General features: G+C 72.3%; 104 protein-coding genes, 3 tRNA genes and 1 pseudogene (2 of these 108 only partly in view). 56 read left to right on the top strand and 52 right to left on the bottom strand.

All coding sequences use genetic code 11. The features are described from left to right. A protein-coding gene (locus LO763_RS00810; protein ID WP_230599939.1) for a helix-turn-helix transcriptional regulator crosses the window boundary here: on the bottom strand, nt 1-435 show its start. The gene continues 2,364 nt to the left of window position 1, outside the view; only the first 435 of its 2,799 coding nucleotides appear in the window; the start codon lies at nt 433-435; its stop codon lies off the left edge, out of view. 201 nt (nt 436-636) lie between these two features. On the opposite strand from LO763_RS00810, the gene LO763_RS00805 reads away from it, so the two are divergent. Then, nucleotides 637-1,248 carry a hypothetical protein gene (locus tag LO763_RS00805; RefSeq protein WP_230599938.1) on the top strand — a complete coding sequence of 204 codons (612 nt, stop codon included), beginning with the start codon at nt 637-639 and terminating at the stop codon, nt 1,246-1,248. Nucleotides 1,249-1,592: 344 nt separating this feature from the next. On the opposite strand, the gene LO763_RS00800 is transcribed toward LO763_RS00805, so the two are convergent. From LO763_RS00800 to LO763_RS00780, 5 genes are all read right to left on the bottom strand, one after another. Then, a complete protein-coding gene (locus LO763_RS00800) occupies nt 1,593-2,498 on the bottom strand; it encodes a hydroxymethylglutaryl-CoA lyase (RefSeq protein ID WP_230599937.1) in 906 nt (301 codons plus the stop codon). Nucleotides 2,499-2,848: 350 nt separating this feature from the next. Then, nucleotides 2,849-3,439 (bottom strand): TetR/AcrR family transcriptional regulator, encoded by a 591-nt coding sequence (locus LO763_RS00795; RefSeq protein WP_230600436.1) that lies wholly within the window; start codon nt 3,437-3,439, stop codon nt 2,849-2,851. A 214-nt stretch (nt 3,440-3,653) separates the two neighbouring features. Beyond that, on the bottom strand, nt 3,654-4,502 hold the full coding sequence (locus LO763_RS00790; protein ID WP_230599936.1) for a mechanosensitive ion channel family protein: 849 nt from the start codon (nt 4,500-4,502) through the stop codon (nt 3,654-3,656). A gap of 133 nt (nt 4,503-4,635) precedes the next feature. Then, nucleotides 4,636-5,211, bottom strand: a complete 576-nt coding sequence (gene dcd, locus LO763_RS00785; RefSeq protein ID WP_230599935.1) for a dCTP deaminase — start codon at nt 5,209-5,211, stop codon at nt 4,636-4,638. 63 nt (nt 5,212-5,274) lie between these two features. Then, nucleotides 5,275-7,416 (bottom strand): hypothetical protein, encoded by a 2,142-nt coding sequence (locus tag LO763_RS00780; protein WP_230599934.1) that lies wholly within the window; start codon nt 7,414-7,416, stop codon nt 5,275-5,277. Nucleotides 7,417-7,513: 97 nt separating this feature from the next. Here LO763_RS00780 and LO763_RS00775 point away from each other — a divergent pair, with 97 nt between their 5' ends. Continuing rightward, complete coding sequence (locus tag LO763_RS00775) at nt 7,514-8,224, top strand: glycosyltransferase family 2 protein (protein ID WP_230599933.1); 711 nt, start codon at nt 7,514-7,516, stop codon at nt 8,222-8,224. Nucleotides 8,225-8,567: 343 nt separating this feature from the next. On the opposite strand, the gene LO763_RS29510 is transcribed toward LO763_RS00775, so the two are convergent. From LO763_RS29510 to LO763_RS00755, 4 genes are all read right to left on the bottom strand, one after another. Further along, a complete protein-coding gene (locus LO763_RS29510; RefSeq protein WP_230599932.1) occupies nt 8,568-9,200 on the bottom strand; it encodes a LutC/YkgG family protein in 633 nt (210 codons plus the stop codon). Beyond that, nucleotides 9,197-10,675: a lactate utilization protein B gene (locus LO763_RS00765; protein WP_230599931.1), complete on the bottom strand. Its 1,479-nt coding sequence runs from the start codon at nt 10,673-10,675 to the stop codon at nt 9,197-9,199. Before LO763_RS00765 ends, LO763_RS29510 begins: the two co-directional genes overlap by 4 nt. A 126-nt stretch (nt 10,676-10,801) precedes the next feature. Next, the gene (locus tag LO763_RS00760) at nt 10,802-11,515 is read right to left on the bottom strand and encodes a (Fe-S)-binding protein (RefSeq protein ID WP_230599930.1); all 714 of its coding nucleotides are present in this window, start codon (nt 11,513-11,515) and stop codon (nt 10,802-10,804) included. Nucleotides 11,516-11,650: 135 nt separating this feature from the next. Continuing rightward, nucleotides 11,651-12,367 (bottom strand): GntR family transcriptional regulator, encoded by a 717-nt coding sequence (locus tag LO763_RS00755; RefSeq protein ID WP_230599929.1) that lies wholly within the window; start codon nt 12,365-12,367, stop codon nt 11,651-11,653. Between the two features lie 92 nt (nt 12,368-12,459). Between LO763_RS00755 and LO763_RS00750 the strand changes: the two genes are divergently transcribed. The 5 genes from LO763_RS00750 to LO763_RS00730 are packed head-to-tail and all read left to right on the top strand — an operon-like array spanning nt 12,460 to nt 17,290. Beyond that, entirely contained in the window at nt 12,460-13,554 is a 1,095-nt protein-coding gene (locus LO763_RS00750; RefSeq protein WP_230599928.1) for an aldo/keto reductase, read from the top strand. After that, nucleotides 13,551-14,402, top strand: a complete 852-nt coding sequence (locus tag LO763_RS00745) for an amidohydrolase family protein (RefSeq protein ID WP_230599927.1) — start codon at nt 13,551-13,553, stop codon at nt 14,400-14,402. Before LO763_RS00750 ends, LO763_RS00745 begins: the two co-directional genes overlap by 4 nt. Beyond that, nucleotides 14,399-15,226 carry a fumarylacetoacetate hydrolase family protein gene (locus tag LO763_RS00740; RefSeq protein ID WP_230599926.1) on the top strand — a complete coding sequence of 276 codons (828 nt, stop codon included), beginning with the start codon at nt 14,399-14,401 and terminating at the stop codon, nt 15,224-15,226. The genes LO763_RS00745 and LO763_RS00740 overlap by 4 nt, the downstream gene beginning before the upstream one ends. Before the next feature lie 34 nt (nt 15,227-15,260). Then, on the top strand, nt 15,261-16,553 hold the full coding sequence (locus LO763_RS00735; protein ID WP_230599925.1) for an enolase C-terminal domain-like protein: 1,293 nt from the start codon (nt 15,261-15,263) through the stop codon (nt 16,551-16,553). After that, nucleotides 16,550-17,290 carry an SDR family NAD(P)-dependent oxidoreductase gene (locus LO763_RS00730; protein ID WP_230599924.1) on the top strand — a complete coding sequence of 247 codons (741 nt, stop codon included), beginning with the start codon at nt 16,550-16,552 and terminating at the stop codon, nt 17,288-17,290. Before LO763_RS00735 ends, LO763_RS00730 begins: the two co-directional genes overlap by 4 nt. Nucleotides 17,291-17,407: 117 nt before the next feature. On the opposite strand, the gene LO763_RS00725 is transcribed toward LO763_RS00730, so the two are convergent. Then, nucleotides 17,408-17,668, bottom strand: coding sequence for a hypothetical protein (locus LO763_RS00725; RefSeq protein ID WP_230599923.1), 261 nt, complete (start codon nt 17,666-17,668; stop codon nt 17,408-17,410). Between the two features lie 931 nt (nt 17,669-18,599). On the opposite strand from LO763_RS00725, the gene LO763_RS00720 reads away from it, so the two are divergent. After that, nucleotides 18,600-19,319, top strand: a complete 720-nt coding sequence (locus LO763_RS00720) for a maleylpyruvate isomerase family mycothiol-dependent enzyme (RefSeq protein ID WP_230599922.1) — start codon at nt 18,600-18,602, stop codon at nt 19,317-19,319. Here LO763_RS00720 and LO763_RS00715 read toward each other — a convergent pair. After that, nucleotides 19,300-19,902: a TetR/AcrR family transcriptional regulator gene (locus LO763_RS00715; protein WP_230599921.1), complete on the bottom strand. Its 603-nt coding sequence runs from the start codon at nt 19,900-19,902 to the stop codon at nt 19,300-19,302. The genes LO763_RS00720 and LO763_RS00715 overlap by 20 nt on opposite strands. A 114-nt stretch (nt 19,903-20,016) precedes the next feature. Between LO763_RS00715 and LO763_RS00710 the strand changes: the two genes are divergently transcribed. Beyond that, a complete protein-coding gene (locus tag LO763_RS00710; RefSeq protein ID WP_230599920.1) occupies nt 20,017-20,934 on the top strand; it encodes an oxidoreductase in 918 nt (305 codons plus the stop codon). A gap of 74 nt (nt 20,935-21,008) precedes the next feature. Here the strand turns inward: LO763_RS00710 and LO763_RS00705 are convergent, their stop codons facing one another. Then, nucleotides 21,009-22,190 (bottom strand): serine hydrolase domain-containing protein, encoded by a 1,182-nt coding sequence (locus LO763_RS00705; RefSeq protein ID WP_230599919.1) that lies wholly within the window; start codon nt 22,188-22,190, stop codon nt 21,009-21,011. Between the two features lie 165 nt (nt 22,191-22,355). Between LO763_RS00705 and LO763_RS00700 the strand changes: the two genes are divergently transcribed. From LO763_RS00700 to LO763_RS00690, 3 genes are all read left to right on the top strand, one after another. Then, nucleotides 22,356-23,684: an amidase gene (locus tag LO763_RS00700; RefSeq protein ID WP_230599918.1), complete on the top strand. Its 1,329-nt coding sequence runs from the start codon at nt 22,356-22,358 to the stop codon at nt 23,682-23,684. A gap of 66 nt (nt 23,685-23,750) precedes the next feature. Beyond that, on the top strand, nt 23,751-24,269 hold the full coding sequence (locus LO763_RS00695) for a MarR family winged helix-turn-helix transcriptional regulator (protein WP_230599917.1): 519 nt from the start codon (nt 23,751-23,753) through the stop codon (nt 24,267-24,269). Continuing rightward, a complete protein-coding gene (locus tag LO763_RS00690; protein ID WP_230599916.1) occupies nt 24,266-25,516 on the top strand; it encodes an MFS transporter in 1,251 nt (416 codons plus the stop codon). Before LO763_RS00695 ends, LO763_RS00690 begins: the two co-directional genes overlap by 4 nt. 42 nt (nt 25,517-25,558) lie before the next feature. Here the strand turns inward: LO763_RS00690 and LO763_RS00685 are convergent, their stop codons facing one another. The 4 genes from LO763_RS00685 to LO763_RS00670 form a co-directional block, all read right to left on the bottom strand. Then, on the bottom strand, nt 25,559-25,924 hold the full coding sequence (locus tag LO763_RS00685) for a hypothetical protein (protein ID WP_230599915.1): 366 nt from the start codon (nt 25,922-25,924) through the stop codon (nt 25,559-25,561). Next, complete coding sequence (locus LO763_RS00680) at nt 25,917-26,705, bottom strand: DddA-like double-stranded DNA deaminase toxin (RefSeq protein ID WP_230599914.1); 789 nt, start codon at nt 26,703-26,705, stop codon at nt 25,917-25,919. The genes LO763_RS00685 and LO763_RS00680 overlap by 8 nt, the downstream gene beginning before the upstream one ends. Nucleotides 26,706-26,958: 253 nt before the next feature. After that, nucleotides 26,959-27,285: a hypothetical protein gene (locus LO763_RS00675; protein ID WP_230599913.1), complete on the bottom strand. Its 327-nt coding sequence runs from the start codon at nt 27,283-27,285 to the stop codon at nt 26,959-26,961. Further along, nucleotides 27,275-27,601: a hypothetical protein gene (locus LO763_RS00670; protein ID WP_230599912.1), complete on the bottom strand. Its 327-nt coding sequence runs from the start codon at nt 27,599-27,601 to the stop codon at nt 27,275-27,277. The genes LO763_RS00675 and LO763_RS00670 overlap by 11 nt, the downstream gene beginning before the upstream one ends. Before the next feature lie 354 nt (nt 27,602-27,955). Between LO763_RS00670 and LO763_RS00665 the strand changes: the two genes are divergently transcribed. Both LO763_RS00665 and LO763_RS00660 read left to right on the top strand, forming a co-directional pair. After that, nucleotides 27,956-28,801, top strand: a complete 846-nt coding sequence (locus tag LO763_RS00665; protein WP_230599911.1) for a Scr1 family TA system antitoxin-like transcriptional regulator — start codon at nt 27,956-27,958, stop codon at nt 28,799-28,801. Continuing rightward, complete coding sequence (locus LO763_RS00660; protein ID WP_230599910.1) at nt 28,776-29,027, top strand: DUF397 domain-containing protein; 252 nt, start codon at nt 28,776-28,778, stop codon at nt 29,025-29,027. The genes LO763_RS00665 and LO763_RS00660 overlap by 26 nt, the downstream gene beginning before the upstream one ends. A 79-nt stretch (nt 29,028-29,106) precedes the next feature. Here the strand turns inward: LO763_RS00660 and LO763_RS00655 are convergent, their stop codons facing one another. The 3 genes from LO763_RS00655 to LO763_RS00645 all read right to left on the bottom strand — a co-directional run bounded on the left by LO763_RS00655 (nt 29,107) and on the right by LO763_RS00645 (nt 32,851). Further along, nucleotides 29,107-29,631, bottom strand: coding sequence for a VOC family protein (locus LO763_RS00655; RefSeq protein ID WP_230599909.1), 525 nt, complete (start codon nt 29,629-29,631; stop codon nt 29,107-29,109). A 106-nt stretch (nt 29,632-29,737) separates the two neighbouring features. Next, nucleotides 29,738-32,221, bottom strand: coding sequence for a protein kinase domain-containing protein (locus tag LO763_RS00650; protein WP_230599908.1), 2,484 nt, complete (start codon nt 32,219-32,221; stop codon nt 29,738-29,740). Between the two features lie 126 nt (nt 32,222-32,347). Continuing rightward, nucleotides 32,348-32,851, bottom strand: coding sequence for a hypothetical protein (locus tag LO763_RS00645; RefSeq protein ID WP_230599907.1), 504 nt, complete (start codon nt 32,849-32,851; stop codon nt 32,348-32,350). 236 nt (nt 32,852-33,087) lie between these two features. Between LO763_RS00645 and LO763_RS00640 the strand changes: the two genes are divergently transcribed. After that, nucleotides 33,088-33,546: a hypothetical protein gene (locus LO763_RS00640; protein WP_230599906.1), complete on the top strand. Its 459-nt coding sequence runs from the start codon at nt 33,088-33,090 to the stop codon at nt 33,544-33,546. A 149-nt stretch (nt 33,547-33,695) separates the two neighbouring features. Beyond that, nucleotides 33,696-34,319, top strand: coding sequence for a hypothetical protein (locus LO763_RS00635; RefSeq protein ID WP_230599905.1), 624 nt, complete (start codon nt 33,696-33,698; stop codon nt 34,317-34,319). 107 nt (nt 34,320-34,426) lie between these two features. Here LO763_RS00635 and LO763_RS00630 read toward each other — a convergent pair whose 3' ends face one another. Further along, the gene (locus LO763_RS00630; protein ID WP_230599904.1) at nt 34,427-34,807 is read right to left on the bottom strand and encodes a hypothetical protein; all 381 of its coding nucleotides are present in this window, start codon (nt 34,805-34,807) and stop codon (nt 34,427-34,429) included. A gap of 417 nt (nt 34,808-35,224) precedes the next feature. Between LO763_RS00630 and LO763_RS00625 the strand changes: the two genes are divergently transcribed. After that, a complete protein-coding gene (locus LO763_RS00625) occupies nt 35,225-35,587 on the top strand; it encodes a hypothetical protein (protein WP_230599903.1) in 363 nt (120 codons plus the stop codon). Between the two features lie 149 nt (nt 35,588-35,736). Here LO763_RS00625 and LO763_RS00620 read toward each other — a convergent pair whose 3' ends face one another. After that, complete coding sequence (locus LO763_RS00620) at nt 35,737-36,189, bottom strand: nuclear transport factor 2 family protein (RefSeq protein ID WP_230599902.1); 453 nt, start codon at nt 36,187-36,189, stop codon at nt 35,737-35,739. A 277-nt stretch (nt 36,190-36,466) separates the two neighbouring features. Here LO763_RS00620 and LO763_RS00615 point away from each other — a divergent pair, with 277 nt between their 5' ends. Beyond that, nucleotides 36,467-37,930, top strand: coding sequence for a serine/threonine-protein kinase (locus LO763_RS00615; RefSeq protein ID WP_230599901.1), 1,464 nt, complete (start codon nt 36,467-36,469; stop codon nt 37,928-37,930). A 42-nt stretch (nt 37,931-37,972) separates the two neighbouring features. Here LO763_RS00615 and LO763_RS00610 read toward each other — a convergent pair whose 3' ends face one another. Beyond that, nucleotides 37,973-38,341, bottom strand: coding sequence for a MerR family transcriptional regulator (locus LO763_RS00610; RefSeq protein ID WP_255671561.1), 369 nt, complete (start codon nt 38,339-38,341; stop codon nt 37,973-37,975). Nucleotides 38,342-38,397: 56 nt separating this feature from the next. Here LO763_RS00610 and LO763_RS00605 point away from each other — a divergent pair, with 56 nt between their 5' ends. Then, a complete protein-coding gene (locus LO763_RS00605) occupies nt 38,398-39,522 on the top strand; it encodes an alkene reductase (protein WP_230599899.1) in 1,125 nt (374 codons plus the stop codon). 26 nt (nt 39,523-39,548) lie between these two features. On the opposite strand, the gene LO763_RS00600 is transcribed toward LO763_RS00605, so the two are convergent. After that, nucleotides 39,549-40,301 carry a phosphotransferase gene (locus LO763_RS00600; protein WP_230599898.1) on the bottom strand — a complete coding sequence of 251 codons (753 nt, stop codon included), beginning with the start codon at nt 40,299-40,301 and terminating at the stop codon, nt 39,549-39,551. Between the two features lie 408 nt (nt 40,302-40,709). Here LO763_RS00600 and LO763_RS00595 point away from each other — a divergent pair, with 408 nt between their 5' ends. Next, nucleotides 40,710-41,798 carry a phosphatase PAP2 family protein gene (locus tag LO763_RS00595; protein ID WP_230599897.1) on the top strand — a complete coding sequence of 363 codons (1,089 nt, stop codon included), beginning with the start codon at nt 40,710-40,712 and terminating at the stop codon, nt 41,796-41,798. Here LO763_RS00595 and purM read toward each other — a convergent pair. From purM to LO763_RS00580, 3 genes are all read right to left on the bottom strand, one after another. Further along, entirely contained in the window at nt 41,764-42,843 is a 1,080-nt protein-coding gene (gene purM / locus LO763_RS00590) for a phosphoribosylformylglycinamidine cyclo-ligase (protein WP_230599896.1), read from the bottom strand. The two genes, LO763_RS00595 and purM, sit on opposite strands and share 35 nt — an antisense overlap. Further along, nucleotides 42,840-44,360 carry an amidophosphoribosyltransferase gene (gene purF / locus LO763_RS00585; RefSeq protein ID WP_230599895.1) on the bottom strand — a complete coding sequence of 507 codons (1,521 nt, stop codon included), beginning with the start codon at nt 44,358-44,360 and terminating at the stop codon, nt 42,840-42,842. Before purF ends, purM begins: the two co-directional genes overlap by 4 nt. A 620-nt stretch (nt 44,361-44,980) precedes the next feature. Next, entirely contained in the window at nt 44,981-47,119 is a 2,139-nt protein-coding gene (locus tag LO763_RS00580) for a carboxypeptidase regulatory-like domain-containing protein (protein WP_230599894.1), read from the bottom strand. Nucleotides 47,120-47,375: 256 nt separating this feature from the next. Between LO763_RS00580 and LO763_RS00575 the strand changes: the two genes are divergently transcribed. After that, entirely contained in the window at nt 47,376-47,747 is a 372-nt protein-coding gene (locus LO763_RS00575; protein WP_369431893.1) for a sterol carrier family protein, read from the top strand. A gap of 185 nt (nt 47,748-47,932) precedes the next feature. On the opposite strand, the gene purL is transcribed toward LO763_RS00575, so the two are convergent. The 4 genes from purL to purB all read right to left on the bottom strand — a co-directional run bounded on the left by purL (nt 47,933) and on the right by purB (nt 52,699). Beyond that, a complete protein-coding gene (gene purL, locus LO763_RS00570; RefSeq protein WP_230599892.1) occupies nt 47,933-50,212 on the bottom strand; it encodes a phosphoribosylformylglycinamidine synthase subunit PurL in 2,280 nt (759 codons plus the stop codon). Beyond that, nucleotides 50,209-50,892 (bottom strand): phosphoribosylformylglycinamidine synthase subunit PurQ, encoded by a 684-nt coding sequence (gene purQ, locus LO763_RS00565; RefSeq protein WP_230599891.1) that lies wholly within the window; start codon nt 50,890-50,892, stop codon nt 50,209-50,211. The genes purL and purQ overlap by 4 nt, the downstream gene beginning before the upstream one ends. Further along, nucleotides 50,889-51,149 (bottom strand): phosphoribosylformylglycinamidine synthase subunit PurS, encoded by a 261-nt coding sequence (gene purS, locus LO763_RS00560; RefSeq protein WP_230599890.1) that lies wholly within the window; start codon nt 51,147-51,149, stop codon nt 50,889-50,891. The genes purQ and purS overlap by 4 nt, the downstream gene beginning before the upstream one ends. A 104-nt stretch (nt 51,150-51,253) precedes the next feature. Continuing rightward, nucleotides 51,254-52,699, bottom strand: a complete 1,446-nt coding sequence (gene purB, locus LO763_RS00555; protein ID WP_439650248.1) for an adenylosuccinate lyase — start codon at nt 52,697-52,699, stop codon at nt 51,254-51,256. A 312-nt stretch (nt 52,700-53,011) separates the two neighbouring features. Here purB and purD point away from each other — a divergent pair, with 312 nt between their 5' ends. Beyond that, a complete protein-coding gene (gene purD / locus LO763_RS00550; RefSeq protein WP_230599888.1) occupies nt 53,012-54,232 on the top strand; it encodes a phosphoribosylamine--glycine ligase in 1,221 nt (406 codons plus the stop codon). Nucleotides 54,233-54,291: 59 nt separating this feature from the next. Here purD and LO763_RS00545 read toward each other — a convergent pair whose 3' ends face one another. After that, complete coding sequence (locus LO763_RS00545; protein ID WP_230599887.1) at nt 54,292-55,503, bottom strand: arginine deiminase; 1,212 nt, start codon at nt 55,501-55,503, stop codon at nt 54,292-54,294. 92 nt (nt 55,504-55,595) lie between these two features. On the opposite strand from LO763_RS00545, the gene LO763_RS00540 reads away from it, so the two are divergent. Then, nucleotides 55,596-56,057, top strand: coding sequence for a hypothetical protein (locus LO763_RS00540; RefSeq protein ID WP_230599886.1), 462 nt, complete (start codon nt 55,596-55,598; stop codon nt 56,055-56,057). A 128-nt stretch (nt 56,058-56,185) separates the two neighbouring features. Here the strand turns inward: LO763_RS00540 and LO763_RS00535 are convergent, their stop codons facing one another. Continuing rightward, a complete protein-coding gene (locus tag LO763_RS00535; RefSeq protein WP_230599885.1) occupies nt 56,186-58,123 on the bottom strand; it encodes a hypothetical protein in 1,938 nt (645 codons plus the stop codon). A 187-nt stretch (nt 58,124-58,310) separates the two neighbouring features. On the opposite strand from LO763_RS00535, the gene LO763_RS00530 reads away from it, so the two are divergent. The 3 genes from LO763_RS00530 to LO763_RS00520 all read left to right on the top strand — a co-directional run bounded on the left by LO763_RS00530 (nt 58,311) and on the right by LO763_RS00520 (nt 62,444). Further along, nucleotides 58,311-59,261, top strand: a complete 951-nt coding sequence (locus tag LO763_RS00530) for a hypothetical protein (RefSeq protein WP_230599884.1) — start codon at nt 58,311-58,313, stop codon at nt 59,259-59,261. 584 nt (nt 59,262-59,845) lie between these two features. Then, nucleotides 59,846-60,823, top strand: coding sequence for a serine hydrolase (locus tag LO763_RS00525; RefSeq protein ID WP_230599883.1), 978 nt, complete (start codon nt 59,846-59,848; stop codon nt 60,821-60,823). A 259-nt stretch (nt 60,824-61,082) separates the two neighbouring features. Further along, nucleotides 61,083-62,444 (top strand): FAD-binding oxidoreductase, encoded by a 1,362-nt coding sequence (locus LO763_RS00520; RefSeq protein WP_230599882.1) that lies wholly within the window; start codon nt 61,083-61,085, stop codon nt 62,442-62,444. 326 nt (nt 62,445-62,770) lie between these two features. On the opposite strand, the gene LO763_RS00515 is transcribed toward LO763_RS00520, so the two are convergent. Further along, nucleotides 62,771-63,625 (bottom strand): aminotransferase class IV, encoded by an 855-nt coding sequence (locus tag LO763_RS00515; RefSeq protein WP_230599881.1) that lies wholly within the window; start codon nt 63,623-63,625, stop codon nt 62,771-62,773. A 78-nt stretch (nt 63,626-63,703) separates the two neighbouring features. Between LO763_RS00515 and LO763_RS00510 the strand changes: the two genes are divergently transcribed. The 6 genes from LO763_RS00510 to LO763_RS00485 all read left to right on the top strand — a co-directional run bounded on the left by LO763_RS00510 (nt 63,704) and on the right by LO763_RS00485 (nt 68,100). Beyond that, entirely contained in the window at nt 63,704-64,144 is a 441-nt protein-coding gene (locus tag LO763_RS00510) for a Fur family transcriptional regulator (protein WP_230599880.1), read from the top strand. After that, nucleotides 64,141-65,226, top strand: coding sequence for a CAF17-like 4Fe-4S cluster assembly/insertion protein YgfZ (ygfZ, locus tag LO763_RS00505; RefSeq protein WP_230599879.1), 1,086 nt, complete (start codon nt 64,141-64,143; stop codon nt 65,224-65,226). Before LO763_RS00510 ends, ygfZ begins: the two co-directional genes overlap by 4 nt. A gap of 21 nt (nt 65,227-65,247) precedes the next feature. Next, nucleotides 65,248-66,225, top strand: a complete 978-nt coding sequence (locus LO763_RS00500; RefSeq protein ID WP_230599878.1) for an asparaginase — start codon at nt 65,248-65,250, stop codon at nt 66,223-66,225. 86 nt (nt 66,226-66,311) lie between these two features. Next, a tRNA-Leu gene (locus tag LO763_RS00495) sits at nt 66,312-66,394 on the top strand. A gap of 195 nt (nt 66,395-66,589) precedes the next feature. Further along, the gene (locus LO763_RS00490) at nt 66,590-67,222 is read left to right on the top strand and encodes a bacterial proteasome activator family protein (RefSeq protein WP_230599877.1); all 633 of its coding nucleotides are present in this window, start codon (nt 66,590-66,592) and stop codon (nt 67,220-67,222) included. A 194-nt stretch (nt 67,223-67,416) separates the two neighbouring features. Beyond that, nucleotides 67,417-68,100 (top strand): lysophospholipid acyltransferase family protein, encoded by a 684-nt coding sequence (locus tag LO763_RS00485; protein ID WP_230599876.1) that lies wholly within the window; start codon nt 67,417-67,419, stop codon nt 68,098-68,100. 81 nt (nt 68,101-68,181) lie between these two features. Here LO763_RS00485 and LO763_RS00480 read toward each other — a convergent pair whose 3' ends face one another. The 4 genes and pseudogenes from LO763_RS00480 to LO763_RS00465 form a co-directional block, all read right to left on the bottom strand. Then, complete coding sequence (locus LO763_RS00480) at nt 68,182-69,255, bottom strand: peptidylprolyl isomerase (RefSeq protein ID WP_230599875.1); 1,074 nt, start codon at nt 69,253-69,255, stop codon at nt 68,182-68,184. Continuing rightward, a complete protein-coding gene (locus tag LO763_RS00475; protein ID WP_230599874.1) occupies nt 69,210-70,556 on the bottom strand; it encodes an MFS transporter in 1,347 nt (448 codons plus the stop codon). The genes LO763_RS00480 and LO763_RS00475 overlap by 46 nt, the downstream gene beginning before the upstream one ends. 107 nt (nt 70,557-70,663) lie before the next feature. Then, complete coding sequence (locus tag LO763_RS00470) at nt 70,664-71,734, bottom strand: inositol-3-phosphate synthase (protein WP_230599873.1); 1,071 nt, start codon at nt 71,732-71,734, stop codon at nt 70,664-70,666. Between the two features lie 54 nt (nt 71,735-71,788). After that, nucleotides 71,789-72,410 (bottom strand): annotated as a pseudogene (locus LO763_RS00465) (PadR family transcriptional regulator); the annotation flags it as partial. 346 nt (nt 72,411-72,756) lie between these two features. Here LO763_RS00465 and LO763_RS00460 point away from each other — a divergent pair. Together LO763_RS00460 and LO763_RS00455 are read left to right on the top strand one after the other, a co-directional pair. Further along, nucleotides 72,757-76,017, top strand: coding sequence for a transglycosylase domain-containing protein (locus LO763_RS00460; protein ID WP_230599871.1), 3,261 nt, complete (start codon nt 72,757-72,759; stop codon nt 76,015-76,017). Between the two features lie 71 nt (nt 76,018-76,088). After that, nucleotides 76,089-77,606 carry a glycosyltransferase family 87 protein gene (locus LO763_RS00455; RefSeq protein ID WP_230599870.1) on the top strand — a complete coding sequence of 506 codons (1,518 nt, stop codon included), beginning with the start codon at nt 76,089-76,091 and terminating at the stop codon, nt 77,604-77,606. Here LO763_RS00455 and LO763_RS00450 read toward each other — a convergent pair. Further along, the gene (locus LO763_RS00450) at nt 77,497-78,930 is read right to left on the bottom strand and encodes a CCA tRNA nucleotidyltransferase (protein WP_230599869.1); all 1,434 of its coding nucleotides are present in this window, start codon (nt 78,928-78,930) and stop codon (nt 77,497-77,499) included. The genes LO763_RS00455 and LO763_RS00450 overlap by 110 nt on opposite strands. Nucleotides 78,931-78,960: 30 nt before the next feature. Between LO763_RS00450 and murJ the strand changes: the two genes are divergently transcribed. From murJ to trxA, 6 genes are all read left to right on the top strand, one after another. Then, the gene (murJ, locus tag LO763_RS00445) at nt 78,961-80,787 is read left to right on the top strand and encodes a murein biosynthesis integral membrane protein MurJ (RefSeq protein ID WP_230599868.1); all 1,827 of its coding nucleotides are present in this window, start codon (nt 78,961-78,963) and stop codon (nt 80,785-80,787) included. 145 nt (nt 80,788-80,932) lie between these two features. Beyond that, entirely contained in the window at nt 80,933-82,423 is a 1,491-nt protein-coding gene (locus LO763_RS00440) for a protein kinase family protein (protein WP_230599867.1), read from the top strand. A 123-nt stretch (nt 82,424-82,546) separates the two neighbouring features. After that, on the top strand, nt 82,547-83,170 hold the full coding sequence (gene sigM / locus LO763_RS00435; protein WP_304608763.1) for an RNA polymerase sigma factor SigM: 624 nt from the start codon (nt 82,547-82,549) through the stop codon (nt 83,168-83,170). Next, on the top strand, nt 83,167-83,955 hold the full coding sequence (locus tag LO763_RS00430) for a hypothetical protein (protein WP_230599865.1): 789 nt from the start codon (nt 83,167-83,169) through the stop codon (nt 83,953-83,955). Before sigM ends, LO763_RS00430 begins: the two co-directional genes overlap by 4 nt. A gap of 338 nt (nt 83,956-84,293) precedes the next feature. Continuing rightward, nucleotides 84,294-85,226 carry a thioredoxin-disulfide reductase gene (gene trxB / locus LO763_RS00425; RefSeq protein ID WP_230599864.1) on the top strand — a complete coding sequence of 311 codons (933 nt, stop codon included), beginning with the start codon at nt 84,294-84,296 and terminating at the stop codon, nt 85,224-85,226. Between the two features lie 33 nt (nt 85,227-85,259). Beyond that, nucleotides 85,260-85,574 carry a thioredoxin gene (gene trxA / locus LO763_RS00420; RefSeq protein WP_230599863.1) on the top strand — a complete coding sequence of 105 codons (315 nt, stop codon included), beginning with the start codon at nt 85,260-85,262 and terminating at the stop codon, nt 85,572-85,574. Between the two features lie 206 nt (nt 85,575-85,780). On the opposite strand, the gene LO763_RS00415 is transcribed toward trxA, so the two are convergent. Continuing rightward, complete coding sequence (locus LO763_RS00415) at nt 85,781-86,482, bottom strand: GNAT family N-acetyltransferase (protein WP_369431886.1); 702 nt, start codon at nt 86,480-86,482, stop codon at nt 85,781-85,783. A gap of 252 nt (nt 86,483-86,734) precedes the next feature. Here LO763_RS00415 and LO763_RS00410 point away from each other — a divergent pair, with 252 nt between their 5' ends. Continuing rightward, nucleotides 86,735-87,982: an aminotransferase-like domain-containing protein gene (locus LO763_RS00410; protein WP_230599861.1), complete on the top strand. Its 1,248-nt coding sequence runs from the start codon at nt 86,735-86,737 to the stop codon at nt 87,980-87,982. After that, nucleotides 87,979-88,944 carry a D-alanine--D-alanine ligase family protein gene (locus tag LO763_RS00405; protein WP_230599860.1) on the top strand — a complete coding sequence of 322 codons (966 nt, stop codon included), beginning with the start codon at nt 87,979-87,981 and terminating at the stop codon, nt 88,942-88,944. Before LO763_RS00410 ends, LO763_RS00405 begins: the two co-directional genes overlap by 4 nt. Nucleotides 88,945-89,208: 264 nt before the next feature. Here the strand turns inward: LO763_RS00405 and LO763_RS00400 are convergent, their stop codons facing one another. Beyond that, nucleotides 89,209-89,826, bottom strand: coding sequence for a hypothetical protein (locus tag LO763_RS00400; protein ID WP_230599859.1), 618 nt, complete (start codon nt 89,824-89,826; stop codon nt 89,209-89,211). Between the two features lie 235 nt (nt 89,827-90,061). Between LO763_RS00400 and LO763_RS00395 the strand changes: the two genes are divergently transcribed. Then, the gene (locus LO763_RS00395) at nt 90,062-90,637 is read left to right on the top strand and encodes a GNAT family N-acetyltransferase (protein WP_230599858.1); all 576 of its coding nucleotides are present in this window, start codon (nt 90,062-90,064) and stop codon (nt 90,635-90,637) included. Nucleotides 90,638-90,742: 105 nt separating this feature from the next. Here LO763_RS00395 and LO763_RS00390 read toward each other — a convergent pair whose 3' ends face one another. The 8 genes from LO763_RS00390 to rpmH all read right to left on the bottom strand — a co-directional run bounded on the left by LO763_RS00390 (nt 90,743) and on the right by rpmH (nt 96,730). Continuing rightward, nucleotides 90,743-91,807 (bottom strand): ParB/RepB/Spo0J family partition protein, encoded by a 1,065-nt coding sequence (locus LO763_RS00390; protein WP_230599857.1) that lies wholly within the window; start codon nt 91,805-91,807, stop codon nt 90,743-90,745. Nucleotides 91,808-91,810: 3 nt separating this feature from the next. Continuing rightward, entirely contained in the window at nt 91,811-92,824 is a 1,014-nt protein-coding gene (locus tag LO763_RS00385) for a ParA family protein (protein ID WP_369431885.1), read from the bottom strand. A gap of 476 nt (nt 92,825-93,300) precedes the next feature. Continuing rightward, a complete protein-coding gene (gene rsmG, locus LO763_RS00380; RefSeq protein WP_230599856.1) occupies nt 93,301-93,981 on the bottom strand; it encodes a 16S rRNA (guanine(527)-N(7))-methyltransferase RsmG in 681 nt (226 codons plus the stop codon). 20 nt (nt 93,982-94,001) lie between these two features. Next, nucleotides 94,002-94,496 (bottom strand): Jag family protein, encoded by a 495-nt coding sequence (locus LO763_RS29505; protein ID WP_369431884.1) that lies wholly within the window; start codon nt 94,494-94,496, stop codon nt 94,002-94,004. Nucleotides 94,497-94,587: 91 nt separating this feature from the next. Next, entirely contained in the window at nt 94,588-95,727 is a 1,140-nt protein-coding gene (gene yidC, locus LO763_RS00370) for a membrane protein insertase YidC (protein ID WP_439650247.1), read from the bottom strand. Beyond that, nucleotides 95,724-95,981, bottom strand: a complete 258-nt coding sequence (gene yidD / locus LO763_RS00365) for a membrane protein insertion efficiency factor YidD (protein ID WP_230600427.1) — start codon at nt 95,979-95,981, stop codon at nt 95,724-95,726. The genes yidC and yidD overlap by 4 nt, the downstream gene beginning before the upstream one ends. An 86-nt stretch (nt 95,982-96,067) precedes the next feature. After that, entirely contained in the window at nt 96,068-96,499 is a 432-nt protein-coding gene (gene rnpA / locus LO763_RS00360) for a ribonuclease P protein component (RefSeq protein ID WP_230599854.1), read from the bottom strand. A gap of 93 nt (nt 96,500-96,592) precedes the next feature. Next, nucleotides 96,593-96,730, bottom strand: coding sequence for a 50S ribosomal protein L34 (rpmH, locus tag LO763_RS00355; protein ID WP_091053947.1), 138 nt, complete (start codon nt 96,728-96,730; stop codon nt 96,593-96,595). Between the two features lie 588 nt (nt 96,731-97,318). On the opposite strand from rpmH, the gene dnaA reads away from it, so the two are divergent. From dnaA to LO763_RS00290, 13 genes are all read left to right on the top strand, one after another. Further along, nucleotides 97,319-99,130: a chromosomal replication initiator protein DnaA gene (gene dnaA / locus LO763_RS00350; RefSeq protein WP_369431883.1), complete on the top strand. Its 1,812-nt coding sequence runs from the start codon at nt 97,319-97,321 to the stop codon at nt 99,128-99,130. Between the two features lie 392 nt (nt 99,131-99,522). Next, nucleotides 99,523-100,671 carry a DNA polymerase III subunit beta gene (gene dnaN / locus LO763_RS00345; RefSeq protein ID WP_230599853.1) on the top strand — a complete coding sequence of 383 codons (1,149 nt, stop codon included), beginning with the start codon at nt 99,523-99,525 and terminating at the stop codon, nt 100,669-100,671. Nucleotides 100,672-100,727: 56 nt separating this feature from the next. Next, complete coding sequence (gene gnd, locus LO763_RS00340; RefSeq protein ID WP_230599852.1) at nt 100,728-101,606, top strand: phosphogluconate dehydrogenase (NAD(+)-dependent, decarboxylating); 879 nt, start codon at nt 100,728-100,730, stop codon at nt 101,604-101,606. Between the two features lie 177 nt (nt 101,607-101,783). After that, on the top strand, nt 101,784-102,863 hold the full coding sequence (recF, locus tag LO763_RS00335; RefSeq protein WP_439650255.1) for a DNA replication/repair protein RecF: 1,080 nt from the start codon (nt 101,784-101,786) through the stop codon (nt 102,861-102,863). Continuing rightward, nucleotides 102,853-103,308 (top strand): DciA family protein, encoded by a 456-nt coding sequence (locus LO763_RS00330; protein ID WP_230599850.1) that lies wholly within the window; start codon nt 102,853-102,855, stop codon nt 103,306-103,308. Before recF ends, LO763_RS00330 begins: the two co-directional genes overlap by 11 nt. A gap of 310 nt (nt 103,309-103,618) precedes the next feature. Next, nucleotides 103,619-105,583 (top strand): DNA topoisomerase (ATP-hydrolyzing) subunit B, encoded by a 1,965-nt coding sequence (gyrB, locus tag LO763_RS00325; protein ID WP_369431882.1) that lies wholly within the window; start codon nt 103,619-103,621, stop codon nt 105,581-105,583. A gap of 122 nt (nt 105,584-105,705) precedes the next feature. Next, nucleotides 105,706-108,126, top strand: coding sequence for a DNA gyrase subunit A (gene gyrA, locus LO763_RS00320; protein WP_439650254.1), 2,421 nt, complete (start codon nt 105,706-105,708; stop codon nt 108,124-108,126). Then, on the top strand, nt 108,127-108,825 hold the full coding sequence (locus tag LO763_RS30235; RefSeq protein ID WP_230599847.1) for a DUF3566 domain-containing protein: 699 nt from the start codon (nt 108,127-108,129) through the stop codon (nt 108,823-108,825). A gap of 160 nt (nt 108,826-108,985) precedes the next feature. Then, a tRNA-Ile gene (locus tag LO763_RS00310) sits at nt 108,986-109,059 on the top strand. 153 nt (nt 109,060-109,212) lie between these two features. After that, nucleotides 109,213-109,344 (top strand): DLW-39 family protein, encoded by a 132-nt coding sequence (locus LO763_RS00305; RefSeq protein ID WP_218125197.1) that lies wholly within the window; start codon nt 109,213-109,215, stop codon nt 109,342-109,344. 118 nt (nt 109,345-109,462) lie between these two features. After that, nucleotides 109,463-109,535 (top strand) — tRNA-Ala (locus tag LO763_RS00300). 169 nt (nt 109,536-109,704) lie between these two features. Beyond that, a complete protein-coding gene (locus LO763_RS00295) occupies nt 109,705-112,209 on the top strand; it encodes an MFS transporter (RefSeq protein ID WP_230599846.1) in 2,505 nt (834 codons plus the stop codon). A 160-nt stretch (nt 112,210-112,369) separates the two neighbouring features. Then, entirely contained in the window at nt 112,370-112,723 is a 354-nt protein-coding gene (locus tag LO763_RS00290; RefSeq protein ID WP_230599845.1) for a helix-turn-helix domain-containing protein, read from the top strand. Between the two features lie 4 nt (nt 112,724-112,727). On the opposite strand, the gene LO763_RS00285 is transcribed toward LO763_RS00290, so the two are convergent. From LO763_RS00285 to LO763_RS00275, 3 genes are all read right to left on the bottom strand, one after another. Continuing rightward, nucleotides 112,728-113,315, bottom strand: coding sequence for a ClpP family protease (locus LO763_RS00285; RefSeq protein WP_230599844.1), 588 nt, complete (start codon nt 113,313-113,315; stop codon nt 112,728-112,730). Beyond that, on the bottom strand, nt 113,312-113,932 hold the full coding sequence (locus LO763_RS00280; RefSeq protein ID WP_230599843.1) for a ClpP family protease: 621 nt from the start codon (nt 113,930-113,932) through the stop codon (nt 113,312-113,314). Before LO763_RS00280 ends, LO763_RS00285 begins: the two co-directional genes overlap by 4 nt. A gap of 76 nt (nt 113,933-114,008) precedes the next feature. After that, a protein-coding gene (locus LO763_RS00275) for a hypothetical protein (RefSeq protein ID WP_230599842.1) crosses the window boundary here: on the bottom strand, nt 114,009-114,142 show its 3' portion. Its footprint extends 157 nt past the window's final position; the window shows 134 of its 291 coding nt (coding positions 158-291); its start codon lies beyond the right edge, outside the window; the stop codon is at nt 114,009-114,011.

The raw sequence follows: 114,142 nt of genomic DNA, 5'->3' as shown, positions 1-114,142 counted from the left end.
GAGGTTCAGCAGGGCCAGGCCCACCTGGAGCGAGTGGGCGCCGCCGGTGCCGTCGCCCATGCCCAGGGCGGTGCGCAGGGCGTCGGCCTGGGCGGCGGGGAGGCGGTCGATGCGGTGCAGCAGCGGGTGGAGCAGCATCTGGAGCCCGGCGTAGGACCAGGTGTGCTCGGCCTCGACGCCGAGGGTGCGCAGCACGGTGAAGCCCTCGGCGCGGGGGATGGCGGCGTCGACGATCGCGGTCTTGCCGATGCCCGGTTCGCCGCGGACGACGAGCGCGCCGCCGTGGCCGAGGCGGGCGCCGTCCATGAGCGCCTGGATCGAGTCGAGTTCGGCGTCGCGCCCGACGAGGTCGGTGCGCGGGACGGCGGGGTCGGGCGGGGCGTCCCGGGTCTGGTGCGCGACGGGCTGGGGGGCGGGGCCGGATCGGAACTGCACGGCGTCTCCATCCTCAGGGCGACCGGGGACGCCGCAAGCGTATCCGCGGCGCCGCCCCGGTCGCATCTGTCATTCGACTGGGGTCGACCGGGACGCCCGCCACCTGGTCGAATACCTGGCGCTACCGGGTTCCGCGGCCAGTCGCCGGGACCGGTCGTTCGACCGGGGCGGGCGGGCGCCGGCGCCTCTAGCGTCGGGGCCATGACCACTGCGCAGACGATCCACACGACCCGCCGCACGGGGGCACGGCGCTGGGCGCCGGCCCTGTGGGCGGCGTACGCCCAGGCCGTGGCGTTCGCGGCCGCCGCGGTGACCGCGTTCCTGGCCGCCGACGTGGCCGCCGGCTTCACCGCCGAGGCGGCGGTGCGCTGGTGGCCGCTGGCGGCGTTCGCGGTCGGCTTCACCGTGGCCTCGAACGCGGCGCGCCGCGCCGGCCCGCTCGGCCCGGCCCGGTGGACGGGGTCGGTCGCGTTGGCGGGCCTGGTGTCCGCCGCGCTGGCGTTGGCGCTCGCGCCGTCCTTCGCGTTCGCGGTGGCGGCGGCCGGGGCGCTGGGGGTCGCGGCGGGGCTGACCGTGGCGATCGCGGGGCGGGTCGTGGCGGCGGCCGAGGTCGGGGACGGGTCCGGTTCGGTGGCGTTGTCGGCGGCGGCGCTGCTGGCCGGGATCGGCGCGGGCACGGGTGCGCTGTTCGCGCTGCCGCTGTACGGGTGGCGCGGCGTGTTCGGGCTCGTGGTCGTCTTCGCGACGCTGGCGGCCTGGCAGTTCGCCGCGTATGTGCCTTCGGAGGCGGAGCGTTGGCGAACCATGACGTGAGCTTCGACTGATATCCGTGTGGTCGCTGAGGTTCGGATGTCACCATGAGTCGTCCGGGTATTCGGAGGTTTTACCCGGCACGCGGGCACCGGCCGTCCTGCGGCGGTGTCCGGCAGAGGGCCCCGGGGAGGTTCGAGACCCCGGGGCCCTCGCTCGCGCTCTCACGATGCCCGGCCGGGCCCTTCCTGTCGCTCATGCCGACGCCCTGTCGATGCCGCTGCCGCGCACCGGGTCGGCGCGTCCTCCCGAAGGATGCGGGCGCCGGGGCGGGCACTGCGTCGCGGGCGCGCCCCGAACCCTGCGGGGCCGTTCCTGAAGGCGGCTTCAGGCCGCTTCAGGTCCGCTTAAGGTCTCGGTGCCAGACTGGTCCTGGGTCCGGCGCGCAGGACCCCCGATTCGAGGGGGCGGCCCACGATCTCCTGGGCGAGTGCGGCGGTGCGCAGGAGCGCGTCGAGGTCGACGCCGGTGGCGACGCCCATGTCGTGGAGCATGTGCACCACCTCCTCGGTGGCGACGTTCCCGGAGGCGCCGGGGGCGAAGGGGCACCCGCCGAGGCCGCCGACGCTCGCGTCGAACTCGGTGACGCCCCGGTCGAGCGCGGTGAGGAGGTTCGCCAGCGCGGTGCCGCGGGTGTCGTGGAAGTGCATGAGCGTCGGCAGGCCGGTGTCGACCGCGTCGAGCAGGTCGGTCACGCGCCGGGGCGTGCCCATGCCGGTGGTGTCGCCGAAGGCGACCCGTCCGGCCCCGGCGCCTTCGGCGGCCTCGACGATGCGCGCGACCCGGCCGGGGTCGATGTCGCCTTCGAAGGGGCAGCCGAAGCTGGTGGCGATGATGACCTCGACGGCGGCCAGGCGCTCGCGGGCCATGGCGCAGATGTCGGGGAGTTCGGCGAGGGAGTCGGCGACGGTGCGGCCGACGTTGGCGCGGTTGTGGGTCTCGGAGGCGGAGACGACCACTTCGACGGCGGTGAAGCCGGCGTCGAGGGCGCGCTCGACGCCTCTGCGGTTGGGCGCCAGGGCGGAGTAGCGGATGCCGGTGTGCTTCTCGACGGCCGCCCAGACCTCGGCCGCGTCGGCCATCTGCGGGACGGCCTTGGGGCTGACGAAGCTGACGGCCTCGATGCGGGAGAGGCCGGTGCGGGCGAGGGCGTCAATGAGCCGGATCTTGTCGGCGGTGGGGACGGGCGGCTCGTTCTGGAGTCCGTCGCGGGGGGCCACCTCGCGCAGTGAGACCCGGTCGGGCTGGTGCATGTCCGCCTCCTCCGGCCGCCGTCGGCCGTCGCCTACGAGCCCATGCTAACCCGAAGTCCCGCGATGCGGGACGGGCGAGTCGCGGAGCGCCTCCGCGGAACGGACACGCGAAGCGCCCCCTGGCAACGATCTCCGGGGTTCCGATGCTCGGTGCGGGAATCGGGAGCGTCACGGAGGGTCTTCGCGAAACGGACATGCCGAGCGTCCGCCGGTTCAACCGTGGCACGGGGGTCCGACACCGGCGGCGGGAGTCGGGAGCGTCGCGGAGTGTCTGTACGAATCGGACATCGCGAGCGCCCCCGGTTCCAGGGTGGCACGGGGGGCCGACATTCCGGGCGGGCCGGGACGGCTCAGCCGGGGTCGAGGGCCCGCAGCGCCGCCGCCCGCAGGAGCGCGGCGGTCTCGTCGGCACTGACCTCCTCGCCCAGCGAGAGGTACGGCGTCGAGTTCATCAGGCCGAACGCGCCGTGCGCGAGCACCCTCGCCTGCTCCGGCTTCAGCCCCGGCCGCAGCCGGCACAGCACCCCCACCCACTCCTCGACGTAGACGCGCTGGAGCTTGCGCACCTCCCGGCGCGGCTCCTCCGGCAGCCGGTCGAGCTCGTGCAGGTGGAGGATGACGATCTCGGGCGAGTCGATGACGACCTCGAGGTGGAAGTCGACGAGGGCCTCCAGGGCCGCCTGCGGGTCGTCCGAGTGCAGCGACGCCCAGTGCCGCCCGCCCGCGAGCAGCCGCTCCGAGACGGGGATGAGCGCGTCGGCGAGCATCTGCTCCTTGCCGCCCTTGAAGTGGTGGTACAGCGCCGGCCCGGTGATGGAGGCGGCCGCGCCGATGTCGTCCATCGACACCCCGTGGTAGCCGTGCTTGGCGAGCAGTCTCACGGCGACGTCGAGGATCTCGCGGCGGCGTTTGGAGCCGCCCCTGGTGTCGGCTGCATGCATCTCCACCTCGATGAGGTTACTCGGACGTACTCATCGAAGCAGGGAGCAAAAGCCCACTTTCCCGGGCGCACGGCCCCCCGCCCGGCACGCGCCCCCGGACGCGCGGCGGCCGCACCCCGGTCCGGGATGCGGCCGACTGTCGAGCAGCGCTCGGATGCGAGCGGTGCGGCATACCGCCGCGGGAGGCCGGACACATCGCCTCCCGAAGCGTTCGCTACTGGTCGGAGCCTCGCATGCGGCGCTCGGCCTCGCCCACCGCCCCGGTCGCCGGAGCGGCCGGAGGCGCCGGGGCCTCCCCCATGGTGCCCGGTGCGGGAGTCTGCGTGTCGGCGGCCGTCCCGTACCGCTGCGAGCTGTAGGTCTGCGACATGGACTCGGCGGTCGGGTCCGCCGACGCCCGGGAGTCCTTCATCTTCGACGTCTCGTTCTCGGCGGTGGAGAGCATCCGCTCCCAGCGCTCGCGCATCGGACCGACGAGGCCGCCGCCGGCGCCGACGATGGTCACGCCCGCGATGATCGCCAGGACCGTCCACATGATCGGCGTGGTCACGGTGGTGGCGATGCCGACCTGCCCGAACGCGGCGACCGCGCCGAAGAAGATGATCGCGACCTGCGCGATGCGGGCGACGGTCTTGCCGTAGCTGGTGTCGGAGAGCAGGTTGCTGACCAGGCCGTACACGGCGTTGGCGATCGCGAAGGCGACCACGACGATCACGAGCGCGACGAACAGCAGCGGCAGCCAGGCCACGAGCTGGTTGAGCAGGGCCGACACGGGGTTGTTCCCGAACGCGCCGAACGCGAGCTGGAGCGTGAACAGCAGCAGCGCGTAGTACACGAGTTTGCCGAGCACGCCGCTCAGTTCGTATTTGCCGGTGAAGCGGCGAAGGCCCGACCGTTCGCCGACCTTGTCGAGGCCGACCTTGTGGAGCAGCTTGCCGACCATCCTGCCGATCCACTTGCTGACGATCCAGCCGATGACGAGGATCGCCAGGAACGCCAGTGCACGCGGCAGGAACGTGACGACGTCGTCCACCATGTTCTGGAAGCTCTGCGTGATGTTCATTCCCGCAGAGTAGGCCTGATAACACCGCTGTTCAGGCGTTTCAGGCGTTTCAGAGGAGAAACGAGTGACACCGGTGTGAGCAGAAGCGGACGTTCGGGACGGGCGGGCCCAGGCGGCCCGGGGGCCGGACGGCCTAGGTGGGCCAGGTGCGCCAGTGCATCCAGGACTTGGAGGGCGTGGGGCCGCGCTGGTCCTGGTAGCGGGAGAAGTTGGCGCCGGCGCCGTAGGGCCGCTCGGCGGGGCTGGTGAGCCTGAACAGGCACAGCTGGCCGATCTTCATGCCCGGCCACAGCGTGATGGGCAGGTTCGCGACGTTGGACAGCTCGAGGGTGACGTGCCCGGAGAAGCCGGGGTCGATGAACCCGGCGGTGGAGTGGGTGAGCAGGCCGAGGCGCCCCAGGCTGGACTTGCCCTCGAGGCGGGCGGCGAGGTCGGCCGGGAGGGTGATGACCTCGAGGGTGGAGGCGAGGACGAACTCGCCGGGGTGGAGCACGAACGACTCGTCGCCCGAGACCTCGACGGCGGAGGTGAGGTCGTCCTGCTGCTCGGACGGGTCGATGTGGGTGTACTTCTGGTTGTTGAAGACCCGGAAGCGTCGGTCGAGGCGCACGTCGATGCTGGAGGGCTGCACGAGTTCGTCGTCGAACGGCCGTATGCCGAGGCGGTCGTTCTTGACGGCATCGAGGATGTCGCGATCGCTAAGCAGCATGCGCCCAGGCTAATCGAGGGCCCGTCCGCGCAGCTCAAGGGGTGCCGGAGGGGACCGCGCGGCTCACGCGGCCCCGGGAGGGAGCGCGTAGGCCACCGTGCCGAGGTCGTGGAAGTCCCAGTCCGCGGGGGCGAGCTCCCGGCACTGGTCGATGTCCTCGGCGCAGACGATCGCGTCGACGCTCGCGGGGTCGGGCGCGTCGCGGCCGGGCACGACGGAGTGGAGGGCCACGAGGCGGGTGCCGTCGGGCAGGAGGACCCACCACGGGTACTCCCAGGAGTCGTTGCCCTGGACGATGCCGACGGTGCCGGGGTCGGTGGCGGCGACCGCGGCGGCGGCCTGCTCGTACTGGGGCAGCCATTTCTGGCGGCGCACGAACCGCTCTTCGAGGTCGGTGAGGCTGAAGACGGACCAGGCGCCGGCGAGGCGCCGCGGGTAGCCGTAGGCCACCGTGAGCAGGCCCGCGAGGGAGGCGAGGACGGCGAACGAGGCGATGAGGGCGCAGGCGGCGCGGCGGCGGCGCCGGTCGGCGACGCTGCTGGCGATGCCCTTGACCAGGCCCGCGGCGAGGAGCCCGGCGGCGGGGGCGCCGAGGACGATGAGGAAGACGACGAGCCGGTTCACCCACGGCTGCCAGGAGACGGTGCAGACGAACCCGACGAACGCGACCGCCAGCGCGGCGGCGTACCAGCGGCGCAGGGGCGGGCCCTTGACGGCGAACCAGGCGAGCCCTGCGAGGACGGCGAGGCCGGTGAGCGGGTAGGCGGCGCGGTCCTCGTCGGGGTACCACGCGGCGACAGGGAACGCGCTGGTGCCGAAGGTGACGCGGGGGTCGTTGACGTCGACGCCCAGGAGCGCCGCGAGGCCGCCGATGGCGGCGGCGGCGCCCTCGGACAGGAAGGGGAGGGGCACGTCGAGGCCGGTGTGGGCGATGCGCAGGGCGTTGACGAGCAGCAGGCGCGGGTCGGCGGTGTGGACGCCGATGGACTCGCGCAGGACGGGCGGGCCGAGGGGGTGCCCGAAGGCCTCGTGCATGCGCAGCAGGAAGGGCCCCACGATGAGCAGGCCGAGGGCGACGACGGCGAGGGAGGCGGCCACGGTGGCGAGGCGGGCGGTGGCGACGCGGGAGGCGTCGGGGCGGGAGCAGCGGCCGGGTCTGCGCCCGCACAGGCAGGGGCGGCGGCGCCGGCCATCGCGGACGAGGCGTCCGACGCCCCAGATGAGGAGGAGGGGCGCGGCGGCGAGCAGGCCGGTGGTCTTGGTGACGGCGATGAGGCCGAGGGCGAGGCCCAGGTAGAGCGCGTCGGTGTGCGGGGCGGGGGTGCACAGGAGCGGGCGGGCGCCGCCGGCGGCCTCGCCCGGTCGGGTGAACTCGTCGAGGACGACCGTGGCGAGGCAGGCGACCCAGGCGGCGGCGACGAGGTCGACCTGGGTGCTGGAGGCCTGGAGGAGGATCTCGGGGGTGGTGGCGATGACGAAGACGGTGGCGAGCTGGGCGACCGGGCCGCCGCCGAGCTGGGCGGCGATGCGGGAGGCGGCCAGGATCGCGCCGGCGCCCGCGAAGTACTGGAGGAGGTTGTAGGCGCTGTCGTAGGGGGCGCCGCCGCCGGCGGAGAGGAGGCGCAGGTGGGTGAGGAGGTACTCGGAGCCGGGGCCGAGGTCGACCTGGCGGTGGATCTCGGTGGGGTAGACGGCGACGGTGGCGTTCTGGACCCAGTGCTCGATGCGCGGGAGGTGGTAGGTCTGGGAGTCGAAGTTGTTGGGGGAGGAGCCGATGGCGAGCACGGCGACGGCGACGGCGAGGATCGCGACGACGCAGCCGAGGCCCCACTGCCAGGCGGGGGCCGCCGCGGCGGCGGACCTGGTGCGCCGCCAGGTGCGGCGGGTGGCGCCGCGGCGGGAGCGCAGCTCCTCGCGGAGGGCGTCGAGCGGCTGGCCCGCGGCGGGGGCGACGTCCCGGACGGCGCGGACGAGGACCGCTGCGACAATGGCGGCAGAAGCCGCAATCCAGGCAATGAGGACAGTCGTGGCAGTGAGGGCGGTGAACGCCGAGGCGGCCTCGACGACGGCGACGGCGAAGGCCCCCAGGATCAGCGCCGCGCGCAGCACGGCCAGGCGGGCGGGCGCGAGGACCGCGCCGTCGCGGGGGCGGACGGCGTAGGCCAGGGCCGGGAGCAGCGCGAGGAGCCACAGGACGAGCAGCACCGCTCCATTCAACACGACCGTCCCGGCCGGTGCCGCTCTGGCGGTATCGCGTTATGGTTGTGCAATCGTGTTCGGACGCGCGGGGATGGAGCAGCAGATGCTGTTGTCGATACTCGTTCCGGTATTCAATGAGGAACGCCTCGCCGCCGGAACCCTCAAGGAGCTGCTCGCGGTGGAGTTCCCCTGCGAGACGGAGATCGTCGCGGTCGACGACGGCTCCCGCGACCGGTCCTGGGAAGTCCTCCAGTCCTTTGAGGACAACGAGAGGGTGCGGCTGATCCGCCACGACCGCAACCGGGGCAAGGGCGCCGCCATCCGCACCGCCGCCAAGGCCGCGCACGGCGACCACGTGGTGGTCTTCGACGCGGACGGCGAGTACGACGCCGCCGACCTGCCCCGGCTGCTCACCCCGGTCCTGGAGGGCAAGGCCGAGGTGGTCTACGGGTCGCGCTCGTTCGGCTCCCACTCGGCCTACTCGTTCTGGTACGTCATGGGCAACAAGGGCATCACCCTCGCCGCGAACATCCTGTTCAACTCGTACATCTCCGACCTGGAGACCTGCTACAAGCTGCTGCCGCGGCAGATGTACCTCGACATGAACATCCGCTCGGGCGGCTTCGGCATGGAGGCCGAGCTGACGGCGAAACTGCTCAAGAAGGGCATCCGGCCCTACGAGGTCCCGATCTCCTACACCGCCCGCAGCCGCGAGGAGGGCAAGAAGATCACCTGGACGGACGGCGTCCAGGCCCTGTGGCTCCTCGGCCGCGAACGCGTCCGCCGCCCCCGGCGCGGCGCGATCGGCCGCTAGGCCGCGAAGCCGCTCCGCCTCGCAGACCCGGCACTCGAGGCGAACGGCCCCCGCCCCACCGCACCAATCCGCCCCACCGGTTATCAACACGCCGCCCACCAGGCAACGTAAGCCCTGCTCACCGAGTTATCCACAGGCAAAAAGAATTCCTTGAGCCCATTGACTTTCTGTGTAAAGCTTGCCCCAGTTTTGGTGTAGGTAGGCGGTTAGTAGGGGAACCGCGCGGACCGCCGCAAGACCACGGGCGCGGGTTGGCTCCCGCGCCCGGGCACCTCCACCAGGACCACCGCGGTAGCGGTGGCGGCCGGCTCGCCAAAGCCGGCCGCCGCCGCCACAACACCGGTCAGTCGAGGATCACCACGTCGAGCCGGCGGGGGCCGTGGACGCCCTCGACCCGCTGGAGCTCGATGTCGCTGGTCGCCGACGGGCCCGAGATCCACGTCTGCGGGCGCACCGGGTCCAGCATCGGCAGCGCCTCCGCGAGGTGCCCCACGATCCGGTCGCGCCGCAGCGCCACCACATGGTGGTCCGGCACCAGCGTGATCGCCCGGCGCCCCTGGCCCGCACCGGCGTCGAGCATGATGGTGCCCGAGACCGCCACGGCCGCGGCGCAGCCGGTCAGCACCGCGTCCATGCCGTCCAAGTCCTCCGTGGACAGTCCGTCGTCGGGGATGAACTCGGCGGCGCCGAGGCGCCACTCCCCGGGCAGGTCGGCCGGGACCACCACGCGGGCGGCCTCCCCGAGCGCCCCGGGGATGGACTCGATCCCGAAGTGCACGTTGGCCTTGTAGTCCTCGAGGCGGTCGACGAGCAGCGCCACCGCGTCGGTGCCGGGGTCGAGCGCGCGGCGGTACTCCCGCGGGGCCGCGGGCGCCTCGCCCGCGCCCTCCAGGGCCCGGCGCATCCGGGCCAGGATCGCCTCCCGCGCACTGGTTCCGGCCGTGCCCTCATCGCCGCGCCCTCGCCCGGTGCTCACCGCTCCCGCTCCTTCCACCAGTCCCGGAAGTGCTCCTGCGGCGGCACCGGCAGGTCCCGGCTCGCCGTCCACTTCGACAGCGCCGTCTTCGAGACCGGCCACGGCAGGCGGCGCATGAAGCCCTTGCGGCGCCACGGCGCCGACCCGAACCGGGCGGCCCGCAGCGCGGTCCGCCACAGGCGCGGTCGCGCCATCACCGCCCGGGCCGCGCCCATCGCGGCCCGCTCCCCGGCCGGGTGCGGCCCCTGCTGGCGCAGGTGCACCAGCACCTCGGGGATGTCGATCTTCACCGGGCACACCTCGTAGCAGGCCCCGCAGAGGCTCGAGGCGTACGGCAGGTCGTCGTGGCGGCCCGGCTCGAGCTGCGGGGCGAGGATCGCGCCGATCGGCCCGGGGTAGACGTGCCCGTAGGCGTGCCCGCCGGTGCGCTCGTACACCGGGCACACGTTCAGGCAGGCCGAGCAGCGGATGCACGAGAGGGCCTGGCGGCCGACCTCGTCGGCGAGGACGTCGGTGCGGCCGTTGTCGAGGAGGACGATGTGGACGTTCCGGGGGCCGTCGCCCTCGCGCGCGCCGGTCCACACCGACGTGTAGGGGTTCATCCGCTCGCCGGTCGAGGACCGCGGCAGCAGCTGCATGAACACCTCCAGGTCGCCGAAGCTCGGCAGGAGCTTCTCGATCCCGACGATGCTGACGAGCGTCTCGGGCATGGTCAGGCACATGCGGCCGTTGCCCTCGGACTCGACCACGACCAGCGAGCCGGTCTCGGCGACCGCGAAGTTCGCGCCCGAGACCGCGGCGGTCGCCGAGAGGAAGCGCCGCCGCAGGTGCAGGCGGGCCGCCTCGGCCAGCGCCGCCGGGTCGTTCGTCAGGCCCGTGGCGACTCCGTCGCCACCCATCTTCTGCCTACTGAGTTTTTGAACGAAAATGTCGCGGATCTCGTCGCGGTTGTAGTGGATGGCGGGGACGAGGATGTGGCTGGGCTTGTCCTCGGCGAGCTGCACGATGAGTTCGGCGAGGTCGGTCTCGAAGGCCTTGAGGCCTTCGGCCTCGAAGTGCTCGTTGAGTTCGATCTCCTGCGTCGCCATGGACTTGACCTTGACGACCTCCTCGGCTCCGGCCTCGCGGACGATGCGGGCGGCGATCTCGTTGGCCTCGCGGGCGTCGCGGGCCCAGTGGACGCGGGCGCCGGCGGCGGTGGCGTTGCGCTCGAACTCGACCGCGAGTTCGGGGAGGCGGCGCTGGACGTCGGCCTTGATCGCGGCGGCGGCGTCGCGCAGGCGCTCCCAGTCGTCGAGTTCGCCGACGACGTTCGCGCGTTTGGCGCGGATGGTGCCGGTGGCGTGGGCGAGGTTCGACCGCAGCTGCGGCATGCCGAGGGCGACCTTGGCGGCCTTGGGGAACGGCGCGTCGGCGGGGATGAGCGAGGCGGCGGGGACGACGGCGGGCCCGTTCGCGGCGGCGTCGGTGCTCATGCGCCGCTCGCAAGCTTCTCGGCGGTGCTCATACGCCGCTCGCAAGGATCTCGGCGGTACTCATGCGCCCGCCTGCAAGGGTCTCGGCGGTGCCCATGCGCCCGATCGCGGACTTCTCGGTGGTGCTCATGCGCGGCTCGCGAGGATCTCGGCGTAGTGGATGGGCCGCGGGCCGCGCGGCCCGGGCTGGTGGTCGAGCCGGGCGATGCCGCCGCCGATGTGGGTGAGGCAGGAGTTGTCGGCCGCGGCGAGGTATTCGGCGCCGGTGCCGGCGGCGTGGCGGCATTTGTCGGCGAGCATCGCCGAGGAGACCTCCGTGTTCTTGAGGGCGAAGGTGCCGCCGAAGCCGCAGCACTGGTCGGCGGCGGGGAGGTCGACCAGGGTGATGCCCTCGACGGCGCGCAGGAGCCGGAGCGGCTTGTCCCCCAGGCCGAGCGCGCGGGTGCCGTGGCAGGTGGGGTGGTAGGTGACGGTGTGGGGGAAGCGGGCTCCGACGTCCTCGGTGCCGGCGACGTCGAGGAGGAACTCGGAGAGCTCGTACACGCGCCGTCCGATGTCCGTGCCGGTCAGGTGCGGGTACTGGTCGCGGGTCATGGCGGCGCAGGAGCCGGAGGGGGTGACGATCGCGTCGTAGTCGGCGAAGACCTGTTCGAAGGAGCGGGCGAGGGCCGCGGCGTCCTCGCGGTAGCCGGAGTTGGCGTGCATCTGGCCGCAGCAGGTCTGGGCGGCGGGGAAGTCGACGTCGTAGCCGAGGCGTTCGAGGATGCGGACGACCGCTTTGGGCGTCTCGGGGTAGAGGGCGTCGTTGACGCAGGTGATGAACAGGCCTACGCGGGGCATGTGGTCACCTCTTCTCCTGGGGCCGTTCGGGCCCGGGCGGTCCGGGCGGTGCTGCCGGCCCCGGGGTTCCGGGGCCGGTGCGCGGTGCGGGTGGCATCGCGTCGGCGGTGGCGGCCGTGCCGGGGCCGCGGGGGGTCAGCGGTCGGTTTTGGCGCGCTTGGGCGGCGGTGCGGTCTCGGCGGCCGCCGCGGTGAACGCGGCGGCGTGCCGTGTCCGGGAGCGTTCGAGGTGGCGGCGCATCGCCTCCTCGGCGGCAAGCGGTTTCTTGGCAATGATAGCCTCCGCGACCGCCAGGTGCTCGGCCTCGGTCTCCTCGATCGACTCGGGTTCGATGTAGGCGCGGTGGAGGTGCAGGTGGGCGTCGAGGCGGCGGATGGCCTTCGCCAGCTGGGCGCTGCCGCTCGCGACGGCGACCTCGTCGTGGAAGCACCGGTCGGCCTCGGTGAAGAGGAGCTTGTCGGCGTTCGGCGGGGGCGTGCGGGCCGCGATGCGCAGCGCGGCGGGGTCCAGGTCGGCGCCGCCGGGCGGTCGGGCCGCGCGCTCGGCGGCGCGGCGGGCCGCGAGCGGCTCGAGCATCATGCGGAGGTCGAAGAGGTCCGCGAACTCGGCGGCGGACAGCAGCGGCTCGACGGTGTAGCCGCTCAGCGGGCGGCGGGCGAGCAGGCCCTCGGACTCCAGGCGCGCCAGGGCCTCCCGGATCGGGGTCTGGGAGAAGGCGAGCTGCTTGGCGAGGCCGTCGATGCTCAGCTTCGCGCCGGGAGCGAGTTCGGAGCGCATGATGCGCGACTTCAGCTCGGTGTAGGCGTCGTCGGCGAGCGTGCGCTTCTCGGGGCCGGTCGAAGTCGCTGTCATGCGAAATATCCTATAGGATAGTGTCGCGGCAGGCCGGCAGCGCGCCGAGCAGGCCCTCGAACAGCCCCCGTATGGCCGCATTGGAGACCGCCGTGGACGCACAGCGACCGGGCAAGGACGGGCGACCGCGCCGGTCGCCCTCGGACGGCACGGTCACGCCCGCGCCGATGCGGAGCGCCGGGGACGCCGGTGAGCGCCGTGCCGGTCCCGCCGCCCCGCTCCCCGCCCGCCGCCTCGGCGACACCGGCGTCGCGGTGACCGCCGTCGGGCTCGGGTGCGCGCCGCTGGGCGGGCTCTTCACCCCCGTCGACCCCGCCACCGCGACCGCCACGGTCGACGCCGCCTGGGACGGGGGCGTCCGCCACTTCGACACCGCCCCCCACTACGGCGCGGGCCTCTCCGAAGCGCGGCTCGGGAGCGCCCTCGCCGGCCGCGACCGCGCCGCGTTCGCCCTGTCCACCAAGATGGGCCGCGTCCTGGTCGACCACGAGGGCCCCTGGGACCTGTGGGCCGAGCCGAACGGCAAGGCCGCCGCCTTCGACTTCTCCTACCGGGCCGCCATCGGCTCCCACCTCGAGAGCCTGGAGCGCCTGGGCGTCGACCGGGTCGACATCGGCCTCATCCACGACGCCGACGACCACGGGGACGAGGCCCTCGCCGGGACCTACCGGGCCCTCGCCGAGCTCAAGGCCGCCGGGAGCCTCGGCGCCATCGGCATCGGCATGAACTCGACCGGGGCCGCGGCCGACCTCATCGCCCGCGCCGAGGTCGACGCCGCCCTCATCGCCGGGCGCTACACCCTCCTGGACCAGTCGGCCCTCGACCGGCTCTACCCCCTCTGCCTCGAACGCGGCGTCTCGGTGATCGCCGCGGGCGTCTTCAACTCCGGCGTCCTCGCCGACCCCCGGCCGGGGGCCACGTTCAACTACGCCGCGGCCGACCGGGGACTGCTGGAGCGCGCGCGGGCGGTCGACGCCGTCTGCGGCCGCCACGGCGTGCCGCTGCGCGCCGCCGCGCTCCAGTTCCCCGCCGCCCACCCCGCCGTCGCGTCGATCCTCGTCGGCGCGCGCACCCCAGCAGAGGTCGACGACGCCCTCGCGATGTACGCCCACCCGATCCCCGGCGCGCTGTGGCACGACCTCAAGCGGGCCGGGCTCCTGGCCGAGGAGGCACCCGTACCCGCATGAGCACCGCCCCCGTCATCGATGCGCACCACCACGTGTGGACCGCCGACTACCCGTGGCTCGCCGGCAGGCCGGAGTTCGCGCCGATCCGCCGCGACTACGGCCCGGTCGAACTGCGCGCCAACCTGAAGGCCGCCGGGGTCGACCGCACGGTCCTGGTCGAGGCCGCCTGGGGCCACCCCTCCGAGACCGTCGAGTTCCTGCACCTGGCCGGGGCCGTCGACGAGATCGCCGGGGTCGTCGGCCACGTCGACCTCTTGGACCCGGGTCTGGCGAACACCCTGGCCCGCTACACGAACCACCCCCGCGCCCGCTACCTGGTGGGCGTGCGGGACCAGGTCCAGGGCCGCCCCGACCCCGACTTCCTCGCGCGCCCCGAGGTCATCGCCGCGCTGACCACGGTCGCCGCCGCGGTGCCGACCTTCGACCTCGTGGTGCGCCCCGACCAGCTCCCCGCCGCCGCCACGGCGGCCGCCGCGGTCCCCGGGCTCACCTTCGTGCTCGACCACCTCGGCAAGCCGCGGGTGCGCGACGGCGCCGAGGGCCTGCGCCGCTGGTGGGAGGCCGTGGCGCCGCTCGCCAAGCAGCCCAACGCGGTCGCGAAGCTCTCGGGGCTGGTCACCGAGGCCGACTGGGAGCGGTGGACGCCGAACGACCTGCGCCCGTTCGTGCAGGCCGCCCTCGAGCTGTTCGGGCCCGACCGCCTCATGTTCGGCTCCGACTGGCCCGTCTGCGAGCTGGCCGCCACGTACACGCGCGTCAAGGACGCCGTCGCCGAGGTCCTCGGCGGCGTCGACCCCGACGTCTTCGGCGGCACCGCCGCCCGGACCTACCAGCTAGGAGAGCAATGAAGTACCTGCGCATCGGACAGCCCGGCTACGAGACCCCCGTGGCGCTCCACGAGGGGAAGTACTACGACCTCTCCGGGCCGGTCGGCGACATCGATGGAGAGTTCCTCGAGCGCGGCATCGCCACGGTGGCCGGGTTCCCGGAGATCGACATCGCCGGGCAGCGCGTCGCGCCGCCGATCGCGCGCCCGAACGCGATCGTGTGCATCGGCATGAACTACGCCGCGCACTGCGCCGAGTCGGGGGCCGAGCCGCCCGCCGAGCCCGTCGTGTTCTACAAGCACCCCAACACGATCGTCGGCCCCGAGGACGACGTCCAGATCCCCCGCGGATCGACCCGGACCGACTGGGAGGTCGAGCTCGGGGTCGTGTTCAAGCGGCGCGCGTCCTATCTGGAGTCCGAGGAGGAGGCGCTGGACTGCGTCGCCGGGTTCGTGGTCGCCAACGACCTGTCCGAGCGCGAGTTCCAGATCGAGCGCTCGGGCGGCCAGTTCTCGAAGGGCAAGGCGTGCCCGACGTTCACGCCGCTGGGGCCCTGGCTGGTCACGCCCGACGAGATCGAGGACGTGCAGGGCCTGCGCATGTGGTCCAAGGTGAACGGGGAGGCCCGGCAGGACTCGAGCTCGAAGGACATGATCTTCTCGGTCGCGCAGATCATCCTGCACATGTCGCAGTTCATGGCCTTCGACGCGGGCGACCTGCTGCTCACCGGCACCCCCGAGGGCGTCGCACTCTCGGGCCGCTTCCCGTACCTCAAGGCCGGAGACGTCGTCGAGGTCGGCATCGAGGGCCTGGGCGGCACCGCGAACCCGGCGGTGCAGGCGTGACCCGCGCGCCCCGCTCCCGCGACGGGGGCCCGCGTTGAACGCGATCACCGCGGTCGACGTGTTCGACGTCCGCTTCCCGACCTCGCGGAGCCTCGACGGCTCGGACGCGATGAACCCCGACCCCGACTACTCCGCCGCCTACGTGGTGCTCCGCACCGGCAGCGGGCACGAGGGCCACGGGTTCACCTTCACGATCGGGCGCGGCAACGACCTGTGCTGCGCCGCGATCGAGACGCTCGGCGCCTTCCTGATCGGCCGCGAGGTGAACGGCCCGGAGGACCTCGGCGAGATCTCACGGCTCTTGACCCACGACTCGCAGATCCGGTGGCTCGGCCCCGAGAAGGGGGTCATGCACCTGGCCGCCGCCGCGCTCGTGAACGCCGCCTGGGACCTCGCCGCGCGCCGCGCCGGTCTTCCACTGTGGAAGTACCTCACCGGTTTGAGCCCCGAGGAGGTCGTGGGCTGCGTCGACTGGCGCTACCTCTCCGACGCCCTCACTCCCGAAGAGGCCCTGGAGATCCTGCGGGCCGCCGAGGACGGCAAGGCGGAGCGGACCGCCGAGGTCGAACGGGACGGCTACCCGGCCTACACGACCTCGCCCGGCTGGCTCGGCTACGACGACGCGAAGGTCGTGCGCCTCGCCCGCGAGGCGGTGGCCGAGGGCTACACCCAGATCAAGCTCAAGGTGGGCGCCGACCTGGAGGACGACCGGCGCCGCTTCGCCGCGGCCCGCGCCGCCGTCGGGCCCGGCGTCCGCATCGCCGTGGACGCCAACCAGCGCTGGGACGTCGACCAGGCCGTCGAGTGGATGGGGGCGCTCGCCGAGTTCGACCCGTGGTGGATCGAGGAGCCGACCAGCCCCGACGACGTGCTCGGCCACGCGGCGATCCGCGAGCGCCTGGCGCCCGTCAAGGTCGCCACCGGCGAGCACGTGCACAACCGGGTGATGTTCAAGCAGCTCTTGCAGGCCGGGGCGATCGACTTCCTCCAGCTGGACGCCGCGCGCGTCGCGGGCGTCAACGAGAACCTCGCGATCCTCTTGCTGGCGGCCAAGTTCGGTGTCCCGGTGTGCCCGCACGCGGGCGGCGTGGGGCTGTGCGAACTGGTCTGCCATCTGTCCATGTTCGACTACACTTCGGTGAGCGCCTCCATGGAGGACAGGGTGATCGAGTACGTCGACCACCTGCACGAGCACTTCACGGCTCCCGCGGTGGTCAAGGGCGGGCGCTATGCCGCGCCCGTCGAACCGGGTTTCTCGGCCGAGATGCGGCGCGAGAGCCTGGACCGCTTCGCCTACCCTGATGGTCCTGAATGGAGTATCCAATGAGCAGTGTCTTCGAAGGACTCACGGTCGCGGTCTCCGGCGGGGCCTCCGGCATCGGCGCGGCCGCCGCCGACGCCTTCGCCGAGCGCGGCGCGAGCGTCGCCGTGCTCGACCTCAACCCGAGCGGGGCGCACTGGTCGCACGTGTGCGACGTGGCCGACGACCACCAGGTGCGCCAGGCGGTGGCCGCGACGGTCGCGCGCTTCGGCGGCGTCGACGTCCTCGTGAACAACGCCGGGATCGGCGCGGTCGGCACCGTGGAGGAGAACTCCGACAAGCAGTGGTTCCGGGTGCTGGACGTGAACGTCCTCGGCATGGTGCGCCTGGCCCGCGCCTGCCTGCCGTACCTGCGCGAGTCCCCGGCCCCGGCGATCGTGAACACCTCCTCGATCGCGGCGACCGCCGGGCTCGTCAAGCGCGCCCTCTACTCGGCGTCCAAGGGCGCGGTCCACTCGCTGACCATGGCGATGGCCGCCGACCACGTGTCCGAGGGCATCCGCGTCAACTGCGTGGAGCCGGGCACCGCCGACACCCCGTGGGTGCAGCGCCTGCTCGACCAGGCCGAGGACCCGGTGGCCGAGCGCGCCCGCCTGGAGGCCCGCCAGCCGACCGGCCGCCTGGTGAGCGCCGAGGAGGTCGCCGCCGCGATCGTCTACCTCGCCGACCCGGCCAACAAGGCCCTCACGGGGACCGCGCTCGCCGTCGACGGCGGCATGTCGGGGCTGCGGCTGGTCCGGTAGCGACCGGGCGCCGGTCCGCCGCGAGGCGGGCCCGGTGGCGGCCGCACGGCCTCGGCGGGCCGGGCCGGGCCGGTCCGGATGCGATGCGGGGCGCAGCCGTGCCGGACGCGGCGCCGTTCACCGGCCGTGCGGCCGTTCGATGACGGCCCGGTCGGGGAGGTGGTGCCGCGGCCAGACCGCCTTCGTCCACGCGCGCAGGCGGCCCCAGTCGTCGCGGCGCGCGCCCCAGGCATTGGCGTCCAGCGCCTGCCACCTCCCGTGGTGACCCCACCAGATGAACAGCTGCTTCTCGGTCGCCACCAGCGCGTCCCCCGGCCCCAGTGCCAGCACGCGATCCCCGCCGATTCGCCTGACCGTGGACAGCGGCTGATAGCGCACGCCGCCGATGTTGGCCGCGAGGTATATGAACCCTGCGGACCGGTGCAGGGCGGCGAGTGCCGCGGTGCCGAGCAGCGGAGGGCGAGGGCCGCGAGCGCCCACCCCAGGCCGTGGAGGCTCCCGACCAGTGTGAAGAGCCCCATCATGGCGGGCAACAGGAAGAAGGCGCCGACGGTGTGGACCAGCGCGGGCTTGACCCGCACCACGATGGTCTCGTGACGAGGTTCCACGGGGCGCTCTTCTCCACATTCGAGACGGGAACGACTCCTCGCATCGTAATCGGCAAGTGCGACCGCCGCGGGCCCCGATTCCCAGGGCCTCCACCGGTCGCGGCGGTGACCACGATGGTGTCGTACCGCATGGTGAGCGAACCGCCGAAGGCGGCGACGCCGGTGCCCACGCCGATATCGAGGATCGCAGATCGGGCCTCGAGACCAGGGTCGGCATCGAGAGCAGGGTCGGCATCGAGAGCAGGACCGGACCCGTGATCGGGACCGGACTCGAGACCGGGGCCGGACCCGCGCTGCCGGCCCCGTGCCCGTCGGCACCGCGCACCTGCGCTTCGGCGACCGCACCGGCGATCCGCCGACCGGGGCGGCCGTGCGGCGGGCGGTCGACTCGGTGGCCGGCGGCGTCCCCGCCTGCGGCGAATGCGCCGGCGGACAGCGCTGGTCCCCGTCCGCCGGCGCGGCGCCCGGTGCTGGTTCAGGCCTGCCGCGGGAGGACGGCACCATACGGCCCCGCACCGGGAGTGCGTGTCGATCACTAAGCGCTACAACGCTTTTCGCGATCAAAAGGTTCCCGTTCAAAGACACCTTAACCCTTGCACGCGGTTGCCCGGCCGAGGGGATTTTCCTTCGCCGCCCCCGGCGGCCCCGCCGGGAGGCCCTGGGGCGCGCCGCCGGGGCGGGGCGCGGATAGGCTGGGGTCTATGGACACTGCCTCGTATTTGCGATGCTTCCTGCGCGAACTCGATGCATTCCGCGCATGCCTGGCGAAAGGCGACCTCTCCGTGCCGATCGCCTACCGCGAGGATCCGGACTACCCCCTGGACCTCGCCGGGCTGGCCGCGCGCGTCGGCGCCGCGAACCTGTTCGTCGCCGCCACGGTCACCGACTTCAACGGCGCGGACTCGCCCCCCGACGGCGCGCCGCCGAAGACCCCCGAGGACCGCGACGAGCTGGTCCGCTGGGTCGAAGGCACCGGCGAAGTGCTGGTCATGGCCCTGGACACCGAGCCGGGCACGCCCGCGTGGGGCTTCTACACGCCCCCGAACGCGGGCTACTGGCAGCGGTCGATCGCCGTCGAGACGATGCTGCACCGCTGGGACGCCGAGCAGGCGCTCGGCGAGCCCGGCGCGCTCGACCCCGAGCTGGCCGGCGAGGGCGTCACCGAGGTCTTCGACGTGCTGGCGCCCCGGCAGATCGGGCGCGGCAAGGCGTGGCCGCCGGACGCCTGCATCCGGCTCGACGCCACCGACACCGACGCCTGGTGGACCTTCGGCCCCGGCGACCCGGTCGCCGAGGTGCGCGGCACCGCCGCCGACCTGCTGCTCCTGCTGCGCGGGCGCCGGACCGCCTACGACGCGGCGTTCGCCTGGAGCGGCGAGCGCAACACGGCCATGTCGGTGCTCAAAGGGCCTCTGACGTGAGGCTCGGCAGCGGCGGCGCCGCGGCCGCGCCCCAGCGGAACCCGTCGATCATGAGGGTGAGCCAGCGATCGCGGACGGCGGGCGGCTGGTCGGTCGGGGCCGTCGCGAAGAACAGGTAGCCGTCCTCGACCGTGAGGTCGGGCCGCAGGTCGCCCTGGGCCTTCCCGGCGTCGATGAGGCGCTGGAGCGCCTCCTCGCCCCGGCGCAGGTGGCCCTCGGCGTCGTAGACGGCGCCCAGTTCGCGGGCCGCCGCCTTGACCGCCTTGTTGTCGGCGGCCTTCTCCATGATCAGGCGCCCGAAGGCGGTGAACTCCTCGATCGCGCGCGCGCCGGCCGCGATGCGGTCGGCCGCGGCCTCGGCCTCGCGCCGCATGTCCTCCAGGGACGCGTCGACCACGGCCTTGACCAGGTCCTTCTTGGTCGGGAAGTGCCGGTAGAGGGTGCCGACGGCCACGCCCGCGTCGGCGGCGATGGCCTCCATGGGGACCTCGGGCCCGCGGGCGGTGATCTGCCGGGTCGCGGCCTCGGTGATCTTGGCGCGGTTGCGGGCGGCGTCGGCCCGCAGCGGCCGCTCCTGTGGCATCCGGTCTCCTCTCCCCCCCACGCAGCATCATAGGCGCCGACCACGACTTGCAATAAGGTGAATTATGGTTCATGATTAATGTGAAACCAGATTCATCTTACTTGAGGGAGCGCCGTGAACGCCGCATGGACCACCGCCGACATCCCCGACCAGTCCGGCCGCACCTTCCTGGTCACCGGCGCCAACTCGGGGCTCGGCCTGGAGACGGCGCGGGCGCTCGCCCGCCGCGGCGCCCGGGTCGTCATGGCCGTCCGCACCGAGTCCAAGGGCCGCGCCGCCGCGGCCGACATCGCCGGGACCGCGCCGGGCGCGGACCTGGAGGTCCGCCGCCTCGACCTCGCCGACCTCGACTCGGTCAAGGCCTTCGCGGACGCGCTCGACGCGCCCGTGGACGTCCTGGTCAACAACGCCGGGATCATGATCCCCCCGCGCCGCCTGACCCCGCAGGGCCACGAGTCCCAGTTCGGCACCAACCACCTCGGCCACTTCGCCCTCACGGGCCTGCTCCTCGACCGCCTCGGGCGGGGCCGCGACCCGCGCGTGGTCACCGTCTCCTCGCTCGCGCACCGCAGCGGCCGCATCCACTTCGACGACCTCACCGGCGAGTACCGCTACGGGCCGGTGCGGTACTACGAGCAGTCCAAGTTCGCGAACATGCTCTTCGCCCTCGAACTCGACCGGCGCCTGCGCGCCGCGGGCAGCCCCGTGCGCAGCCTCGTGGCCCACCCCGGCTTCTCCGACACCGAGCTGATGCAGAGCTCGAACGCGCTGACCCGGGGCATCGGCAAACTGGTGATGCCGTTCGTCACCCAGTCGGCCGCCGAGGGCGCGCTGCCGCAGCTGCGCGCCGCGACCGACCCGGACGCCGAGGGCGGCCAGTACTTCGGCCCGGCCGGCAGGCGCGAGCGCAAGGGCCCGCCCGTGGTGGTGCAGCCCGTGCGCTCGGCGCAGGACCCCGAGACGGCGCAGCGGCTGTGGGAGGTCTCCGAGACGCTCACCGGCGTCCGGTTCCCGCTCCCCGCGACGGCGTAGCGAACCGCGGGCCCGGCCGCGCCGTGCGGCCGGGCCCGCGGTTCCACTCCTCGGGACCTGCGGAGCCGCGAGGCTCAGCCCTCCGTTCCGGCCCCGCCCGCCGACTCGGCCTCCTCGCCGCCGAACACCGCCGCCACGAGCCGCTGCGTCGCCTGCTGGAACGCCGCCGCCATCGACAGTCCGGCGTCGTCCACGTAGTTGAGCGAGGCGGTGAGGGTCGTGCCGCCGCCGGGAGTGCCGTACATCAGGCCCGCGTGGCCCGAGATGCCCCCGTTGTGGGTGATGACCGTGCCGCCGCCGTTCGGGGCCTCCTGCACGAACACGCCCAGGCCGTACCCGGCCTTGGACTCCGGCGCGCACATCTCGGCCAGCAGCGCCTCGGGCAGGAGCCTGCCGCCCAGCAGCCCGGCGATGAACGCCTGGAGGTCCTCGGTGGTCGAGACCATGTCGCCGCCGGTGGCGATCCAGGAGGGGTTCTGGCGGGTGACGTCGACCGTGCGCTCCTCGCCGTCCTCCTCGTACCGGTAGTAGGCGTGCGCGTGCGGCTCGGGGAGCTCCGGCGAGGTCCCCGGCACCAGGGTGTGCGACAGGCCGAGCGGGTCGAGGACCAGCCGCCGCATCTCATCGGCGAACGGGCGCCCGGTGACCTGCTCGACCACGAGCCGGGCCAGGACGTAGTTGGTGTTGGAGTAGCTCCAGTCCGTCCCCGGCTCGAACCGCGCGGGCTTGGACAGCGCCAGCTCCACGAGCTCCTCGGGCCGGTAGGTCCGGAACCGGTCCTCGACCCACTCCCGGCCCGACCAGACGATCCCGGGCGCGAACGTCCCGTCCTCGTAGTACTCGCCGGTGAAGTTGAAGACGCCGCTGGTGTGCTGGAGCAGCATGCGCACCGTGATGCGCGGGTCCAGGTCGAACCGGGGCAGGTAGCCGGAGGCGGGGGCGTCCAGGTCGATCGCGCCCTCCTCCACGAGGCGCAGCACGAGGGCCGCGGTGAAGGTCTTGGTGTTGCTGCCGATGCGGAAGTACCCGTCCACCGGCGGCGCGGCGTCCTCGCCGATCCGGCTCGCGCCGGCCGCGGCGGTCCACTCGCCGTCCTGGTCGCGGACGCGCAGCGTGACGCCGACGAAGGCGGCCTCGGCGGCGACCATCTCCTCGATGATCCGCCGCAGTTCGGGGCGGTCCGGCCCGGTCTGCGAGCCGGACGCGTCCTGGTCGGTGGCGGCGTGCTGCTTGGAGGAAGTGCTGTGCTGTGTCATGCGGCAACTGTCGCGGCCCGGCCTGTCACCGCCCTGACATCGCGCTGACACGGCCGCTGACACGTGATTCCGTTTATTCGGTCGGTCGACGCGCCCGTTCCCGGTACGCTGCGGCGTACCGTCGGGACCCCGCCCGGCCGCTCTCCAGGAAGTGCAGGACACGCCATGTCGCAGTCGACCTATCGATCGGCGCGCGAGCTCGCCGACCTGATCCGGCGCCGCGAGGCGACCGCCGCCGAGGTGCTGGACGCGCACCTCGACCAGGTCGCGAAGCGCAATCCGGAGCTGAACGCCGTGGTCTCGCTGGACGCCGACCGGGCCCGCGAGGCGGCGCGGGCCGCCGACCTCGCCGTCGAGCGCGGCGAACCCCTGGGCCCGCTGCACGGGGTGCCGCTCACCTTGAAGGACTGCCACGACGCGGCGGGGCTGCGCACCACCGTGGGCACCCCCGTGCTCGACCGCACGCCCGCCGAGGACGGCACCGTCGCCGCGCGGCTGCGCGAGGCCGGGGCCGTCGTCATCGGGCACACCAACGTGCCGCCCTTCCTGAGCGCGTACACCAGCGAGAACGAGATCTTCGGCCTCACCTCCAACCCCTGGGACACCGCCCGCACCCCCGGCGGCTCCAGCGGGGGCGCGGCGGCGGCCCTGGCCGCCGGGATGACGCCGGTCGAGGTCGGCTCCGACCTCGCCGGGTCGATACGCCTGCCGTCGCACTACTGCGGCGTCTACGGGCTCAAGACCACCGAGCACCGGGTGGCGATGACCGGCTACTTCGGACCGCGCGGAGAGCCGAACCCCGTGCGCGTCCTGTCCGCGATCGGCCCGATGGCCCGCGACCTGGACGACCTGGAACTGGTGCTGCGCCTGATCTCCGGACCGGACGGGGCCGACTTCGACGTCCCGCCGGTGCCCCTGCCCGAGCGCCGCCCCCTGCGGCTCGACGGGCTGCGGCTCGCGACCGCCCTGGAACTGCCCGGGGCCGAGGTGGAGGAGAGCCTGCGAGCGCAGGTCTCCCGCGTCGCCGCGGCCTGCGCCGACGCGGGAGCGGCGGTCGAATCGCGGCTCCCCGGCCTCGACTGGGACGAGCAGAGCGCGCTCCTGGAGCTGATGACCGCCGTGACCAGTGCCTTCGTGCCCGGCATGGAGCAGCGGACCCTCGCCTGGTACCTCGAGAGGCTGCACCGGAGGGACGCGTTGGCCGCCGACTGGGACCGGTTCTTCACGGACTGGGACGCCCTCCTGCTGCCGCCCGCGACGACGACCGCCTTCGCGCACGGCGCCGACGCGGGCACGGCGGGCGCCGTGATGCTCTTCGCGAACTTCGCCGGGCTGCCCGCGCTGACGGTCCCGGCCGGATTCGACGCGGACGGCCTGCCGATCGGCCTCCAGATCGTGGGGCCGCGCTGGTCGGAGATCCGCCTGATCGCGATCGCCGCCGCACTGGAGGAGGCCGGGATCCTGCCCGGCTTCACCCGCCCGCCGGGCTTCTGACCGCACCCGGTGCCGGGGCGCCGGCGTGCCTCGCCATAATTATCACCGCGCTGTTATATTAGCGCGGTGATAAATGACGACCCCACCGAGCGGGACTACTGGCGCGGGCTGCGGGCGCTCCAGGAGCACCTGGACGCCGAGATCGCCGCCCTGTACGCCGAGCGGGGCGTGGACGGCGTGCGCCCCCGCTTCGCCTACCCGCTGATCAGGCTGGCCCACCGCGGCCCGATGACGCTCCGCGAACTCGCCGCGAGCCTCGGCCGGTCCCACTCGGCACTGAGCCAGACCGTCACCGCGATGCGGGCGGAAGACCTGGTCGAGACCGCGCCCGGGGCCGACGCGCGCACCCGCGTGGTCCGCCTGACCGAGCGCGGCCGCTCGCTGGTGCCCTTCCTGGAGGCCGAGTGGCGCGCCACCGAGGACGCGATCGAGGCGCTCGACGCCGAACTGCCGGTCCGCCTCGCCGACTACGTCGCGGCGATGAGGGCCCGGCTGGAGCAGCGCGGCTTCCGCGACCGGATCGCCGAGCGCCTCGACCACCCCCCGGCGGGCGACGCCGATGAGGCCGGGGACCCGGGGCGATGAGGCCGCCGACCGGCCTGATCGACCTGCGGCCCCTCGCCGCCAGCGCCCCCTACCGGCGCGTGTGGGTGGGCTCGGCCCTGTCGGGCCTGGGCCACCAGATGACCGTGGTCGCCGTCCTCTTCCAGGTCTGGGAGCTGACCGGGAGTCCGGTGTGGACCGGAATGATCGGGCTCGCCTCGGCCGTCCCCATGATCGTCTTCGGCACCGTCGGCGGGTCCCTGGCCGACGCGGTCGACCGCCGCGTCCTGGTCCGGTGGACCACGCTCGGCTCGATGCTCGCCGCCGCCGCGCTGGCCGCGCAGTCCGCGGCCGAAGCGCACCACCTGGCGCTCGTCCTCGCGCTCGTGGCCGCCCAGTCGACGTGCGTGGCGCTCGGCTCCCCGGCCCGCCGCACCCTCCCGGCCCGGCTGCTGCCGCGCGACCTCGTGCCCGCCGGACTGGCCTTGCAGCACCTGTCCTTCCAGGCCGCCATGCTCGCGGGGCCGGCGCTGGCCGGACTCATCATCGGCCGATGGGGGCTGACGGCCTGCTACACGGTCGAAGCGGTCGCCCTCGCCGCCTCCCTGTACGCGGTCGTCAGGCTGCCGTCCCTGCCGCCCTCGGGAACCGAGACGCACCGCCCGGGCCTGCGCTCCATCGCGGACGGGCTGCGGCACATCGCCCGCGCCCCGGCCGTGCGCGGCTCGTTCGCCACCGACCTGTTCGCGACCCTGCTGGCCATGCCGGTCTCGCTCTTCCCGCTGGTCAACGAGCTCCGCTTCGGCGGCTCCCCCGAGACCCTGGGCCTGTTCCCGGCCGCGATCGCCGTCGGCGGCATCCTCGCGGGCCTCGCGTCGGGCCTGGTCTCCCGCGCCGACCGCATCGGCCTGGTCCAGCTGGGGGCGGCGGGCGCCTGGGGCGCGGCCCTGGCCGGGTTCGGGCTGGCCGAACCGCTGTGGGCCGTGCTCGGCGCGCTCGCGGTCGCCGGAGCCGCCGACACGATCGCCGTGATCTCCCGCGGCACCCTGGTGCAGCTGGCCACCCCCGACAGCCATAGGGGACGGGTCTCCTCGGCCGAGCTGGTCATCGGGATCGCCGGGCCCGACCTCGGCAACGCCCGCGCCGGGGCGGTCGCCGCGCTGACATCGGGGCCCTTCGCCCTGGCCTCGGGCGGGCTGCTGTGCGTCGCGGGCGTGCTGTGGGTGGGCCTGCGCAACCGCCCGCTGCGCGAGTTCCGCGTCAGCGACCCGGTTGAGACGGCTGCGTGAAACGGCCCGGGCGGTGCCGGCGGACACCGGTCGGCATGTCGTCTACGGCGAACCCGAACCGGCCGCGGTCGGGGATTCGCCGTCGCCGGGGGGACCGGTCTCGACGCCGAGTGCGGCCCAGGGGTCGGCTTCGTCGTCTTCTTCGCCGGTGTCATCCTCGTAGAGGTCTTCGGGCGGGATCGAAGGGAAGTAACCCGACCACATGAGAAGCGGGGGCCCCTCGTGTCCTGGAGGCGTGGCGAATTCGATGCTCGGCCGCTGGCCCTCTGTATGGCCGGGCGGTCGCAGACCCAGGCTCACGGCGTATTCGGCGAGCCCGAAGGTGTCGAGCTCATTCGCCTTCGCCGCAAGGTCGGCAAGCTGTTCGGGATCGGTGGTCACGACCCATCGCATATAGCCTTCAGCCATCCTTCAGCGCCTCCCCTGTGCCCCGGTAAGTCCATTGGCGGGACCATCCGTTTTCCAGTTCCGCATGGACATGCAGCGTATAGCCCTCGGGCAAAATCTTCGGCAGGTTCACATGGCACCCGTTGGGGTCGTCATCACCGAATCCGCCCGAGTTCCCGCACGCTGACAGGTTGATCCAGAGGGCCATCTCCTTAGTCTGGGTGTTGCGCATGTACGCCGCCGCACCGCCCTCGATATGCCATGAGGTCGCCATGCCGCGCGTTCGCCACTCATCCTTGAGATCCGGCGTCGTATACACCCGGTCGCCCTTGAGCGCCTTGAGCGGCTGCCCGAGCACAGGCTTTCCACTGCTGTCGTAGAGCATTCCTCGAGCCGAGGTCTTACCATCGACGCGCTTGGGCCATCCGAATCGCCGTATCGCCGCCGAACGCTCCGGGCTGCGTGCCCTCGGGTTGAACGCGGTCGCAGCCCGATCTCCCGTGGTCTGCGTCTCTGAAGGCGGTGTGAACCTGCTACCGCCTGCGATCGATGCGACGTACGAGCCCATGCGCTCGGTGCCGTTGAGGATGAGCGCGAGTACTTCGGCGAGACGCTCGCGCGCCGCACTCCACTGCGCGAGTGCCTCACGCGGCAAGGGATTCGATGACGCTTCGAGGTCCGCTTGCAGCGGTGCCAGCGCATCGCCGATCCGCTCGTCGGCCGCTTTCACCGTCCGGGCGGCCTCCTCGGTCATCGCGATGGCCGCGCGCAATGCCGCGGCCACATCGCCGATCGACACCATCGCAGGTCCTCACGTAGGGGAATGCCCAGCTTACGAAATCCGCCCGCACAGGATCGGCCAGAACAGCGGGAGCGGCGGCAGCCTGTGACAGGCGCCGCGGGTGAGTCCGCTCGGATTCGGCAAGGGGCGGGCCGACCGGTCCCCACCTGGACCGGTCGGCCCGCGGCTCCGCGGCCCGCCCGAGGTTCAGTCGCCGGGCCGCGGAGCGGTTCGAGAAGACTTGCGGTTCAGGGCGACAGGTGTCGCGTCGCGGTCACGAGTCCTCGGGGTCGGCGACCCGCGCCCGGGCCTGCTCCAGAATCCAAGGGCCCCACTCGTCCCCGTCCCACCGGCCGTTCCACTCCGGCACGTCCTCGCGGTCCTCGGTGAAGCGGCAGCACTCGCGCGGGCCCGCGCCGTCGTCCACGTCGACCAGGTACTCGGCCGGGCCGGGCGTGTACCGGTGCGGGACGGGGCTGACCTGGTAGACGCTGAACACCGCAGGGGCCCTGCGGAAGCAGCCCAGGTAGCCGTCGACGCCGGGTTCACCGTCCGACCGGAGGTTGTAGGGCCCTTCCGAGGTCGCGGACTCATCCTTCACAGAAACGCTCCCGGTCCCGGGCCGTGGGCCGGGGGCGGTTGCGGCTGTAGAAGACCCGGAACGCCGAGTCCTCGAGCCAGGCGCGCCACTGCGGTTTGAAGCCCCGCCAGAACGGGCCCCAGGTCGCCTTCAGATCACCGGAGTTGATCCCCGAGATGATCAGGACGATGTCCTCGCGATCTCCGGTGTACACCTGGAACGAGTCGGGCGCGTCGGCGCTCGACGCGCGGACCTTGTAGGTCCGGACCTCGTCGTGGAACGTCCCCCGCTCCAACGAATCGGCCGCGGATCGCCCCGCTCGGGCAGCATCGGCCATGCTCATCCTCCTATCGGGAGTGTCGGATATCCGATCGAGCAATGCCGGGAAGTCGCCTTGCCTTTCGAGCTCGGGCGACCTCCCGGCCTTCCCCACCTACCGGAAGCCGTATGGCTCGACTCCCGACGCCTCCACGCTATGGGGTGTTTCCGCAGGTGGCAAGCCGACACGGGGTGTCAGTTCCTTGCCAGGGAGGGGGTACCAAATCCTCAGGCCAAATTTTTTGGGTAAATTCTTGAGTCGAATCCTTTGGGGGCCTGGGTTTATAAGGAGAGCGTCGGTTTCGCAATTGGACCTCATATGCCATCATGGCTTGCCACCAGCGGCTTTCCCACCGAATGCGGGGTACATCTCATGGCGCGACTGACGCTCTCCAATTGGTACGGCATCGCGGCACTCAACGACTGCATCGATTCGAGCGGCGCTTCCGATGTCAAGGTGGCTGCGGCCCTTGACTACTCACCGCAGACCATCGCCAACTGGAAGAAGGGCACCGGGCAGCCCTCGGTCGGCGACATCCGGGAGCTCTTCACCAGGTTCGGCAAGGGGAGCAGGGAGGAGCGGGAGGAGCAGATCCTCTACGTCCAGGAGGTCATCCGCACCAAGAAGGCCGACCGGAAGGGCCTGGAGTTCGATCCGAGGTTCAACGCGATCCTGCTGGAGATGGGCGAGCGGCACTACAACTACAGCTTCACCTGGGAACCCGACAGGGTTCCAGGTCCGCTCCAAAACGATGCCTTCCACTTCAAGATCCTTCAAGCTCTCGAAGGAACCACCGATGAGGTCTCGCAGTTCGGCCGGAACTTCAAGGTTCGCCGCGCCAAGGGACTCCGAAGCCGCTGCGAACCGTTCAAGCTCTACTTCGCGATTGGTGAAGCTGCCCTCCTATGGCTTCGCCACCTGGAAGCCGGTGACCGCCGAGAGCAGTTGGACCTGCTCCGCGAGTGGAATTCTCTGCTCAGCTGCGAGATCCGTATCATGGCTCACCCGCATACCTTCCACAGCAACTTCCAGCTGTTTTTGCCCGCGAAGAGCCCCGCCGCTGGACCCGCCTTCGTGTTCACAGAGATCCGCGATCGCACCTGGTGCATCGAGGAGCCGGAGCGGGTGAAGTTGTACCATGATCCGATCGAGCCGAATTGGCATCGTGCCACACCACTTGAGGAGTACCTCGATGCAGAGCGCGACCGCTTGGCGTAAGAGCACCCGCAGCAGCGGTACTAACAACACCAATTGCGTCGAGTGCCGACAGACCTGGCGCAAGAGCACCCGCAGCAGCGGCACCGACTCGAACAACTGCGTCGAGGCCCGCTCCGCAGCCGGCGCTTTCCAGGTCCGCGACTCGAAGCTCGGCCACGACTCCCCGGTCTTCGAGCTGGCCGCCGCCGACTTCTCCGGACTCCTTCACGCCACCCGCTCAGCCTGATCCTCCACTGCGCCCGCGGTGACGACCAGCGCCGCCCCCTGCCTTCCGCAGGGGGCGGTTCTCGTTCCCCCGTTGAGCGCTAGGAGTTCTTGACGGGTCGGCTGGACCGTCCCTTTCGGCCCGTCAGTTCGGCATCGAAGGTCTGCTGGGCGTCCGCCATGGCCTCGGCGTAGCCGGGGGCGTTCATGCGCTTCCAGACCTCCTCCTCGGCGACGTCCTCGACGTGCGACATGATCCACCAGATGTTCCCGAAGGGGTCGCGGATCCGGGCGCCGCGGTCGCCCCAGGCGGCGTTCGACAGCTCGGTGACGACGCGGGCGCCGGCCCCCACCGCCTTCGCCACCGTCGCGTCGGGGTCGGCTACCCAGACCCGGAGCAGCGACGGCAGTTCAGGCCAGTCCTCGCGGCGGTCGAACGCCAGGAGGACCGTGTCGCCGACCCGGATCTCGGCGTGGCCGATGCCGCCGTCCTCCGTCGCGACGCGGCCCAACTCAGTGCCCTCGAAGACCTCGGTGACGAAGTCCAGCAGCTTCGCGGTGTCGTCGGTGACGATCCAGGCGGTGGCGGTGGTGTAGCCCTCGGGCTGGAAGTGCACACCGGTCATTTCGGCTCCCTCGGAAGGTCGGAGACTGATGACCGCCAGTTTATCAGAACGGAATTGTTTGTTCCAATAATGGGAACCTACCTCGGCACTCGCGGAGTCCGGGCCCTCAGGACCGGGACCAGACGGACACGTCGAAGTGGACCGACATCCAGAACGGCCCCTCGGGGTTGACCTCGGTGACCTCCACGAGCGCGAGCCGCCCCTCACTGGTGCGCACGCACAGCGCCATCCCGACCGTGAGGGGCGCGTCCTGCGGCGACTTGGTGTCGATCGCCAGGTCCACTCCGGGGTCCCCGGACTCGACGGCAGCCCAGCACTCCTCGACGGTGGGCACGGCGTCGAAGAGGACGCCCGACGCGTTCCAGGCCGTCGAGAGGTGGTTGGTGGAATCCTCCGGTTCGCAGGGGTCCCAGACGAGGTCGGTCTCGTCGTCGATCGCGTCGGCGCCGCGGTCGATCTCCTCGATGTGGTTGTCGTACCCGCGGTAGTCGCCGTCGAGGTCCACGTGCCCCTGGCACCTGCTCGCGTCGTTCTCCTTGGCGCCTTCCGTGGCGGCCAGCAGCATGGAAAGCCCCGTCTGCGCTCGGCGCCATGCCCCGCCGCCGTCGCCTTCGGCGGCGGCCGACTCGCCTTCCAGGCCGTACGGAATGCCGAGCCACTGCTCGTAGCGATCGGCGAACGCGCCTCCGGTCGCCGCCTCGCCCAGTACCCCTTCGATCGCGTCGAGCAGTTCGCCGTAGCCTTCGGCCACACCGAAGCCGTACAGGTCCTCGCGGTAGTGGACGTCCACCACCTCCAGCTCCGCACCGGCCTTCGCGACCTCCTCCCACTCGAACCTGTCGATGATCGCGGCCTGGTCCTTCCGGTCGGTGACCGCGGCGGCGAGCTCGGCGTACTCCCCGTAGTCCCGGACCGTGAACCCGTACTCCTCGGCGGTCGGCTCCATCCAGTCGCGCAGGCCGCCCGAGACGATCGCGACGCTCGCGCCGTGGAGGTCCTCGAAGCTGCCGATGCCCTGGTCGTCGAGGGCGACCAGCAGTTTCTCGGGGCGGGGGTAGCCGTCGCCCGTCTCGAGGTCCGCCGCGTGCTCGCCTTCCATGTCGAGGCTCGGAACGACGTCGCAGGCCCCGGCCTCGAACGCCTCGCCCGGCTCCGCCGCCCAATCGATGTCGACGACCTCCATGTCCTGGTCGAGCCGGTGCGCGACCAACTCCATCAGGTCGATGTCCAGACCGGCGTACTCCCCGGTCTCGGAGGAGAGGTAGGGGGACCATTCGCCTTGAGGGCACACGGTCAGGACGCCGTCGTCGGCCGCGGACTCCGGCTCGTCGCCGGAGCCGCCCTCAGCGCCGTCGTCGATGACGAACCAGGTCACCCCCGCTGCGAGGACCAGGACGGCGGCGAGGGCGACGGCGATCGCCGCGCGGGGCCGGCGCCGCAGCCGCGCGAGCACGCCGGCCGGCGGCGGCGAGTCGGTCGGTCCGGCCGCGGAGTGCGGCGGGAGGCCCGATCCGGTCGGGGAAAACGGCGGGACGACCGACCCGGCGGGAGGCCGCGGGGAGAGGGCCGGCCCGGTCGGGGAGTGCGGCGCGGCGGCCGGCCCGGCCGGCGGCATCGGCGTCGCGGGCGGTCCGGCGTTCCAGGTGGGGCGGTTCGGGTCGGCGACCATGGTGGGGCCGTCGTCGACGAGGGTGGGGTGCTCCCCCGCGCCGTCGAGGAGGCGCGCGAGTTCGCGGTCCTGCTCCGCGGCCAAGGCCGACACCGCGGTGGGCCACGGGTCGGCGCTCGGCGGGACCGGGCCGACGAGGTCCAGCACCTCGGCCGGATCGGGGCGGTCGGCGGGATCGGGGGCCAGGCACCGTGCGGCGATCGCGCGGACCCGCTCGGGCAGGCCGTCCAGGTCGGGCTCGGCGCGGGCCACGCGGTCCCGGGTCGCCTCGGCGGACTCGGCGGCGAACGGGCTGGTCCCGGTGCAGGCCATGGCGAGCACGGACCCGAGCGAGAACACGTCCGACGCGGGGGTGAGCGGCTGCGAGCGGGCCTGCTCGGGCGACATGAACGCCGGGGTGCCGATGATCGCGCCGGTGCGCGTGTACTGCGGGCCGTCGGCGGCGCGGGCGATGCCGAAGTCGATGAGCCGCGGGCCGTCGGCCGTCAGGATCACGTTGCCCGGCTTGAGGTCGCGGTGGACGAGGCCGGCCTCGTGCACGGACTCCAAGGCGGAGGCGAGCCCGGCCGCCAGGCGGAGCGCCGCCGTCTCGGGGAAGGGTCCGGCGGCCGCCACCGCCGCGTCCAGGGTCGGGCCGCGGAGGAACTCGGAGGCGAGCCACGGGACCGGGTCGTCGGGCCCCGCCTTGACCACGGCGGCGGTGCAGTGCCCGGAGACCTGGCGCGACCGGCGCACCTCCTCGCGGAACCGGGCGCGGAACTCCTCGTCCTGGACCAGCCACTCCCGGATCACCTTGACGGCGACCGGGCGCCCGTCCCTGCCGACGCCCAGCAGCACCCGCCCCATCGCGCCGCCTCCGAGCTCGGCGATGACGCGGTAGGGCCCGACCTGGGCGGGGCCGTCGTGGGGCAGGGGACGCATGGGGCCTCCGAGTGCAAGCGCTCCGGTTCCGAGCGGCCCGCTTCCGCGGCGGGCCGCCGTGTACGGCCCCACTGCACCACGGCCGGTCATGAAAACGTCCCGACGCGGGAGCGGCCTCCCCGGGGTCTACCGGCCACGCGCGGCGCGGTGGCGTTCGAGGTCGGCGGCCAGGTGGGAGCGGCGGAGCCCGCCGGCGAACAGGCGGCGCAGATCCGCGCCGTTGTCGTACGACAGCTGGGTGCGGAAGTAGTTGACGTGCTCCAGCACCGCGAAGAGGGCGAAGCCGAGGCCGGGGAAGGCGGCGGCGCCGGGCGCGTCGAACGCGGACCAGCCGGTGAAGAGCACGGCCGCGAGCAGCACCGGCGGGTTGGCCCGGGAGCAGAGGGCGAAGGCTCCGGCGCCGGGCAGGGCCGCCCGCCCGGATTCCAGCTGCCGCAGCTTGGCCGTCCAGTACGCCGCGCCCTGGACGAGCAGCAGCGCAAAGGCGCCGAACCCGGTGAGGTTCGCCGGGCTCGGCGGCAGTCCGAGCAGCCCGAACCAGACGAACGCCTGGAGCGGGATGTTGAGCAGTTCGAGTGCGGCCAGGGATCGCAGCCGCCGGCGGACCCGCTCGGGGAGGTGGTGGTGCACCTTGCCACTATGCCCGACCGCGTCCGGTCCGGGCGGTCCGCAAGATTCCACTTGAGACTCGGCGACACACCGCGTTTGAGGGTTGACAACGCGACCGGCGCTGTTCATCCTGATTCCGACACGTTCCGTGATCGTGTCCACCAACCGCATACGGCGTTCATCGATAACGCCGCCCAGTGGCGCACAGCTACCAACTTTGTCCACCGGGCGGCTCGACAAGAAAGAAGTTGCCTTCAATGTCGTTCACGACGATACCGCAGCTGACGCTGCCTGAAAACCGCCCGACACCCTCCCAGGGGAGTCTTTCCCGGTACTCATTCCGCACCGCCCCCTACGACGCCTTCGACCCCGGCCCCTGGCCCTGGCGGCCCACCGCCGAGTACCGCCGCGACATCCGCACCGGCCGCCACCGCCGCGACGAAGCCCCCGACCCGCTCCCCACCACCGGCGTCAAGCCCGGCGCGGCGCCCACCCGGCGCCCCAGCCCCCGCCCGGCGCCGCCCGCGGACCCGTTCGTCCGCCTCCGCGAACAGGCCTGGGCCCGCTTCCTCGAAGGCTCCGCCCCGCTCGCCCGCGCGCACACCGCCGCCCGGGAACCGGAACGTCGCAGCGGCCTCCGGTCCGCACTGGTCCGCTGGGCCCGCCGGTTCAAGGCGCGAATCCACCGCCTGGCACCCCGTCCCTCGCCGTCGTGAGCGCCCCCTCGGCAGCACCGCCCGGCCCGCCGCCGACCGGCCTCTACTGTGGCGTTTGCGCAACCCAGCCCGTGCGGACGCCCTCCCGGCCTATGTTGAAACCGCTTCGCGCCACCGCGTGAACGGAACGACGAAGGAAGGGAACGTCCGTGGCCATTCGCCAACGCGCACTCACCGCCCTCATGGCGGGCGTCATCGCCGTCCTGGCACTCCCGGCGGTGTCGGCCGCCGCGGAGCCTCCAGCCGAGCCGGGCGGAGAGGCCCCCGGCGACCAGGTCGCCTCGGCGCTCCCCGGCGACTCGGGGTTCCCGGACGCGCCGGGGCAGGTCGCCGGCCCGCCGGCCGATCCGCGGTACCCGCAGTGGCAGGAGTACTCGGTGATGATCACCCAGAGCTCCGCGAACGAGGGGACCAGCCGGGACATGGGCTTCGAAGGCCACGTGCTCTGGAACCACCAGGGGGGCTACCGGATCGTGGGCGACCTCGCCGCCGACTGCCGCCCCGGTCGCGGCGGCCCCTTCGCCGCCGACTGCGGCCAGGTCGAGCGCACCGTCGGGTGGATCGAGTACCGCACGGAAGGGGGCGGCGGCTGGCAGCGGTCCCCCTGGACCGAATGCCGGGACGGCCGGTGCGATTCGATCCGGATCGACGTGACGGGCACCGACCCGGCCCGCGAATCGCTCAGCCTCAGGCTCGTGACCTGGACGGAGGGCACGTGGGACTGGAGCGGGACCTACGAGCGCAGCCTGGCCACGACGATCCGCTTCTCCTGAAGGACCGGACGCGGCGGAAGCGATGCGGAGCGGCCACCGGCAGGTGGCCGCTCGCGGTCGCACCCGGTCGGGCGCGCGTCGCGCCGCCTCGGCGGTCCGGACCGGCCTCAGCCCTCGTTGGGCGTCGTCCCGGGGGTGCTGTCGGCGGTGACCTCGGTGAACGTGACGCCGTGGGGGCCGACGGCGGCCAGGTAGCGGTGGTAGACGGCGTTGCCGTCCATGTCGACGCCCGAGAAGACGTGGTCCATCGCGGCGCCCTGCGCGGTGGCGCCGCTGGTGCGCTGCTCGAAGCCGGCGAGGCCGCGGCCGTCCTCGAAACCGGGGGCGTGGCTCCCCGTGCCGCTCTGGACGGTGTGGACGAAGGCGCCGTGCGGCCCGACGTCGGTGACGGTCTCGCTGTAGCCGCTGTCCGCCGAGGCGACGCCGGCGAAACCGAGCACCAGCGGTACCGCTGCCGCGGCGACGGCAAGGCTCCGAGTGATCCGCATGAGATGAACCTTTCTGTCCGGGCTCGCAAGGCAGGAGCCGGTTCCCTCGTCCGCACGACCGCTGAAGGCGGATCGGCGCCGACCGGCTCCAGTGCCGAACATACCGGCGGGCCGGCGCACGACCCCCGCTTTCGCCCTGCGCCACGCCGCGCCGTCGCGATCGGCGGGACCCGGGGCCGCGGCAGCGGCGGTGCTCCCGGGCGGGGAGGCCGCCACGGATCGCCGAATCGCTCGTCTGTCGGATTTCCGAATAGAGGGAATCTCAAGAAAAGGGAGTGCGCCGCCGTCCGTTGTGTATGTTTGGTCGCGGGGTCAACCGGCCCTGGCGGGGAAATTGACAGGCCTGATCTTCGACAGCCATCCAAGCGAGAAGACCAGGCCCTTTCTCGGCAAGCACACACGAAGAAAGGCATTTTCATGCGCAACGTCAAACGTGTCATCGTCGCCACCGCCCTGGCGGCGCCGCTGACGCTCGGCTTCGCCGGCACCGCTTTCGCGGGTACCAGCTACGACCAGCACGGCAGCTACGCCGGCCCGGACGGAGCCGACTCTTACCACGTCCACAGTAGCACGGGACACCACCACGGGGACGACCACGACGGCGGCTCGCACAGCCACTACTCGCAGTCCAACAGCGGCGCGGACGCCGACGGCGCCTGGCAGGACCACATCCGCTCGGGCGCGCACTCGGACGGCGACGCCTACTACCTGGAGTCCTCGAACATGTCCGGAGTGGACGGCGCATGGAACTCCGAGACCATTTCCGTGGCGGGCGACTAATCGACGCTCCGCGACGATTACGGCAATGGCGGTGCCTCGTCTCCACATCGAGGCACCGCCATATGTCCGTCGCCTTTCCCATGCGCTGCGGCGCCCGTGCGACAGCACCGGGGCGCCGCCGCATGCGCGCCCCGCGCCGCTTCCGGCGCTCAGTCCTCGATGGGCGCGGCGGTCGCCTCCGCGTGCCCCAGTTCGGCGAGCCGCTCGAGCGCCCGCTCCAGTGCGGCGGTGTCCTCCAGCGTGCGCACCTCGACCAGCCTCCCCCACTTCAAGGTCATGAACTGGTGGATCACGTTGCGGTACGCCGTGCCGTCGGGGAGCCTCGCCTCGACCCGCACCGCCGCGGCCACCCGAGTGTTCCACGGCGGCCCCTGCGAGACCACCTGGTCCACCGTGAACCGCGGCTCGCTCAGCATCGAGAAGACCCGCCTCCACCAGCGCCGCAGGGCGTCCCGGGTCCGGCGCTCCCCGCCGAGCGCGTGGTCGCCGTAGAAGCGGTACGTGAACTCCGGCGCCGTCGAGGAGACCATCGCCTCCCAGTCGCCCTCGCTGATCTTCGCAAAGGTCTCCCTGACCTTGGACGCCACGATTCGCTGGTACACAGTAGTTCTCCAAAGGAGGTCGGTGAAGCCTCAGTGGCGGCCGGGGCCCTCCAGGCCGGTCGCTCCGTGCCTCAGAATTCCAGCTTCGGCCATGCGGTGCAAGCAGGTACCGCTGAGCGCGCCGCATCGGGCAGCGGCTCCACGAGTCGGCTCTCTCCCCCCCGTGATGGCGAAACGCGCAGGTCGGCGCGGTCTGGAAGCGGAACCGTACAGTGGACCGGATCGCCGTGCCCGAACCCGTAGGCGCTGCATCGAAACCCAGGTTCGGAGGCCCTCCATGCAGCCCCTGTCCCCCCGTGACCCCGACCGGATCGGCCCCTACCGGCTCATCGCGGAGCTGGGGCGCGGCGCGATGGGACGGGTCCTGCTCGGCCACGGACCCGACGGGCGGACCGTGGCCGTCAAATTCGTCCGCGAGCAGCTCGCCGAGGACGAGGAGTTCCGAGCCCGATTCCGCCGCGAAATGGCCGCCTCGCAGCAGGTCGCAGGCGCCTACACCGCCGCCGTGCTCGACGCCGGGCCCGACGACCCCGCCCCCTGGCTCGCCTCCGAGTTCCTCCTCGGCCCGACACTGCGCACCGCGATCGACACCACCGGCCCCCTCCCCGAGGCGACCGTGCTCCGCTTGGCGGCCGGCCTCGCATCGGCGCTGGGGTCGATCCACCGCGCCGGAATCATCCACCGCGACCTCAAACCCGGCAACGTCATCCTCGCCGCCGACGCCCCCAGGGTCATCGACTTCGGCATCGCCCACGCCGTCGACCGCACCCGCTCCGACCTCACCCGCACCGGCGGCGTCATCGGCACCCCCGAGTTCATGTCACCCGAACAGGCCGAGTCGAAGCCGCTCACGCCCGCCTCCGACGTCTTCGCGCTCGGCTCGGTCCTGGTCGCGGCGGCCACCGGGGCGAGCCCGTTCACGGGACCGTCCACGTTCCTCACCCTGAGCAGCGTGGTCCGCGCCGAGCCCGACCTGGACGGCCTGCCTCCTCGACTCCGCGCTGTCGCGGCCCCGTGCCTCGCCCGCAGGCCCGAGGACCGGCCGGCACCGGCCGAGGTGCTGGCGCTCATCGGACCCGTCGCCCCCACCTCACGACCATGGCCCGACGCGGTGGCGGCCCTGGCCGACGCGCAGCGCCGCGACCTCTCGCGGCTCCTCGACGGGTCCGGTCACGACACCACGCTGATCGACAGCGGACCGACCATGGTGAGCGATCCGAACCGGCCGACCCGGGTCGCGGAACCGCATCGGCCGGGCGCCCCCACCGGAACGGCGCCCGAAGGCCGCGAGCACCTCGCAGACCGGCAGGCCGACCGCGACCGCAGCGCCGAGCGGCCAGGTTCCGGACGCGCACGAGCGGCCCCGGCCAAGTCGTGGCTCGGCCCCGCCGTGCTCATCGCACTGGTCGTCGGCGCGGTGGCACTCATTCCGCTGCTGGGGCCGAAGCTCGAACCGGGCGGTTGCGTGCGGCTGGAGGAGGGGGACGCCTACACTGCCGCGTCCCTCACCGAGGACGAGGTTGACCCCATCGACTGCGACGACGCAGTGGACTACGAAGACATGCGGATCGCGTTCCAGGGAAGTGCTCCCGACGACTGCGGTGAACTCGCGTCTCTGGCGTTCGACGACGACGGCGACGGCTCCCACACGTACTACTGCCTGGGGATCGTCGGGACGAACGGGGCCTATTGGACCGAAAGCGACGCCGAGGAGTACGCCTCTGCGTCGGAGGGGACCTGACCGGGCGCCGCCCGGCGGTCGCAGACGGGCCCGCGACCGGCGTCAGGCGGGCTCGCGGACCTCGGCGGTGTCGATGACCTCGTCGAGGATGCCCCTGGTGCGCACCAGGTCCTGGATCTGGCGGTCGATGCGGTCGCGTTCGACGCGGAGCTCCCGGGCGAGGGACTCGGTGGTGCGCTCGTTCGGGCCGCCGTCGGCGTCGCTCATGCACGGGAGCACGTCGTGGATCGTGGCCGAGTTGAGCCCGGCCGCGAAGAGGATCTGGATGCGCACCACCCGGTCCACCGCCGCCTCGGCGTACTCGCGGTGCCCGCCGGGGGTGCGCTCGGACTCCAGGAGGTCCTGCTGCTCGTAGTAGCGCAGGGACCGCACGCTCACGCCCGTGCGCCGGGACAGCTCGCCGATACGCATGGTCTGCCTCACATTCCCTTGAACCTGACATCGGTGTCAGGTTCTACGGTACGCCCATGACGCACTCCGCCGAGGCCGACAGCCTCTTCGCACCCGCCCGGCTCGGGTCGCTCGAGCTTCCGAACCGACTGGTCATGGCGCCCATGACCCGCAACCGCGCCGAGGACGACGGCACCCCGCCGCCGCTCATGGCCGAGTACTACGCGCAGCGCGCGGGCGCGGGCCTCATCGTCACCGAGGCCGCCATCCCCGCCCAGGTCGGCATCACGACGCCGAACGTCACCGGGATCTACACCGAGCGGCAGGTCGAGGGCTGGCGCGGGATCGCCGAGGCCGTGCACGCGGCCGGGGGCCGGATCGTGATGCAGATCGAGCACGGCGGGCGCGTGGGCCACCGCGACAACAGCGGCCTGGACCCGGTCGCGCCCTCTCCGATCGCCCTGCCCGGCGGCATCCACACCCCGAGCGGGCGCCGGGAGGCGCCGGTGCCGCGCGAGATGACCACCGCCGAGATCCGCGCCACCGCGGCGGCGTTCGCGGCCGCGGCCCGCAGCGGGGTGCGCGCGGGCTTCGACGGTGTCGAGGTCCACGCCGCCAACGGCTACCTGCTGCACCAGTTCCTCGCGGATGGGACCAACCGCCGCACCGACGAGTACGGCGGGAGCGTCGCGAACCGGATCAGGTTCGTGCTCGAGGTCGTGCGGGCGGTGGCCGCGGAGATCGGCGCCGAGCGCACCGGCATCCGGCTCTCGCCCGGCAACACCGTCAACGGCATCACCGAGTCCGACGCCGAGGCGCTGTACCCGGCGCTGCTGGAGGCGCTCGCGCCGCTCGGGCTCGCGTACGTGCACCTCGCGTACGCCGACCCCGGGCTGGCGATGTTCGCCGCGATCCGGCGCCGGTGGACAGGGACGCTCATCGCGAACCCGGTCCTGGGCCCGGCCCTGCCGATCCCCGAGGACGGCGGGCTCGCCAAGGCGCGGGAGCTGGTCGAGGCGGGCGCGGACCTCGTCTCGCTCGGCCGGGCGTTCCTAGCCAACCCGGACCTGGTGGAGCGGCTGCGGACCGGCGCGCCGCTGAACCCGGTGCGCGAGGAGGGCCTGGAGTACACCGGCGGCCCGAACGGCTACACCGACTACCCGACGCTCGCCGGGGCCGAACCGGCCGGGAGCGCCGCCTGAGGCGGGTCGGCGCTCCCGGCGGCGGGTCAGCGCTCGACGCGCCGAACCGGCGCGGCGGGCGCTCCGGCCGTTTCCGGTGCTCCGGGCGCCTCGCGGGCGGGGCTCGTCCGCTCCAGGAGCGCGGCCGTCGCGGCGAGGCGCTCGGCCTCGGCGGCGTCCACGTTCGGGTCCGCGGTGCGGTAGGCGACCGCGAGGGCCGCGGCCTCGGGCGGGAACCGGTCGGCGAGGAGGCCCAGGAGGTCGCCGACGGCGGCGGTCGCCGGGCCGGACTCCGGGCCGAGCGCGGCCGGGTCGAGCCCGGCGAGGATCGCCCAGGAGACGGCGAGGTCGACCTCGGGGGCTCCGGCGGCCGCGTTGGTCCAGTCCACGAGGTAGGGGCCCTTGTCGGTGACGATGACGTTCTCGGGGTGCAGGTCGAGGTGGAGGATCCTGGGCGGCGCGTCGCCCGCGCCGAGGGCGAGGCCGCGGGCCGCGCCCGGGAGCCAGTCGGGGGCGTCGAGGGCGTGGAGGCTTTCGTGCAGGTCGAGGAGGATCCGCCCCGCCTCGGGGGCGCCGATGCGCCCGGCGACGGCCTCGGCGCCGAGGGTGGGGCCGTGGAGGCGGCGCATGGTGAGGTCGCCGCCGTCGACGGCGAGCACCTCGGGGACCGGGAAGCCCTCCTCGTGGAGGCGGCGCATGAGGCGCGCCTCGCCGCCCACGTCGAAGCCGCTGCGCCGCAGCACCCTCCGCTCGTCCAGCGCGAACACCTGCGAGGCCCTGCCGCCGCCGATCAGCTCCATGGGCCGAGCCTACGGGGGCGGTGCCGGGACCGCTCGGGACGGGAGCGCCCGGCCAGGCGGCGGGAGCGGCGCCGCTTCGCACGTTCGGTGGAAGTTCGGGGCCGAGAGGGCCCGCGGACGGACTTTCCGTCGGACCCGGGCGCGACGACGGGGCGGTAGGATCGTTCCCCAGGGTGGGCGGGGGTTTGGGATGGTATCCGACGCGGTACTCGCCATCGACCGTCGATGCGCCTCCGGGGCCTTGCGGCTCTAGAGGGGACGTTGGAACGTGACCGGTATCGCGGAGTATCGGTGCAGCTCATTCTGCTTGCGTCCCAAACCACACCATATATACCGACCTGATAACAAATTCGGTCCAGTTCGGGTGTGGCGGCATCAAAATTCACTTTCACCGGCGAACATCCATCTATGTCTTCTGAATCGAACCGGTCGACGACCGCGCGCAGGAGCGACGCCATCACGGACCGCGGCGTCACCGTGCGCGACGACGCGGTGGTCCGGCAGATCATCACGCCGCTGCGCCGCTACATCCCCGTGGGCTGGTTCGACTGGGAACCGTACGGGAAGCGCCCCAAGAGCTGGTGGCCGGACCTGTTCATGTTCCTCGGCTTCCTGGGGCTCGCGTTCTTCGTGAGCTACCCGTCGTGGCTGGTGCGCCTCGACTGGGAAGTGCGCATGTGGGCCGTCGACGCCAACGACGTCCAGTGGCTGCGGGACCTGGCGAAGGCGGGCGCCGAGTTCGGCCAGGCCCGCACCGTCGCCACCGTCACACTGCTCATCGCGATCTGGTGCGCGCTGCGGTCGCGCTCGATCCGGCCGCTGCTGATGTACGTCATCTCGTTCATCACCCTGGCGAGCATCCTGGGCATGAAGCACGTGCTGGGGCGGCCCCTGTCGCAGCACCCGTTCGCGCTCCAGGAGGTCTCGCCCGACGGGCCGCTGCTGTTCACGTACCACTCCGAGGGCGGCGGCACCATCCCCGACGCGACGGCGTTCCCCTCCGGGCACGCCGTGAACTCGATCCTGCTGTTCGGGCTCATCGTGATGCTGGTGGGCGGCGTCCTGCCCGCGTGGGCCCGGCGGACCCTGCTCATCGCGCCGCCGGTGATCGTGTTCTGCTCGCAGGTGTTCCTGGGCCAGCACTGGCTCTCGGACGAGCCCGCCGGGTTCCTGCTGGGCCTGATCATCATCCGCAGCGCCAAGCGCGTCCCCTGGCACACCATCCCGCTCGGGCCGCTGTCGGTGTTCGACCCGGCCACGAGACGGACGATCCTCATCTCGGTGCTGCTCATCCTCGGCGTCATGCTCACGCCGACGCTGCACCTGATCCCGGCGCTGATCTCGGCCGCGATCCTGCCCACGCTGGGCCTGATCTGGCTGTGGCTGAGCATCAAGGCGAAGGAGCACCGCGAGGCGCTGGAGGCGGACGCGGAGGCCCCGGGCCCGGAGGACCCGGAGATCCCTAACCAGCCGTCTGATAGCCGCCCGAGAGCTTGACGCCCGCGTCGCCCTCGGCGACCTCGCCGATGGTCCAGGCCTCGACGTGGCGCGCGGTGAGCACGGCCAGCGAGCGGTCCACCTGGTCGGGCGCGACGATGGCGACCATGCCGATGCCCATGTTGAAGGTGCGCTCCATCTCCTCGGCGCCGATGCCGCCGACGCGCTGCACGACGTCGAAGACCGGGTTCGGGGCCCAGGTGGAGCGGTCGACCTCGATCTGGAGGCCCTCGGGGAGGGACCGGACCAGGTTGCCGGCGATGCCGCCGCCGGTGATGTGCGCGAAGGCGTGCACGTCGCACTCCTTGGCGAGCTCGAGGCAGTCCTTGGCGTAGATGTGGGTCGGGGTCAGCAGCTCCTCGCCGAGGGTGCGCTGGGTGCCGAACTCGGGGACGACCGTGTGCAGGTCCATGCCGCCCACGCCGAACAGGGCCTCGCGCACCAGCGAGAAGCCGTTGGAGTGGACGCCCGAGGCGCGCATGGCGATGGCGACGTCGCCGGGCTTGACCCGCTCGGGGCCGAGCAGCTCGTCGGCCTCCACGACGCCCACGCCGGTGGCGGAGATGTCGTAGTCGTCGGGCTTCATGACGCCGGGGTGCTCGGCGATCTCGCCGCCGATGAGGGAGCAGCCCGCGTAGCGGCAGCCGTCGGCGATCCCCGCGCCGATGTCGGCGATCTTCTCGGGGACGACCTGGCCGGTCGCGATGTAGTCGAGGAGGAACAGCGGCTCGGCGCCGCAGACGACGAGGTCGTCCACGACCATGGCGACCAGGTCGATGCCGACCGTGTCGTGGATGTCGAGCTTCTGGGCGATGACGAGCTTGGTGCCCACGCCGTCGGTGGAGGAGGCCAGCAGCGGCTTCTTGTACTTCTCCGTGTCGAGCGCGAACAGGCCGGCGAACCCGCCGATGCCGCCGACGACCTCGGGCCGGGTGGTCTTGCGGATCGAGGGCTTGAGCGCCTCGACCGCCCGGTCCCCGGCGGCGATGTCGACGCCCGCGGACTGGTAGGAGATGGTCCTAGGAGTGGTGGTGCCGCTGCTCACGCTGTGGTCCCTTCCCGCACTTGCGTGCTCGCTTCGGTGGTTCTCGGTGCCCGCCGGCCCGGGGCGTCCGGGTGCGGTTCCATGAGGTGCTTGCCGATGAGCTCGGAAGCGGGCAGCTCGATCGGGTAGTTCCCGTCGAAGCAGGCCGTGCACAGGCGCGACGCGGGCTGCTCGGTGGCGCGGACCAGGCCGTCCATCGAGACGTAGCCGAGGGAGTCGGCGCCGATCTGGGAGCGGATGCCGTCCACGTCGAGGGACCCGGCGATGAGCTCGGCGCGCGTGGCGAAGTCGATGCCGTAGAAGCACGGCCACTCGACCGGGGGCGCGGAGATGCGGATGTGGACCTCGACCGCGCCCGCCTCGCGGAGCATCCGCACGAGCGCGCGCTGGGTGTTGCCGCGGACGATCGTGTCGTCGACGATGACCAGGCGCTTGCCCTTGATCTGGTCGACGAGCGGGTTGAGCTTGAGGCGGATGCCCAGCTGCCGCAGCGACTGCGAGGGCTGGATGAAGGTGCGGCCCACGTACTGGTTCTTGGTGAAGCCCTGGCCGTAGGGGATGCCGGACTCCTCGGCGTAGCCGATCGCGGCGGGGATGCCGGACTCGGGGACGCCGATGACGAGGTCGGCCTCGACGGGGTGCTCGCGGGCGAGGGTGCGCCCGACCTCGACGCGGGTGGCGTAGACGTTGCGCCCGGCCAGCTTCGTGTCGGGGCGGGCGAGGTACACGTACTCGAAGAGGCAGCCCTTGGGCTCGGGGTTCGCGAAGCGGACCGAGCGCAGGCCGTGCTCGTCGACGGTGATGAGCTCGCCGGGCTCGACCTCGCGCACGAAGTGGGCGCCGATCGTGTCGAGGGCGGCGGTCTCGCTCGCGACGGCCCAGCCGGAGGCGAGGCGGCCGAGGACGAGCGGGTGCACGCCCTGGGGGTCGCGGGCGGCGTAGAGCGTGTGCTCGTCCATGAAGACGAGGCAGAACGCGCCCCGCAGCTGCGGGAGGACGCGCTCGGCGGCGGCCGCGACGGACTCGTCGGGGCGGGCCGCGAGGAGCGCGGTGATGAGGTGCGTGTCGGAGGTGGTGGCGCCCATGTCGATGCCGAGGTGGTCGACCTCCTTGAGGAGGTCGGCCGTGTTCACCAGGTTCCCGTTGTGGGCCAGGGAGATGGCCGTGCCCGTGGAGGAGGACCGGATGGTCGGCTGGGAGTTCTCCCAGGTGGGGGCGCCGGTGGTGGAGTAGCGGGCGTGGCCGATGGCCAGGTGGCCCTGGAGGGGCGCGAGCGTGGACTCGTCGAAGACCTGGGCGACGAGGCCGAGGTCCTTGTAGACGACGGTGCGCGCGCCGTCGGAGACGGCGATGCCGGCGGCCTCCTGGCCGCGGTGCTGCAACGCGTACAGCCCGAAGTAGGTGAGTTTGGAGACCTCTTCCCCGGGGGCCCAGACGCCGACGACGCCGCAGGCGTCGCGGGGGCCGGGATTGTCGGGATCGAGTTCCGTGGTGAGTCGACCGTCACCTCGGGCCACTGCAACTCCTCAGTTGGCTGGGGCAGATCCGCGGTTCGCGAGCCTCACCGCGGTTGAAAGGAATCCAGTTCACTGACGCACCCGTTGCCGGGCCGGTCCGAACCGCCGACCCCAGTCTATCGGACCTGCGGGAAGTCGCCACCCGTCGACGAGGGCGGGTGTGTGCCGTGCCCCTCCCCGACTAGGTGAAACCCGCCGGACGCCGCCGCGGCGGGACCGGATCCGCCCTTGCGGGGGAACGGGACGGCGCGGCCTCGAACCCGTCTACTGTCCCTAACCCCCACCCACCCGGGGGAGAAGAAGGTAGCCCCACCTTCCCGCGCGGGTACGACAGGAATCGGCCCCCGCGGCGCCCATGTCACCCGAACGTGTCCACGCGCGGCCGGCGGGAGCGCGGTCGAGGGCGGGGAACGCGGCCGACAGAGCAGGGCACGCGGCCGGCGGAGCGGGGAATATGGCCGGCGGAGCGGGGCACGCGGCCGACGGGAGCACGGTCGACGGGAGCGCAGCCGACGGAAGCGCGGCCGACGAAGCCTGGGAGGCGTCCTCGGGCGGGAACGCGAACGCCGCGGCGGGCCGAGCCTGCCGCGGCGTTCGTCGTGTCCGGTCTCCCGGCTCCGCTACCAGGAGCGGGGGCGGTCGTCCCACTCGCCCCAGCTTCGGCGGTCGGTGCGCCGCGAGTCGGGGTCCTCGTCCTCGCGGCCGTCGCGGGCCGACTCGCCCCCGTACGGCGCGGGCGGCTGCGACTGGTCGCCGTACTGCTGCGGCATCGCGCGGGTCGCCCCGTACTCGCCGGTGGGCGGCGCGGGCTGCTCCTGCGGCGCGTACGGGTCGCGGCGCATCGACTGGCTCGGGTACGGGTCGGCGCTCGGCGGCGCGCTCGGCGCCGAGTGCGAGCCGTACCCCTGGCCGGGCTGGCTCGGTTGGCTCGGCTGGGAGCCGAAGCCCTGCCCGGGCTGGCTCGGCTGCCCCGGCTGGGAACCGAAGCCCTGCGAACCGGGCCCGTACTGCGGCGCGCTCGGCGAGCCGAAGCGCTGATCGGGCGGCGGGGCACTCGGCGAGTTCGCAGGGTTCTGCGGCTCGAACATCGAACCGGTCGCCGGAGGCGGCGTCGGGGACGGGTGCGGCCGCGTGGCACCGGGGTCGCCGTACGGGCTCGCGCCCGGGTGCGGCCGGGTCGCGTTCGGGTCGGAGTACGGGGTCGGCGGCGCCGAGGGCGCCGACGGGGCCGGGTGGGGCCGGGTCGCCCCGGGGTCCGAGTACGGGTTGGACGGCGCGGACGGGCCCGGGTGCGGGCGCGTCGCGTTCGGGTCCGAGTACGGGGTCGGCGGCGCCGAGGGGCCCGGGTGCGGGCGGGTGGCGCCGGGGTCGGCGAACGCGCTCGGCGGGGCCGCCGCGGGCGGCTGCGACAGGTTCGCCTGCGGCATGATCTGCGTGGCGTCCGAGGCGCCCGGGCCGCCGGGCTGCTTGACGACCGGGAGGATCGTGGTGCCGTCCGGGCCGAGGCCCGGCGCGGGCGGCGCGGGCGGAGGCGGCGGTGCGCCGAAACCGCCCTGCGGCATGACCTGCGTCGAGTCCGCGCCGCCGCCGTAGGCGGGCCCGAACTGGGTCGGCGCGGACGGGTTGCCGGGGCCGTCGACGAGGCCGCCGGGGTGGATCATCGTCGGCGCCTCGGAGCCGGGCGCGGGCCCGGCCTGGTAGACGCCGGGCGTCCCGACCTGGGCGGCGGTCGGCTTGTGGTCCGGCGGGCCGTCGGGGGCGAAGCTCTCGCCGTCGTCCTTGTCCTCGTCCTTGCCGCCGCGCAGCAGGAAGAAGATGCCGACGATGCCGCCCACGACCAGCAGCGCGCCGATCACGATGAGGAAGACGAGCGTGCCGGAGATGCCGCCGCCCTCCTCCTCGGGAGGGGGCGAGCTCTCCTCGGCGGCGCTCGTGGCCGCCTCGGTGGTCGCCGCCTCCGTGGTCTCCTCGGTCTCGACCTGGGCCAGGGTGAGGTTCGCCTGGAAGCTCGAGCCCGCGGCGACGTTGATGTTCTGCGAGGTCTCCTCGTAGTCGTCCTTGGTGACGGTGATGACCATGTCGCCGGGGACGATGCCCTGGCCGCTGAACTCGAAGCCGCCGTCGGAGCCGGTCTCGGTCTCGTGGTCGTTGCCCTCGCCGTCGGTGAGCACCACCTTCGCGCCCGCGACGGGCTCGGCGTTGGAGGTGACCTTCCCGGAGATCACGCCGGTCGAGTTGGCCGCGTTGCCGACGACGGTGACGTTGATCGCCTGCTCGCCGCCCTGCCACTTGGCCTTGAACTTGCCCTGCTTCTGCTCGCCTTGGGGCAGGTCGGACTCGGGCATCGGGTTGATGGCGAAGGTGGCCGTGCGCGAACCGCTCGGTTCGATGTTGTCGCAGCGGACCTTCGAGTCGCCCTCGGCGGTGCAGCCGCCGGCGTCGACGATGCTCACGTACGCGTAGTCGTCGATGCCGTCGAGGTCGCCCTCGACGGAGGTGCTGCCGCCGGACGGAGGGGCCATGATGGTCACGGAGATCTGGACAGGCGCGCCGCCGATGTCGATCCACTGGTCGCCACTGCTGAGTGTTCCGGCGAACTGGTTCTGCGCCAGCGCGGCCTGCGGGAATGCCAGGATCCCGATCACCACGCCGAGCGCGACCGCGAGGCCGGACAGGCGCGCGAGCAGCCCACCCCCGAGCCTCCGCCGGGCCCGCGGGACGTTACTCTGGGTCCCGCTCGGTTCGGCAGCTACGGTCATCTACATCCCCTCCTGGGCATGTGCCATTCGGCGCCCACTCGCGGCGGTCTGCCACGGGCAGGCACGACGAACCCACGGAAGCGGGCCGTCGTCGCCACTATGCCTGGTCTCAATTCGGTTACGGGACCGGGGTGCGCGCGGCGCGGCGTTCATCGTGGCGCACGCGGGCGGTCCCTCGCTCGCTGCTCAGCGGCCCGTTCGACAACGGGCCGTAACGGGCAGTCTAACGTGGTTCGGAGGTTTCCCCGTGGACGCTGTGGCCGACGCCATCGCCGCGATCGACGACGACGAGGCTCCCGACCGGGAGACGCTCAAGGCCGCCGTGCGGGCGCTGCTCCAGGCGCTGGCGGACAACGCCCCTGGTCATTCGGTGGAAGTGCGGGTGCCGCCGTACGGGGCGGTGCAGTGCGTCGAGGGCCCCAGACACCGCCGGGGGACGCCCCCGAACGTCGTCGAATGTCCACCGCTGGTGTTCCTCGAACTGGGGACGGGCCGCCTCGACTTCGCGGCCGCGGTCGCCGCCGGGAAGGTCTCGGCCTCGGGCCAGCGGGCCGACCTGTCCGACCACCTGCCGCTGACCGGCCCCCACGGCGAGGACCTGGCCGAGGACCTCGGCGACGGCGAGTAGCCGCCCGGCTTCAGCTCCCCTTCAGGTTCCCGCCGCTACCGTTGCAGACCGGGGCCCTTCCCCAAGGCCCCGATGCGTTCCCGGCGTGCCCGGCGACCGGCCTCGGACGGCGGACCGCCCCGGGCCGAAGCACCGGGGCGGCATCACCGATCCGTATGAACGCTCGCGTACTCCCCGAGCGGTCCCTACTCGCCCAGCCGGGCGCCGATGCGGCCCTTCCAGGCCGCCTCGAGCTCGTCGCGGGTGAGGTCGAAGTGGTCCCGCAGGTGCAGGCCGTCGGTGTTCGCGTCGGCCACGCCCAGCGGCGTGATCGGCAGCCCGCGCTGCTCGCACGCGGTGCGCACGGCCAGCTCCTGGCCGCGGGGGATCACCACGAGCACCCGCCCGGCGGACTCCGAGAACAGGTACGTGAACGGATCGGCGCCCTCCGGCAGGAGGATCTGCGCGCCGAGCCCGGAGTGGCAGATCGCCTCCACGAGCGCCTGCGCCAGCCCGCCCTCGGAGAGGTCGTGCGCGGCGGCGAGCTGCTCCGTCTCGGCCAGGCGGGCGAGCAGTTCCGCGAGCTTCATCTCGTGGTCGAGGTCGACCTTCGGCGGGACCCCGCCGAGGTGGCCGTGCACGACCTGCGCCCACTCCGAGCCGGAGAGCTCCTCGCGGGTCTCGCCGATGAGCGCGATGGTGTCCCCGGTCCGGCCCAGCCCCAGCGGGATGCGGCGCGCGACGTCGTCGATCACGCCGAGCACGCCGATGACGGGCGTCGGGTGGATCGCGTCGCGGCCGGTCTGGTTGTAGAAGGAGACGTTGCCGCCGGTGACGGGGATGCCGAGCTTCTGGCAGCCGTCGGCGATGCCGGTGACGGCCCGCTCGAACTGCCACATGACGTGAGGGTCCTCCGGCGAGCCGAAGTTGAGGCAGTCGGAGACGGCGATCGGGGTCGCGCCGGTGGCGGCGACGTTCCGGTACGCCTCGGCGAGCGCGAGCTGCGCCCCGTGGTACGGGTCGAGCCGCGCGAAGCGGCCGTTGCCGTCCAGGGAGATCGCGATGCCGACGCCGGTGCGCTCGTCCAGGCGGACCACGCCGGCGTCGTGCGGGGCGCCGAGGACCGTGTTGCCGAACACCGACGAGTCGTACTGCTCGGTGATCCAGGACTTGTCGCACAGGTTCGGGCTGGCGGCCATGTCGAGGACGGTCTGGCGGATCTCCTCGTCGGTGGACGGGCGCGGGAGCGTCTCGGCGCGGTCGACGCTGATGAGCCCCAGGTCGTTCGGTTCGCTGAAGGGCCGGTGGTAGACCGGGCCCTCGTCGGCGAGCGACTTCGGCGGGACGTCGACCACGGTCTGGCCGTGGAAGTCGACGACGAGGCGGCCGGTGCCGGTGACGGTGCCGATCGCGGTGGCGAGCAGGCCCCAGCGGTGGGCCCGGGCGAGGACCTCATCGGCCTTGGCCGGGTCGACGATGAGGAGCATCCGCTCCTGCGACTCGGAGGCGAGGATGTCCTGCGGCTCCATGCCCTGGGCGCGCAGCGGGACCAGTTCGAGGTCGACGTGCATGCCGCCGTCCCCGGCCGCCGCGGTCTCGGACAGGGCGCAGGTGAGGCCGGCGCCGCCGAGGTCCTGGACGCCGACGACGAGCCGTTCGTCGAACAGCTCCAGGCACACCTCGATGAGCAGCTTCTCGGTGAACGGGTCGCCCACCTGCACGCTCGGGCGCGCGTCGCCCTCGCCGGACTCCGAGAACGTCGCGGAGGCGAGGACGGAGACGCCGCCGATGCCGTCGCGGCCGGTCTTGGCGCCCAGCAGGATCACGATGTTGCCCGCGCCGCTGGCCTGCATGGACTGGAGGCGCGAGCGGGGCATGACGCCGACGCTGAGCGCGTTCACCAGCGGGTTGCCCTGGTAGCAGGGGTCGAAGTAGGTCTCGCCGCCGATGTTGGGCAGGCCCACGCAGTTGCCGTAGTGGCCGATGCCGTCGACGACGCCCGGGAGGACCCGGGCGGTGTCGGGGTGGTCGACGGCGCCGAAGCGCAGCGAGTCCATGACGGCGATCGGGCGGGCGCCCATGGCGATGATGTCGCGGATGATGCCGCCGACGCCGGTGGCCGCGCCCTGCTTGGGCTCGACGTACGACGGGTGGTTGTGCGACTCGACCTTGAAGGTGACGGCGATGTTCTCGTCGATGGCGACGACGCCGGCGTTCTCGCCGATCCCGGCCAGCAGGCGCGGGGTCCGCGGGTTCTTCTCGCCGAACTGGCGCAGGTGCACCTTGCTCGACTTGTACGAGCAGTGCTCGGACCACATGATCGAGTACATGGCGAGCTCGGACTGGGTGGGGCGGCGGCCGAGGATCTCGCGGATCCGCTGGTACTCGTCGTCCTTGAGGCCCAGCTCGGCCCACGGCTGCTTCTCGTCGGGCGTCGCGTCGGCGACGCCGACGGTGTCGACGGCGACGTTCAGTTCCCTGGTCATCGACGCACTCCCTCGCTGAGGTGGGCCAGGACGGAGCCGACGATGCCGAGGCCGTCGGTGGACGGCCCGGTGAGCGCCTCGACGGCGTGCTCGGGGTGGGGCATGAGGCCGACGACGTTGCCGGCCTCGTTGGCGATCCCGGCGATGTCGCGCATCGACCCGTTCGGGTTGTCGAGGTAGCGGAAGACCACGCGGCCCTCGCCCTCGAGCCGGTCGAGGACCGCCTCGTCGGCCACGTAGCGGCCCTCGCCGTGCTTGGCGGGGAAGACGACCTCGCTGCCGGGCTCGTACAGGCGGGTCCAGGCGGTGCGGTCGGTCTCGACCCGCAGGGCGGCGGGGCGGTTGCGGTAGCGCAGGTGGGCGTTGCGCACCAGGGCCCCGGGCAGCAGGTGCGACTCGCACAGCACCTGGAAGCCGTTGCAGACGCCGATGACGGGCATCCCCTGGGCGGCGGCGGCCTTGACCGTGTCCATCACCTGCGAGAAGCGGGCGATGGCGCCGCAGCGGAGGGCGTCGCCGTAGGAGAAGCCGCCGGGCAGGTACACGGCGTCGACGCCGTGGATCCGGGCGTCGTCGTGCCACAGCGCGACCGGCTCGGCCCCGCCCAGGTGCACCGCGCGGGCGGCGTCCCGGTCGTCGAGCGAGCCGGGGAAGGTCACGATCCCTATCCGCGCGGTCATGCCGCCCCGTTCGCGGCGGTCTCGATCGAGACGGTGAAGTTCTCGATCACGGGGTTGGCCAGGAGCTGGTCGGCGATGACGCGCGACTGCTCCTCGAGGTTCTGGGCGTTGTCGTCGAACTCGATCTCGACGCGCTTGCCGATCCGCACCGACGCAACGTCATTGACGCCGAGGCGGGGCAGCGCCCCGAGGACGGCCTCACCCTGGGGGTCGAGGATTTCGGACTTCAGCATCACGTCGACCACTACACGGGCCACGGTCGCACTCCTGTCGGTCACATGGACGGAACAGGGCAAGCATATTCACCCGGCGTGACCTGGGCCAGCGCCGCGCGGCGTGAACCGTGCCAAGTCACAGCCCGTCAGAGGATCCCGCCGGGCCGGTAGGCGGCCGCCTCGGGGTGCGCTTTCGCCGCTTCGGCGGCCCTCTGGGCGACGCGGTCGACCTGATCGCCTGCGGCGCCGGTGAATTCACCCGTATTCGCGACGAGGGCGTCCAGACCGGCCCGGTCCATGGGCAGGCGCGGGTCGGCGGCGAGGCGGTCGAAGAGGTCGTTGTCGCGGCGGCCGGTCTCGCGCATGGCGCGGGCGACGGCGACGGCGTGCTCCTTGACGGCCTCGTGGGCGTCCTCGCGGCCGGCGCCCTGCTTGACGGCCTCCATGAGGACCTTTGTGGAGGTCAGGAAGGGGAGGTAGCGGTCGAGTTCGGCGCCGATGACGGCCGGGTAGGCCCCGAAGTCGTCCAGGACGGTGAGGAACGTCTCATAGAGGCCGTCGACGGCGTAGCTCAGGTCGGGAAGCGCGACCCGGCGGACGACCGAGCAGGACACGTCTCCCTCGTTCCACTGGTCCCCGGCGAGCTCGCCGAGCATCGCCGCGTAGCCGCGGGCGACGACCGCGAGGCCGTTGACGCGCTCGGAGGAGCGGGTGTTCATCTTGTGCGGCATGGCGGAGGAGCCCACCTGGCCGGGCGCGAACCCCTCGGTGGCGAGCTCGGCGCCGGCCATGAGGCGGATGGTGAGCGCGGCCGAGGAGGGCGCGGCGACGGCCTGCACGAGCGCCGTGCCGGCCTCGTAGTCGAGCGAGCGCGGGTAGACCTGGCCGACCGAGTCCATGACGCGCTCGAATCCGAGGTGGGCGGCGACGCGGGCCTCGAGGTCGGCGAGCTTCGCGGCGTCGCCGCCGAAGAGGTCGAGCATGTCCTGGGCGGTGCCCACTGGGCCCTTGATCCCCCGCAGCGGGTAGCGCTTGAGGAGGTCCTCGAGGCGGTCGTAGGCGGCCAGGAGCTCCTCGGCCCAGGTCGCGAAGCGCTTCCCGAGGGTGGTGGCCTGGGCGGGCACGTTGTGGCTGCGCCCGGCCATGACGAGGTCGCGGTACTGCTCGGCGCGGGCGGCCAGGCGCACGAGGGCGGCCACGGTGCGGTCGCGGACGATCTCGAGGGACTGGCGGACCTGCATCTGCTCGACGTTCTCGGTGAGGTCGCGGCTGGTCATGCCCTTGTGGATGTGCTGGTGGCCGGCGAGGGCGGAGAACTCCTCGATGCGGGCCTTGACGTCGTGGCGGGTGACGCGCTCGCGCATCGCGATGGAGGCGAGGTCGACCTGGTCGAGGACGCGCTCGTAGTCGGCGATCACGCCGTCGGGCACGGTGACGCCCAGCTCGTGCTGGGCCTTGAGCACGGCGAGCCACAGCCGGCGCTCGGCCTTGATCTTCCCGACGGGGTCCCAGACGCCCCGCATCTGGGCGGAGGCGTAACGCTCGGCGAGCACATTGGCAGTCACGGGGCCATCATGGCACTGCGCGCGCACGCGCCCGCAGCGTCGGTGGCCCGCGGTGACCCGGGCGGCGCCGCTACCATCCCCGACCCCCGCCCGCCAGGGGGAGAAGAAGGCAGCCCCACCCTCCCGCGCGGGTCCGACGGAAACCGGCCCCCGCGGCCCGCGTGTCACCCGAAAGCGGGACGCCGTGTGGCCGCTCTCACGCCCGCGGCGGGCCCGGCGGGGAGATACGCCCCGGGACCGCCGCCTCAGGCCGCTTTCACGCCCGCGGCGGCTCCCGCGTGGCGGGAACCATTCGGCGTGGCGGTTAACCAGCACGTATCCGCCCCGTAAACTGTCGGAGTGCGAGTACTCCTGATCGGCTCCGGCGGCCGCGAGCACGCCCTCGCGGCGGCGCTGGCCTCGGACGAATCCGTCACCCGGCTCATCTGCGCCCCCGGCAACCCCGGCATGGCCGCGCTCGGCGAGTGCGTGCCGGTGAACCAGACCGACCCGGCCGCCGTCGCGTCCCTGGCGGTGACCTCCGCCGCCGACCTCGTGATCGTCGGCCCCGAGGCGCCGCTGGTGGCCGGCGTCGCCGACGCGGTCCGCGCGAAGGGCGTCCCCGTCTACGGGCCCAGCGCCGCGGCCGCCCGCATCGAGGGCTCCAAGGCCTTCGCGAAGGAGGTCATGGCCGCCGCGGGCGTCCCGACCGCCGCCGCCCGCTCCTGCCGCACCCGCGAGGAGGCCGAGGCCGCGCTCGACGAGTTCGGCGCCCCCTACGTGGTCAAGGAGGACGGCCTCGCCGCCGGCAAGGGCGTCGTGGTCACCGAGGACCGCGAGCAGGCGCTCGCCCACGCCCTCGACTGCGACCAGGTCGTCATCGAGGAGTACCTCGACGGCCCCGAGGTCTCCCTGTTCGTCGTCAGCGACGGCACGACCGCCAAGGCGCTGCTCCCCGCCCAGGACTTCAAGCGCATCGGCGACGGCGGCACCGGCCCCAACACCGGCGGCATGGGCGCGTACACGCCGCTGCCGTGGGCCCCGGACGACCTGGTCGCCGAGATCATGGAGCGCGTCGCCGAGCCGACCCTGGCCGAGCTGGCCGGACGCGGCATCCCGTTCGTCGGCACCCTGTACTGCGGCCTCGCCCTGACCGCCAAGGGCCTCAAGGTGGTCGAGTTCAACGCGCGCTTCGGCGACCCCGAGATCCAGGCGGTGCTCGCGCTGCTGGAGACCCCGCTGGGCGAGCTGCTCCTCGCGGCCGCCACCGGGAAGCTCGCCGACGTCGGCCACCTGTGGTGGCGCGAGGGCGCCGCCGTGTGCGTGGTGATCGCCAACGAGGGCTACCCGGGCACCACGGTGACCGGGCGGCCGCTGTACGGCGCCGACGAGGACGGCGTGTTCCACGCCGGGACCGCCCTGGACGCCTCGGGCCAGCTCATCGCCACCGGCGGCCGCGTCCTCAACTGCGTGGGCACCGGCGGCTCGGTCGCGCAGGCCCGCCAGGAGGCGTACGCGATCGCCGAGGGCGTCAAGCTCGAAGGCGGCTACTACCGCAAGGACATCGCCGCCAACATCTAGACCCGGCATGGCGTGAGGCCGCGTCCCGGCAGGGGCGCGGCCTCGGTCGTCTCCGGGCCCTAGGCGCGGTCGCGGGTCGAGGGGCAGGACATGCACCTCGGGCCGCCCCGGCCCGAGCCGAGTTCGGAGCCGGGGATGGTGAGGACCTTGATCCCGGCGCGCTCCAGGCGCGCGTTGGTGACCGTGTTGCGCTCGTAGGCGACCGCGAGGCCCGGCGCGAGCGCGAGGGTGTTGTTGCCGTCGTCCCACTGCTCGCGCTCGGCGGTGACCACGTCGCGCTCGCCGGTGTGGACGATCTCGATGCGATCGACGCCGATGGCCTCGGCCGCGGCGTCGAGGAAGCGCCTGGGGCCCTTGATATCCAGGCCGCCGCTGCCGTCGCTGGTGAGGGTGTACGCCTCCAGGCGCTGCTCGGCCGGGGCGTACATGACCATCCGGTCCCGGTCGACCATGGTGCAGACCGTGTCCAGGTGCATCGTGGCGCGGCGCTGCGCGATCGGCACCACCAGCACCGTGTGCACCGTGCCGTGCTCGAAGGCCTTGCGCGCCAGGCGCTCGGCCCCGGCCGGGGTGGTGCGCTCGCCGACGCCGACGGCGAGGACGCCCGGCGCGAGGGCCAGCACGTCGCCGCCTTCGAGGTGCTCGAGGGAGGGGTCGTAGAGCTTCGGGACCGCGGCGAACCGCGGGTGGTGGTGGTAGATGATGCCCGTCAGCGTGGTCTCGCGGCGGCGCGCGGGCATCGCGAGGCTGGTCACGGCGACCGCGTCGCCGATCCACACCGAGGAGTCCCGCGTGAACATCATGTTCGGCAGCGGGTCGATCACGAAGTCGGTGGGCCGCATCATCTTGTGCCGCAGCGAGCTCGAGGTGCCGAACTCCTCCTTGGTGAGGCCCTCGATGAGGACCGCGGCGAGGCGCTCGGGTTCGAGGTCGGCGAGGTGCGCGGCGAGTTCGCGGCCGAGCGTCTGGCCCAGGCGCGGGTCGGCGGTCACCGAGACGGTGACGGCCTCGCGGGCCTCGGGCAGCTCGAAGCACTCGCTGAGCAGCGACGCGACGTACAGGACCTCGACGCCGTGCTCGAGGAGGGTGCCCGCGAACCGGTCGTGCTCGGCCTGGGCCCGCTCGACCCACGGGATGCCGTCGAACAGCAGTGCCCCGGTGTTGCGCGGCGTCAGGCGGCGCAGTTCCCCGCCCGGGCGGTGGAGCATGACGCTGCGAAGGCGCCCCACCTCGGAGTGGACTCCGTAAGCGGGCGCGTCGTTGGCACTCATGACCCGAGGGTAGACGCGCGGGGGACGAAGATCAACTTTTCTCTGTTAACGTGGACAGACTGAGCGTTACGACTACCCCCTGGAACGCCCAATTGACGCAACTCGAACTGGTCATCCCGCTCCGGGCCACGGCGCCCGGACCCGATGGCAGGCGGCTCGACCCGACGCTGTCCACCTGGCGCACCGCCGTGTCGGCCAGTGCCGACGCGTGCCTGCTGCTGGCGGCCGACACGCGGATCGTGGCGATCTCGCGCGAGGCCCGGCGCGCGCTCGGCCTCCCGCCCGACGTCGAGCTCCTGACGCCGCGCTTCCTCGACGCGGGCCTGCGCTTCCTGGACTTCTCGGCGGGCGCGCACCCGCTGGTGGACGCGGAGCTGGCGCGGCTCGCGCCGGTGCAGGCGCTCCAGACGGACGCGCTGGAGCGGAGCCTGATGCGCATCGACTGCCGCGGCGTGCACCGGACCTTCGACGTGACGGCCTCGCCGCTGCACGCACCGCCGCGCCTGGACGCGGTGGGGTCGCTGGCGTTCCTGACCCCCATGGGCCCTTCGTGAGCATGGTTCGTGTTCACTTGCGCGCCTTGGAATGTCGTACCCCGCGGGTACTTTCGAACCAGGGGTCCCTTAGGGGACATATCCGGAATTTACGGAATATGCGTTTTTAACGGGTCCGCTTTCGCGGCTCAGTTCGGGTCGAGGTCGTAGATCACCGCGTCATCGGTGCGCTCCACGCCGACGCCGAACGGCTCCGCCTCCGTGTCGAGTCCGGACCAGTCGCTGCCCGGGAGCGAGCCCGGCAGGACCACCACGGTCTCGATGCCCGCCTCGCGCAGCGACGCGACCGACTCGTCGTTCGGGAAGTCCAGCGACATCGAGCGCAGGCCCGCCTGCTCGTCCGGCGTGAACGCCGCGACGCCGTTGGCGACCTCCACGAACCCGTCCGTGCTCCAGTACTGCACCTTCGTGTCCCCGCCGCCCGAGGGCAGGAACAGCACCGGCCCCTCCAGCGCGGCCATGTCGACCGGCGCCTCGGGCACCGGCACATAGGGGGCCACCGTCAGCCCCTCCCACAGCACCAGGCCGATCGGCAGGAACAGCAGCGCATGGACCCGCTTGGGCGCCTTCACCTTCAGGCGCTTGTCGACGCGGGCGGCGTGCGCCACCGCGTCGGCCTCGTCGGCGATCCGCGTGAGCGTCCCGGCCGCGAGCACCGCGAGGATCAGCGTCAGGTAGATGGCCAGGCGCCCGGGGGTGCGGATCGCGTCCCAGCCCGGCGCGTACTCGTACAGCGGCGCCCACGCCCACGCGCCGCGGTCGAGGAAGTTGGGGCCCATGCTGACCGCGAACACCGCGGCCCCGCCGAGGAGCAGCCAGCACCGCTGCCACCCGGTCCAGCACGACCAGACCAGGCCCGCCACGGCGAGCGCGACGAGCGTGAAGCCGACCAGGAGCGCCTGCTCGGGCGCCCACGTCAGGTCGGCGCGGGCGGCCTCGTGGGCCGCGCCCCACACCCGCGACTCCTCCGGGGCGATGATGAAGCTCTGCCAGGTGGGGCTGAACCAGCTGATGTAGTCGACGTCGCGGACCGCCTCGGGGTAGGCGCGGGCGACGACGGCGTGCTTGTCGGCGATCCACAGGACCCCGAGGCTGAAGACGACGCCGCCGACGCCGTCGGCCGCGAGGGTCTGCCAGCGCAGGCGCGGGCGCGTCACGAGCCAGTGCAGGCCCACCACGACGCCGATCCCCAGCAGCAGGTAGACGAACGGGATGCCGAGCCCGGCGCCGATCGAGAACTGCCACAGGGCGGTGAGCCATCCGGCGACGATCCAGCCGGGCCGCTGGCGCTCGCTCCTGAAGCCGTCGCGCAGGGACCAGCCGTGGCCGCGCGCGAGCATCGCCAGGGCGAGGGCGATGCCGCCGACGGAGAGCACCTGGAGGTGCCCGGCCTGGCCGAGCTTCCAGGGGGCGTAGGCGAACGCGGCGGCGGCGACGGCGGAGCCGGCGACGCGGGCGCCGAGCTGGCGCAGCAGGGCGTAGGCGCCGAGGAACGCGAGCGCGAACGTGCCGATGTAGAGCAGGTTGTAGACGACGAGGGCGCTGGTCGGCCCGGTGATGAAGAGCGCGAGGGGCGCGTAGCCGAGGAGGGTGTCGGTGAAGAGGTAGGCGTCGGTGAGGGGCCAGAAGCTGTTGGTGTCCCAGATCCCGGCGGGGTTCTCGCGCAGGGCGTGGCCGACCCAGCCGAGGATGTAGGTGAGCAGGAGCGGGTCGCCGGTGTCGTGGGGGACGACGTCGTCGAGGTCCTTGGCGAGCGGCCAGGTCATGGCGACGGCGAGGAGGACGCTGAAAAGCCCGGCGAGGGTCCATTCGCTGCGGGCGCCGCGGACGAGCAGGCGGCCGGTGCGGCGCCAGCGCCCGGGCGGGGCGGCGTCGAGGGGCGCGGTGCCGTCGTCGTCGGCGAAGCGCCGCCAGCGGTCGTGGTCGTCGGCCGGCGCCGGGGCGGCCTCGTCCCGCGGGCCGCCCGCGGGCGCGGGGGAGCCGTCGTCGGGCTCGCGCCCGTCCTCAGAGGTGGTCTCGGTGATCGCCATGGGGTTCTCGCGGTCTCCCTCGGTGCTGTTGCGCACATCCTACGGACGGTCGCCCCGTGCGGTACGGGCGCATGAGGACGGGCGGGCCGGGGGCGGGGCGCGAATCCGCGGCGGGGCGGGCCGTCACCTTTCGGCCGCCGGGTCGTTGAACGGGGTTGAGACCTGATTCGCGCGGCGCCTCGGGTCGGCACCCGTCCGAAGACGCAGTTGGAGACACACAGGCATGGGAAGACACACCACGAAGCTCGGTCAGCAGTCCCGGGCCCAGACGCGTCCCCCGCTGCCGTACCCGGTGAACGACGGCCGGGTCGCCCCGGCGCTCCAGGAGGCGCGGGACCGCCGTTCGCAGCGGCGCCGCTCCCGCCTGGCGGCGGTCTCGGCGGCCTCGATGCTCGCGGTCGGCGGTGCGGCCGGCGTGAGCATCGCGACGGCCGAGGAGCCGGAGGCGGGCGGCGGCGGCGAGATCGTGTTCAGCGGCGACTGCGGGACGCTCGGCCTGATGTCGGCGTCGTCGATCCCCGACTCGTCCGAGGTGACGGTGGAGCGGGGCTCGCAGGTGCGCTACAGCAACGACCTGGGCACCGCGGCCGAGCTGCACGTGGGCGGCGAGGTGTACGACATCGCCTCGGGCGCGACCCAGGTGTTCGAGATGAACCGGTCGGCCGAGGTCGCGATGGTTCCCTCCTGCCACGGCCTGTTCGCCGAGTACGAGTCGGCGCAGGTGCTGGTGGTCGACGCGCAGTCCGAAGAGGACGAGTCGGGCACCGAGGAGCCGGACGAGCACGAGCTCCCGGCGGTCGACGAGCCCGAGGACGAGGCCGAGCCGGACTCGGAGCCGCAGGACCGCGGCGCGGGCGAGGGCACGGCCCAGCAGGGCCCCGACGCCGGTGCCGCCGACGAGGCGGCCGAGGAGGACGACGCGGCCGCGGCGGACGCCGAGGAGGGCGCCGACGACGCCGAGTCGGAGGTCAACGCGTTCGGCCCGCCGCCGGGCGCCGATGACGCGAACCCCGGCGACGAGGCGCCCGCCGCCGAGGACGAGGTCGTCGCGGTCGACCCGAAGGCGGTCGCCGACGGCGCGAACGGCCTGCTCGCCCTCGTGGCGATCATCTGCCTGGTGGGGGTGGCCGCCGCGGTGGCGCGCACCCTCCTGAAGCAGCGGGCGACGGCATGACGGCCCTCGCCCCGCAGTCCCCGGCGCCGCAGGCGGCCGCCGCGTCCGGTACCGCCCACCGCACGCCGGCCTGGTCCGGCGGGCGCGTGCGCAACCGGCGCGACCGGCAGCGGGCGGCCCGGTGCGTCGCCGGCCCGGAACCGGCCCGCGCCCGCGCGCCCTACGCGCGGTCGCGGCGCCCGGAGGCCAGGACGCCGCTCGCGGCCTCCGCCGCGGCGGCGCCGCGGGCCTCGACCCGGTCCGGCACGGCGGAGTCTCCGTGAGGCACTGCGCCTCGGGCGATCGTTGATGGTCAATTCCTCCCCAGGTCCCACACCGAGTGCCCGGACCAGTGCCTCACGGCCCCGCATTCACGAATGCTCCTGATCGAAGCGCCCGTCCCGCGACGGGCGCTTCGCCGTTGGACGGCGGCGGGCCGGCGAGCGATGATGGAGGGAGCGGGGTACGCGGGCGCAGGTCGGGCACCGATACGCAACCGTTACGGAACTCTCCATCGACTCTGCTTGTGGTCGCTTCGGTGACTGCTTTAGCGTGGGCCGAGTACTTCGTCCGCGTCCCCCGCATTGAAGATCAGGTTCCCCGCTGTGACCGCTAAGCCCCACGCCTCGCGCCGGCTCTGGCCCTACCTCGCCGTGCCGGCCCTCGCCGTGCTCGTGGCGGCGACGGTCTACCTGACCGGTGTCGCCGGCGACGACGGCGGGTCGGGCGGCTCCGCCGAGGAGACCCTGCCCGGTTCGCAGGCCGACGAGTCGGCGGTCTCCGACTCGTCCATGCTGCCCTCGGACGAGGAGCGGCGCCAGGCCGCCGAGGCCCAGCTCCAGGCCGACCTCGAGCGGGCCGTCGAGGAGTACATGACGGGGCTGGAGGACGAGAACTTCTACGCCTCGGTCGCGGTGGACGACGGCGAGTTCCAGCTCGACTACGAGGGCGACGTCCAGTACGACACCGCCTCGATCGTCAAGGTCGAGATCCTCGCGATGATGCTCGAGGAGTACGGCACGCTCGACGAGGTGCCCGGCTGGCTCCTGGACCGCGCCGAGCTGATGATCCGCAACTCGGACAACGAGGCGACGAACGACGTGCTCTACGGCGGGACGTTCGACGACGGGCACGCGGCGATCGCCCAGGCGCACCTCGACTTCGGGCTGGAGAACACCAACCCGAACGAGACCGAGCAGTGGGGGAAGACCCAGACCACGGCCGTCGACCAGCTGCGGGTGCTCGAGCTCGCGCTGTACGAGGAGGGCGGGGTGCTCGACGCCGAGCAGGTCGAGTACGCGCGCTCGCTCATGGGCGACCTCGCCGACTTCCAGGAGTGGGGCGTCTCGGCGGCGGCCCGCGACGACGAGGCCGTGTGGATGAAGAACGGCTGGGACACCCGCGACGCCATGGGCGGCGAGTGGGTCGTCAACTCGATCGGCGTCATCGCCGGGGACACCGAGTCGCCCATCGAGATCGCGATCATGACCGGCGGCTCGGCCTCGGACGCCGAGGGCATCGAGCGGGTCGAGGAGCTGGCGGCGATCGTCCGCACCATCGTCGACACCGACCCCTACGCCTGATCCGGCGGCGCGCCGCGGGTCCGCGCCCGCGGGCCGTCGACACCGGTCCATCGACGCCGGGCGCGCGGTACCGGGCCCGGCGGCTCACTGTCCGCGACCGGGGTCTTCACCCGGACCGCCCCGCGGTGCACGCCTTCGGGTGGCACGGGCGCGGCGGGCGCCGGTTCCCGTCGTACCCGCGCGGGAGGACCGGCCTGCCTTCCCCTCTCGTGGAGGGTGGGGTCGGGGACGGGGAGACCGGTGGTTCTACCCTCGCGGGATGAGCGATCTGATCTCCGCGCTGAGCGAGGCCGGCCTCGAACCCGTCACCGACGTCGACATCCTCGCCGCCCACTCGCAGGACCACGCCGACCTGGTCGAGGCCGGGCGCGCCGCCGCGCTGGTGCGGGCCGCCTCCACCGAGGCCGTCAGCGCCGCCGTGCGCATCGCCGCCGAGTTCGGCGCCCCCGTCGTGGCCCAGGGGGCCCGCACCGGCCTGGCCGGGTCGGCCACCGCCGTCGACGGCGCGGTCCTGCTCGACCTCTCCGGGATGGACCGCATCCTCGCGATCGACCCGGTCGATCGGCTCGCGGTCTGCCAGCCCGGCGTCCTCAACGCCGCGATCTCCGCGGCCGCCGCCGAGCACGGGCTGCGCTACAGCCCCGACCCCGGGTCCTGGCGGATCTCCACCATCGGCGGGAACATCGCCACCGGCGCGGGCGGCATGTGCTGCGTCAAGTACGGCACCACCCCCGAGTACGTGCTCGGCCTCGAAGTGGTGCTCGCCTCCGGCGAGGTCATGCGTTGCGGGCGGCGGACCGCCAAGGGCGTCGCCGGGTACGACCTGGTGCGCCTGTTCTGCGGTTCCGAAGGGACCCTGGGGATCATCACCGAGGCCACCCTCAAGCTCTCGCCGGTCCCCGCCGAGCGGCTCACGCTCGCCGCGGTCTTCGGCACCACCGCCGACGCCGGGCGCGCCGTCACCGCGATCATGGCCTCCGGGGCGCAGCCGAGCCTGCTCGAGCTCATCGACAACACCCACCTGCGCGCGCTCGAGGCGCTGCGGCCCATGGGGCTGCCGACCGAGGCGGCCGCGCTGCTGCTCGTCGGCGCCGACGCGGACCCCGACGGGGAGCTGGCCGCGATCGAGCGGCTCTGCGAGGCCGCCGGCGCCTCCGAGGTCCACCGGGCCACCGACGCGACCGAGGCCGACGCGCTCCTGGAGTCGCGGCGCAGCGCCTACCACGCGATGGAGCGGCTCGGGACCGTCCTGGTCGACGACGTGGCCGTGCCCCGCTCGCGCCTGGCCGACGCCCTCGACGGCGTCCAGGCCGCCGCGCGGCGGCACGGGGTCGTCATCGGCGTGATCGCCCACGCCGGGGACGGCAACCTGCACCCGAACATCATCGTGCACCCCGAGGACCCCGCGTCCCTCGCCGCGGGGAGGGCCGCGTTCGACGAGATCCTGGAGATGGCGCTTGCCATGGGCGGCACCATCACCGGCGAGCACGGCGTCGGGATGCTCAAGCGCGACTGGCTCGCCAGGGAGCTCGACCCGGTCAACCTCGCGGTGCAGCGGCGGATCAAGGACGCGCTCGACCCGCTCGGCATCCTCAATCCCGGAAAGGTCCTCGCAGGTTGAACCGCGGGCGGCACCGTTGCACCGCATGAGAAAGGGATGATGCGGTTTCGTGTCGAAGCCGTGACACAGTAATGGGGCCGCAGCGCTTGCCCATTCGCTGCGGCCCCGATAAAGTGGAGGAGCTCCACTTTTCATTGGCACCAGTAGGGCTGTGCCCGATTGCCCTTACTGGTTGTGCCCCCGGATTGTTCCGTGCCTCCCGGAAGACTGCCCATGTCCGTCCGTTCGGCTTGTCGGCGTGACCGGAACACTCATTACTATGAGGACCGTCTCTGAACGTGGCCTGTGCCGAGCCTGGGAAGAACCTGGGAAACGATGCGGAACCGTTACGAAGGCACCGTGAAACCCCCGAGTTTGACCAGCTCAGCCGTGATGTCGGGGCGCTGCATGACGGATTCCCCGTCGATCTGGGTGATGAAGGCCACACCTCGCACGGAGGAGCTCAGCCACGCGGCCTCCGCGTTCTTCAAGTCCCCCAACGAGATCAGCCGCTCGGCCGTCTTCAGGCCCGCCTTCGGCGCCTGCTCCAGCAGGTGGGCGCTCGTGGTCCCCGGCAGGATGCCCGCCGAGACCGGCGTGGTGCACAGCGTCTCGCCCTCCAGCCACAGGAGCGAGGAGGTCGGGCCCTCCAGGGCGAAGCCGTCGGCCGAGACCCACAGGGCGTCGTCGGCGCCCTGGGCCTTGGCCCAGCGGGTCACGGCCATCATCGACGCGTAGGACAGGGCCTTGACGCCGCCTAGAAGCCACGGGGCTTCACCCCGCGCGTCGGCATTCACCCCCAGGGTCGCCGTGGCGATCCTCAGGCCGTCCCGGCGCGGCAGGACGCGCTCGCGCGGCACCGGGTCGACGGTGGCGTAGACGGTGGGCGGCCCGCCGTGCTCGCGGCCGCGGGTGGCGACCAGGCGCAGGGCGCCCTCGCCCTCGGCGCGCTCGCGCCAGGCCTCCAGGGCCTGCTCGGCGAGGGCGGCCAGGTCCGCCTTCGCGGGCAGCTCGAACTCCATGCGGCGCGCGGAGTTCGCCATGCGGTCGAGGTGCTCGGAGAGCAGGAAGGCCTGCCCGTCGCGGACGTTCACGGTCTCGAAGACGCCGTCGCCCCGGAGGACCCCGAGGTCGTCGGCGCACAGGAGCGGCGCGTCGGAGTCGACGACGCCGCGGTGCAGTACTGCGGTCACTAGTGCCATGGCCTCATTCTGCCCCCCGCCCCGAACGGGGCCGCGGAGCACGCGTGCGCGCCGCGGCGGGCGCAGTACGATGCAGTCATGCCCACCGAAGCCGAGGCCGAGACCGAACTCGCCGCGGTGCTGCGCTCCAGGGGCCTGCGCATGACCGCGCAGCGCCAGCTCGTCCTGGAGGCGGTCCGCGACCTCGGGCACGCGACTCCCGAGCAGATCCACGAGCGCATCCGCGGCCAGGTCGAAGGCGTGAACATCACCACGGTCTACCGCACCCTCGACCTGCTCGAAGAGCTCCAACTGGTCTCCCACACCCACCTCTCCCACGGCGCCCCCACCTACCACCTGTCCGGCGACCGGGGCCACGCCCACCTGGTGTGCCACCGCTGCGGCCGGATCACCGAAGTCGAGCCCTCCATGTTCGCCAACGCGCGCGAGGAAGTGGCCGACGCCACCGGTTTCGTCATGGACGTCGGCCACGTCGCCGTCTTCGGAACCTGCGCCGAATGCCTGGAGAAGCACACATGACCGACACCGCCCCGTCCCCGCTCCTGAACGCGCCCGGCGCCGTCGCCACCGCGAGCGGCCGCACCGCCTGGCACTACGGCGGCCCGCTCAAGGAGCAGCGCACCGCGATGGACCCGAGCGAGGGCGTCCTGTTCGACCGCTCCGACCGCGACATCATCTCGGTCACCGGCCCCCAGCGGCTCGAGTGGCTGCACTCGCTCACCACCCAGCACCTCACGAGCCTCAAGCCGCACCAGGGCACCGAGACGCTCGTGCTCTCCCCGACCGGGCGCGTCGAGCACCACGCGAACGTCTACGACGACGGCGCGACCGTCTGGCTCGACACCGAGCCCGGCCGCGGCGAGGCCCTCCTGAAGTACCTCGAGCTCATGCGGTTCCGCACCGAGGTCGACATCCGCGACGCCTCCGGCGAGTGGGCCCTCATGACCTACGTCGGCAAGGACACCGGCGAGCACCCCGACGGCGACGACTTCGCCCGGGGCCCGGTCCTCCAGCCCGTCCCGGTCGCGAAGTTCGCCGCCAAGGACCTCCTCGCCGTCCCCACCGCCGTCCACCCCGGCGTCGCCCTGCCCCACACCGGGTGGCTGCGCCGCACCGACGCGCTGCGCCGCCCCACCTTCGACCAGCTCGTGCCCCGCGACGGCATCGCCAACGCGCTCGAGGAGGACGAGCCCGCGCCCCTCGCCGGGACCTGGGCCTACGACGCCCTGCGGGTCGCCGCGCAGCTGCCCGCGTTCGGCGTCGACACCGACGAGAAGACGGTCCCGCACGAGGTCCCGCACTGGCTCGCCGCCGCCGTGCACCTCGACAAGGGCTGCTACCGGGGCCAGGAGACCGTCGCGAAGGTCCACCACCTCGGCCAGCCGCCCCGGCGCCTGGTCATGCTCCACCTCGACGGCACCGACGAGCACCCGCCCGCCCCCGGCACCCCGGTCACCTCGGACGGCAAGGAGGTCGGCCGCATCGGCACCGCCGTCCAGCACTACGAGCTGGGGCAGATCGCGCTCGCCATGGTCAAGCGGTCGGTCGCCGCCGACACTGACGCGCGTCTCATCGCGGGCGATCAGGCCGCGCGGCTGTAGCGGCGGGATTAGCCTCGCGGTATGACTGCTACCTACCGCGGCGGCGAACCCGTCGCAGCGATCGAACGGTCCGGTTTCACCGAGAGCCTCCACCGGGGCAGCGTCGCCGTCACCGACCCCTCGGGCGCCCGCACCGCCGCGGTCGGCGACGCCGACCGCGCCGTGTTCCCCCGCTCCTCCAACAAGCCCATGCAGGCCCTCGCCATGCTCCGCGCCGGCTGGGAGCCCGCCTCCGAGGCCGACCTGGCCATCGCGGGCGCCAGCCACCGCGGCGAGCCGTTCCACATCGAGCGCGCCCGCTCCGTCCTCGCCCACGCCGGACTCGGCGAGGAGCACCTCCAGTGCCCGCCCGACCTGCCCGGCGACCCCGACGCCCGCAACGCGGTCGTCGCCGCCGGCGGCGGGCCCCGCCGCGTGTACATGAACTGCTCGGGCAAGCACTCGGGGATGCTCGCCGCGTGCGCCGCCGCGGGCTGGGACCCGGGGACCTACCGCGACCCCGAGCACCCGCTCCAGCGGCTCATCGCCGAGACGGTCGAGGAGCTCACCGGCGAGTCCGTCGCCGCGACCGGCGTCGACGGCTGCGGCGCGCCGGTCCTGGCCGTCTCCCTCACCGGGCTCGCCCGCGCCTTCGCGCGCCTGGTCGAGGCGCCCGAGGGGACCCCCGAGCGGCGCGTGGCCGACGCCATGCGCGCCAACCCGATCCTCGTCGACGGCACCCGCGGCCCCGACCACCGCGCCATGAGCGCCCTGCCGGGGCTGCTCGCCAAGGGCGGCGCCGAGGGCGTCCACGTCCTGGCCGTCCCCGGCGTGGGCGCGGCGGCCGTGAAGATCGACGACGGCGGCGGCCGGGCCTCCACGCCCGTGGCGCTGCGCGCGCTCACCGCCCTCGGCGGACTCGCCGTCCCCGAGGACGCCAAACCGGAGGTCGACGCCCTCCTGTGGCCGGAGGTCCTCGGCGGCGACCGGCCCGTGGGGCGCCTGCGCCCCCTCCTGTAGTGGCCTGCGACTCAAGCGGGGCAATACCCGGTTGAGGGGCACCGGCCCAGCCCTGTAGCATTGGCTCGTCGCAAGTACTGACACTCGCGCGAGTGGCGGAATGGCAGACGCGCTGGCTTCAGGTGCCAGTGTCCGCAAGGACGTGGGGGTTCAAGTCCCCCCTCGCGCACAGGCAGAGCCCGATGGTTTCGACCACCGGGCTCTTGTGCTACACCCCTTTCTTTTCCGCGGCCGGATCGCGACCGGGAACACCCCTCGGGTCTCCCGCGTTAGGCTCGGGGAGGAGACCGGGACCGGCATCACGCGGTGCCAGGGGAGCACCCGCACGACGATGCGCCGATACGACAGTGGGGCCACACCGATCATGAGCAATGCGAACACCGAACCGGAGCAGGACGGCAACGAGGAGCGCGAGTCCGAGGACGAGGAGCTGCTCATCGTCGACGCGGACGGCAACCCGGTCACGCTGGCCGAGGCGGCGGCCGCCGCGAGCGGCCAGGTGGACGACGAGGGGTACGAGTCCGATCCGACCAAGCTGGTCCCCGAGCCGGCCAAGGTCATGCGCATCGGCTCGATGATCAAGCAGCTCCTCGAGGAGGTCCGCGCCGCCGACCTGGACGACAAGGGCCGCCAGCGCCTGGCCGACATCCACGCGCGCTCCATCTCCGAGCTCGAGTCCGGGCTCGCCCCGGAGCTGCGCGATGAGCTGGAGCGGCTGTCGCTGCCGTTCAGCGCCGACGAGATCCCGACCGAGGCGGAGCTGCGGATCGCGCAGGCCCAGCTGGTCGGCTGGCTCGAGGGCCTGTTCCACGGCATCCAGGCGGCACTGGTCGCGCAGCAGATGGCCGCGCGCCTCCAGCTCGACCAGATGCGCTCGGGCGAGCTGAAGGCGCTGCCCGCGGGCGGGGAGGACCTTCCGCCGCAGCTGCGGGCCGTGATGGCCGAGCGCGCCGCGCGCGGTGACGACGGCGACCGCCATCCCGGCCAGTACCTGTAGCCGCCGCGAATGCCTTAGACTCGGCCCTGCCTTCCGGCGGGGCCGCCGGCCTTTCCGGCAGCGCACGGCCCGCGGATTTCGCCGGGAGCGGTTCGCGAGCCATAATTGGCACTCCTGGCGACGCTCGCGGGCCGGGGACAGGCACGGACCCGGCCTCCCGCCGCCGGGGTGAGACCACTGGAGAGCTGAACACGGTGCTGTACAAGACGCTGCAATGGACGGCCGCTCCGACCATCAAACTCATCTACCGGCCGTGGATCGACGGGCGGGAGAACATCCCCGAGACCGGCCCGGTGATCCTGGCGTCCAACCACCTCTCCGTGGCCGACCACTACTTCCTGGGCCTGACGACCAAGCGGCACATCGCGACCATGGCGAAGATCGAGTACTTCACGGGCGCGGGCCTGAAGGGGCGGATCATCTCCTCGACGGTGAAGGCGCTCGGGCAGGTGGCCGTGGACCGCTCGGGCGGCCGCAAGTCGGCCGCGTCCCTGGAGCCGTCGCTGGAGGTCCTGGAGGAGGGCCGGGTGTTCGCGATCTTCCCGGAGGGGACGCGCTCGCCCGACGGGCGCCTGTACCGCGGCAAGCCCGGGGTGGCGCGCCTGGCGCTGGCCTCGGGGGCGCCGGTGGTGCCGGTGGGCCTGATCGGGACGGAGAAGGTCCTGCCGATCGGGGAGTCGCGGCCGCGCGTGGCGCCGGTGGGCGTGCGCGTGGGCAAGCCGCTGGACTTCGCCCGCTACAAGGGCATGGAGCAGGACCGGGTGGTGATCCGGGCGGTGACCGACGAGGTGATGGACGCGATCCGGCGCCTGACGGGCCAGGAGTACGTCGACAAGTACGCCAAGCGGAACGGCTCGTCCAAAGAGGGCGAGGACTGAACCCCGGGGCCGGCGTCGCCGGTCCCAGGAGACGCGAAAGGCCCGGTGCGGCGCACCGGGCCTTTCGCGTCCCAGGAGCCGTTACGAGGGGGTCTCGCTCGGGGTGGCGGTGGCGGTGGTCGTCGCGTCGGCGGGCGCGGTCGTCCCGGTCCCGGAGGGCGCGGCCGTGCCGGGGGCGGTGCTCTCGCCGACGGTGTCGGGCCCGGAGGGCAGGTCGGCGAGGTCGGTGACCGTGACGCCCCAGATCTCGACGGGCACGGGCGGGACGCCGTCGTAGGCCACCGTCTCGGTGAGGGCCGCGATCTGGTCGAGGACCTCGTAGCCGTCGACGATGCCGCCGATGACGCTGACGCCCGCGGTCGGGACGGCCGCGCCGCGGATGAGCGCGAAGGCGCTGCCCGCGCGGCCGCGGTCGTCGGTGATGAGGGCGAGGACGTCGGCGACGTCGTTGCCGGCCATGCCGGTCTCGGCCTGGAAGCGCCAGCCGGGGCCGTGGGACCCCTCGGCCTCGGGGTCGAACCCGGGGCTGCCGCAGCGCAGGATCGCGGTCGGGTCGACCGCCTGCGTGGTGAGCCGGTCGCACGCGTGCGAGGTGTAGAACCCGTTCTGGGCCAGGTGGGTGAAGGCCTCGACGCCGCAGGGGGCGAGGTCGCCCCAGAGCAGGACGCTGACGTCGCCGTAGTTGGTCTGGACGGTGGCGATGGAGCGCTCGGCGGGGGTGCCCGGCTCCATGGGTTCGGCCTCGCCGTCGTCCTCGGCCTCGGTGACGCGGCACTGCTCGGAGATGACCGTCTCGGCGTCCTCGGCGCCGCCGCCGCCGTCGCGGAAGGCGAGCCAGGCGACCGCGCCGATCGACCCGGCGGTGAGGAGGACCGCGCCGAGCCCGGCCAGGCCGCGCTTCCAGGAGCCGCCGCCCTCGCGCTGCCAGGGGGCGGTGCCGCGGTAGGGGTTGGCCGCGACAGGGCTGGCTGCGAAGCCGGTGCCGTCGAAACCGGTGCCGTCGAGGCGGGGGCGCGCGCTGCGGCCGCCGCTCGCGGGGGCGGCGTCGCCGTCGACGCGGTTCCCGGCGGCGTCGCCGTCGGTGCCGCGCTCGGGGGCGGCACCGCCGTCTAGGCGCTCGGGCTCGGTCTCGTCTCTCGGGCGGCTCGGCTCCATGAATGTGCATCGTACGGTGCGCCGTCTCGCGCGAGGTAGGCGTATCCGACGCAGATCAGGCCGTAAGCGAGGGCGACGGCGACGAGGGTGCCGGGCGCGTACCCGTCCTTGGGGACGACGAGGGCGGCGGCGAAGAGCCCGGCGAGGTAGCCGATGTTGTAGACGGTGTCGTTGACGCTGAAGACGCGGCCGCGGTAGGCGTCCTCGACGCCCCGCTGGATGCTCGTGTCGACGGTGATCTTGACGCCCTGGGAGGCGATGTTCACCAGCAGGACCGCGACGGCGAACATGACCGGCCGCATGGCCCCGGCCAGGGCCGCGACCACGATCGCGCACAGGGCCATGAGGGCGATGATCCAGTTCCGGGGCCCCCAGACGCGGGTGGCGAGGGGCGTGGCGAGGGCGGCGGCGAGCACGCCGACGTTGCCGAGGACGGCGAGCACCAGGAGCCAGGAGATCGTGGTGGTGCGGGTCGGGTCGGAATCGACGTCCCAGAAGAAGCCCATGAACAGGGCGATCGCGATGATGAACACGATGCCGTACAGGAACCGGTGCAGCCCTTGGACAGCGATCACCAGGGCCGGCCCCTTGCGGCTCGCGAGGTGCTTGAACCCCGCCCACATGCCCTCGGTGGTGGCGGTGAGGCCCTTCCACAGGCCGCCGCCCGGCGCATCCTCGGCGGGGCCGAGGTCGCCGCGGCGGAACGAGGCGGTGACGACGAACGCCGAGACGAGGTAGCCGCACCCGGCCGCGAGCGCGAGCATGGAGTAGGACACGTTCGAGTCGACGAGCTTGGCGACGCCGGTGGTGGCGAGGCCCAGGCCGTAGGCGAGGGCGCCGAGCGTGGAGGCGAGGGAGTTGGCGGTGACGAGGTCGCCGGGCGGGACGACCTGCGGGTGGCAGGCGCCGAGGCCGGCGAGCACGAACCGGTTGGCGGCCAGGACCACCATGGCGCACAGGACCCACGTCCAGTTGAAGCCGCCGGCGAGGGTGAGGGCGATGACGAGCATGAGGGCGGCGCGCGCGAGGTTGGCGCCGCCGATGAGGTTGCGGCGGCTGAAGCGGTCCAGGACGGTGCCGACGTACGGGCCCAGCAGCGAGTAGGGGCCCAGGAGGAGCGCGACGGCGGCGGCGTACCGGAACGGGTCGGAGGCCTCGCCGAGGGCGGGGTTGAAGAACACCGAGAGCGCGAGCGAGGCCTGGAACATGCCGTCGGCGGCCTGCGAGGTGAGCCGCACGGCGAGCAGGTGCCGGAAGCGGCGGTTGCCCGCGAGGCTGCGAACGTGCCCGTGGGTGCGCATCGTCCGAGGATAACTCCGGTGAATGCCAAGGGGGACCCCATTTCTCGCGAAGGGCGCGAACCGCGGTGCGGCCCGGCCCGTCGGGAGGGGTCCCCCTCGGGCGGCGCTTACAGGCCGGCGATGAAGTTCTCGACGGCCACGCGGGCCTCCTCGTCGGAGAACTGCTTGGCCGGGGACTTCATGAAGTAGCTCGAGGCGCTCTCGACGGGGCCGCCGTGGCCGCGGTCGAGGGCGATCTTCGCCGCGCGCACGGCGTCGATGATGACGCCCGCGGAGTTCGGGGAGTCCCACACCTCGAGCTTCAGCTCCGCGTTGAGCGGCACGTCGCCGAAGGTGGTGCCCTCCAGGCGGATGTACGCCCACTTGCGGTCGGTCAGCCACGGCACGTGGTCCGAGGGGCCGATGTGGACGTCGGCGCCGCGCATCTCGTGCGGGATCTGGGAGGTCACCGACTGGGTCTTGGAGATCTTCTTCGACTTCAGGCGGGTGCGCTCCAGCATGTTCATGAAGTCCATGTTGCCGCCGAAGTTCAGCTGGTACGTGCGGTCCAGGCGCACGCCGCGGTCCTCGAACAGCTTCGCCAGCACGCGGTGGACGATGGTGGCGCCCACCTGCGACTTGATGTCGTCGCCGACGATGGGGATGCCGGCGTCGGTGAACTTCTTCGCCCACTCGGGGTCGGAGGCGATGAACACCGGGAGGGCGTTGACGAAGGCGGCGCCGGCGTCGATCGCGGCCTGCGCGTAGAACTTCGCGGCGGTCTCCGAGCCAACGGGCAGGTAGCAGACGACGACGTCGGCGCGGGCCTCCTTGAGGGCGGCGACCACGTCGACGGGCTCCTCGGAGGACTCGGTGACCATCTCGGTGTAGTACTGGCCCAGGCCGTCGTGGGTGGGGCCGCGCAGCACCGGAACGCCGGTGGGGGGCACCTCGGCGAACTGGATGGTGTTGTTCTCCGAGGCGTTGATGGCGCTGGCCAGGTCCTGGCCGACCTTCTTCGCGTCGACGTCGAACGCGGCGACGAACTCGATGTCGTTGATGTGGTAGTCGCCGAACTGGACGTGCATGAGGCCGGGCACCCGGTCCTCGGGAGCGGCGTCACGGTAGTACTCGACGCCTTGGACCAGCGAAGAGGCGCAGTTCCCCACGCCGACAATGGCTACGCGCAGCTTACCCATCGCGCATGCCTCCTTTGCCTTGTTTATCTGGGTCTCCGGCGCTCGCGGCCGGATCGGGTGTTCCCTGGGCCGGGGCGGACTCGCTCCGTCCCGGTTCGGCGATCGGGTCGCCGAAATCGGTGTGCTGCCGGGGGCGGCGGTTCTCCTCGGAGGCGATGAGCTCGTTGAGCCACCGGACCTCGCGCTCGGCGGTCTCCAGGCCGTGCCGCTGGAGCTCGAGCCCGTAGGCGTCGAGCCGCTCGGCGGTGCGGGCCAGGGCCTCCCGGATGCGCTCGCGCCGCTCCTCGACGCGGCGGCGCCGCGCCTCCAGGATGCGCAGGCGCGTGGCCGGGTCGGTGCGGGAGAAGAACGCGAAGTGCACCCCGAACAGGGCCTCGTCGGCGGACTCGGGGCCGGCGTCGGCCATGAGGCCCGCGAAGTGCTCTTTGCCCTCGGGTGTGAGCCGGTAGACCTTGCGGGCCCGGCGCCCGGTCAGCATCGGTGTCTCTGCGGCACCCTCTGCCGGGGTCTCCTCGGCGATGAGTCCGCGCTGACGCATCCGCTTGAGGGTGGGGTAGAGGGAGCCGTAGCTGAACGCGGCTCTGATGGCCCCGAGCAGGGACAGGAGCCTTTTGCGCAGCTCGTAGCCGTGCATGGGGGTCTCGTGCAGGAGCCCCAGAATGGCCAGCTCGAGCATCGCGCCCCTCCTTCCACGGCGGTCTCACCAAGCGATGTATCGGTTCGATATATCAGGGACACCATAGCGCGCGGTCGGAAATCACGTCAAGGCGAGCCTCCGAGCCCTGTTCAGAGGGGTTTCCATCCGATAAGCTCGGGCCCACCAAGCGATCTAGCAGAGTCCTCTCAGGTTCGGTGTGCGAAACTGCGAGGCGACCGGCCACCCCCCATGCCGGGAGTAGACCTTTGCGAACACGCCGGTCCGCCGGGCGCGTCCCCCCTGGGATGCCGCGCGCCGGGTGCACCGGGCCGACCGGCAGGACCCGGCCCCAGCCTGGGTTGTACAGCACGTGGATGGTTGAGCAATGAGCGACTACGGATATCGTCCGGCCCCGCCCCCTGAGGACGGACGTCCGGGAGGCGGTGGCCAGCAGGGCGGCCGCTCCTACGGCGGTGCCTCGCGCAGCGCCGGGTCCGGGCAGCCCGACTACGGCTGGGGCGGGCAGCAGGGCGGCGGCGCGCCGCGGCCCCGCCCGCAGCAGCAGTACGGGACCCCCGCCTCCGGCTCCGCCGCGGTCGGCCGCGGCTCGGCCTCCGTGGGCGGCTCCGGCCGGGCCTCGGTGGGCGGCGCCTCGGGCTCCGCCTCGGTCGGCGGGCCGGGACGCTCCGGACGCGCCTCTGTGGGGTCGGCCTCAGTGGGCTCCGCCTCGGTCGGTTCGGCCTCCGTGGGATCGGCCTCGGTCGGCTCCGCCTCCGTGGGCTCGGCGTCGGTCGGCACCAGCCGCCCGCCGGGCCGCGAGGACACCCGCACCTCCCGCCCGGGCGCGGGCGGCCGCCGCCGCGCCGGCAAGGGACCGGTCGACGGCGAGGACGGCAAGAAGCGCAAGCGCCTCGGGCGCAAGATGTTCGCCACGCTCATCGCCCTGGCCGTCCTCTTCGTGGGCGCCGTCACCGTGACCGGCGCCATCTTTCTCCAGAACACCCCCCCGCTGTCGGGCGTCTTCCGCCAGGGCGAGTCGTCCGCGTTCTACTACGCCGACGGGACGACCCAGGCCGGCGCCTACGGCGACACCCTCCGCCTCCAGGTCGAGCCCGGCGACGTCCCCGAGACGGTCACCGACGCGCTGGTGGCGCTTGAGGACCGCAAGTTCTGGGACCACGGCGGCGTCGACTACGTCGGCACCATGCGCGCCCTGATCAACAACGTCACCGGCGGCGACACCCAGGGCGCCTCGACGATCACGCAGCAGTACGCGGGCATGGTCCTCGACGCCCGCGACGAGATGTCCTACGACCGCAAGGCCCGCGAAGCGGCCATGGCCATGAAGATGGAGTCGGAGTACGACAAGGAAGAGATCATCACCGCCTACCTCAACATGGCCTACTTCGGCCGGGGCGCCTACGGCATCGAGGCGGCGGCGAAGAACTACTTCGGCATAGAGCTCAAGGACGTGACCATCGAGCAGGCCGCGTTCATGGTCATGCAGGTCAAGTCGCCCAACGGCTACTACGACCCGTACTACACCGACGCGTACAACGAGGAGGCCGCGCAGGGCCGCTGGAACTTCACGATGGACGCGCTCGTCGAGACCGGCCAGCTCCCGCAGTCCGAACGCGACGCGCTCGAGTACCCCACGCCGATCGACGAGTTCAACTCCTCGGGCTCCTGGGGCGGCAACACCGACATCGGCTTCATCATCAACGAGCTCGACGGCTACGTGTTCGACGAGCTTTGGACGCGGTACGGCATCTCCAAGGAGGAGCTCAGCGGCGGCGAGGACAATCCCAACGGCGGCGGCTACTCGGTCACCCTCACCATCGACCCGAACATCCAGAACGCGCTCAAGACCACCGGCTCCCGCGGCGACGTCAAGGTGGAGCGGAACGAGAACGGCGAGCCGGTCGACAAGGACGGCAACGTCGTCACCGACCTCAGCGATGCCGAGAAGGTTCTGACCGACGAGGGCTACGCCCAGTTCGTCAACAGCAACGAGGACGCGGCGCTCGTCGACTACGACCCGTACATGATGACCGCCATGGTCGCGATCGACCCCGAGACGGGCGCGATCGTCGGCTACTACGGCGGCGACAACGGCTTCGGCGTCGACAAGGCCGGCGCCGAGTCCCCGCACCCGCCGTCCTCGACGTTCAAGATGGTCACCGCCGCGACCGCCCTCGACCAGGGCGACTCGACCCAGACGTGGTTCAACGCCGACTCGCCCCGCCCGTTCGAATCGCTCACGCTCGACGACACCGAGAGCTGCATCGGCGGCGGCGACTACCCCGACTGCACCCTGCGCAACGGCAACCAGGGCTACCCGCTGGAGCTGACCCTCACCGACGCGGTCCGCAAGTCGAAGAACACGCCGATGTACGCGATCTCGGAGCACTACGGCGCCAACGCCATCCTCGACCTCGCCGACCGGATGGGCCTGTCGGTGATGAACCAGGCCCGCCAGATCGAGGACGACAACGGCGAGATGCACGACGTGAGCGTCAACTACGTCATGCAGGACGACGGCACCTACACCCAGCACGGGAGGGCCGTCGACGCCGAGAACAACTCGATCGTGGACGCCTCGGGCAACTGGGACGTCTACGCGGACATCCAGGTCGACGAGAACTGCAACCCGATCATCAACACCGACGGCCTGTTCCTGGCGGCCGAGGAGTCCACGCCGTGCGAGATCGGCGGCAAGAACGAGACCGACCCGTTCTACCACCACCTCTCGTTCGGCCAGTACCCGACCAGCGTGCGCGACATGGCCTCCATCTACGCGACCATCGCCAACAACGGCGTCTACCACGAGTCCCACTTCGTCGCCGAGGTCAAGAACAGCAGCGGCGAGGTGGTCGAACCGGTCGAGGAGCTCACGGCCGAGCAGGTCATCTCCGAGGAGACCGCCCGCAACCTCCAGTGGATCGGCTCGGAGATCGCCGGTGAGACCGACGCAGAGAAGCTCGACCGCGACTACTTCGGCAAGACCGGCACCTGGGAGGCCGCCGGCGAGGACAAGGACGGCAACGAGTACCCCGACTCGTACAACGCCCACGCGTGGTACGTCGGCGCGATCCCGCAGCTGTCGATCGCGGCCTGGGTCGGCAACGTGACCTCCGAATCCGATCCGATCGCCAACGACCAGGGCGACAAGACCGCGGTCTTCGGCTCGAACACCGCCTACCCGGTCTGGCTCTCCGCGATAAAGCGCGTCCTCGACGCGGAGGACTGGGACGCGGAGGAGTGGGACGGCAAGGTCGACTCCCAGGGCAACAAGACGTACTGGGACATCGAGGCGGCCGGCGGCCCGCGCGATGGCGGCGAGTTCTGCGCCGCGAACGCCGACAACGAACTGTGCGCGGGGCAGCAGGAGGAGCAGGCGCAGGAGGACTGCGAAGCGGACGGCGGCACCTGGGACGGCGAGACGTGCCAGCCCGGTGAGAACGAGGACGACGACAACGGCACCGACCAGCCGACGACCGACCCGACGACCGATCCGACCGACGACGAAGGCGGGGAAGAGGATTGCGGCGGCTTCATGCAGCCGCCGTGTGACGACCCGACCACGGACGGCCCGACCACCGAGGCGGGCGAGTCCCCTGATGGGCCGGACGGCAACAACAGATAGCGCGCACCGGGCCGAGGCACCACGCCTCGGCCCGTATCGCGACGACGGCGGCATGGGCCACAATAGGGCCCATGCCGCCGTCTTTCTCCGAGCCGCCGCCCTCAGCCGAGCCGCCGAGCACCCCGCAGACCCGGGCCGCCCCCACCCTCACCGACCGCGTCGCCCGGTTCGCCTCCGGCTTCATCGGCGGCCCCGCCGGCGACCACGCCGTCGACCCGCCCCGCCGCAGGTACTGGACGCCGCTGCGGGTCATCCTCCTCACCGGCCTGATCGCCTTCGCCGTCAACTGGCTCCAGAAGTACCCCTGCGCAGCGGGCGGATGGGTGGACTGGCAGCAGTACACCGGCGCCTGCTACACCGACATCCGCGCCCTGTGGGGCGCCGAGCGGCTGAACGAGGGCGCCGTCCCCTACCGTGACCACCCGGTCGAATACCCGGTACTGACCGGATGGTTCATGGGGATCCTCGGGCAGATCGCCTACCGCGCCGGCTCGGTCCTGGGCACCGACGGCGGCCCGATCTTCTGGCACCTCAACGCGGTCGTGCTGTTCATCTGCGGCGCCGCCGCCATCGCCGTGCTCCACCGGATCCGCGAGGACAACCGCCGCACCGACCTGCCCGGCCCCGACCCGGACCCGGCCCTGCTGCGCGCCCGGCCCTCCCGGCCGTGGGACGCGATGATGCTCGCCGCCGCGCCCGTGATCCTGGTGACCGCCACCGTCAACTGGGACCTGTTCGCCGTCGCGCTCGCGATGCCGTTCTTCCTGTACTGGCAGCGCGGCCGACCGGTCGCGGCCGGGCTGTTCCTCGGCCTCGCCGTCGCCGCGAAGTTCTACGCGCTCCTGTTCATCGGACCGCTCCTCGTCCTGGCCCTGCGCCGGCGGGAGCCGCTGCCCGCCCTCAAGGCCGTCGCCACCGCCGCCGTCGTGTGGGCCGCGATCAACGCGCCCGTCGCCTACTTCTGGCGCGAGTCGTGGATGCGGTTCTTCGAACTGAACTCCGAGCGGCCCGTCGACTGGGGCACCGGCTGGTACGTGGTGCGCGGCCTCACCGGCTGGGAGGCCCTGTGGGACTCCGAGTTCGTCAACGACATGTACCTGGTGCTGTTCGCCCTGTCCTGCCTCGGGATCGCCGCACTGGGGTTCTTCGCCCAGCGCCGCGCGCCGATGGAGGACGCGGCGCCGCGCCTGGCCCAGCTGTGCTTCCTGGTGCTCGCCGCGTTCCTGCTGTTCGGGAAGGTCTGGTCGCAGCAGTACGTGCTGTGGCTGCTGCCGCTGGCGGTCCTCGCCCGCCCCAAGTGGGGCTTCTTCCTGGTCTGGCAGGCCGCGGAGCTGTTCTACTTCTTCGCGTTCTACGGCAAGATGCTCCAGGTCTCGGCCGAGGAGGGCCGCGGCATCCCCGAGGGGCTGTTCCTCGCCGCCGCCGCCTCGCGCTGGCTCGCCGTGGCGGTCATGTGCGCGCTGGTGGTCCAGGAGGTCCTCATCCCGCGTCTGGACGCGGTGCGATTCCTTCCCTTGCGGCCCATGCCAGCAGCTCGGCCTCCGCTTCCTCGCGGGGCATCGGGCCGCGCTCCAGCCGCAGCTCCTTGAGATGGGCCCACGCCCGGCCCACCTCGGGGCCGGGCGCCAGGCCCAGCAGCGCCATGATCGCGTTGCCGTCGAGGTCGGGGCGCACCGCGCGCAGGTCCTCCTCGGCGCGCAGGCGCGCGATGCGCTCCTCGAACGCGTCGTAGTCGCGGCGCAGCCGCTCGGCCTTGCGCCGGTTGCGGGTGGTGCAGTCCGAGCGCACCAGGACGTTGAGGCGGTCGAGCTCGCTCCCGGCGTCGGTCACGTACCGGCGCACCGCCGAGTCGGTCCAGCCGGTCCCCTCGCCGTCGCTGTAGCCGTAGAAGCGCAGGTGCAGGGAGATGAGGAGCGACACGGCCTGCACGTCGGCCTTGGGGAACTTCAGCTCGCGCATCCGCCGCCGGGCCAGGCGCGCGCCGGCCACGTCGTGGTGGTGGAAGGTGACGCCGCCGCCGGGCGTGACGGCCTTGGTCTCCGGTTTGCCGATGTCGTGCAGCAGCGCCGCCAGCCGCAGCAGCGGGTCGGGGCCGTCGGTCTCGAGCGCGATCGCGTTGCGCAGCACCTGGAGCGAGTGCTCGTAGACGTCCTTGTGCTGGGCGTGCTCGTCGATCTCCATGCGCAGCGCCGGCAGCTCGGGCAGGAACCGGTCGGCCAGGCCGGTGTCGACCAGGACCCGCAGGCCCGCGACCGGGTCGGGGGCGCACATGAGCTTCACGAACTCGTCGCGGACGCGCTCGGCGGTGATCCGGTCGAGCTCGGGCGCCATGCGGTGCATGGCGTCGAGGGTGCCGGGGTCGATCGCGAAGCCCAGCTGCGCGGCGAACCGGGCCGCGCGCAGCATCCGCAGCGGGTCGTCGGCGAACGAGGACTCCGGGGCGGCGGGGGTGCGGATGGTGCGCCGCGCGATGTCGGCGATGCCGCCGAACGGGTCGGCGAAGGCGTGCCCGGGCACCGAGACGGCCATGGCGTTCACGGTGAAGTCGCGGCGCTCCAGGTCGTCCTCGAGCCGGTCGCCGTAGCGGACGACGGGGTTGCGGCCGACGCGGTCGTAGGCGTCGGCGCGGAAGGTGGTCACCTCGACCTGCTCGCCGCGGAACCGCCCGCCGATGGTCCCGAAGTCGGCGCCCGTGGTCCACACCGCCGAGCAGCATCCGCGCAGGATCGCCTCGGTCGCCTCGGGGCGCGCGTCCGTGGTGAAGTCGAGGTCGCTCACGGTGCGGCGCAGCACCGCGTCGCGGACCGGGCCGCCGACCAGGTGCAGCTCGTACCCCTCGCCCGCGAACACCCGACCCAGCTCATCGGCTATCGGCGGGACCGTGATTTCCTTACCGCTACTGTTGTCAGACATCGCCGGGCAAGCTTAGCGGAGAGTGCGAGAATGGCCGAACCTAGCGCGAGACCGGGACCGGGCCCCGACCGGGGCCTCGGGTACCGGCCGCCAGGCCCCGCCCTGGGCCCCCATCCCGACGCGAACGCCCGGAACGCCCCCGCCGGACCCCAGACCGGCGACGGGTACACCGCCGCCGGACCCGCCCCGACGCCCACGACGCCACCGCCCCCGGCGCCGAAGGGCAAGAACGTGGTCCGCTCCAGCCTCCTGATGGGCGCGGGCTCCCTCGTCTCGCGCGTCACCGGGTTCGGGCGGACCGTCGTCATCTCCGCGGCCGTCGGCGCGGGCCTGCTCGGCAACTCGTACACGACCGCGCAGTACTTCCCGCAGATGATCTACGAGCTCGTCCTCGGCGGCGTGTTCGCGAGCATCATCATGCCGCTGTTCGTCAAGGCCCACAAGAACGACCCCGACGGCGGCGACGCGTTCGCGCAGCGCCTGCTCACCCTCGCGGCCCTCGTCCTCGGCGGCGCCGCGCTCGTGGTCACCCTGGCCGCGCCGGTCATCGCCGCGGCCATGGCCGAACCGGTCCAGCGCGACCTGGTCACCGAGTTCTCCTACCTCATGCTCCCGGCGCTGCTGCTCTACGGGCTCTTCGCGGTCCTGTCGGGCGTGCTCAACTCCCGCGAGCACTTCGGCGCCCCCATGTGGGTCCCGATCATCAACAACCTCGTGGTCATCACCGTCGGCGCGGTCTTCTTCGCCGTCTACACCTCCGGCGCCGAACCGGACGCGAGCGGCGAGCTGTTCGGCACCGCCGACCAGGTCACGAACGGGATGATCCTGCTGCTCGGCGGCGGCACCACCGCGGGCGTGGTCATCCAGGTGCTGTGCCTGGCCCCGGCCCTGCGCCGGGCCGGGTTCCGGTGGCGGCTGCGGTTCGACTTCAAGGCCCTGCCGCTGGCCGACATCCGCCGCATGGCCGCCTGGACGCTGCTGTTCGTGGCCGCCAACCAGATCGCGGTCATCGCCGTCGTCAAAATCGCCAACGCGGCCTCGGGCGCCGACGAGCCGGGCGGCGTGTTCGTGCCCGGCACCACCGTCTACAACAACGCCTTCCTCATGATGATGATGGCGCACGGCATCGTCGCCGTCTCGGTCATCACCGCGCTCATGCCGCGCATGACCCGCGCCGCCGACGACCGCCGCTGGCCCGAGCTGGTCGAGCACCTCTCCTCGGGCATCCGCCTGGCGAGCTTCCTGCTGGTGCCGATCGCGGCCGCGTTCATCGCCCTGCACGAGCCGATCGCGCTCGCGATCTTCCAGTGGGGCGCCTACGACCACACCATGGCCGTCGCCACCGGGCAGGCGCTGCTCGCGGTCGGGATCGTGCTCCTGCCGTTCTCGATCAGCCAGCTCCAGATCTACGCGTTCTACGCCCAGACCGACACCCGCACCGTGGGCCTGCTCAACCTGCCGGTGATCGCCATCCGCATCGGCGGCTACCTGCTGGCGTTCGCGCTCCTGCCCCTGGAGTGGGTCGTGGCGGGCCTCCTCGCCGCGAACGGCGTCTCCTACCTGGTGAGCCTGCTGCTGTCGATGAGCCTGCTGCGCAAGCGCGTCGGGCTGCTCAGGATGCGCCGGACCGCGAGCGGCCTGGTGCGCTCGGGCGCGGCCGCCCTCATCGCGGGCGCCGCGGCCTACGGCGGCTGGCTCGCGTGGCCCGACGTGTCCGCCTCCAAGCTCGGGCAGTTCGGCGCCGCGATCGTCCTGGGAACGGCGCTCGTGGGCGTGTATCTCGCGGCCTGCCTGGTATTCCGCGTCACTGAAATGGCGTCGCTCCAGGCAACGGTGCGCGCAAAGCTGCGACGATGAGGCAAGTACCATCCATACGTGCACTCTGGCCGGACGCGCGCACTCGAACGGATCGCGAACCGACCCGTCCGGCCCCTGAACACGACCGGCCGCGGTCGGCCAGACCCCTCAGCGGGGTCGCATTGAGAGGGGAGGACCCCGCATCATGAGTTCTGCCGAAGTGCCGTCCGTGGGCGACCTGCTCGCGGAGCGGTACCGCCTCGAAGAGCACGTCGGAGGCGCGAACGGGCACCGCCAGCTGTGGCGGGGCGTCGACGTCCTCCTGCACCGCTCCGTCGCGGTCGTCCTGCGCTCCCCCGGCGGCGAGGACGCCGCCCCCACCATGACCGCCGCCGTCGCCGCCTCCCGCGCGCACGTCGACTCGATGGTCGACGTGTACGACGCGGTCGACGAGGGCCGGTTCGCCTACGTCGTCAGGGAGTGGGTCAACGGCTCGTCCCTGCGCGGCGTGCTCGAGCGCCAGACCCTCGAACCCGCCCACGCGATCGAACTGGTCGCCTCCGTCGCCGACGCCGTCGCCGCCCTCCACGAAGGCGGCGTCACCCACGCCGACCTGCACCCGGGCACGATCCTCCTGTCCGAGGACGACCGGGTCATGGTCACCGAGCCGCGCAACGAGCCGGGCAACACCGCCGTCGAAGACGTGCGCGCGCTCGGCGCGACCCTGTACGCGTGCCTGACCGGGACCTGGCCGCGCGTCGTCCCGGCCGAGAACACGGGCCTGCCGGACGCCGCCACCGACGAGTGGGGCCGCGTCCTCGACGCCGCCACGGTCGTCCAGGGCCTGCCGCCGCGGGTCTCGCAGCTCACCGCCGACCTCCTCGACCACACGCAGGCCCCGCCGTCCGCCGCGGAGCTCGCGGTCGAGCTGCGCCGCCTCGTCGAGGCCGGCGGCGCCGAGCCCACGGCCCTCCAGCCCGCGGCCGGCGGGGGCGTCCTCAGCTCGATGAACCTCGGCCGCTTCAGACCCGACACGCCGCCCGCGGGCATGAAGCGCCTCGCGGTGGTCGCGGCCGTGATCGCCGCGGTCATCTTCGGCGGCGTGGTCACCAGCGCGCTCGTCTTCGGCGGCGAGGACGACCCGGCCGAGGCCGACGAGCAGGTCGCCGGCGCCGACACCGGCGCCGAGGCCCCCGAGGAGACCACCGAGGTCGCCGCGCCCAGCGAAGTGGAGCTGTCCGAGGACGCGATCCGGGTGGTCGACCCGCCCGACGGCGACCGCGACCAGGGCGAGGGCGTCGAGGCCGTCATCGACGGCAACGCCTCCACCGGGTGGTCCACGAACACCTACTACAACGACCCGGCGTTCGGGAACCTCAAGCCGGGCATGGGCATCCTCATCGACCTCGGCGAGGAGCAGGAGGTCGCCTCGGTCCGGGTCCAGATGACCAGCGCGGGCGCCACGGTCGGCCTGCTCGCGGGCGACGAGGACCCCGGCGACTCCTCCGACGGCGACCAGGCCATCGTGGACGACTTCTCGGTCCTGGCCGAGCCGGTCGAGGACGCCGACACCAACATCGAACTCCAGACCGGTGGCGAGGCGACCCGCTTCATCGTGGTCTGGGTGACCGAGCTGCCGCCCGCCTCGGGCGGGTTCAAGCTCACCATCTCCGACATCAACGTGTTCGTCCGGTAGCCGAGGCTTCCCGTGCCCGCCCCGCTCCCGCCCCGGCCCGGGCCCGCCGACGGCGCCGCACCCGGCGCGGACGGCGGCTTCGGCGGGCCGGCGCCCGACCGCGAGGCCCTCGGCGACGCCGCGCTGCTGCGCCGCCACGTCGAGGGCGACCGGGAGGCGTTCGGGGAGCTGTTCCGCCGCCACCGCGGCCGGCTCTGGGCGGTGGCGGTGCGCACGCTCGCCGACCCCGAGGACGCCGCCGAGGCGCTCCAGGACGCGATGATCAAGGCCTACCAGGCCGCCGGGTCCTTCCGCGGGTCCGCGGCGGTCACCACCTGGCTGCACCGGATCGTCGTCAACGCCTGCCTGGACCGGATCCGGGCGGCCGGGCGCCGCCCCACGGTGCCGCTGCCCGAGGACGACCTCGCGGCGGCCGCCCCGCGGGCCGCCGACCCGGACGGGGACCCGCAGCAGGCGGCGCTGCGGCTCAGCGTCCACCGGGCGCTCGCGGAGCTCCCGTTCGAGCAGCGGGCCGTGCTCGTCTACATCGACATGCTCGGCTACCCGGTCGAGGAGGTCGCCGCGATCCTCGACGTGCGGCCCGGGACGGTGAAGTCGCGGGCCTCGCGGGCCCGCAGGCGCCTCGCGGCGCGCCTGCCCGAGTTCGGACCGGCCGCGCGGGGCGAGGGGAACCCGCCGCCGCAGCGCGGCGTCGAACCAGGAGCCACGAGCGGCACCGCCAACGGCCGGGAGGAGGGGAACCGATGAGCCAGCACCGCGACGCCGAGGCCGAGGCCGGCCGCCTCCTGCGCGAGGCCTCCGACGGCTACCCCGACCTTCCCGGGCAGGTCGCCCACCGGCTCGACCGGGTCCTGGAGTCCCTGCCCGCCGCCGACCGGCTCCACGGCGCCCCGGCGCCCGCGCCCGCCCGCGCGGGCCTCTTCGAGCGGTGGGCCGAACGCCTGCGCCCCAAGCGGGTCCGGTACGCGATCCTCAGCACCGCCGCGGCCGTGCTGGTCACCGTCGGCGCGGTCGGCGTCGCCCTCCAGTACGTCGCGGCCCCCGCCGACGAGGCGGGGTCGTCCGCGGTCCAGGGCAGCGAGGACGCCGCCGGGGACCAGGGCGCGGTCGAGGAGGAGGCGGCCCCCGAGGCCGCCGGGGAGGACGACCAGACCATGAGCGGGGAGACCCGCGCGCCCGGCGACGACTTCGACGGCCTCATCGCCGGGGTCGAGACGTTCGCCACCGGCAGCGACTACAGCGCCGACGCGGACCTGCTCGAGGCCCTGCGCTCGCTCGGCGCCGACTCCACCGCCGGGGAGGTCCCCGCCGAGCTCGCGGACCTGGCCGCGGGCGGCGAGTCCTGGCAGCGCTGCGAGGAGGCCGTCACCGAGCGGTTCGGGAGCCTGCTGCTGGCGGTCGACTTCGCCCGCTACGAGTCCGAGCCCGCGCTCATGGTGCTGCTGCTCTCCGCCGACGCGGGCGAGACCGCGGTGGCCCTCACCCCGGCGTGCGGCGAGGGCGTGGTCGAGACGCTGGCCGTCCAGCCCTGACCACCCGCACCCGTCACCCCGCCCATCCGGCTCGCTGCGCTCACCACTCCCCAAACCGGAGGCCGCTGCGCGCCCGCCCTCCCACCCGCACCCGTCACCCCGCCCGACCGGCTCGCTGCGCTCACCACTCCCCGAACCCGAGGGCGCTGCGCGCCCTCATCCACCTCACCCGCCACAGCCGTCGAGTGAGCTTGCCCACGATCGGCCCATGCGCCTGTCACAAGCCCGCCACAGCGTCGGGACGTGGAATTTCGGGTCAATAGGATGGCGTTGAAGCTGCCAGATCCACCGCACTCCCGGGAGCCGACCCGGAGCGCCGAACCACAGGAGCGAACCCGGTGAGCGAAATCCGCGACGTCATCATCATCGGCTCGGGCCCGGCGGGCTACACGGCCGCGCTGTACACCGCCCGCGCCGACCTGCGCCCGCTCGTGTTCGAGGGCTTCCAGTTCGGCGGCGCCCTCATGCAGACCACCGAGGTCGAGAACTTCCCCGGCTTCCCCGAGGGCATCATGGGCCCCGAGCTCATGGACTCCTGGCGCAAGCAGGCCGAGCGCTTCGGCGCCGAGCTCGTCTCCGACGACGTCACCGCCGTCGACCTCTCGGGCCCGGTCAAGAAGGTCCGCGTCGGCGACGAGGAGTTCCAGGCCAAGACCGTCATCCTCGCCACGGGCTCGGCGTACCGGCCCCTGAACGTCCCCGGCGAGAACGAGCTCATGGGCCGCGGCGTCTCCGCGTGCGCCACCTGCGACGGCTTCTTCTTCCGCGACCAGCACATCGCGGTGGTCGGCGGCGGCGACTCGGCTATGGAGGAGGCCACGTTCCTCACCAAGTTCGCCTCGAAGGTCACCATCGTGCACCGCCGGGACGAGTTCCGCGCCTCCAAGATCATGGCCGACCGCGCCCTGGCGAACCCGAAGATCGAGGTCGCCTGGAACTCGGCGGTCACCAAGGTCAACGGCGAGGGCGGCAAGGTCGCGAGCGTCGACCTGGTCGACACCGTCACCGGCGAGGCCCGGGTCCTGGACGCGACGGGCCTGTTCATCGCGATCGGCCACGACCCGCGCTCGGAGCTGTTCAAGGGCCAGGTCGAGCTCGACGAGAACGGCTACGTGAAGGTGGCCGCGCCGTCCACGCGCACCAACCTCGAGGGCGTGTTCGCGGCGGGCGACCTCGTCGACCACACCTACCAGCAGGCGGTGACCGCGGCCGGGACCGGCTGCGCGGCCGCGCTCGACGCCGAGCGTCACCTCGCCGACCTCGAATCCTGATTCCCGCTCGTTCACACACACAGGAGGATGCCCATGGGCGCCATCAAAGCCGTCACCGACGCCGAGTTCCAGGCCGAGGTGCTGGACTCCGACAAGCCGGTGCTGGTCGACTTCTGGGCCGAATGGTGCGGCCCCTGCAAGAAGGTCGCCCCGGTCCTCGAGGAGCTCGCCGCCGAGAACGACGGCATCGTGATCCGCAAGCTCGACACCGACGCGAACCCGGAGATCACCCGGAAGTACCAGGTGATGAGCGTGCCGACCATGATCCTGTTCAAGGGCGGCGAGCCCGCGGACCAGCTCATCGGCGCCCAGCCCAAGGCCGCCATCCGCAAGTTCCTGGGCCAGTAGGGAACACGACTACCGCAGTGTTCGGGGCGAAGCCGTTCGGCTTCGCCCCGAGCACTGCTCGCGTTTTACGGGCGCCAGGACGTGTCACACCCCGCGGATAGACTCAAGACAAGGGCTCCCCAAGGCGGACAAATCGGGAATATCCGCTTTCACATTCAGGAGCCGTCCGCGTTGTCGACGGTCGGAGCGGCCGGCGGCCGAAGCCTTCAGTGGTCGAAGAAGTCGCCGTCTCGCTGCGTCCCGGGCCGGTCCAGGCGCGAGCGGCCGGTGGTCGCCTCGCCGAAGAACTGCTCCAGCTCGGTGTCGTCGAGCTTGAACCACTCGACGGGGTCGTGGAGCTCCATCGACTCCTCGGCCTCCACGCTCCGGTCGATCGCCGAACGCAGCTCCAGCCGCAGCCGCGGGTAGCGCGGGTCGCTGCGCACCGTCTTGAACCCCACCGAGCGGTAGAAGTCGGCGGGCACCAGGCACGCGTTCGACTCCCCGCGCGCGTCCCCGAACGTCTCGATGGCGTAGATCCCCCGCCGCCCCAGGTCGGCCGCGACCGTCTGCACCAGCTGGCGGCCCAGCCCCGTCCCCGCGTAGGTCGGGTTGACGTATGCGGTCATCAGGAGCGCCGCGTCGGGCGAGACCGGCCCGGACGGGAACTCCATCGAGCGGGGCACGAACTTCGGCGACGCGTAGGTGACGTACCCGGCGACGGCCTCGCCCTCGTAGGCGATCCGGCCGCACCCGCCCCACTCCAGGAGGGTGTGGGACAGCCACGCCTCCTTCTCGACGACGGGCTCGCCCACCTCGCGCACCGCCTCCGCGCGCAGGGGCGACAGCTCCCAGAACACGCAGGCGCGGCAACGCCCCGGAACGTCTTCCAGGGAGTCGAGTGTGAGGTTGACCATGCGCCGATGCACCCGTACAGCCTACGTCGCCGAGGGGTCCACATGACGGAAAACACGCGCGGCCCGCACCGCGTGTGCTAGTAGAGTGGTCCGATCACCGCCGGGGTCCCGTAGGCTGATCGAAACGCATCCGCACCCCAGCAGCCCTGCAAGGGTCTGCGCCGGGCGGGCGCGCCCGCGGCGGCGTACGGCCCCGACATCCATAGACGCACGATCCGCGGCCGCCGGTCGCGGGCGACGAGGACCATCTGAGGAGGTCTCCGCGTGTCCGGTACCACACTCGACGATTACACCGGTCGCTACGCATCCCGGGTCCACGGGATGGCACAGTCGGAGATCCGCGCACTGTTCTCGGTCGCATCGCGCCCCGAGGTCGTCTCCCTCGCCGGGGGGAACCCCTACACCGCCGCGCTCCCGATGGACGAGCTCGGCGAGATGTTCACCCGCCTGCTCTCCCAGGTCGGCGCCGAGGCCCTCGGCTACTGCCCCGGCCAGGGCAGCGTCGCGCTGCGCGAGGAGCTGTGCGGCGTCCTGGCCCGGTCCGGCATCCGCGCCTCGGCCGACGACCTCGTCCTCACCACCGGCGCCCAGCAGGGCCTGGACCTGCTCGCCCGCACCTTCCTCGACCCGGGCGACATCGTCCTGGCCGAGGGCCCGACCTACGTCGGCGCGCTGGGGGCCTTCCAGGCCGCCCAGGCCGACGTCCGGCACCTCCCGATGGACGACGACGGGCTCGTCCCCGCCGGGCTCGAGGAGGGACTCGCGGCCCTGGAGCGCGAAGGGCGCCGCGCGAAGTTCCTCTACACGATCCCGACCTACCAGAACCCGGCCGGCGTCACGCTCACCGAGGACCGCCGCGAGGAGGTCCTCGCCATCGCCGAGCGGCACGGCCTGCTCGTCATCGAGGACGACCCGTACTCGATGATCAGCTTCGAGGGCGCCCCGCCCGCGCCGCTGCGCGCCCGCGCCGAGCGCGGCGTGATCTACCTCGGCACCGTCTCGAAGATCTTCGCGGCGGGCCTGCGCCTGGGCTGGGTCCTCGCGCCGCCGGCCGTGCGGGACAAGCTGCTCCTGGCGATCGAGGCGTCCATCCTGTGCCCCTCGGGGCTCACGCAGGAGGCGACGCTGCGGTTCCTCACCGAGATGGAGTGGCGCCAGCAGGTGAAGGTGTTCAACACCCTCTACCGGGACCGCCGCGACGCCCTGCTGGGCGCGCTCGGCGACTACATGCCCGAGGGCATGACGTGGACCGTCCCGGGCGGGGGCCTGTTCATCTGGGCCACCCTGCCCGAGGGCCTGGACTCGAAGGCGATGCTGCCGCGGGCGCTCCAGGAGCGCGTCGCGTACGTCCCGGGCACCGGTTTCTACGCCGACGGCAACGGCCGCAGGGAGATGCGCTTGAACTTCTCGACCCAGACCGCCGAGTCCATCCGGGAGGGCGTGCGCCGGCTGGCCGGCGTCGTCGCCGGCGACATCGAGCTGCGCGACACCTTCGCCGGAGGGGCCGCATGACGGCGGGCGCCGCGGCGTCGGACGTCCGGGTGCTCATCCTCGCCGGCGGCATGTCCTACGAGCACGACGTGTCGCTGAAGTCGGGCCGCCGGGCCGCTGACGCCCTCCAGCGCCAGGGGATGGCCTGCGAGGTCCGCGACCTCGACGGGGAGCTGCTGCCCGCGCTCCAGGAGTTCCCGCCCGACGTGGTGCTGCCGCTCGTGCACGGCTCGCCGGGCGAGGACGGCTCGCTCCAGGCGGTGCTGGAGCTCTCCGGCGTCCCGATCGTGGGCACCGGTTCGATCGGCGCGCGCCGCGCGTGGAACAAGATCACGGCCAAGGACCTGCTGCGGTCGGCCGGCATCCCCACGCCGGACTGGACGTCGATGCCGCGCCAGGCGTTCTCGGACTTCGGGGCGCGCAAGCTCCTGGACCGGATCGCCGCGAAGATGGGCCTGCCGCTGGTCGTGAAGCCGAACTCGGGCGGCTCGGGCCTGGGCGTGCACGCCGTGCACAAGGAGGACGACTTCCCCTCGGCGATGATGGGCTGCTTCTCCTACAGCGACGAGGCGCTCATCGAGTCGTTCGTGGAGGGCCGCGACATCGCGGTGGGCGTGGTCGACCTCGGCGAGGGGCCGCAGGCCCTGCCGCCGGTGGAGATCGCGCCGCTGCACGGCGACTACGACTACGCCGCCCGGTACAACCCGGGGGCGACGCGCTGGACCGTGCCGGCGGCCATGGACGACGCCGTGGCGGCGCGGGTGGCCGAGCTCGCGATCGAGGTCCACCGCACGCTCGGCCTGGGCGACATGTCGCGGGTCGACCTCATCGTGGACGACGCGGGCGCCATCCAGGTCCTGGAGGCGAACGTCGCGCCCGGCACGACCGAGACCTCCCTGCTGCCCATGGCGATCGAGGCCGCGGGCCTCGACTTCGGCGAGGTCCTGGCGGTCATGGTCCGCCGGGCCCTGGACCGGGCCTGACCGCAACCCCGCAGGAGCGACAAGGGCGCCGATGTTTCACGTGAAACATCGGCGCCCTTCACCGTTCCCAGGGTTCGGCCCCGCGAATATGAAACGGTATATTCCCGAAATGTCCGCCCGGGGGACCCCTAGATTCAAAAATATCGCGGAGGTGCGACAGGAACGGCCCCTCGGCGTTCACCCGATCGGGTGCGGAGTCCTCAGTCCTTGACCGGCTCGGTCGTCAGCCTGCTCGGTCGTCGATCAACTCGGTCGTCGATCAGCTCAGTCGTCCGCGAGCCAGGCGGCGATGTACTCGAGGTTCATCTGCCACTCGTGCTCCTCGACCGGCGGCAGGATCTCGTCCCACATGGTCATGAACGGGCCGCGCAGCTGAAGGTAGCCGTGCGGCCGGGCCAGGAACCACTGCTGGAGGTGCGCGGTGCCGTCGCCCCACCGGTTCACATGCACCTGGGCCACCGATTCGAGCGAGCGGATCGCCCGCTCCAGGCGCACCGTGAGCACGCCGAGCTCGGCTGCGTGCATCGTGGAGAGGTCGCCGAGGTCGAGGTGCGCCCGCGGCTCCAGGATCACCACCACCGGCAGCCCGCTCGGCGCGGGCGGGCTCTTGAGGCGCCACCGCTCGTTGGACCACAGGTAGGCCGAGTCCGGCGTATGGCAGGCCGCGCACTGCTCCTGGCGGTCGCCGCGGCGCGGCGGCTCGGCGCCCACCGGTTCCTGGAGCGGCTTGATGCGCAGCTCGCCCTCGAACGGGAAGGCGGGCCAGCCGACGAAGGCGGGCAGGGTCGGCCGGACGCCGCTCGCACGCGGGTTCGGGTGGGGTCGGGGAGGGTTCGTCAGGTCGGGATCGGCATTCGGACCGGGGGTACTCGCAGCTGCCACCATCGAAAAATACCGCATGGATGCGCGACTGGAAACCGCCGGAATCCACCTTTTGACAGATTTCACCTGGGTTACGCGTTCGACGCCCGTCCGGACTCCCGACAATGGAGCTCGCATACCCCCCGAACCAGGCGAATCGTTCCCGGACAAGGGGTTTCGAGGCCGATCGTGACGTGCGCCCATATGCCGGGAAGCCCCTGTCCGGAGGCCCCGTCGGTAGGGCAAGCTGGTAGGCGTGCAAGCAACAGTGACAACAGGTTCCACGCCGGAGGCGACGCCCGTTCCGGGCGACGACATCGCCGTCCTGGTGGACCCGCCGGTCACCGCAGCGCTCGTTGACGAACTCAGCCATCTCTGGGTGAGAGTGACGAACGCCGGCGGTTCCGTCGGGTTCGTCCCGCCGGTCAACATCGACGAGGTTCGCCCTCACACCGTTTCCATTCTCGCGCGAGTGATCGACCAGACTGACACGCTGGTCGCTCTCAAGGAAGGAGCCGCCATTGTCGCTTGGTGTGTCCTCACATCAAACGACAGCCCGCCGCGACAGGGCTGGCGGACCATGCGCCACGTCCAGGTCGATCCCACCCGGCAGGGCGGCGGACTCGGCGGCAAGCTCCTGGCGGCGGTCGACCGCGTCGCCCGCGAGGAGCTGAAGCTCGACGCGCTGAGCCTCAAGGTCCGCTCGGGCACGGGGGCCGACGCCTTCTACCGGCGCCACGGCTTCACCGAGGTCGGGCGCATGCCGCGCGCGGTGCGCATGGCCGATGACGACTACCGGGACGACATCATCATGTGGCGGGAGCTCTCCTAGCGGGTCTCCCGGCCTTCCCGGAACAGCGATCGGGGCGATGTTTCACGTGAAACATCGCCCCGTTGCGCTATGCCCGATCGGGGCCCCGGCGCCGCCGGCCCCGCGTCACTCGACGCCGATCTGCTCGACGATCCGGTCGAGGTCGGCGAGCGAGCCGAACTCGATGACGATCTTGCCTTTCTTCCGGCCCCAGGAGATCGACACCTGGGTCTCGAAGTGGTCCGAGAGGCGCTCCTTCAGCTCCTCCAGACCGGGGGCCTTCACGCGGTCCTTCGGCGCGCGGGAGGACGAGCCGCGCGGCTCGTCGAGCTCCGGCCGCTCCTCCAGGCGGTTGGCCGTCACCAGCTCCTCGGTGCTGCGCACCGACAGGCCTTCGCTGATGATGCGCTCGGCGATGTGCTCCTGCGTGTCCGCGCTGTCGAGGCCGAGGAGCGCCCGGGCGTGGCCCGCCGTCAGGACGCCCGCGGCGACCTTCGTCTGGACGGTCGCCGGCAGGCTCATCAGCCGGATCGTGTTCGAGATCTGCGGGCGGCTGCGGCCGATCTTCTTGGCCAGCTCCTCCTGCGTCACGTTGAACTCCTCGAGCAGCTGCTTGTACGCCGCGCCCTCTTCGAGCGGGTTCAGCTGCACGCGGTGGATGTTCTCCAGCAGCGCCTCGCGGAGCAGTTCCTCGTCGGCCGTGCGGCGCACGATCGCCGGAACGCTCTCCCAGCCGAGGGCGGTGGCGGCGCGCAGGCGCCGCTCCCCCATGACGAGTTCGAAGCGCGCGCCGTCCTCGCGGGGCTCCTCCGCCGTCCGCTCGCGCACCGCGATCGGCTGGAGCATCCCGACCTCGGTGAGGGAGGTCTGGAGTTCGAGGAGGTGCTCGTCGTCGAAGATCTGCCGCGGCTGCTTCGGGTTCGTGCCGATGTCGCCGATCGGGATCAGTTGGAAGCTCGCCCCGGGCACCGGCACGAGGTCCGGCCCCTCCGGTGTTTCACGTGAAACATCCGGAGCGGGGGGCGGTGTTTCACGTGAAACATCGCGCTCGATCGGGGCCGCCTGGCGCGGGGCCAGGATCGGGGCGGGGGCCGCCTCCTCGTCGTCCTCGACCGTCGTGACGTCCGACAGGCCGGTGGGGATGAGGGCGCCCAGTCCGCGACCGAGCCCTCCGCGCTTCGCCGCCGCCATCGACTAGTTGCCGCCCTTCTGGTCCTTGTCACCGCGCCGCGGGGAGAGCTTCGCGCCGCGGCGCGCGATCTCCTCGGCCGCCTCGAAATAGCTCGTCGCTCCCCGCGAGCCCGGGTCGTACGTCATGATCGACTGCCCGTAGCCGGGCGCCTCGGAGACGCGGACGCTGCGGGGGACCACCGCGTCGAGCACGATCTCGCTGAAGTGGCCGCGCACCTCCTGCTCGACCTGGTCGGCGAGCTTGGTCCGCTTGTCGTACATGGTGAGCAGGATCGTCGAGACGCGCAGGCGCGCGTTCAGGTGCGCCTTGATGAGCTCGATGTTCCGCAGGAGCTGGCCGAGACCCTCCAGTGCGTAGTACTCGCACTGGATCGGGATGAGGACCTCCTCGGCGGCGACGAGCGCGTTCACGGTCAGGAGGCCGAGGGAGGGCGGGCAGTCGATGAGGATGTAGTCGAGCTCGCCGCTGAAGGTCGCGATGCTCTTCTGGAGCCGCGCCTCGCGGGCGACCACGTTGACGAGTTCGACCTCCGCGCCGGCCAGGTCGATCGTGGCCGGGACGCAGTAGAGCGAGGGGATGCCCTCGACGGGGGTCGCGATCTCGTCGAGCGACATGCCTTCGACGACCGCCTCGTACACGCTCGGGGTGCCCGCGCCGTGCTCGACACCGAGGCCGGTCGAGGCGTTCCCCTGGGGGTCGAGGTCGACGACCATCACGCGGTTCCCGTGCAGCGCCAGGGCGACGGCGAGGTTCACGGTGCTGGTGGTCTTGCCGACGCCGCCCTTCTGGTTGGCGACGGCGAAGACGCGGCGGCGCGGCGGCCGCGGCATGGTGACCGAGCCGGAGGGGTTCAGCACCCGCACGGCCCGCTGGGCCTCGCGCGCGAGCGGCAGGTCGTCGTCGAGCGGGTCGGGCTGCTTCGGCAGCGCCGCCTCCGCCTTCGCCTGCTTGGCGCTCGGCGTCGCGTCGGGCGCCAGGTGGCGTCCCGTCCTGCCGCGTGATGTGGTCTTGCGCATCCCGTCCCGTTCCCCGCCGTCGTCGTTCCGGTTCGGGGCAGTGCCCCCGCCCGGCTCCTTCGACTCCGATTCTGGCCCAACCTGGCCGGGGCGAGGGGCTGCGCCACCCGGGGCCGGTGAAGTTTCTCGGTAGCGGTGCCGTCGGGAGGGCGGCGCCTCCTCGTTCACCGCGGCATCGAGGAGGTTTCTGATGCGCCGTTCGGCCGGGGTATCGCCGCCAAGGGAACTCGGGTGTTCACGATCTTCGGGGGGAAGGGGGTCGCGCACGTTCACCGCCACAGACTACGGGCCGATGTTTCACGTGAAACATCGCCCTGCTTGAAGAAGCTTACGAGCCATACACTATCCGAACCCCGCGGAGTCCGCCGAGCGCGAAGTGCGGACGACACAGTGAGACATGCCGCGATGAGGCTCTCATCGCGGCATGTCGTTGCAGTGCAAGGTCGTTCAGTTCTTCGATCCGGTGCGGCCCCGGCTCAGCGGAGGCGTTCGATCGTCACCACCGTCGCGGGAACGGTGAACGCGGGGCCGAGCTTGTCCTCGCCGCAGAGGACGATGGCCGGCTTGCCGCCGCCGGCCCGCTTGACGGCACCGCCGCTCTCGGCGACCTCGAGGGCCGCTCCCTGCCCCTTGACGGCCATCATGGCGCCGCCGACGCGGGCGAGCGGGAGGCACCAGCCCGCCAGCTTCGCCAGGGGCGCCACCGCGCGCGAGACCACGACGTCGGCCCGGCCCCGCGGGTCGACCTCGTCGGCGCGGGCCCGCAGCACCTCCACGTTGGGAACGCCGATGGCGTCGACCACCTCGGTCAGGAAGTCCACGCGGCGCTGCATCGGCTCGACCAGCGTCACCCACAGGTCGGGGCGGGCGATGGCCAGCGGGATCCCGGGGAGCCCGCCGCCGGAGCCGACGTCGATCACGTCGGCCTTCTCGGGGACGAGCTCCTCGATCACGGCGCTGCCGAGGACGTGGCGGCCCCACAGCCGCGGCACCTCGCGCGGCCCGATGAGGCCGCGCTCGATGCCGATGGTCGACAGCAGTCCGACGTAGGCCTCGGCGCGGGCGATGCGCTCATCGTCGTCACCGAACACCGAGGCCAATGTTTCACGTGAAACATTGGCCTCGGTGTGGTCGGAGCTCTCGGGCTCCTCAATCATCGATATGCACCTGTCCGCCCCTACTCGGGCTTCACGACGACCCGGCGGCGCGGCTCGGCGCCCTCGGACTCGCTCTGCACACCGTCGGTGGCGTTGATGACGTCGTGGACGCACTTGCGCTCGAAGGCGCTCATCGGGTCGAGCTTGACCACCGCGGCGGTCTCGATGACCCGCTTGGCGGTCTTCTCGGCCAGCTCCTGGAGCTTCTTGCGGCGCCCCGCGCGGTAGCCGCCGATGTCGAGCATCAGTCGCGAGTGGCCGCCGGTCTTGCGGTACACCGCGAGGCGGGCCAGTTCCTGGAGCGCCTCGAGGGTCTGGCCCTTGGGCCCCACGAGGCCGCCGAGGTCCTCGCCGACGATCTCGACCTGGGGGCGGTCGCCGACCACCAGCTCGTCGATGTCCCCGTCGAGGTCGAGGATGTCCAGGAGGCCTTCCAAGTAGTCGGCCGCCACTTCGCTCTGCTCAAAGAGGTCGTCTTCGGAGGCCACCTCGTCCTCCCGCACCGTTGCTCCCATAATTGCCAACTCGTCCTATCGCTCGTTATTGGCCTAGTTTGCACCATTGTGGCTGATCCGGTGGCGCCTGTGCGTCCCCCGGACCCTCCCCCTAGCCTTTTTTCTTCCTGGAGGCCTGCTGTGCGCCGCTGACCTTCTTGGCCCGTGCGATGCGTTCCGCCCGTGAGAGGTTCTTGCCCGAACCGGGTCCGCCCTTGGACGCCGACTTCGGCTCCTCGGAGCCGTTGGCGCCGGCGGCGTCGACCTCGGTGCCGTTGACCGGCTCCTGGAGGCGCTGCGACTTCGGCTTCTGCACCGGCTTCTTGCCCGGCTTGGGGGCCAGCTCCTTGCGGCGCCGCTCGGCCTCGCGCTGCTCCTCGAGCATCTTCTCGTGGGCCTTGGTGCCGGGCTTCGGCGGCTTCGCCGAGGCGTTGTTCTGCACGGGCGGCGGGTACTTGTGCAGCACGTACTGCTGCTGGGCGAGGGAGAAGAGGTTGTTGATGGTCCAGTAGATGACCACGCCGATCGGGAAGGCGCCGGCGGAGAAGATCATGATCACCGGGATGCCGTAGAGCATCACCTTCTGGATCATCCGCTGGTTGGGGTCCTCGTTCCAGCCGGTCTTGAGGATCATCTGACGCGTGGTCAGGAAGGTCGTGAGGATCATCGCCGCACCGAGGATGCCGGCGACGAGCTTCACCGTCAACGAGGAGGAGTCGACGGCCGCCAGCTGGTCGGCGGGGGTGAGGAACGTGCTCCAGAAGGGGGCGCCGAAGAGCTTCGCGTGGACGTAGGTGTTCCAGTCCGAGAGGGCGCCCGCGTCGATGCCGGTCCAGCCGTACGAGTCGGTGAACTTCGTCTGGTCCGGGTCGGGGCGGCGCAGGATGTGGAACAGCGCCAGGAAGACCGGCATCTGGATGAGGATGGGAAGGCAGCCCATGAGGGGGTTGGCCTTCTCCTTGCGGTACAGCTCCATCATCTCTTTCTGGAGCGTCTCGCGGTCGTTCTTGTAGCGCTCCTGGAGCGCCTTGAGCTCGGGGGCGAGCTTCTGCATCGCGCGCTGCGACTGGATCTGCTTGACGAACAGCGGGAAGAGGATGATGCGGAGGGTGAGCACGACGCCGACGATGGCGAGGACCCAGGCCCAGTCGGTCTGGAGGAACCCGTTGTCGTCGCCGCCGAAGACCTTCGCCCACAGGTCGTGCCATCGCAACAGCACCCAGGACACGCCGTTGTAGGCCCACTCCATCACTTGCGGACTCCAGTCTGCTCAGTCTTCGAATTCACGTCGTCCCGTGGGGGTACGGGGTCATGCCCCCCGGGATGAAAGGGGTGGCAGCGTCCCAGCCGCCGCAAGCTCAACCATATGCCACGCACGACACCGTGCCGTGACAGCGCCTCAAGGGTATATGCGCTGCAACTGGGGTAGAAGCGGCAGCGGGCCGGCAGCGCCGGGCTTATCCAACGACGGTACGCGATCACGGGGGCGCCGACCACTCTGACCATCAGGCCCTCGGTCACTCGCGCAAGGGGTTCGGCCGGGGTCGTCCGCGCGGGGAGCGGTCGGGGGGCCCGCCCGGCGGCGGCGCCGGTCACGGCGCGCTCCGGGCCTCGCGGGCTCGGGCGGGCTTGGCGCCCTTGCGGGCGGCCCGCACGGCCTCGGCCAGGTCGCGGTGGAGTTCGGCGAAGCCGCGTTCGGCGGCGCGGGGGGTGGCGCGCACGACCACGTCGGTGCCGGGGGGCCAGTGGGGGAGTTCGGCCGCGGCGGCGTGGCGCAGGCGGCGCTTGACCTTGTTGCGGACGACGGCGTTGCCGACGGCCTTGGAGACGACAAAACCCGCCCGCGCCGTGCGGTTCGCTACGGCTGCGGGCGGTGTCGCCGGCTCGGAGGCCGGAAGGTCTTCGGAACGCGGGGATCCGGGTGCCCAGTGCACGACGACGCCGCCGCGGGCGGCGCGGCGGCCTCGCTTGAGCGCCGAACCGAAGTCCCGGCTACTGCGAATGCGCGCGTCGGCTGGAAGCACCTGGATCACGTCCTCATCGAGGCCCTGAGCGTGGGCGGCGGGCGTCGACGTGCGAAGCCGCGGGCCGCCCGCCAGGGGACGGGAGGCGACCGCTCAGACGGTCAGCTGCTTGCGACCCTTGTTGCGGCGCGCATTGACGATGGCGCGCCCGGCACGGGTGCGCATGCGCAGCCGGAAGCCGTGGGTGCGCTTGCGACGGCGGTTGTTCGGCTGGTAGGTGCGCTTGCTCACGACGGATGTCTCCCATAACGAATCAAATTGCCACTGCGTCGCCCCGGGACCCTGCCCCGGCCCGTGGAGGGCATCGGAGACGCGGAGAACAGCCTAGCAGGGCATTCACGCGGCGCCCCAGCCGCGGACGGCGGGTGTGGCATGCCCCTCTGGTTCGAGCGGGCAACTCGCTCATGTTACGCGCCCCCGCCGGCCGGCCGCCACCGCGGTGCGGTCCGGGCCGTCCTTCCCGCGGGCCCCGCCGCGGCGGCCGCGGGGCCTGCGCAGGACTCCCGCGCCCGTTGCGAGCAGCCTGTGGATAACTTCGCCCGAACGGTGGACGAGTTCGGCGCCCCTGGAACGGCATCGTCGCCAGACCTGCATGAAAACGCAGGTCATGACCATAACTTGAGAAACATCGTCACAAGGCAGGGTGGTGCACAGGCCAGCTGAAGGCCTGTGGATAACCTGTGGAAAACTTGCTGGACGCACTGCGGGCGACCCGGTGCGGCGGTGCGCATCGCCTGCATCGGAGCCTACCTGAGGAGGGTTCCGATCTTCGCGAAACGGCCGCCTCAGGACAGCGGACTAGCGCAGAGGGATGGCGAAGTGACCGACCAAGATCTGTCGGCGGTCTGGTCGGCGGTGACCGCCGAACTGGCCGACACGTCGGCGCTGACCCGCCAGCAGCAGGCGTGGATGCGGCTGACGCGGCCGGTCCTGGCGGTGGGCGGCACGTTCATCATCGCCGCGCCCGACAAGTTCGCCCGCTCGGCGTTCGAGTCGAAGCTGCGCGTGCCCATCAGCGAGGCGCTCACCCGCCGGATGGGCGAGCCGACGCAGATCGCGGTCACCCTCCAGGAGAAGCAGGAGGCCGCCCCCGCCCCGCAGGCGCCCGAACCGGCCCGGGAGGCGCCCCCGGCCGAGCCCGAAGCGCCCGCCGAGCCGCCCCGGCCCGAACCCGTCCGGGACGCGGACGCCACCGTCGTCTTCGAGCGGCCCTCGTTCGAGCAGGCCCGGCCGCTCCCCGCCCCGCGGCAGTCCCCCGCGGCCCAGAACCCGCCGAGCCTGTTCGACACGGCCGCGTTCCGCGCCGGCGAGGCCGGGCCCGCGCCCGAACCGGACGAGCCCTCGGCCCCCGAGCCCGCCCCCGCGGCCCCCCAGGCCGAGGCGCCCGCCGCCCCCCGCTGGGAGGAGCGGCAGGCCGAGCCCCCCGGGGACGAGCTGGAGCGCGTCCTCTCGGAGCACCCGCACCGCCAGGGCGCCAAGGAGAGCGGGTCCGGGCCGCTGGTCGCGCCCCCGCCCGCCGACGACCCCGCGCCCGAGCGCCGGGGCGGGATCACCAAGCCCGCCCGCGAGGCCGCCCCGGTCAAGGCCGCGGACGGGGTGGGCCGGCTCAACCCGCGCTACAACTTCGACACGTTCGTCATCGGCTCCTCCAACCGCTTCGCGCACGCGGCGGCCTTCGCCGTCGCCGAGGCGCCCGCGAAGGCCTACAACCCGCTGTTCATCTACGGCGGCTCGGGCCTGGGGAAGACGCACCTGCTGCACGCGGTCGGCCACTACGCCCACGACCTGGGCACGGCCCACTCGGTGCGGTACGTGACCACCGAGGAGTTCACGAACGACTTCATCAACTCGCTCTCGGACCGGCGCCAGCAGGCCTTCCAGCGCCGCTACCGGGACGTCGACATCCTCCTCATCGACGACATCCAGTTCCTCATGGACCGCGAGCGCACCCAGGAGGAGTTCTTCCACACCTTCAACGCGCTCCACAACGCCAACAAGCAGCTGGTGATCTCCTCGGACCGCTCGCCCAAGCAGCTCCAGACGCTCGAGGACCGGCTGCGGACCCGCTTCGAGTGGGGCCTGCTCGCGGACATCCAGCCGCCGGACCTGGAGACCAGGATCGCGATCCTGCGCAAGAAGGCGGTCCAGGACGACCTCAACGTGCCGACCGACGCGGTCGAGTTCATCGCCTCCCAGATCCACCACTCGATCCGGGAGCTCGAGGGCGCGCTCATCCGCGTCACCGCCTACGCCAGCCTCAACCGCAAGCCCGTCGACCTCGGCCTGGCCGAGGAGGTGCTGCACGACATCATCCCCGAGAACGGCAAGTCCGCCGAGGTCACGGTGGAGCAGGTCATGCAGGCCACCGCGGAGTACTTCGGGGTCCAGTCCGCCGACCTCAAGGGGAACTCGCGCTCGCGGGCGCTCGTGAACGCCCGCCAGGTCGCGATGTACCTGTGCCGGGAGCTGACGGACCTGTCGCTGCCGCGGATCGGCCAGGCGTTCGGCGGGCGCGACCACACCACGGTCATGCACGCGAACAAGAAGATCCGCAAGCAGATGTCGGAGCGGCGGGCCCTCTACAACCAGATAGCGGAATTGACGAACCGTTTGAAACACACCGACGACTGAGCCGGGCTGTGGACAACGCTGTGGAAAAGCTGTGGAAAAGACCGTTTTTCTGTGGAAAACCTGTGGACGGCGTGTGGAAAACACGCGGTGACGTGACGTCCGTTCGCTTTGGGGCTGTGGACAACCCTGTGCATAACCTGTGGAAAAGCTGTGGACAACCCTGTGGATGAGATGTGGAAAACTCGATGGTTGTCGGAGCCTGTGGATAAGCTCCGGATTCATCCACAGGTTTTCCACACTCCGTCCACAGGCCGATACCACGGCGGAGCTGGGAAAAGGGCGGTTTTCCACAGTATCCACAGCACCGACGACTACGACGACAGTTATATCTATAGAGAGTTCATTAGTAATAGCGCTGTGAACAACCGAGCAGCAACACTGAAGGAGCGACCATGAAGTTCCAAGTCGAACGGGACACGTTCGCCGACGCGGTCTCGTGGACCGCGAAGAGCCTCCCGGCCCGGCCCTCGGTCCCCGTCCTCGCCGGCGCCCGCCTGTCCGTCGACGAGGGCACCCTGACGATCTCCGGCTTCGACTACGAGATCTCCACCCGCGTCACCGTCGAGGTCACCGGCGAGTCCGCCGGGACCGCCCTGGTCTCCGGCAAGCTCCTGGCCGAGATCGTCAAGGCCCTCCCCAACAAGCCCGTGGACTTCACCGTCGACGGCCCCCACGCCGAGCTCACCTGCGGGTCGGCGCGGTTCACCCTGCCGACCATGCCCCTGGAGGACTACCCGAACCTGCCGCAGATGCCCGAGGCCATCGGCACCATCGACGCCGAGGAGTTCGCCAAGGCCGTCGCCCAGACCGCGGTCGCCGCGGGCAAGGACGAGACCCTGCCGACCATGACCGGCGTCCAGGTCGAGATGACCGGCGGCGGCATCGGGATGCTCGCCACCGACCGGTACCGCATGGCGATCCGCGACTCCTCGTGGGAGCCGGGCAGCTCCGACGTCGCGGTCACCGTCCTGGTGCCCGCCAAGGCCCTCGCCGACACCGCCCGCACCTTCGGGTCCTTCTCGGGCCCGGTGACCATCGCCGTCCCGGCAGGCACCGAGGGCGCGCCCGGCATGATCGGCTTCACCGCCGGCGGGCGCCAGACCACCTCGCGCGTGCTCGACGGCCAGCTCCCCCCGCTGCGCAGCCTCCTGGCGACCTCGTACGCGACCACGCTGAAGGTCAAGACCTCCGAGCTCATCGAGGTCGCGCGCCGCGTCGCGCTCGTCGGCGACCGCAACTCGCCGATCCGCCTCTCGTTCGACGAGGACGGCCTCGTGGTCGAGGCGGGCGGCGCCGAGGACGCCAAGGCCTCCGAGGCGATGGACTGCGCCCTCGACGGCGAGCCCGGCAAGATCGCGTTCAACCCCACCTACCTGCTCGACGGCCTCGCCGCCGTCGACGCCCCCTACACGGCGTTCAAGATGAACGAGCTCGGCAAGCCGGTCGTGATGACCGGGCAGTCCGCGCCCGAAGATGAGGATTCTGACACAAACCACGACGTCTACCTGTACATGCTGCAACCATTGCGTTGGGACGCCTGACCGCGCGGCGGCGGGGCGAACCGGCATTCGGACTCGTACGTGAGAGGGGGCGCGACGTGCAACTGGGCATGATCGGGCTCGGCAAGATGGGCGGCAACATGAAGTTGCGGCTCGAAAAGGCTGGACACCGGGTCGTCGGCTACGACCGCAACCCGGACGTCGCCGACGTGGGCTCGCTCGCGGACCTCGTCGCGGCCCTCGACGGCCCCCGGGCCGTGTGGGTCATGGTCCCGGCCGGGGAGCCCACCCGGTCGACCGTGGCCGAGCTGGCCGGGCTGCTGTCCGAGGGCGACGTCGTCGTCGACGGCGGCAACTCGCGCTTCACCGAGGACGCCGCGAACGCGCAGGCGCTCGCCGCGAACGGCATCGGCTACGTCGACGCGGGCGTCTCCGGCGGCGTCTGGGGCCTCACCGAGGGCTACGCGCTCATGGTCGGCGGCGCCGACGCCGACGTCGAACGGCTCATGCCGGTCTTCGACGCACTCAAGCCCGAGGGCGAGTTCGGCTTCGTGCACGCCGGCGGCGTCGGGGCCGGGCACTACGCCAAGATGGTGCACAACGGCATCGAGTACGCGATGATGCAGGCCTACGCCGAGGGCTACGAGCTCCTCGAGGCCAGCGAGTACGTCGACAACGTGCCGGAGGTCTTCAAGTCCTGGCGCTCGGGCACCGTGATCCGCTCCTGGCTGCTCGACCTCATGGACCGGGCCCTGACCGACGACGCGGACCTGTCGAGCATCAAGGGGTACGTCGAGGACTCCGGCGAGGGCCGCTGGACCGTGGAGGAGGCCATCCGCCTGCGCGTCCCGCTCCCGGCGATCACCGAGTCGCTGTTCGCCCGCTTCGACTCCCGCCAGCCGGACTCCCCCGCGATGAAGGCCGTCGCCGCCCTGCGCAACCAGTTCGGCGGCCACGCCGTCAAACGGGAAGACTGAGTGGCGGCCGCGCGCCGCGAAGCGGCGTGAGGGGCGACGCGGTCGCGGCGCGCTGTGAAGCGCCGGGGCTCAGCGGACACCGCGCCGCCGCGGCCGAACCGCGGCAGGCATCATAGAGGCGTGCGTGTACGACAGCTGCAACTGAGCGACTTCCGCTCCTACGCGCACGCCCAGGTCATGTTCGACGAGGGCCCATCGATCCTGGTGGGCCCCAACGGACACGGCAAGACCAACCTGGTCGAGTCCCTCGTCTACCTGGCGAACCTCCGCTCCCACCGCGTCGCCGCCGACGCGCCCCTGGTCCGCCAGGGCTGCGAGCAGGCCGTCGTCCGGGCCGAGATCCTCCACGACTCCCGCCGCCTCCTCGCCGAGCTGGCCATCGTCCCCGGGCGGTCCAACAAGGCCCGCCTCAACCGGACCCCCCTCGCCCGGCCCCGGGAGATCATCGGCGCCCTCAAGGCCATCGCGTTCGCCCCCGAGGACCTCTCGCTCGTGCGCGGCGATCCCGCGGCCCGCCGCCGCTACCTCGACGAGCTGCTGTGCGCCCGCCACCCGCGCTTCGCGGGCGTCCGCGCCGACTACGAGCGGGTCCTCAAGCAGCGCAACACGCTCCTGCGCACGGCCTACCTCGCGAAGAAGACCGGCGGCCGCGGCCCCGGCGGCGCCGAGATGGCCACCCTCGACGCCTGGGACGCCCACCTCGCCGGGCACGGCGCCGAGCTCCTGACCGGGCGCCTCGCGCTCCTGGAGGACCTGGTCGAACCGATCGCCAAGGCGCACTCGCGCATCGCCGACGGCCGGTCCGAGGTCGCCATCGCCTACGAGTCCGAGCTCGGCGAGGACCTGGCGCCCGACCAGGACGTGCTCACCGCGCGCCTGGGCGCCGCGCTCGCCGCCGCCCGCTCCAGGGAGGTCGAGCGGGGCACCACCCTCGTCGGCCCCCACCGCGACGACCTCGACCTCGTGCTCGGCTCGCTCCCGGTCAAGGGCTACGCCTCCCACGGCGAGACCTGGTCGGTCGCCCTCGCGATGCGGCTGGGCGCGTTCGAGCTGCTCCGCGCCGACGGCACCGCCCCGATCCTCATCCTCGACGACGTGTTCGCCGAGCTCGACGCGACCCGGCGCGAGCGCCTCGCGGAGTACGCTGAATCCGCACCGCAGGCGCTCATCACGTGCGCCGTCGCCGGGGACGTCCCCGAGCGGCTCACCGGCGCCCGCTACGACGTGTGGGAAGGGGAGGTCAAGCGTGTCCTTTGACGGCGGCTACGACTACCGCCCCCGCCCCCGGCGGCGGGGCAAGTCCGACGACCCGCGCTTCCGCCGGGAGTGGTCGGGCCCGGGCCCCGACAAGCGCGACCCCGAGCTGCTGGGGAGCCTCCTGCCGCAGGTCGTGCGCAAGAACGGGTGGACGCGCAAGGTGGCCGACGCCTCGGTCTTCGGCCGCTGGGAGGCCATCGTCGGCCCCGAGATCGCGGGCCACTGCCGCCCCGAGCAGCTCGAGCACGGCGAGCTCCTGGTCGTGGCCGAGTCCACCGCCTGGGCCACGCAGCTGCGGCTGTTCTCCCGCCAGATCCACGCCAAGCTCGCCGCCGCGCTGGGCCCGAGCGTGGTCAAGCGGTTGAAGATCGTCGGCCCGAAGCAGCCGACACGTTCGTACGGCCCCAGGCGCGTGCGGTTTAATGGCTCCCGTGACACGTTCTGAAGCCGCGCACCCCTAGGTCCGTAGGGGGGTTCATGTCCACGCCTCCCAGTGCGACTGTGACGACAACGAGGCGCACAGAAGCGGAATCGGAAGCCGAGTCGCAGTAGACTTGACCGATGCGGTTCGGCCGGCGCTCCCAGCGTCCGGCCGTCTCCACGGCGGGCCCCGCCCAGACGGGCCCCGTGCGCCCGGCGACCGGCGGATCCGCCGGTCCGGACCGGGCCGACCGCGGCCGGACGGCCGAAAATGTCACAGCCGTGGACTAGCTTTCCCAACTACTGACCGTGTACGACGACAGAAGGAGTTGCCGGTGGCGGCGAAGCAGCAGGACGAGTACAGCGCCAGTTCGCTGCAAGTCCTCGAAGGCCTCGAGGCCGTCAGGAAGCGCCCGGGCATGTACATCGGCTCGACCGGCGAGCGCGGCCTGCACCACCTCATCCAGGAGGTCGTCGACAACTCGGTGGACGAGGCCATGGCGGGCTTCGCCACGGACATCCTGGTGACCCTCACCGAGGACGGCGGCGTGAGCGTCCGCGACGACGGCCGCGGCTTCCCCGTCGACCTCCACCCCAAGCTCAAGAAGCCCGGCGTCGAGGTGGCCCTCACCGTCCTCCACGCGGGCGGCAAGTTCGACTCCCAGACCTACGCGGTCTCCGGCGGCCTGCACGGCGTCGGCGTCTCGGTGGTCAACGCCCTGTCGACGCGGGTCTCGGTCGAGATCCGCCGCGACGGGCACGTGTGGCGCCAGGACTACAAGAACGCCCAGCCCGGTCCGCTCGAGAAGGGCGAGAAGACCGACGAGACGGGCACGATCGTCAGCTTCTGGCCCGACGGGGACATCTTCGAGACCCTCGAGTTCGACTACAAGACGATCTACCGGCGCCTCCAGGAGATGGCCTTCCTCAACAAGGGCCTCGCCATCACCCTGCGCGACGAGCGCCCCGACCACCTCGACGACGAGGGCGCCGTCCGGGAGGTGACCTTCAGATACGAGGAGGGCATCGCCGACTTCGTGCGCCACCTCAACGCCTCCAAGAACCCCATCCACCCCACGGTGGTGCAGTTCACGGCCGAGGACGAGCAGGAGCTCCACACCGTCGAGGTCGCGATGCAGTGGAACGAGTCCTACGGCGAGTCGGTCTACACCTTCGCGAACACCATCAACACCCACGAGGGCGGCACCCACGAGGAGGGCTTCCGGTCGGCCCTGACCAACGCGGTCAACCGGTACGGCCTGGAGAAGAAGATCATCAAGTCGGAGAAGGACCGCCTCTCTGGCGACGACATCCGCGAGGGCCTGGCGGCGATCATCTCCGTCAAGCTGCGCGAGCCCCAGTTCGAGGGCCAGACGAAGACCAAGCTCGGCAACACCGAGATCAAGGGCTTCGTCCAGCGGGTGTGCAACGAGTGGCTGCCCGACTGGCTCGACCGCCACCCCAAGGAAGCGCGCGTCATCGTCCAGAAGGCCTCCAGCGCCGCGAACGCCCGCAAGGCCGCCGCGCAGGCCCGCAAGCTCGCCCGCCGCAAGAGCCTGCTGGAGACCTCCTCGATGCCCGGCAAGCTGGCCGACTGCCAGTCGACCAACCCCGAGGAGTGCGAGATCTTCGTGGTCGAGGGCGACTCGGCCGGCGGCTCGGCCAAGCAGGGCCGCAACCCGCGCACCCAGGCGATCATGCCCATCCGCGGCAAGATCCTCAACGTGGAGAAGGCCCGCCTCGACAAGATCCTCAAGAACAACGAGGTCCAGGGCATGATCACCGCCCTGGGCACCGGGATCCACGAGGAGTTCGACATCGAGAAGCTGCGCTACCACAAGGTCATCCTCATGTCGGACGCCGACGTCGACGGCCACCACATCAACACCCTGCTGCTGACGCTGCTGTTCCGGTTCATGCGCCCGCTGGTGGAGATGGGCCACGTCTACATGAGCCAGCCGCCGCTGTACAAGATCAAGTGGAACAAGAAGGGCGACCTGGTCTCCTACGCGTACTCGGACGCCGAGCGCGACCGGATCATCGAGGAGGGCGTCGCCTCGGGCAAGGCCGACCCGCGCCGCTCCGACGGCGTCCAGCGCTACAAGGGCCTCGGTGAGATGAACTACACGGAGCTGTGGGAGACCACCATGGACCCCTCGCAGCGCAACCTCCTCCAGGTTCAGCTCGACGACGCGGCAACCGCCGACGAGCTCTTCAGCGTCCTCATGGGTGAGGACGTGGAGAGCCGCCGCCGCTTCATCCAGGAGAACGCCAAGGACGTCCGCTTCTTGGACATCTAGCGGCCCGCCGACCACGATCCGACTGAGACAGCAAGGAAGCACTGGTGCCTGAGAACAACCAAGACCAGGTGGAGATCCCGGAGGGCCACGGCCGCATCGAGCCCGTCGGCATCGAGGTGGAGATGTCGCGCTCCTACCTCGACTACGCGATGAGCGTCATCGTCGGGCGCGCGCTCCCCGACGTGCGCGACGGCCTCAAGCCGGTCCACCGCAAGATCCTCTACGGCATGTACGACGGGGGCTACCGGGCCGACCGCGGGTACGTCAAGTGCTCGCGCGTCATCGGCGACGTCATGGGCCAGTACCACCCGCACGGCGACGGCGCGATCTACGACTCGCTGGTGCGCATGGCCCAGGACTGGAGCCTGCGGTACCCGCTCATCGACGGGCAGGGGAACTTCGGCTCCCCGGGCAACGACCCGGCCGCCGCCATGCGGTACACCGAGTGCCGCCTCGACCCGCTCGCCATGGAGATGCTGCGGGACATCGACGAGGACTCGGTCGAGTTCGAGCCGAACTACGACGGCAAGACCACCGAGCCGATGATCCTGCCCTCGCGGATCCCGAACCTGCTCGTCAACGGCTCCGAGGGCATCGCGGTCGGCATGGCCACCAAGATCCCGCCGCACAACCTGCGCGAGGTCGCGGCCGCCGTCTACTGGTGCCTGGACCACCCCGAGGCCACCGAGGAGGAGGCCCTGGAGGCGATCCTGGGGATCATCACCGGGCCGGACTTCCCGACCGGCGCGACCATCCTCGGGCGCGCCGCGATCGAGGACGCCTACCGGACCGGCCGCGGCTCCATCAAGATGCGGGCCGTGATCGAGGTCGAGGAGGACGCCAAGGGCCGCGCGTGCCTGGTCGTCACCGAGCTGCCCTACCAGGTCAACCCCGACAACCTGGCCGAGCGCATCGCCGACCTCGTCAAGGAGGGCAAGCTCGGCGGCATCGCCGACATCCGCGACGAGTCCTCCGGGCGCACCGGCATGCGGATCGTCATCGTCCTCAAGCGCGACGCCGTCCCCAAGGTCGTGCTCAACAACCTGTACAAGCACACGCAGCTCCAGGAGACCTTCGGCGCGAACATGCTGTCGCTGGTCGACGGGGTCCCGCGCACGCTCAACATCGCGCAGATGGTCCGCTACTACGTGGCGCACCAGATCGACGTGATCCAGCGGCGCACCCGCTACCGCCTGCGCAAGGCCGAGGAGCGGGCCCACATCCTGCGCGGCCTCGCCAAGGCCCTGGACCTGCTCGACGAGACCATCGCGCTCATCCGCCGCTCGCCCTCGGCCGAGGAGTCGAAGCAGGGCCTGATGTCGCTGCTGGGCGTCGACGAGATCCAGGCGACCGCGATCCTCGACATGCAGCTGCGCCGCCTCGCGGCCCTGGAGAGCCAGCGGATCCTCGACGAGCTCGCCGAGATCGAGACCCGCATCGCCGACCTCGAGGACATCCTCGCCAAGCCCGAGCGCCAGCGCGCGATCGTGCGCGACGAGCTCAAGACCGTGGTCGAGCGCTGGGGCGACGAGCGCCGGACGCAGATCATGCCCGACGCCGGCGAGGTGTCCATGGAGGACCTCATCGCCCGCGAGGACGTCGTGGTGACGATCACCCGCGGCGGCTACGTCAAGCGCACCAAGACCGACTCGTTCCGCTCGCAGAAGCGCGGCGGCAAGGGCGTCCAGGGCGCGCAGCTCAAGCAGGACGACATCGTCAGCCACTTCTTCGTGTGCACCACCCACGACTGGATCCTGTTCTTCACGAACAAGGGCCGCGTGTACCGCGCGAAGGCGTACGAGCTGCCCGAGGCCAGCCGCACCGCCCGCGGCCAGCATGTGGCGAACATCCTCGCGTTCGGCCCCGACGAGACGATCGCGCAGGTCATCCAGCTGGCGCACTACGAGGTGGCGCCGTACCTGGTGCTCGCGACCCGCAACGGCCTGGTCAAGAAGTCGAAGCTCACCGACTTCGACTCCCCGCGCACCGGCGGCATCGTCGCCATCAACCTGCGCGACGGCGACGAGCTCGTGGGCGCGGCCCTGGTCGACCAGGAGGACGACCTGCTGCTCATCTCGCGCAAGGCCCAGTCCATCCGGTTCCAGGCCACCGACGAGGCCCTGCGGCCGATGGGCCGGGCGACCAGCGGCGTGATCGGGATGCGGTTCGTCGGGGACGACGAATTGCTCACCATGATCGTCCTGCGCGATAATATGGACATCCTCGTGGCGACCAGCCGCGGTTACGCGAAGCGGACTCCCGTCGACGCCTATCCGCCCCAAGGCCGCGGCGGGAAGGGCGTGCTGACGGCTAAGATCACGGAGCGACGCGGCGACCTGGTGGGGGCGCTGTCGGTGACGCAGGACGACGAGCTGTTCGCGATCACCTCGGAGGGAGGCGTCATCAGGACACCTGTGAAACCGGTCCGGCAGACTTCGGACCGCAACACCATGGGCGTCAAGCTGATCGATCTGCCCGAGGAAGTCTCGCTGCTCGCCATCACCCAGAGCGCCGAGGAACCCGACGAGGGGCAGGACGAGTAGATGACCGAAGCGAAGGCTACCGCTGCGGCGACCGAGCGCGACGAGGACGTTCCGGAGTTCTCGGAGGCGCCGGACGCGGACGGGCCGTCGAAGGCCGACGACGTGTCGTCGGTCTCCGCGCCGCCCGCCCAGGACCAGACCCTGACGCTCCGCAGACCGCCGGGCATGACACCGCCGCCGGTGACGCCCGAGGCGATCCCGCCGATGTCGACCGGGAACACCGCGGCGAACCAGGCCGCGGGCGTGGCCTCCTCGGCCCGCGTGGCGGACGCGGTGCGCGCCGCGCGCGCCGCGGTGAGCCAGGCGGCGGCGCGGGGCCCGCGCCGGGCGCGGCTGCGCCTCAAGCGGATCGACCCGTGGTCGGTGATGAAGTTCGCGTTCGCCGTCTCGATCGTGCTGTTCATCGTGATGGTCGTGGCCACCACCGTGCTGTACATCGCGCTCGACGCGATGGGCGTGTTCGACACCGTGAACGACATGCTCCAGATGCTCATGGGCACGAACGCGGAGGCGGGCGCGGCCTCCTCGGCGGCGGCGGACTTCCGGATCACCGCCAAGGGCGTCATCGGGGCCGCGGCCCTGCTGGGCGTGGTGAACATGGTCCTGTTCACGGCCCTGGCGACGCTGGGCTCGTTCATCTACAACGTGTGCGCCGACCTCGTCGGCGGCGTCGAGGTGACGCTCGCCGAGCGCGACTAGCGACGACGGGGCGGGGCGGTGGGGTAATCTTGCTCAGCGTCGCCGATGAGGCCTCACCGACCAGGTGGGACTCGGGTCCGCGACACCAGCCAGGGCCGCCGCTCAGGTGGTCGGAGCGTCCGCCTCCGGTGTCGGCCCCGGACAACTGAACAACCCGCGAGGGCGTATAGCTCAGGTGGTTAGAGCGTCGAGCTGATAACTCGAAGGTCCCAAGTTCGAGTCTTGGTACGCCCACTGAAACCCGCCGTGAACCGGCGGGTTTTCTCATGCCCGGCGGCCGGTGCGCCCCGGCCTGCGCCGCGGTGGTTCGCTATGCTGAGGCGCATCGTGCAGTGCCGATCACGGCATTGCTGTTCGCGGCAATCTCTGATATGGGGGCCTGGGTCCATGTGGAAGAAGATCTTGATCGTCGCCGGTGTGGCCACGGTCGCGTTCGTGGTGGCCAAGAAGGTCAAGTCCATCAACGACGACCGCACCCTCTGGCACGAGGCCACCACCTCCGCCGAGGACGTGCGCTGACGCCACGCGTTAGCCAGCTCACTGCGATCCGGGTATCCTCGTCGGCGCGGTGGGCGCGGCGGGGATACTCGTGAGGTTCAGTCGTGCGACAGGCACTCGGCCGCCGAGCGGCTGACCAGGGGCCATAGCTCAATTGGCAGAGCACCGCCTTTGCAAGGCGGGGGTTAGGGGTTCGATTCCCCTTGGCTCCACCGAATCGGACACGGAACATGCGAGGGACCATCGGGCGATGGTCCCTCGTCGCTCGTCCGGCAGGATATCGACGGATCGGGGCCGGGGGGCGGTGCGCCGTTCGCGCGCCGACCGGATTGGCGGGGCCTCGGTAAGCTGAGCCGGTTTCCGCACCCGGACGGGGGTCGCATGTCCGTGAACGCCGCGCTCGCCATCGACTTCGGCACCTCCAACACCGTCGCCGTCCTGCGCCGACCGGGGTCCGCGGACCGCCCGCTGCTCTTCAGCGGGTCGCCGGTCATGCCCTCGGCGGTGTTCCTCGACGCCGACGGCCGGTTCCACACCGGGCGCGAGGCCCACCGGATGGCGCAGCTCGACCCGGCCGCCTTCGAACCCCATCCCAAGCAGCGCATCGGCGACGACCTCGTCCTGCTGGGCGACCGGGAGGTCCCGGCGGTGGACCTGGCGGCGGCCGTTCTCGGCAGGGTGAAGCGGGCGGCCGTGGAGGTCGTCGGCGAAGCGCCCCCGGCGGTCCTGACCCACCCGGCGCCGTGGGGACCGCGGCGCACCGCCGCCCTGGAGCGGGCGGCCGCCGCGGCCGGTCTGGACGTCGTCCGGCTGGTCGCCGAGCCCGTCGCCGCCGCGCACCGGTTCGCCCGGATCGAGGCGGACACCGCCGCGGGGCCCATCGGCGTGTTCGACCTCGGCGGCGGCACCTTCGACATCGCGGTGCTGCGACGCGACCGGACCGGACGGCTCGCCGTCGCCGCCCAAGGCGGCCGGGCCGATCTCGGCGGCGTGGATCTCGACCAGGCGATCATCGACCACCTCGGCGAGCTGACAACGCGGCACCACCCCGAGCTGTGGCGGCGGATCAGCGGTCCCCTGACCGCCGCCGACCGCCGCGCCCACCGCCTGTTCCGCGACGACGTGCGCGAGGCGAAGGAGATGCTGTCGCAGTCGTCGATGGCCCCCATCGCACTGCCCGGCCTCGACACTGCGCTGCACCTGACCAGGGACGAGGTCGACCGCCTCGCCGCCCCGCTCGTCGAAGCGGCCGTGGCGGTCACCGTCCGGGTGCTCGGCGAGGCCGGATGCGCGCCTTCCGACCTGGCAGGACTGTTCCTGGTCGGCGGTGCCAGCCGCATGCCGCTGGTGGGGCGGGCGCTCCATCGGCGGCTCGGGACCGCCCCGACCGTGCTCGAGCAGCCCGAGTTGGCGGTCGCCCAAGGCGCGCTCGACGCCGCCGCGCAGCCGGCCGCGTCGCCCGAACCGGAGCCTCCGGCACCGCCCCCGACCCACCGCCCGGCCCCGGACCTCGGCGCACGACCCCCGGTGCCGCTCCCCCCGCCTCCCCGGCGGCCCCCGCGTTCACCGGCGTTCGCCGCGGGACTCGGCGCGTTCACGGTCCTGGCCGATTTCACGGCCTCGATCATCGCCGCGCCCACGATCGGCCGCGACCTCGGCGCCTCCGCCGCCGCACTGCCATGGGTCGCCGGCGGCTTCGCACTGGCCTTGTCGGTGCTGCTGCCGCCGCTCGGATCCCTGGCCGACCGGTGGGGCCTGAAGCGGACTTACCTGGCCGGTCTGGCCGGATTCGCCGCCGCCGCGCTCCTCTGCACCCGGGCCTCCGACGTCGAAGCGCTCGTGGCCGGGCGCCTCCTCCAGGGGGCGGCCGCGGCGGTGGTGCTCGCACCCGCGATCGCGCTGCTGCACCGCGCCCGCCGGGACCGGGGCCGAGCCCCGTCCTTCGGCGTCTGGGGGGCGGTCGCCGCCGCCGCGGCCGTGACCGGCCTGATCCTCGGGGGCATGCTGACCGGGTCGCTGGGATGGAGGGCGGTCTTCGTCGCCGAGGCGCTGGCCGGGCTGTTCGCGGTCGTCGTGGGCGCCGTCGCGGTGACGGAGCCGCGGCGTACCGGAGAGGGCCGCCTCGACCTGCGGCTGCTGGCCCGTCCCGGATTCGCGGGGGCCGTGCTGGCCGCGCTGCTGGTGTCGGCCGCCGCCTTCGCCGGCCTCGTCCACCTCTCCGCCTGGGTCCAGTCGAGGGAGGTGGGGCTGGGGCCCGGCGGCAACGTGCCGGTCGCCGCGGTCCGGGTGCCGCTGCTGATCGTCGCGGCGGCCTTCGCCGCCGCCATGGTGTCCGCGAGAACGCTCCGCAGGGTCCCGCCGTGGATCGGCGTCGGCCTGGGGCTGGCGCTCGTCGGCGCGGGCGGGTTCCTGCTTTCCGGTGCGGTGACCGGCGGCCTGACCGCCGACGACTGGAGATCCAGCGTGCCGGGCCTCCTCGTGACCGGCGTCGGCGTGGGCCTGTGCGTCCCGGCGCTCAACGCCGCCGCCGCGGCCGCCGTGCCGAAGGGCCGCGAAGCCCTGGCCGCAGTGGTCCTCAACGCCTCCGGTCAGGCCGGTCTCGTGCTCGGCCTCGCCGTCCTGGGCGCCGTCTTCACCAGCCACCCGCTCGGTCCGGGAGACACCGGCCCGCTCTTCACGACGCACTTCCTCGACGGGGCGGACGTCGTGAACGCCTTGCGGCCCACCATGCTCGCGGCCGGGTGGATCGCCCTGGCCGGTGCGGTCCCCGCCGCCCTCCTCCTCTCGCGAACCCGCCGGCCCGCGGGGCACCGGGACGAGCCGTCCCCGGCGGCGGGCGGGGAACGGCCGGACCCGCCCGGCGGCGACCGCTCCGCCGATCGCTGAGACCGCGGCGGCGTGCCCGGTCTCCAGCGGCGCCTCGGCCTCCCACCGGCCCAGGGGCCCGGTCGATCGCTCCCGGGGTCGGTGCGGCGGGACCGCCGGCGGCCGTTCGCCCTGGGCGTAACGTGCGGCTCCTTCCGCGCGGGGCGCCTTATGATGGGGCATGGCCGAGACTCCTCCCGGGGCGACCGACGAGTCGCCCGCGAAGCACCCGACCGCAGGCCCCGACGAGCCGCTGTGGCGCGACGCCCTCGGCGACTGCCTGCGCGACCTGCGCCGGGGCCGCGGCGAGAAGCTCACCGACACCGCCGGTCGCGCCGGCATCTCCCCGCAGTACCTCTCCGAGATGGAGCGCGGGGTCAAGGACCCCTCCAGCGAGATGATCGCCGCCGTCGCGGGCGCGCTCGACCTGACGCTCACCGACCTCACGGTCGCCGTCGCCGAACGCCTGCGCTCCCGCGAGGTCACCGCCCTCGTGCGCTCCGGCCGCCGCGGCGCCTACGCCCTCGCGGCGTAGCGGCTCACAGCTCCTCCATGACGCGGTCGATCAGCCCGTAGTCCTTCGCCGTCGCGGCGGTGAACACGCGGTCCCGGTCGGTGTCGGCGCGCAGCGTCTCGACGCTGTGCCCGGTGTGCCGGGACAGGATCGACTCGATGTCGGCGCGGACGCGCACGATCTCGTCCGCGGCGAGGATGAGGTCCGGGATCGCCCCGCGGCCCTGCGCCGCGGGCTGGTGCAGGACCACCCGGGCGTGCGGCAGCGCCGAGCGCTTCCCCTCGGCCCCGGCCGCCAGCAGCACCGCGCCGACCGCGACGGCCTGCCCGATGCAGGTGGTCGCCACCGGCGCCTTGATGTACCGGATGGTGTCGTAGACGCCGAGCATCGCGCTCGGGTCCCCGCCCTCGCAGTTGATGTAGAGCTGGATGTCCCGGTCGGAGCCGTTGGCGTCCAGGTAGAGCAGCTGGGCGACCAGGGCGTTGGCCACGCCCGCGTCGATCCCGGTGCCGAGGTAGATGATCCGCTCGCTGAGCAGGTGCGAGTAGACGTCCATGATCCGCTCGCCGCGCGAGTCGCGGGCGATGACGTTCGGAATCGTGTAGCCGCTCATCGGGTGGCTCCTTCCTGGGTGAGGCCGAGGCTTCGGCGGGCGCGGGGCGCGATCTCGCCGAAGTCGCTCACGATGGCGTCGACGAACCCGTACTCGAGGGCCTCCCGCGCGGTGTACCAGCGGTCGTGCAGCGAGTCCTCGAAGACCCGCTCGACCGGCTGGCCGGTGTCCTCGGCGATGAGGCCGAGCACGGTGTCGCGGGTGTGCCGCAGGTCGTTGGCCTGGAGTTCGATGTCGACGGCGGCGCCGCCGATGCCCGCGGAGCCCTGGTGCATCAGGATGCGGGCGTGCGGCATCGCGCGGCGCTTGCCGCGGGTGCCGGAGGAGAGCAGGAACTGGCCCGCGCTGCACGCGATCCCCAGGGCCAGTGTGGACACGTCGCAGGGGACCAGGCGCATGACGTCCCGGATCGCCAGCATGGAGGGGACCGACCCGCCGGGCGAGTGGATCCACAGCGCGACGTCCTCGCGGCTCTCGGTCGCGAGGGTCAGCAGCTGCGTGGCCAGGAGGGTCCCGTTGTCGTCGTCGAGCACGCCGTCGAGGACCAGGACCCGCTGCTGGTACAGCTCGCGGCGGGCCCGGTCGTCGAACAGCGGCGGTTTCTCGTTGTCGCTCATACCGACCACCCTGCGTTCGCGCCGGCACCGGCCGCAAGGGATTCAGCCTTGAGCGGATCCGCTCAGAGCAGCGCGGTCAGCCGCGGGGGCCGCCGAGCCCGCGGTGGAGGAGCTCGGTGAGGGTGTCGACGACCGCGTCGTCGAACTCGCGGTCCTTCGCGGAGTCGACGGCGTACCCGGGCATCGCGCCGATCGTGGCCGCGACGAGGT

Source organism: Glycomyces amatae, from assembly GCF_020991375.1.
GTDB classification, from domain to species: domain Bacteria; phylum Actinomycetota; class Actinomycetes; order Mycobacteriales; family Micromonosporaceae; genus Glycomyces; species Glycomyces amatae.
This window is presented reverse-complemented; position numbering and strand designations above follow the sequence as displayed.

Coding starts and splice junctions, on each gene's coding strand:
- ygfZ (WP_230599879.1), top strand. CDS start 64,141: ATGACCGACACCGCCCCGTCCCCGCTCCTGAACGCGCCCGGCGCCGTC.
- LO763_RS00285 (WP_230599844.1), bottom strand. CDS start 113,315: ATGAGCGGCTACACGATTCCGAACGTCATCGCCCGCGACTCGCGCGGC.
- LO763_RS00640 (WP_230599906.1), top strand. CDS start 33,088: ATGTCGTTCACGACGATACCGCAGCTGACGCTGCCTGAAAACCGCCCG.
- LO763_RS00295 (WP_230599846.1), top strand. CDS start 109,705: ATGTCCGTGAACGCCGCGCTCGCCATCGACTTCGGCACCTCCAACACC.
- LO763_RS00475 (WP_230599874.1), bottom strand. CDS start 70,556: ATGCGCACCCACGGGCACGTTCGCAGCCTCGCGGGCAACCGCCGCTTC.
- LO763_RS00790 (WP_230599936.1), bottom strand. CDS start 4,502: ATGAACATCACGCAGAGCTTCCAGAACATGGTGGACGACGTCGTCACG.
- LO763_RS00595 (WP_230599897.1), top strand. CDS start 40,710: ATGTCTTCTGAATCGAACCGGTCGACGACCGCGCGCAGGAGCGACGCC.
- LO763_RS00610 (WP_255671561.1), bottom strand. CDS start 38,341: ATGCGTATCGGCGAGCTGTCCCGGCGCACGGGCGTGAGCGTGCGGTCC.
- LO763_RS00755 (WP_230599929.1), bottom strand. CDS start 12,367: ATGACAGCGACTTCGACCGGCCCCGAGAAGCGCACGCTCGCCGACGAC.
- LO763_RS00690 (WP_230599916.1), top strand. CDS start 24,266: ATGAGGCCGCCGACCGGCCTGATCGACCTGCGGCCCCTCGCCGCCAGC.
- LO763_RS00740 (WP_230599926.1), top strand. CDS start 14,399: ATGAAGTACCTGCGCATCGGACAGCCCGGCTACGAGACCCCCGTGGCG.
- LO763_RS00490 (WP_230599877.1), top strand. CDS start 66,590: ATGAGCAATGCGAACACCGAACCGGAGCAGGACGGCAACGAGGAGCGC.
- yidD (WP_230600427.1), bottom strand. CDS start 95,981: ATGGTCAGAGTGGTCGGCGCCCCCGTGATCGCGTACCGTCGTTGGATA.
- LO763_RS00600 (WP_230599898.1), bottom strand. CDS start 40,301: ATGGAGCTGATCGGCGGCGGCAGGGCCTCGCAGGTGTTCGCGCTGGAC.
- rsmG (WP_230599856.1), bottom strand. CDS start 93,981: ATGATTGAGGAGCCCGAGAGCTCCGACCACACCGAGGCCAATGTTTCA.
- LO763_RS00305 (WP_218125197.1), top strand. CDS start 109,213: ATGTGGAAGAAGATCTTGATCGTCGCCGGTGTGGCCACGGTCGCGTTC.
- LO763_RS00800 (WP_230599937.1), bottom strand. CDS start 2,498: ATGCACCAGCCCGACCGGGTCTCACTGCGCGAGGTGGCCCCCCGCGAC.
- LO763_RS00625 (WP_230599903.1), top strand. CDS start 35,225: ATGCGCAACGTCAAACGTGTCATCGTCGCCACCGCCCTGGCGGCGCCG.
- dnaN (WP_230599853.1), top strand. CDS start 99,523: ATGAAGTTCCAAGTCGAACGGGACACGTTCGCCGACGCGGTCTCGTGG.
- LO763_RS00455 (WP_230599870.1), top strand. CDS start 76,089: ATGCCGCCGTCTTTCTCCGAGCCGCCGCCCTCAGCCGAGCCGCCGAGC.
- LO763_RS00760 (WP_230599930.1), bottom strand. CDS start 11,515: ATGCCCCGCGTAGGCCTGTTCATCACCTGCGTCAACGACGCCCTCTAC.
- LO763_RS00280 (WP_230599843.1), bottom strand. CDS start 113,932: ATGAGCGACAACGAGAAACCGCCGCTGTTCGACGACCGGGCCCGCCGC.
- LO763_RS00405 (WP_230599860.1), top strand. CDS start 87,979: ATGACGGCGGGCGCCGCGGCGTCGGACGTCCGGGTGCTCATCCTCGCC.
- murJ (WP_230599868.1), top strand. CDS start 78,961: ATGGCCGAACCTAGCGCGAGACCGGGACCGGGCCCCGACCGGGGCCTC.
- LO763_RS00605 (WP_230599899.1), top strand. CDS start 38,398: ATGACGCACTCCGCCGAGGCCGACAGCCTCTTCGCACCCGCCCGGCTC.
- LO763_RS00615 (WP_230599901.1), top strand. CDS start 36,467: ATGCAGCCCCTGTCCCCCCGTGACCCCGACCGGATCGGCCCCTACCGG.
- LO763_RS00670 (WP_230599912.1), bottom strand. CDS start 27,601: ATGGCCGATGCTGCCCGAGCGGGGCGATCCGCGGCCGATTCGTTGGAG.
- LO763_RS00520 (WP_230599882.1), top strand. CDS start 61,083: ATGAGCGATCTGATCTCCGCGCTGAGCGAGGCCGGCCTCGAACCCGTC.
- LO763_RS00685 (WP_230599915.1), bottom strand. CDS start 25,924: ATGGCTGAAGGCTATATGCGATGGGTCGTGACCACCGATCCCGAACAG.
- purL (WP_230599892.1), bottom strand. CDS start 50,212: ATGACCAGGGAACTGAACGTCGCCGTCGACACCGTCGGCGTCGCCGAC.
- recF (WP_439650255.1), top strand. CDS start 101,784: ATGTTCGACGAGGGCCCATCGATCCTGGTGGGCCCCAACGGACACGGC.
- LO763_RS00775 (WP_230599933.1), top strand. CDS start 7,514: ATGCTGTTGTCGATACTCGTTCCGGTATTCAATGAGGAACGCCTCGCC.
- LO763_RS00530 (WP_230599884.1), top strand. CDS start 58,311: ATGGGAAGACACACCACGAAGCTCGGTCAGCAGTCCCGGGCCCAGACG.
- LO763_RS00730 (WP_230599924.1), top strand. CDS start 16,550: ATGAGCAGTGTCTTCGAAGGACTCACGGTCGCGGTCTCCGGCGGGGCC.
- LO763_RS00680 (WP_230599914.1), bottom strand. CDS start 26,705: ATGGTGTCGATCGGCGATGTGGCCGCGGCATTGCGCGCGGCCATCGCG.
- LO763_RS00450 (WP_230599869.1), bottom strand. CDS start 78,930: ATGTCTGACAACAGTAGCGGTAAGGAAATCACGGTCCCGCCGATAGCC.
- purQ (WP_230599891.1), bottom strand. CDS start 50,892: ATGACCGCGCGGATAGGGATCGTGACCTTCCCCGGCTCGCTCGACGAC.
- LO763_RS00660 (WP_230599910.1), top strand. CDS start 28,776: ATGCAGAGCGCGACCGCTTGGCGTAAGAGCACCCGCAGCAGCGGTACT.
- LO763_RS00515 (WP_230599881.1), bottom strand. CDS start 63,625: ATGGCACTAGTGACCGCAGTACTGCACCGCGGCGTCGTCGACTCCGAC.
- LO763_RS00745 (WP_230599927.1), top strand. CDS start 13,551: ATGAGCACCGCCCCCGTCATCGATGCGCACCACCACGTGTGGACCGCC.
- LO763_RS00655 (WP_230599909.1), bottom strand. CDS start 29,631: ATGACCGGTGTGCACTTCCAGCCCGAGGGCTACACCACCGCCACCGCC.
- dcd (WP_230599935.1), bottom strand. CDS start 5,211: ATGCTGCTTAGCGATCGCGACATCCTCGATGCCGTCAAGAACGACCGC.
- LO763_RS00385 (WP_369431885.1), bottom strand. CDS start 92,824: ATGCGCAAGACCACATCACGCGGCAGGACGGGACGCCACCTGGCGCCC.
- LO763_RS00765 (WP_230599931.1), bottom strand. CDS start 10,675: ATGAGCACCGACGCCGCCGCGAACGGGCCCGCCGTCGTCCCCGCCGCC.
- LO763_RS00715 (WP_230599921.1), bottom strand. CDS start 19,902: ATGCCACAGGAGCGGCCGCTGCGGGCCGACGCCGCCCGCAACCGCGCC.
- LO763_RS29505 (WP_369431884.1), bottom strand. CDS start 94,496: ATGGGAGCAACGGTGCGGGAGGACGAGGTGGCCTCCGAAGACGACCTC.
- LO763_RS00510 (WP_230599880.1), top strand. CDS start 63,704: ATGCCCACCGAAGCCGAGGCCGAGACCGAACTCGCCGCGGTGCTGCGC.
- LO763_RS00705 (WP_230599919.1), bottom strand. CDS start 22,190: ATGACACAGCACAGCACTTCCTCCAAGCAGCACGCCGCCACCGACCAG.
- LO763_RS00500 (WP_230599878.1), top strand. CDS start 65,248: ATGACTGCTACCTACCGCGGCGGCGAACCCGTCGCAGCGATCGAACGG.
- LO763_RS00665 (WP_230599911.1), top strand. CDS start 27,956: ATGGCGCGACTGACGCTCTCCAATTGGTACGGCATCGCGGCACTCAAC.
- LO763_RS00480 (WP_230599875.1), bottom strand. CDS start 69,255: ATGGAGCCGAGCCGCCCGAGAGACGAGACCGAGCCCGAGCGCCTAGAC.
- LO763_RS00440 (WP_230599867.1), top strand. CDS start 80,933: ATGAGTTCTGCCGAAGTGCCGTCCGTGGGCGACCTGCTCGCGGAGCGG.
- LO763_RS00460 (WP_230599871.1), top strand. CDS start 72,757: ATGAGCGACTACGGATATCGTCCGGCCCCGCCCCCTGAGGACGGACGT.
- gyrA (WP_439650254.1), top strand. CDS start 105,706: ATGTCGCGCTCCTACCTCGACTACGCGATGAGCGTCATCGTCGGGCGC.
- LO763_RS00720 (WP_230599922.1), top strand. CDS start 18,600: ATGGACACTGCCTCGTATTTGCGATGCTTCCTGCGCGAACTCGATGCA.
- LO763_RS00470 (WP_230599873.1), bottom strand. CDS start 71,734: ATGGGTAAGCTGCGCGTAGCCATTGTCGGCGTGGGGAACTGCGCCTCT.
- LO763_RS00390 (WP_230599857.1), bottom strand. CDS start 91,807: ATGGCGGCGGCGAAGCGCGGAGGGCTCGGTCGCGGACTGGGCGCCCTC.
- LO763_RS30235 (WP_230599847.1), top strand. CDS start 108,127: ATGACCGAAGCGAAGGCTACCGCTGCGGCGACCGAGCGCGACGAGGAC.
- LO763_RS00805 (WP_230599938.1), top strand. CDS start 637: ATGACCACTGCGCAGACGATCCACACGACCCGCCGCACGGGGGCACGG.
- LO763_RS00795 (WP_230600436.1), bottom strand. CDS start 3,439: ATGCATGCAGCCGACACCAGGGGCGGCTCCAAACGCCGCCGCGAGATC.
- LO763_RS00650 (WP_230599908.1), bottom strand. CDS start 32,221: ATGCGTCCCCTGCCCCACGACGGCCCCGCCCAGGTCGGGCCCTACCGC.
- trxA (WP_230599863.1), top strand. CDS start 85,260: ATGGGCGCCATCAAAGCCGTCACCGACGCCGAGTTCCAGGCCGAGGTG.
- LO763_RS00630 (WP_230599904.1), bottom strand. CDS start 34,807: ATGCGGATCACTCGGAGCCTTGCCGTCGCCGCGGCAGCGGTACCGCTG.
- LO763_RS00290 (WP_230599845.1), top strand. CDS start 112,370: ATGGCCGAGACTCCTCCCGGGGCGACCGACGAGTCGCCCGCGAAGCAC.
- LO763_RS00545 (WP_230599887.1), bottom strand. CDS start 55,503: ATGAGTGCCAACGACGCGCCCGCTTACGGAGTCCACTCCGAGGTGGGG.
- LO763_RS00580 (WP_230599894.1), bottom strand. CDS start 47,119: ATGACCGTAGCTGCCGAACCGAGCGGGACCCAGAGTAACGTCCCGCGG.
- LO763_RS00430 (WP_230599865.1), top strand. CDS start 83,167: ATGAGCCAGCACCGCGACGCCGAGGCCGAGGCCGGCCGCCTCCTGCGC.
- LO763_RS00700 (WP_230599918.1), top strand. CDS start 22,356: ATGTCGCAGTCGACCTATCGATCGGCGCGCGAGCTCGCCGACCTGATC.